This is a genomic window from Pedobacter sp. N36a (assembly GCF_014472395.1).
Lineage (GTDB): Bacteria > Bacteroidota > Bacteroidia > Sphingobacteriales > Sphingobacteriaceae > Pedobacter.
Window position 1 is genome coordinate 1 of the sequence record NZ_JACSZW010000009.1, and the last position, 115,343, is coordinate 115,343.

Annotated in this window: 108 protein-coding genes and 1 pseudogene (1 of these 109 running past the window's edge); 61 read left to right on the plus strand and 48 right to left on the minus strand. The window is 39.2% G+C overall.

From position 1 onward, the window contains the following. On the minus strand, positions 1 to 1,934 hold a 1,934-nt coding region (locus H9X96_RS17030), incomplete at its 3' end, for a DUF2207 domain-containing protein (RefSeq protein ID WP_187667448.1). A 10-nt stretch (positions 1,935 to 1,944) separates the two neighbouring features. After that, positions 1,945 to 2,406 carry a LemA family protein gene (locus tag H9X96_RS17035; RefSeq protein ID WP_255431153.1) on the minus strand — a complete coding sequence of 154 codons (462 nt, stop codon included), beginning with the start codon at positions 2,404 to 2,406 and terminating at the stop codon, positions 1,945 to 1,947. A gap of 456 nt (positions 2,407 to 2,862) precedes the next feature. Here H9X96_RS17035 and H9X96_RS17040 point away from each other — a divergent pair, with 456 nt between their 5' ends. Then, positions 2,863 to 5,061, plus strand: coding sequence for a radical SAM protein (locus H9X96_RS17040; RefSeq protein ID WP_187667450.1), 2,199 nt, complete (start codon positions 2,863 to 2,865; stop codon positions 5,059 to 5,061). A gap of 203 nt (positions 5,062 to 5,264) precedes the next feature. Here the strand turns inward: H9X96_RS17040 and H9X96_RS17045 are convergent, their stop codons facing one another. Together H9X96_RS17045 and H9X96_RS23120 are read right to left on the minus strand one after the other, a co-directional pair. Next, positions 5,265 to 5,789, minus strand: a complete 525-nt coding sequence (locus tag H9X96_RS17045) for a DUF2147 domain-containing protein (RefSeq protein WP_255431154.1) — start codon at positions 5,787 to 5,789, stop codon at positions 5,265 to 5,267. An 84-nt stretch (positions 5,790 to 5,873) separates the two neighbouring features. Further along, on the minus strand, positions 5,874 to 6,731 hold the full coding sequence (locus tag H9X96_RS23120) for a helix-turn-helix domain-containing protein (RefSeq protein WP_187667451.1): 858 nt from the start codon (positions 6,729 to 6,731) through the stop codon (positions 5,874 to 5,876). Positions 6,732 to 6,753: 22 nt separating this feature from the next. On the opposite strand from H9X96_RS23120, the gene H9X96_RS17055 reads away from it, so the two are divergent. The 3 genes from H9X96_RS17055 to obgE all read left to right on the plus strand — a co-directional run bounded on the left by H9X96_RS17055 (position 6,754) and on the right by obgE (position 10,151). Then, positions 6,754 to 8,022 carry an MFS transporter gene (locus tag H9X96_RS17055; RefSeq protein ID WP_222943927.1) on the plus strand — a complete coding sequence of 423 codons (1,269 nt, stop codon included), beginning with the start codon at positions 6,754 to 6,756 and terminating at the stop codon, positions 8,020 to 8,022. Between the two features lie 438 nt (positions 8,023 to 8,460). Next, entirely contained in the window at positions 8,461 to 9,030 is a 570-nt protein-coding gene (locus H9X96_RS17060) for an adenylate kinase (RefSeq protein ID WP_187667452.1), read from the plus strand. 116 nt (positions 9,031 to 9,146) lie between these two features. Continuing rightward, positions 9,147 to 10,151 (plus strand): GTPase ObgE, encoded by a 1,005-nt coding sequence (obgE, locus tag H9X96_RS17065; protein ID WP_187667453.1) that lies wholly within the window; start codon positions 9,147 to 9,149, stop codon positions 10,149 to 10,151. A gap of 44 nt (positions 10,152 to 10,195) precedes the next feature. Here the strand turns inward: obgE and H9X96_RS17070 are convergent, their stop codons facing one another. Together H9X96_RS17070 and H9X96_RS17075 are read right to left on the minus strand one after the other, a co-directional pair. Further along, positions 10,196 to 10,675, minus strand: a complete 480-nt coding sequence (locus H9X96_RS17070) for a GNAT family N-acetyltransferase (RefSeq protein WP_187667454.1) — start codon at positions 10,673 to 10,675, stop codon at positions 10,196 to 10,198. A 72-nt stretch (positions 10,676 to 10,747) separates the two neighbouring features. After that, on the minus strand, positions 10,748 to 11,653 hold the full coding sequence (locus H9X96_RS17075; protein ID WP_187667455.1) for a class I SAM-dependent methyltransferase: 906 nt from the start codon (positions 11,651 to 11,653) through the stop codon (positions 10,748 to 10,750). Between the two features lie 255 nt (positions 11,654 to 11,908). On the opposite strand from H9X96_RS17075, the gene H9X96_RS17080 reads away from it, so the two are divergent. The 3 genes from H9X96_RS17080 (at position 11,909) to H9X96_RS17090 (ending at position 15,709) form a co-directional block, all read left to right on the plus strand. Further along, positions 11,909 to 13,489 carry a M1 family metallopeptidase gene (locus tag H9X96_RS17080; protein WP_187667456.1) on the plus strand — a complete coding sequence of 527 codons (1,581 nt, stop codon included), beginning with the start codon at positions 11,909 to 11,911 and terminating at the stop codon, positions 13,487 to 13,489. Positions 13,490 to 13,629: 140 nt separating this feature from the next. Then, complete coding sequence (locus H9X96_RS17085) at positions 13,630 to 15,063, plus strand: PLP-dependent aminotransferase family protein (protein ID WP_187667457.1); 1,434 nt, start codon at positions 13,630 to 13,632, stop codon at positions 15,061 to 15,063. A 118-nt stretch (positions 15,064 to 15,181) separates the two neighbouring features. Beyond that, positions 15,182 to 15,709, plus strand: a complete 528-nt coding sequence (locus H9X96_RS17090) for a GNAT family N-acetyltransferase (protein ID WP_187667458.1) — start codon at positions 15,182 to 15,184, stop codon at positions 15,707 to 15,709. Between the two features lie 9 nt (positions 15,710 to 15,718). On the opposite strand, the gene H9X96_RS17095 is transcribed toward H9X96_RS17090, so the two are convergent. The 4 genes from H9X96_RS17095 to H9X96_RS17110 all read right to left on the minus strand — a co-directional run bounded on the left by H9X96_RS17095 (position 15,719) and on the right by H9X96_RS17110 (position 18,727). Further along, the gene (locus H9X96_RS17095) at positions 15,719 to 16,945 is read right to left on the minus strand and encodes a TCR/Tet family MFS transporter (RefSeq protein WP_187667459.1); all 1,227 of its coding nucleotides are present in this window, start codon (positions 16,943 to 16,945) and stop codon (positions 15,719 to 15,721) included. Between the two features lie 678 nt (positions 16,946 to 17,623). Beyond that, positions 17,624 to 17,803 carry a hypothetical protein gene (locus H9X96_RS17100; protein WP_187667460.1) on the minus strand — a complete coding sequence of 60 codons (180 nt, stop codon included), beginning with the start codon at positions 17,801 to 17,803 and terminating at the stop codon, positions 17,624 to 17,626. A 19-nt stretch (positions 17,804 to 17,822) separates the two neighbouring features. Then, positions 17,823 to 18,116: a hypothetical protein gene (locus tag H9X96_RS17105; protein WP_187667461.1), complete on the minus strand. Its 294-nt coding sequence runs from the start codon at positions 18,114 to 18,116 to the stop codon at positions 17,823 to 17,825. Positions 18,117 to 18,133: 17 nt separating this feature from the next. Beyond that, positions 18,134 to 18,727, minus strand: a complete 594-nt coding sequence (locus H9X96_RS17110; protein WP_187667462.1) for an HD family hydrolase — start codon at positions 18,725 to 18,727, stop codon at positions 18,134 to 18,136. Between the two features lie 322 nt (positions 18,728 to 19,049). On the opposite strand from H9X96_RS17110, the gene H9X96_RS17115 reads away from it, so the two are divergent. The 4 genes from H9X96_RS17115 to H9X96_RS17130 all read left to right on the plus strand — a co-directional run bounded on the left by H9X96_RS17115 (position 19,050) and on the right by H9X96_RS17130 (position 23,470). Further along, the gene (locus H9X96_RS17115; RefSeq protein ID WP_187667463.1) at positions 19,050 to 20,429 is read left to right on the plus strand and encodes a hypothetical protein; all 1,380 of its coding nucleotides are present in this window, start codon (positions 19,050 to 19,052) and stop codon (positions 20,427 to 20,429) included. 17 nt (positions 20,430 to 20,446) lie between these two features. Next, positions 20,447 to 21,685, plus strand: a complete 1,239-nt coding sequence (locus H9X96_RS17120) for a glycine betaine/L-proline ABC transporter ATP-binding protein (RefSeq protein WP_187667464.1) — start codon at positions 20,447 to 20,449, stop codon at positions 21,683 to 21,685. Next, a complete protein-coding gene (locus tag H9X96_RS17125; protein ID WP_187667465.1) occupies positions 21,685 to 22,512 on the plus strand; it encodes a proline/glycine betaine ABC transporter permease in 828 nt (275 codons plus the stop codon). Before H9X96_RS17120 ends, H9X96_RS17125 begins: the two co-directional genes overlap by 1 nt. Positions 22,513 to 22,606: 94 nt before the next feature. Then, positions 22,607 to 23,470 carry a glycine betaine ABC transporter substrate-binding protein gene (locus tag H9X96_RS17130; RefSeq protein ID WP_187667466.1) on the plus strand — a complete coding sequence of 288 codons (864 nt, stop codon included), beginning with the start codon at positions 22,607 to 22,609 and terminating at the stop codon, positions 23,468 to 23,470. Positions 23,471 to 23,608: 138 nt separating this feature from the next. Here the strand turns inward: H9X96_RS17130 and H9X96_RS17135 are convergent, their stop codons facing one another. Genes H9X96_RS17135 through H9X96_RS17145 form a run of 3 tightly spaced genes read right to left on the minus strand, consistent with a single transcriptional unit; the run spans position 23,609 to position 25,468 of the window. Beyond that, positions 23,609 to 24,184, minus strand: coding sequence for a hypothetical protein (locus H9X96_RS17135; protein ID WP_187667467.1), 576 nt, complete (start codon positions 24,182 to 24,184; stop codon positions 23,609 to 23,611). Further along, positions 24,181 to 24,669 (minus strand): SprT-like domain-containing protein, encoded by a 489-nt coding sequence (locus tag H9X96_RS17140; protein ID WP_187667468.1) that lies wholly within the window; start codon positions 24,667 to 24,669, stop codon positions 24,181 to 24,183. Before H9X96_RS17140 ends, H9X96_RS17135 begins: the two co-directional genes overlap by 4 nt. After that, on the minus strand, positions 24,602 to 25,468 hold the full coding sequence (locus tag H9X96_RS17145) for a hypothetical protein (RefSeq protein WP_187667469.1): 867 nt from the start codon (positions 25,466 to 25,468) through the stop codon (positions 24,602 to 24,604). Before H9X96_RS17145 ends, H9X96_RS17140 begins: the two co-directional genes overlap by 68 nt. A 419-nt stretch (positions 25,469 to 25,887) precedes the next feature. On the opposite strand from H9X96_RS17145, the gene gap (H9X96_RS17150) reads away from it, so the two are divergent. The 18 genes from gap (H9X96_RS17150) to H9X96_RS17235 all read left to right on the plus strand — a co-directional run bounded on the left by gap (H9X96_RS17150) (position 25,888) and on the right by H9X96_RS17235 (position 46,527). Next, the gene (gene gap / locus H9X96_RS17150; RefSeq protein ID WP_187667470.1) at positions 25,888 to 26,883 is read left to right on the plus strand and encodes a type I glyceraldehyde-3-phosphate dehydrogenase; all 996 of its coding nucleotides are present in this window, start codon (positions 25,888 to 25,890) and stop codon (positions 26,881 to 26,883) included. Beyond that, positions 26,876 to 27,304, plus strand: a complete 429-nt coding sequence (locus H9X96_RS17155) for a GNAT family N-acetyltransferase (RefSeq protein WP_187667471.1) — start codon at positions 26,876 to 26,878, stop codon at positions 27,302 to 27,304. Before gap (H9X96_RS17150) ends, H9X96_RS17155 begins: the two co-directional genes overlap by 8 nt. Positions 27,305 to 27,398: 94 nt before the next feature. Next, positions 27,399 to 28,592: a phosphoglycerate kinase gene (gene pgk / locus H9X96_RS17160; protein ID WP_187667472.1), complete on the plus strand. Its 1,194-nt coding sequence runs from the start codon at positions 27,399 to 27,401 to the stop codon at positions 28,590 to 28,592. A gap of 204 nt (positions 28,593 to 28,796) precedes the next feature. Beyond that, a complete protein-coding gene (mraZ, locus tag H9X96_RS17165) occupies positions 28,797 to 29,270 on the plus strand; it encodes a division/cell wall cluster transcriptional repressor MraZ (RefSeq protein WP_187667473.1) in 474 nt (157 codons plus the stop codon). Further along, positions 29,260 to 30,165 carry a 16S rRNA (cytosine(1402)-N(4))-methyltransferase RsmH gene (rsmH, locus tag H9X96_RS17170; protein ID WP_187667474.1) on the plus strand — a complete coding sequence of 302 codons (906 nt, stop codon included), beginning with the start codon at positions 29,260 to 29,262 and terminating at the stop codon, positions 30,163 to 30,165. The genes mraZ and rsmH overlap by 11 nt, the downstream gene beginning before the upstream one ends. Further along, a complete protein-coding gene (locus H9X96_RS17175; RefSeq protein ID WP_187667475.1) occupies positions 30,162 to 30,584 on the plus strand; it encodes an FtsL-like putative cell division protein in 423 nt (140 codons plus the stop codon). The genes rsmH and H9X96_RS17175 overlap by 4 nt, the downstream gene beginning before the upstream one ends. Further along, positions 30,574 to 32,676, plus strand: a complete 2,103-nt coding sequence (locus tag H9X96_RS17180) for a penicillin-binding protein (RefSeq protein WP_187667476.1) — start codon at positions 30,574 to 30,576, stop codon at positions 32,674 to 32,676. Before H9X96_RS17175 ends, H9X96_RS17180 begins: the two co-directional genes overlap by 11 nt. Position 32,677: 1 nt before the next feature. Continuing rightward, positions 32,678 to 34,135, plus strand: a complete 1,458-nt coding sequence (locus tag H9X96_RS17185; protein ID WP_187667477.1) for a UDP-N-acetylmuramoyl-L-alanyl-D-glutamate--2,6-diaminopimelate ligase — start codon at positions 32,678 to 32,680, stop codon at positions 34,133 to 34,135. Next, a complete protein-coding gene (gene mraY / locus H9X96_RS17190) occupies positions 34,135 to 35,382 on the plus strand; it encodes a phospho-N-acetylmuramoyl-pentapeptide-transferase (protein ID WP_062547099.1) in 1,248 nt (415 codons plus the stop codon). The genes H9X96_RS17185 and mraY overlap by 1 nt, the downstream gene beginning before the upstream one ends. Further along, positions 35,382 to 36,725 (plus strand): UDP-N-acetylmuramoyl-L-alanine--D-glutamate ligase, encoded by a 1,344-nt coding sequence (gene murD, locus H9X96_RS17195; protein ID WP_187667478.1) that lies wholly within the window; start codon positions 35,382 to 35,384, stop codon positions 36,723 to 36,725. The genes mraY and murD overlap by 1 nt, the downstream gene beginning before the upstream one ends. A gap of 3 nt (positions 36,726 to 36,728) precedes the next feature. Next, the gene (locus H9X96_RS17200) at positions 36,729 to 37,895 is read left to right on the plus strand and encodes an FtsW/RodA/SpoVE family cell cycle protein (protein WP_187667479.1); all 1,167 of its coding nucleotides are present in this window, start codon (positions 36,729 to 36,731) and stop codon (positions 37,893 to 37,895) included. Between the two features lie 4 nt (positions 37,896 to 37,899). After that, positions 37,900 to 39,027: an undecaprenyldiphospho-muramoylpentapeptide beta-N-acetylglucosaminyltransferase gene (gene murG, locus H9X96_RS17205; protein WP_187667480.1), complete on the plus strand. Its 1,128-nt coding sequence runs from the start codon at positions 37,900 to 37,902 to the stop codon at positions 39,025 to 39,027. Then, on the plus strand, positions 39,014 to 40,369 hold the full coding sequence (murC, locus tag H9X96_RS17210; RefSeq protein WP_187667481.1) for a UDP-N-acetylmuramate--L-alanine ligase: 1,356 nt from the start codon (positions 39,014 to 39,016) through the stop codon (positions 40,367 to 40,369). The genes murG and murC overlap by 14 nt, the downstream gene beginning before the upstream one ends. Next, positions 40,362 to 41,567 (plus strand): FtsQ-type POTRA domain-containing protein, encoded by a 1,206-nt coding sequence (locus tag H9X96_RS17215; protein WP_187667482.1) that lies wholly within the window; start codon positions 40,362 to 40,364, stop codon positions 41,565 to 41,567. The genes murC and H9X96_RS17215 overlap by 8 nt, the downstream gene beginning before the upstream one ends. Before the next feature lie 52 nt (positions 41,568 to 41,619). Further along, on the plus strand, positions 41,620 to 42,981 hold the full coding sequence (gene ftsA / locus H9X96_RS17220; RefSeq protein WP_062547105.1) for a cell division protein FtsA: 1,362 nt from the start codon (positions 41,620 to 41,622) through the stop codon (positions 42,979 to 42,981). Positions 42,982 to 43,110: 129 nt separating this feature from the next. After that, a complete protein-coding gene (gene ftsZ / locus H9X96_RS17225) occupies positions 43,111 to 44,742 on the plus strand; it encodes a cell division protein FtsZ (protein ID WP_187667483.1) in 1,632 nt (543 codons plus the stop codon). Between the two features lie 177 nt (positions 44,743 to 44,919). After that, positions 44,920 to 46,161: an aminotransferase class I/II-fold pyridoxal phosphate-dependent enzyme gene (locus tag H9X96_RS17230; protein ID WP_187667484.1), complete on the plus strand. Its 1,242-nt coding sequence runs from the start codon at positions 44,920 to 44,922 to the stop codon at positions 46,159 to 46,161. A gap of 183 nt (positions 46,162 to 46,344) precedes the next feature. Continuing rightward, the gene (locus tag H9X96_RS17235) at positions 46,345 to 46,527 is read left to right on the plus strand and encodes a hypothetical protein (RefSeq protein WP_062547107.1); all 183 of its coding nucleotides are present in this window, start codon (positions 46,345 to 46,347) and stop codon (positions 46,525 to 46,527) included. Positions 46,528 to 46,626: 99 nt separating this feature from the next. On the opposite strand, the gene dapA is transcribed toward H9X96_RS17235, so the two are convergent. The 3 genes from dapA to H9X96_RS17250 are packed head-to-tail and all read right to left on the minus strand — an operon-like array spanning position 46,627 to position 50,234. Beyond that, on the minus strand, positions 46,627 to 47,508 hold the full coding sequence (dapA, locus tag H9X96_RS17240; protein ID WP_187667485.1) for a 4-hydroxy-tetrahydrodipicolinate synthase: 882 nt from the start codon (positions 47,506 to 47,508) through the stop codon (positions 46,627 to 46,629). A 9-nt stretch (positions 47,509 to 47,517) separates the two neighbouring features. Further along, on the minus strand, positions 47,518 to 49,530 hold the full coding sequence (ligA, locus tag H9X96_RS17245) for an NAD-dependent DNA ligase LigA (RefSeq protein ID WP_187667486.1): 2,013 nt from the start codon (positions 49,528 to 49,530) through the stop codon (positions 47,518 to 47,520). 23 nt (positions 49,531 to 49,553) lie between these two features. Next, positions 49,554 to 50,234 carry a hypothetical protein gene (locus tag H9X96_RS17250; RefSeq protein ID WP_187667487.1) on the minus strand — a complete coding sequence of 227 codons (681 nt, stop codon included), beginning with the start codon at positions 50,232 to 50,234 and terminating at the stop codon, positions 49,554 to 49,556. Between the two features lie 119 nt (positions 50,235 to 50,353). On the opposite strand from H9X96_RS17250, the gene tyrS reads away from it, so the two are divergent. Then, a complete protein-coding gene (gene tyrS, locus H9X96_RS17255) occupies positions 50,354 to 51,640 on the plus strand; it encodes a tyrosine--tRNA ligase (protein ID WP_187667488.1) in 1,287 nt (428 codons plus the stop codon). 99 nt (positions 51,641 to 51,739) lie between these two features. Here tyrS and H9X96_RS17260 read toward each other — a convergent pair whose 3' ends face one another. Genes H9X96_RS17260 through H9X96_RS17270 form a run of 3 tightly spaced genes read right to left on the minus strand, consistent with a single transcriptional unit; the run spans position 51,740 to position 55,544 of the window. Next, complete coding sequence (locus tag H9X96_RS17260) at positions 51,740 to 52,723, minus strand: acyl transferase (RefSeq protein WP_187667489.1); 984 nt, start codon at positions 52,721 to 52,723, stop codon at positions 51,740 to 51,742. A 24-nt stretch (positions 52,724 to 52,747) separates the two neighbouring features. Then, a complete protein-coding gene (locus H9X96_RS17265; RefSeq protein WP_187667490.1) occupies positions 52,748 to 53,101 on the minus strand; it encodes a hypothetical protein in 354 nt (117 codons plus the stop codon). A 4-nt stretch (positions 53,102 to 53,105) separates the two neighbouring features. Beyond that, a complete protein-coding gene (locus H9X96_RS17270; RefSeq protein ID WP_370576754.1) occupies positions 53,106 to 55,544 on the minus strand; it encodes a penicillin acylase family protein in 2,439 nt (812 codons plus the stop codon). 196 nt (positions 55,545 to 55,740) lie between these two features. Here H9X96_RS17270 and H9X96_RS17275 point away from each other — a divergent pair, with 196 nt between their 5' ends. From H9X96_RS17275 to glgB, 3 genes are all read left to right on the plus strand, one after another. Next, on the plus strand, positions 55,741 to 58,629 hold the full coding sequence (locus H9X96_RS17275; RefSeq protein WP_187667491.1) for a TonB-dependent receptor: 2,889 nt from the start codon (positions 55,741 to 55,743) through the stop codon (positions 58,627 to 58,629). Between the two features lie 179 nt (positions 58,630 to 58,808). Next, entirely contained in the window at positions 58,809 to 61,280 is a 2,472-nt protein-coding gene (locus tag H9X96_RS17280) for a glycoside hydrolase family 31 protein (protein ID WP_187667492.1), read from the plus strand. Between the two features lie 23 nt (positions 61,281 to 61,303). Continuing rightward, positions 61,304 to 63,289: a 1,4-alpha-glucan branching protein GlgB gene (gene glgB / locus H9X96_RS17285; RefSeq protein ID WP_187667493.1), complete on the plus strand. Its 1,986-nt coding sequence runs from the start codon at positions 61,304 to 61,306 to the stop codon at positions 63,287 to 63,289. An 80-nt stretch (positions 63,290 to 63,369) separates the two neighbouring features. Here the strand turns inward: glgB and H9X96_RS17290 are convergent, their stop codons facing one another. Next, a complete protein-coding gene (locus tag H9X96_RS17290) occupies positions 63,370 to 63,897 on the minus strand; it encodes a hypothetical protein (protein ID WP_187667494.1) in 528 nt (175 codons plus the stop codon). A 542-nt stretch (positions 63,898 to 64,439) separates the two neighbouring features. Between H9X96_RS17290 and H9X96_RS17295 the strand changes: the two genes are divergently transcribed. Next, positions 64,440 to 65,681 carry an MFS transporter gene (locus H9X96_RS17295; RefSeq protein ID WP_187667495.1) on the plus strand — a complete coding sequence of 414 codons (1,242 nt, stop codon included), beginning with the start codon at positions 64,440 to 64,442 and terminating at the stop codon, positions 65,679 to 65,681. 22 nt (positions 65,682 to 65,703) lie between these two features. Here the strand turns inward: H9X96_RS17295 and H9X96_RS17300 are convergent, their stop codons facing one another. Next, positions 65,704 to 67,494 (minus strand): alpha-L-fucosidase, encoded by a 1,791-nt coding sequence (locus tag H9X96_RS17300; RefSeq protein WP_187667496.1) that lies wholly within the window; start codon positions 67,492 to 67,494, stop codon positions 65,704 to 65,706. A 175-nt stretch (positions 67,495 to 67,669) separates the two neighbouring features. Between H9X96_RS17300 and H9X96_RS17305 the strand changes: the two genes are divergently transcribed. Beyond that, positions 67,670 to 68,755 (plus strand): acyltransferase, encoded by a 1,086-nt coding sequence (locus H9X96_RS17305; RefSeq protein WP_187667497.1) that lies wholly within the window; start codon positions 67,670 to 67,672, stop codon positions 68,753 to 68,755. 94 nt (positions 68,756 to 68,849) lie between these two features. Here the strand turns inward: H9X96_RS17305 and H9X96_RS17310 are convergent, their stop codons facing one another. Continuing rightward, positions 68,850 to 69,170, minus strand: coding sequence for a helix-turn-helix domain-containing protein (locus tag H9X96_RS17310; RefSeq protein ID WP_187667498.1), 321 nt, complete (start codon positions 69,168 to 69,170; stop codon positions 68,850 to 68,852). A 354-nt stretch (positions 69,171 to 69,524) separates the two neighbouring features. Here H9X96_RS17310 and H9X96_RS17315 point away from each other — a divergent pair, with 354 nt between their 5' ends. The 4 genes from H9X96_RS17315 to H9X96_RS17330 all read left to right on the plus strand — a co-directional run bounded on the left by H9X96_RS17315 (position 69,525) and on the right by H9X96_RS17330 (position 71,729). After that, positions 69,525 to 69,968, plus strand: a complete 444-nt coding sequence (locus H9X96_RS17315) for a hypothetical protein (protein WP_187667499.1) — start codon at positions 69,525 to 69,527, stop codon at positions 69,966 to 69,968. Positions 69,969 to 70,183: 215 nt separating this feature from the next. Beyond that, positions 70,184 to 70,651, plus strand: a complete 468-nt coding sequence (locus H9X96_RS17320; RefSeq protein ID WP_222943928.1) for a hypothetical protein — start codon at positions 70,184 to 70,186, stop codon at positions 70,649 to 70,651. 335 nt (positions 70,652 to 70,986) lie between these two features. Then, positions 70,987 to 71,208: a hypothetical protein gene (locus tag H9X96_RS17325; protein ID WP_187667500.1), complete on the plus strand. Its 222-nt coding sequence runs from the start codon at positions 70,987 to 70,989 to the stop codon at positions 71,206 to 71,208. A 119-nt stretch (positions 71,209 to 71,327) separates the two neighbouring features. Next, the gene (locus tag H9X96_RS17330; RefSeq protein ID WP_187667501.1) at positions 71,328 to 71,729 is read left to right on the plus strand and encodes a GreA/GreB family elongation factor; all 402 of its coding nucleotides are present in this window, start codon (positions 71,328 to 71,330) and stop codon (positions 71,727 to 71,729) included. A 99-nt stretch (positions 71,730 to 71,828) separates the two neighbouring features. On the opposite strand, the gene H9X96_RS17335 is transcribed toward H9X96_RS17330, so the two are convergent. Together H9X96_RS17335 and H9X96_RS17340 are read right to left on the minus strand one after the other, a co-directional pair. Continuing rightward, positions 71,829 to 72,788 (minus strand): EamA family transporter, encoded by a 960-nt coding sequence (locus H9X96_RS17335; protein WP_187667502.1) that lies wholly within the window; start codon positions 72,786 to 72,788, stop codon positions 71,829 to 71,831. Between the two features lie 12 nt (positions 72,789 to 72,800). Beyond that, positions 72,801 to 73,280 carry an Lrp/AsnC family transcriptional regulator gene (locus H9X96_RS17340; protein WP_187667503.1) on the minus strand — a complete coding sequence of 160 codons (480 nt, stop codon included), beginning with the start codon at positions 73,278 to 73,280 and terminating at the stop codon, positions 72,801 to 72,803. A 212-nt stretch (positions 73,281 to 73,492) separates the two neighbouring features. Between H9X96_RS17340 and H9X96_RS17345 the strand changes: the two genes are divergently transcribed. Continuing rightward, positions 73,493 to 73,642 (plus strand): hypothetical protein, encoded by a 150-nt coding sequence (locus H9X96_RS17345; protein WP_187667504.1) that lies wholly within the window; start codon positions 73,493 to 73,495, stop codon positions 73,640 to 73,642. 104 nt (positions 73,643 to 73,746) lie between these two features. On the opposite strand, the gene H9X96_RS17350 is transcribed toward H9X96_RS17345, so the two are convergent. The 4 genes from H9X96_RS17350 to H9X96_RS17365 are packed head-to-tail and all read right to left on the minus strand — an operon-like array spanning position 73,747 to position 76,201. Beyond that, positions 73,747 to 74,418, minus strand: coding sequence for a response regulator transcription factor (locus tag H9X96_RS17350; RefSeq protein WP_187667505.1), 672 nt, complete (start codon positions 74,416 to 74,418; stop codon positions 73,747 to 73,749). A gap of 4 nt (positions 74,419 to 74,422) precedes the next feature. Then, positions 74,423 to 75,220 (minus strand): sensor histidine kinase, encoded by a 798-nt coding sequence (locus tag H9X96_RS17355; RefSeq protein WP_187667506.1) that lies wholly within the window; start codon positions 75,218 to 75,220, stop codon positions 74,423 to 74,425. Continuing rightward, on the minus strand, positions 75,199 to 75,846 hold the full coding sequence (locus tag H9X96_RS17360) for a hypothetical protein (RefSeq protein WP_187667507.1): 648 nt from the start codon (positions 75,844 to 75,846) through the stop codon (positions 75,199 to 75,201). The genes H9X96_RS17355 and H9X96_RS17360 overlap by 22 nt, the downstream gene beginning before the upstream one ends. Before the next feature lie 7 nt (positions 75,847 to 75,853). Continuing rightward, entirely contained in the window at positions 75,854 to 76,201 is a 348-nt protein-coding gene (locus H9X96_RS17365; protein ID WP_187667508.1) for a hypothetical protein, read from the minus strand. 242 nt (positions 76,202 to 76,443) lie between these two features. Between H9X96_RS17365 and H9X96_RS17370 the strand changes: the two genes are divergently transcribed. Further along, positions 76,444 to 77,235: a glycosyl hydrolase family 18 protein gene (locus H9X96_RS17370; protein ID WP_187667509.1), complete on the plus strand. Its 792-nt coding sequence runs from the start codon at positions 76,444 to 76,446 to the stop codon at positions 77,233 to 77,235. Positions 77,236 to 77,256: 21 nt separating this feature from the next. On the opposite strand, the gene H9X96_RS17375 is transcribed toward H9X96_RS17370, so the two are convergent. Both H9X96_RS17375 and H9X96_RS17380 read right to left on the minus strand, forming a co-directional pair. Further along, complete coding sequence (locus H9X96_RS17375; RefSeq protein ID WP_187667510.1) at positions 77,257 to 77,880, minus strand: phosphatase PAP2-related protein; 624 nt, start codon at positions 77,878 to 77,880, stop codon at positions 77,257 to 77,259. Positions 77,881 to 78,023: 143 nt separating this feature from the next. Next, on the minus strand, positions 78,024 to 79,226 hold the full coding sequence (locus H9X96_RS17380; RefSeq protein WP_187667511.1) for a DUF763 domain-containing protein: 1,203 nt from the start codon (positions 79,224 to 79,226) through the stop codon (positions 78,024 to 78,026). 185 nt (positions 79,227 to 79,411) lie between these two features. Between H9X96_RS17380 and H9X96_RS17385 the strand changes: the two genes are divergently transcribed. Continuing rightward, positions 79,412 to 79,648: a hypothetical protein gene (locus H9X96_RS17385; protein ID WP_187667512.1), complete on the plus strand. Its 237-nt coding sequence runs from the start codon at positions 79,412 to 79,414 to the stop codon at positions 79,646 to 79,648. Positions 79,649 to 79,650: 2 nt separating this feature from the next. Here the strand turns inward: H9X96_RS17385 and H9X96_RS17390 are convergent, their stop codons facing one another. Continuing rightward, positions 79,651 to 80,448, minus strand: a complete 798-nt coding sequence (locus H9X96_RS17390) for a hypothetical protein (protein ID WP_187667513.1) — start codon at positions 80,446 to 80,448, stop codon at positions 79,651 to 79,653. 208 nt (positions 80,449 to 80,656) lie between these two features. Here H9X96_RS17390 and H9X96_RS17395 point away from each other — a divergent pair, with 208 nt between their 5' ends. The 6 genes from H9X96_RS17395 to H9X96_RS17420 all read left to right on the plus strand — a co-directional run bounded on the left by H9X96_RS17395 (position 80,657) and on the right by H9X96_RS17420 (position 86,901). After that, positions 80,657 to 81,919, plus strand: coding sequence for a phage integrase SAM-like domain-containing protein (locus tag H9X96_RS17395; RefSeq protein ID WP_187667514.1), 1,263 nt, complete (start codon positions 80,657 to 80,659; stop codon positions 81,917 to 81,919). 141 nt (positions 81,920 to 82,060) lie between these two features. Further along, positions 82,061 to 82,753 carry a hypothetical protein gene (locus H9X96_RS17400; protein ID WP_187667515.1) on the plus strand — a complete coding sequence of 231 codons (693 nt, stop codon included), beginning with the start codon at positions 82,061 to 82,063 and terminating at the stop codon, positions 82,751 to 82,753. Between the two features lie 573 nt (positions 82,754 to 83,326). Then, positions 83,327 to 84,397 carry an AAA family ATPase gene (locus H9X96_RS17405; protein WP_187667516.1) on the plus strand — a complete coding sequence of 357 codons (1,071 nt, stop codon included), beginning with the start codon at positions 83,327 to 83,329 and terminating at the stop codon, positions 84,395 to 84,397. Positions 84,398 to 84,401: 4 nt separating this feature from the next. Further along, a complete protein-coding gene (locus H9X96_RS17410) occupies positions 84,402 to 85,058 on the plus strand; it encodes a DUF4276 family protein (RefSeq protein ID WP_187667517.1) in 657 nt (218 codons plus the stop codon). Between the two features lie 443 nt (positions 85,059 to 85,501). After that, entirely contained in the window at positions 85,502 to 85,846 is a 345-nt protein-coding gene (locus tag H9X96_RS17415) for a hypothetical protein (RefSeq protein ID WP_187667518.1), read from the plus strand. An 11-nt stretch (positions 85,847 to 85,857) separates the two neighbouring features. Then, positions 85,858 to 86,901: an XRE family transcriptional regulator gene (locus tag H9X96_RS17420; RefSeq protein ID WP_187667519.1), complete on the plus strand. Its 1,044-nt coding sequence runs from the start codon at positions 85,858 to 85,860 to the stop codon at positions 86,899 to 86,901. Positions 86,902 to 87,513: 612 nt separating this feature from the next. On the opposite strand, the gene H9X96_RS17425 is transcribed toward H9X96_RS17420, so the two are convergent. From H9X96_RS17425 to H9X96_RS17445, 5 genes are all read right to left on the minus strand, one after another. Next, complete coding sequence (locus tag H9X96_RS17425; protein ID WP_187667520.1) at positions 87,514 to 87,888, minus strand: hypothetical protein; 375 nt, start codon at positions 87,886 to 87,888, stop codon at positions 87,514 to 87,516. A 264-nt stretch (positions 87,889 to 88,152) separates the two neighbouring features. Beyond that, on the minus strand, positions 88,153 to 88,485 hold the full coding sequence (locus H9X96_RS17430) for a hypothetical protein (protein ID WP_187667521.1): 333 nt from the start codon (positions 88,483 to 88,485) through the stop codon (positions 88,153 to 88,155). A 33-nt stretch (positions 88,486 to 88,518) separates the two neighbouring features. Further along, positions 88,519 to 88,713: a hypothetical protein gene (locus H9X96_RS17435; RefSeq protein ID WP_187667522.1), complete on the minus strand. Its 195-nt coding sequence runs from the start codon at positions 88,711 to 88,713 to the stop codon at positions 88,519 to 88,521. A 13-nt stretch (positions 88,714 to 88,726) separates the two neighbouring features. After that, on the minus strand, positions 88,727 to 89,116 hold the full coding sequence (locus H9X96_RS17440) for a hypothetical protein (RefSeq protein ID WP_187667523.1): 390 nt from the start codon (positions 89,114 to 89,116) through the stop codon (positions 88,727 to 88,729). Positions 89,117 to 89,127: 11 nt separating this feature from the next. After that, complete coding sequence (locus tag H9X96_RS17445) at positions 89,128 to 89,928, minus strand: DUF4595 domain-containing protein (RefSeq protein ID WP_187667524.1); 801 nt, start codon at positions 89,926 to 89,928, stop codon at positions 89,128 to 89,130. Positions 89,929 to 90,011: 83 nt separating this feature from the next. On the opposite strand from H9X96_RS17445, the gene H9X96_RS17450 reads away from it, so the two are divergent. The 4 genes from H9X96_RS17450 to H9X96_RS17465 all read left to right on the plus strand — a co-directional run bounded on the left by H9X96_RS17450 (position 90,012) and on the right by H9X96_RS17465 (position 92,510). Beyond that, positions 90,012 to 90,242 (plus strand): helix-turn-helix domain-containing protein, encoded by a 231-nt coding sequence (locus H9X96_RS17450; RefSeq protein ID WP_187667525.1) that lies wholly within the window; start codon positions 90,012 to 90,014, stop codon positions 90,240 to 90,242. 199 nt (positions 90,243 to 90,441) lie between these two features. Next, positions 90,442 to 90,720, plus strand: coding sequence for a hypothetical protein (locus tag H9X96_RS17455; RefSeq protein ID WP_187667526.1), 279 nt, complete (start codon positions 90,442 to 90,444; stop codon positions 90,718 to 90,720). A 351-nt stretch (positions 90,721 to 91,071) separates the two neighbouring features. Continuing rightward, positions 91,072 to 91,878, plus strand: coding sequence for a hypothetical protein (locus H9X96_RS17460; protein WP_187667527.1), 807 nt, complete (start codon positions 91,072 to 91,074; stop codon positions 91,876 to 91,878). Between the two features lie 146 nt (positions 91,879 to 92,024). Continuing rightward, on the plus strand, positions 92,025 to 92,510 hold the full coding sequence (locus H9X96_RS17465; protein ID WP_187667528.1) for a hypothetical protein: 486 nt from the start codon (positions 92,025 to 92,027) through the stop codon (positions 92,508 to 92,510). Positions 92,511 to 92,701: 191 nt separating this feature from the next. Here the strand turns inward: H9X96_RS17465 and gap (H9X96_RS17470) are convergent, their stop codons facing one another. The 3 genes from gap (H9X96_RS17470) to pfkA are packed head-to-tail and all read right to left on the minus strand — an operon-like array spanning position 92,702 to position 95,539. Beyond that, complete coding sequence (gene gap, locus H9X96_RS17470; protein WP_187667529.1) at positions 92,702 to 93,703, minus strand: type I glyceraldehyde-3-phosphate dehydrogenase; 1,002 nt, start codon at positions 93,701 to 93,703, stop codon at positions 92,702 to 92,704. Positions 93,704 to 93,707: 4 nt separating this feature from the next. Beyond that, complete coding sequence (locus H9X96_RS17475) at positions 93,708 to 94,550, minus strand: hypothetical protein (protein ID WP_187667530.1); 843 nt, start codon at positions 94,548 to 94,550, stop codon at positions 93,708 to 93,710. A 2-nt stretch (positions 94,551 to 94,552) separates the two neighbouring features. Continuing rightward, the gene (gene pfkA, locus H9X96_RS17480; protein WP_187667531.1) at positions 94,553 to 95,539 is read right to left on the minus strand and encodes a 6-phosphofructokinase; all 987 of its coding nucleotides are present in this window, start codon (positions 95,537 to 95,539) and stop codon (positions 94,553 to 94,555) included. 563 nt (positions 95,540 to 96,102) lie between these two features. Between pfkA and H9X96_RS17485 the strand changes: the two genes are divergently transcribed. Continuing rightward, entirely contained in the window at positions 96,103 to 96,792 is a 690-nt protein-coding gene (locus tag H9X96_RS17485; protein ID WP_187667532.1) for an NUDIX domain-containing protein, read from the plus strand. A 69-nt stretch (positions 96,793 to 96,861) separates the two neighbouring features. Here H9X96_RS17485 and H9X96_RS17490 read toward each other — a convergent pair whose 3' ends face one another. Further along, positions 96,862 to 99,579, minus strand: a complete 2,718-nt coding sequence (locus H9X96_RS17490; RefSeq protein WP_187667533.1) for an outer membrane beta-barrel protein — start codon at positions 99,577 to 99,579, stop codon at positions 96,862 to 96,864. Between the two features lie 206 nt (positions 99,580 to 99,785). Further along, entirely contained in the window at positions 99,786 to 100,643 is an 858-nt protein-coding gene (locus H9X96_RS17495; RefSeq protein WP_062547144.1) for a hypothetical protein, read from the minus strand. 458 nt (positions 100,644 to 101,101) lie between these two features. Here H9X96_RS17495 and H9X96_RS17500 point away from each other — a divergent pair, with 458 nt between their 5' ends. From H9X96_RS17500 to H9X96_RS17510, 3 genes are read left to right on the plus strand one after another with little or no spacing between them, the layout of a single operon-like run. Beyond that, on the plus strand, positions 101,102 to 102,145 hold the full coding sequence (locus tag H9X96_RS17500; protein WP_187667534.1) for a low specificity L-threonine aldolase: 1,044 nt from the start codon (positions 101,102 to 101,104) through the stop codon (positions 102,143 to 102,145). Between the two features lie 7 nt (positions 102,146 to 102,152). Beyond that, positions 102,153 to 103,640 carry an acetyl-CoA carboxylase biotin carboxylase subunit gene (accC, locus tag H9X96_RS17505; RefSeq protein WP_187667535.1) on the plus strand — a complete coding sequence of 496 codons (1,488 nt, stop codon included), beginning with the start codon at positions 102,153 to 102,155 and terminating at the stop codon, positions 103,638 to 103,640. 3 nt (positions 103,641 to 103,643) lie between these two features. Beyond that, complete coding sequence (locus H9X96_RS17510; protein WP_187667536.1) at positions 103,644 to 104,243, plus strand: riboflavin synthase; 600 nt, start codon at positions 103,644 to 103,646, stop codon at positions 104,241 to 104,243. Here the strand turns inward: H9X96_RS17510 and H9X96_RS17515 are convergent. Continuing rightward, entirely contained in the window at positions 104,232 to 105,380 is a 1,149-nt protein-coding gene (locus tag H9X96_RS17515; RefSeq protein ID WP_187667537.1) for a tetratricopeptide repeat protein, read from the minus strand. The genes H9X96_RS17510 and H9X96_RS17515 overlap by 12 nt on opposite strands. Positions 105,381 to 105,578: 198 nt before the next feature. Between H9X96_RS17515 and H9X96_RS17520 the strand changes: the two genes are divergently transcribed. Continuing rightward, a complete protein-coding gene (locus H9X96_RS17520) occupies positions 105,579 to 105,878 on the plus strand; it encodes a hypothetical protein (RefSeq protein ID WP_187667538.1) in 300 nt (99 codons plus the stop codon). 86 nt (positions 105,879 to 105,964) lie between these two features. Here the strand turns inward: H9X96_RS17520 and H9X96_RS17525 are convergent, their stop codons facing one another. Continuing rightward, the gene (locus tag H9X96_RS17525) at positions 105,965 to 107,758 is read right to left on the minus strand and encodes a histidine kinase N-terminal 7TM domain-containing protein (protein ID WP_187667539.1); all 1,794 of its coding nucleotides are present in this window, start codon (positions 107,756 to 107,758) and stop codon (positions 105,965 to 105,967) included. 147 nt (positions 107,759 to 107,905) lie between these two features. Here H9X96_RS17525 and H9X96_RS17530 point away from each other — a divergent pair, with 147 nt between their 5' ends. Both H9X96_RS17530 and H9X96_RS17535 read left to right on the plus strand, forming a co-directional pair. Next, complete coding sequence (locus H9X96_RS17530) at positions 107,906 to 108,496, plus strand: porin family protein (protein WP_187667540.1); 591 nt, start codon at positions 107,906 to 107,908, stop codon at positions 108,494 to 108,496. A 108-nt stretch (positions 108,497 to 108,604) separates the two neighbouring features. After that, positions 108,605 to 108,877: a hypothetical protein gene (locus H9X96_RS17535; RefSeq protein ID WP_062550887.1), complete on the plus strand. Its 273-nt coding sequence runs from the start codon at positions 108,605 to 108,607 to the stop codon at positions 108,875 to 108,877. 6 nt (positions 108,878 to 108,883) lie between these two features. Here H9X96_RS17535 and H9X96_RS17540 read toward each other — a convergent pair whose 3' ends face one another. From H9X96_RS17540 to H9X96_RS23125, 3 genes and pseudogenes are all read right to left on the minus strand, one after another. Continuing rightward, on the minus strand, positions 108,884 to 109,798 hold the full coding sequence (locus tag H9X96_RS17540; protein ID WP_187667541.1) for a YihY/virulence factor BrkB family protein: 915 nt from the start codon (positions 109,796 to 109,798) through the stop codon (positions 108,884 to 108,886). A 127-nt stretch (positions 109,799 to 109,925) separates the two neighbouring features. Next, positions 109,926 to 111,056 (minus strand): 4-hydroxyphenylpyruvate dioxygenase, encoded by a 1,131-nt coding sequence (gene hppD, locus H9X96_RS17545; protein ID WP_187667542.1) that lies wholly within the window; start codon positions 111,054 to 111,056, stop codon positions 109,926 to 109,928. Positions 111,057 to 111,532: 476 nt separating this feature from the next. After that, a pseudogene (locus tag H9X96_RS23125) lies at positions 111,533 to 112,270 on the minus strand (homogentisate 1,2-dioxygenase); the annotation flags it as partial. A gap of 330 nt (positions 112,271 to 112,600) precedes the next feature. Between H9X96_RS23125 and H9X96_RS17555 the strand changes: the two are divergent. Further along, complete coding sequence (locus H9X96_RS17555) at positions 112,601 to 113,599, plus strand: fumarylacetoacetate hydrolase family protein (protein WP_187667544.1); 999 nt, start codon at positions 112,601 to 112,603, stop codon at positions 113,597 to 113,599. 147 nt (positions 113,600 to 113,746) lie between these two features. Further along, positions 113,747 to 114,634, plus strand: a complete 888-nt coding sequence (locus H9X96_RS17560; protein ID WP_187667545.1) for a flavin reductase family protein — start codon at positions 113,747 to 113,749, stop codon at positions 114,632 to 114,634. Here H9X96_RS17560 and H9X96_RS17565 read toward each other — a convergent pair. Both H9X96_RS17565 and H9X96_RS17570 read right to left on the minus strand, forming a co-directional pair. Continuing rightward, on the minus strand, positions 114,629 to 115,162 hold the full coding sequence (locus tag H9X96_RS17565; RefSeq protein WP_187667546.1) for a C40 family peptidase: 534 nt from the start codon (positions 115,160 to 115,162) through the stop codon (positions 114,629 to 114,631). The genes H9X96_RS17560 and H9X96_RS17565 overlap by 6 nt on opposite strands. A 62-nt stretch (positions 115,163 to 115,224) precedes the next feature. Then, positions 115,225 to 115,343, minus strand: the final stretch of a protein-coding gene (locus H9X96_RS17570) for an SDR family oxidoreductase (RefSeq protein ID WP_187667547.1). The gene runs 583 nt beyond the window's last position; the window shows 119 of its 702 coding nt (coding positions 584-702); the start codon falls outside the window, past its right edge; the stop codon is at positions 115,225 to 115,227.

A 115,343-nucleotide genomic window follows, 5' to 3' on the forward strand; every position in this document is an offset into this window, starting at 1 on the left:
CCGCCCCCCCCGCCGCCACCTCCACCAGAAGAACCTCCACCGCTACTTCCAGAACTCCAGCTTGAACTTCCGGACGATCCAGAAGAAGAGCCTGTATCTGGTTTGCTCGCACTGACTGCGCTGGTAAAGGGTACGAAAAAACTTTTGGCGATATGAGGGTAATAGAATTTGTCACCTTCATACCAATCCGGACTGTAATCTGCCTGATTGAGTAGCGCTTCAAATTTGGCTCCCCAGGCATTCTCTACATCAAGTGCGAGTGCATAAGGCAAAAATTTTTCAAACAATGCTGGCGTGTGTTCCGGTGGGTTCAGTAGATTTAAGCGATCTTCCTCAGCCGTTTCCAGGTACATTTTAAATCCTTTAAGCTTACTGATTGCATCGGTTCCTGCTGGAGTAGGTGCTCTGATCAAGTAAACATATAGGGCGTACATGGTCGTGCTGACTGCGATGAATACCAGCGAAACGATGGGTAATCTGCTCAGGTTAGAAAGGAGCATAAATAGCGGAATACCACCAAAGCCTGCTCCCCAAATGATCAGAAAAATTCCTACAGGTATAGATTCGCGGATCATTTTGAATCCTCCAAAGAAGCAAAATCCCCCGATCAGAATAAAAGGAAGGAAAAAAAGCATCATCAATGGAGTACCCGTTCCTACAAAAATTATAAAAACAGCAAATGCTGCCAGCGTAATCAGTGTCGATTTAATCAAATATTTTTTGTGACTAATGAAGAATTTTTTTAAATCAAGCTGAGGTTTCAATCGATCGCTATGCGCATTCTTTGCAGCATTGATGGTCGAGCCATTCGATTTATTGATGTATATCCTATTTCTTTTGTTGAAGAAACGAACATAAATGGCATCTTCTTCTTTCGACAGCAGATTTGTTGAACCCGTTGATTTTTCCAAAGCGTAATCTTCTTTTTTAGGATCCGCGACTCCTTTGCTGATTTTTATGACTTTTTTAACAGCCATATTGATGACCGAGATGGCAAAAGACTTATCATCTATTTTTTTGATGTAAAAATAACGGAGCAGGGCTGGAGACCAATCATTGGGTATATTAAATGTAGGGATGATCACAGGTTCCTGCGGATCCCGCCCATATCGTGACCAGCTGATGTAATAGTAAGTTCCAAGACCAATCAGCAGCAGCAATGTCAAGGTTATTTTCAGATAGTCCTGGTAAAAGAGTTCTAAATTAGAGGGCCTGTGTATAATCCCTTTGGTAAAAGCGGAAGCCACAGTAAATCCACTTCCTGTGGACAGACTTTCAGTAGTTTGAAAACTGATGGAATGGTCTTGATTGATGCTGATATTACAGTTTTTACTTGTGGAACCAGAAGGGCCAGTATAACAAGCGGTATTGCCCGGTAGTGCTCCATTAGGAAGTACAATTGTCGCAGAAGCCTTTTCTATCTCGAAATCCCAGTCGTTACCAGTAACATTCCAATAAATTTCATCATAGTTCCTAAAGAAGCCGACCTGCCCTTTAGTTTGGTAATTGATTTCATAAGTATAGATGCCTGGATCTAGAATAATATCCTCATTCCCCATATAGATACTGCGGATGCTGCCATCGTTTTTGGTCTTATAGTTTTCTTTTTTTCCATCCCTTAAAATGCTCGTTATCTTAAAATCGGCAGATTTCCTGTCGCCAAATATATCTTTTCGATAAACCGGAATACTCCTGACAATACCACGTTTAATCTGGGATCCAGATGCATAAACCTTGATTTTTTCAGATAGGTACATCATACCTGAAGTGTCAATCCTGATGTCGCTGTGAAAAGAAATGATTCTTTCAGAATGGTTTTCCTGCGCGCTTTGTGGAGTAAGTGGTTCCTGCGCTAAAGTTTTTGTGAACAAAGCAGGAAGGAATAGCAAAATCAGGGACACACTAAGCCGCGTAAATAGATGTTTGAGTTTCATAATGATGCTTTTAAAAAGAAACTTTTACTGGATCGCGTTCTGTAGAATTGTTTATTTCGAAGAAAACGCCGTTTTCGAATCCAAATACCGAGGCAACAAGGTTGGAAGGGAAGGACTGAACCTGATTGTTATGCTCCCTCACTGTGCCGTTGTAATATCTTCGGGAAAGTTCAATTTCAGATTCTATGGTTTCCAATTGAGTTTGGAGTAGTTGGAAATTCGTATTTGCCTTCAAATCAGGATAGCTTTCAGCAATCAGCATCAGTCTGCTGATGTTTTCCGAAAGATGGTTCTCGCTATTGATTTTCTCTTGATTTTGATGGGCCTGAATCGCTTCATTTCGCAGCCGAACCAGATCTTGCATCAGTTTCTGTTCATGATTGGCATAACCTTTAACCGTTTCAATGAGGTTAGGAATCAATTCATACCGTTTCTTTAAATACACGTCAATTCCGCTCCAGGCTTCTTTCATCCTGTTTTTCTTATTCACAAGTGTGTTGTAATAATAGATGCTGCCAACTATTAGCAAGCAAATTAGGGCGATTAAGAGATATAACATAGGTAAGAGAAAGATAGAAAAAAAACTAGGTATTTTTGTGCCTGGTTAAAGTGAATTTGATTTCCGGCCTTCTTCCTCTTAAAGTTGTAATTTCGTCCGGTACAGGTGTGAATTTTAATTGCTTAAAAAGCCAGTCCCAGGTCATATGAAAAATAAGATCGATGAAATGCTGACAACTTACGGACTGAACGTCGTCAGGACATTATTTTCAAACGATCTAATAATGAAAATTATCTGGAACTGATCAGGAAGCATTTCTCCGATGGAGCTTAAATCCTAATAGACTGTTCCTTTAATCGAAGGGCCCTTTTTGGATTCATGGCATTCCAAACTATTATCGTATTTTTGCGAAGTAATAGTAATTCCATTTTGAAAACAGATCTTTTCCTTGTCACCCCTCCCTTTACCCAGCTGAATACCCCGTATCCTGCAACTGCTTATATTAAAGGTTTTTTGAATACCAAAAATATTTCATCGACTCAGGCTGATTTAGGTATTGAAGTGATTTTGGCTTTATTTTCAAGGAAAGGTTTGGAAGAATTGTTCGCTCATGCGGAGAAAAAAGCCAGCCCCCAAAAAAGTCCGAATGCAAGACGGATTCAGGCTTTAAAAGGGGAGTATATCAAATCTATTGATGCGGTGATTGCTTTCCTGCAAGGGAAAAATCCAACTTTGGCTTTGCAGATTTGCCAGGAGGATTATCTACCGGAAGCCTCAAGGTTTGAGCAATTGGATGAGTTGGATTGGGCATTTGGAAGCATGGGGACGCAAGACAAAGGAAAGCATTTGGCTACTTTGTACCTGGAAGATATCTCAGATTTCATCATCGAATGTATTGACCCGAATTTTGGTTTTAGCCGTTATGCTGAAAGATTAGGCAGGAGCGCCAACTCATTTGATGAGCTTTACGAAGCCCTAAATCAGGAATATACCTATATGGATAAACTCCTGATGGAGATTCTGGAAGCAAAGCTTGCGCTGATTCAACCTAAAATGTTCTTGATTTCTGTTCCTTTTCCAGGGAATCTATATGCCGCTTTCCGATGCGCGCAGTATGTGAAAAGAAACTATCCTGAGGTTAAAATCTCTATGGGCGGCGGTTTCCCAAACACAGAATTACGTTCCCTTTCTGATGCAAGAGTATTTGAATTTTTCGATTACATCTCGCTTGACGATGGCGAATTGCCGATTGAACTGATCTATAATGCGGTCATCAAACCAGGCGAATTTCATTTGTACAAAAGAACTTTTCTATTAGAGAATGGAGCAGTTTCTTATAGAAATGATGCCTTAAGAAGTGATTATAAACAAGCGGATGTAGGCACACCTGATTATAGCGACTTACAATTAGATCAATACATTTCGGTCATAGAAATCGTAAATCCAATGCACCGGATGTGGAGTGATGGACGATGGAATAAACTGACAATGGCACATGGCTGCTATTGGGGGAAATGTACATTTTGCGACATCTCTTTAGATTATATTAAAGTCTATGAACCTGTTGCGGCTAAACTGATCGTAGATCGGATAGAAGAACTCAGCGAAAAAACCGGTCAGAATGGCTTTCACTTTGTAGATGAGGCGGCACCTCCAGCATTAATGAGGGAAGTGGCATTAGAGATTCTAAGAAGAAAAATTTCTGTGACCTGGTGGACAAATATTCGCTTTGAAAAAAGCTTTACCAGAGATTTATGTATCTTGCTGAAAGCCTCAGGCTGTATCGCCGTCTCGGGTGGTTTAGAGGTTGCATCTGATCGCTTATTGAAACTAATTGATAAAGGCGTAACGGTGGAACAGGTAGCCCGTGTTACCCGAAACCTGACGGAAGCAGGGATTCTGGTGCATGCTTATTTGATGTACGGTTATCCAACACAAACCGTTCAGGAAACTGTAGACAGTCTGGAAATGGTCAGACAATTATTTGAAGCAGGTGTTTTACAATCAGGTTTCTGGCACCAGTTTGCAATGACTGCTCACAGTCCCGTTGGCCTCTATCCAGAGAAATTTGGTGTGGTAAAGGAAACAGAAGCCATAGGCACTTTTGCTAATAACGACATCAATTACATCGATAAAACAGGAATAGACCATAACAAATTCAGTTTCGGCCTAAAAAAATCACTGTTTAACTTCATGCACGGCATCTGTTTCGAGTATAAATTGCAGGAATGGTTTGATTTCAAAATCCCAAAAACAGAAATCCCTGCCGACTTTATTGAAAAAGCCATAAAAGAAGATAGTAAACTGAATACCAAACCAACCGCTAAAGTAGTATGGTTAGGAGGGAAACCCGATACTGAAATCTTTACGAAGTATAAAAAGAATAAACCTTCGGAAACCATGGTGCTAACTTTTCATGATAAAAAAGAAAGCTTTACCATTCAGGCCGATAAAAAGGAAGGAGAATGGCTGAGCGCTATCTTACAGAAAATAGCGGCATCCAATACCCAGGTATATACTTTCCAGGAAATCAAGGCTGATTATGAGCAGTCAATGGAACTTTTTGAACTGTTTTGGTACTCCGAACCTATTTATAACCTAAGGGATTCAGGCTTATTAGTGCTGTAGTTATTTTGCCCGTATCCGAATACTGCTGAGGCGGTATGGTGGCGCAGTGGTAAACGATCAAATAATTACGATTGCAGATTTACAATGAAACTTATCGGCTAAGACCGTAAACAGAGTCAATATGCTATTACAAAGTAATTCTGTGTTCTTTCTGGTTTGAAATAAAATAATTCCAGCAATGTTATGGCTGCAAAATGATACTGCTATTTGACCGGCATAAAATCTACACTTTTTGAGAATATCTTAAAACGCCAGTAACCTTTTACCCTCAGCAAACCTTTATTGGTGATAAAAACGTAGGAGCTCCATTCTTTACCGGTTAATGCGTCGTAGATCACCCCATCTTCCCAGCTGTTACTTTCTTTATTAAAGGTGAGGAGCTTAAGGATTTCCAGGCCAAGTATCTTCCGTTTCCTTAAAGCCGGATCAGGATTTTGCTCATCTCTTCTCATTTCTGCAGGCCTGTTGAGGTCGTCGGTATCATCGAACCAAACTATTTTTGCTTTGTATTTATGATTTTGCTTATAGACTTCTACGATTAGGTTTTTCTTTTCAGTGATCCATTTGCCCACAATACGGTCAGGGTCCCGATGCTGATCTTGTGAGAAAGCAGGGGCCAAAAAGAATAAACTCAGTACTAAGGATGTTAATAAAAATAATCTGCCCATACAAAAATTACCTCCATCGGTCATGTTGGAAATGATTTTCACACTAGAAGGTACGGACAAAAATTTAAAGGAATGGCAAAAACTAACGAAAAAAGATTAGAATAATTGAACCGAACAATCGCAAAGAACCATCGGATCTCTGCACTAGGGTGCTAAAGTGCCATTGTCATTTCTAGACAATACCGCTGGACTGGCATTTGCATATTTCTTTAAAAACTTCAGGAAGTGACTCAGGTCGTTAAAGCCAAATTCGTTGCTGATTTCTTTTTTAATTTTACCACCAGAACTCAGCTGCGTTTCAATCAATTTATATTTATAATCGTCAATATACTGTTTAATAGAAACTTTTACCTGCCGCTTAAACAGGCTGCTCAAATAGTTTGGAGAGAAATTGAAATGTAGCGCCAAAACACTGAGCTTCAGAGATTCCGGTTGATGAATGTGCGCATGGATAAATTCAATAATAGAAATCACCAGGTCGCCATTAGAGGAGGGCTGAGCAATAATGTTTCCAATTGCATTTCTTTTGAGAATACTGAATACACCACGTATCAAATGAAACATTACCTCATTGCCGATTCCAGGATTGGCTTCCCATTCCTGCACAATTAACCGCATCAACTGCTCAATTTTTTCCATATCCTGCTCAGATTTCACCAAACAGGTGTCATAAGTAGCGGCAATGGCTAATAAATGATCTACGAGTTTTCTCCATGCGGCAGAAGATTTTTCATTTGATACCCCTTCCAGGTAGAGATGATTGAACTTCAATACACTGAATTCTGTAAGCGCTTCAATCTCGAAAATATGAGCATCCTGTGGAGCTAGCAAGAATAAACTTCTCCCGGAATACCGCTGATCTACCTGATTATGAGAATGTATGCCCTTGCCAGAATGAATAAATACCAATTCATAATGGTCATGGTTGTGCAAAGGAAAAGGCCATTTTTCCGTTTCAAAATGCCTCACAAATAAGGCTTCATGCTGAATAAATCTTTTCACAGTTGCTTTTTACAAGTATAAGATGGATATCTACCATTTCCAGGAGCGCTCGGATAATAGCTTTGCAGCATTCATCAAACGATTAATTATGTTACCCAATCAAAGTACAAAGATACGCACTGGAGTGATTCCTTTAATGGCAGTTTCCGCAGGTATTATAGTAGCAAACGTGTATTATAACCAGCCTATTCTTAGAGAAATCGGCTTAACCATGCAGGCTTCAGAAAGCGAAATCGGCAAAATATCTATGATTTCACAGCTGGGATATGGACTGGGGATGTTTTTTTTGCTGCCATTGGGCGATAAAGTAAACCGCAAAAACCTAATTGTTTTACTCTCTGCATTATTGTGCCTCAGCTTAATATTAGTAAGTTTTTCAAATACACTTTTACAAATTTCCGTACTCAGTTTCTTTGTTGGTTTGTTCTCTACACCGGCACAGATTATTCTGCCAATGGCCGCAACCTTAGGAAAGGAAAACCGTGGTGCAACTGTAGGGAAAGTCTTTAGTGGAATCCTGGTTGGAATTTTAGGTGCAAGGGTCATCGCTGGCCTGCTAACCGAATTTTTTGGCTGGCGTTCCGTATTTGCACTTTCCGCATTTATGGTCCTTATCGTCAGTGTTTTATTGAAAATATACCTTCCTGAAGCACCGGCAAAATTCAAAGGCAATTATGTGAGTCTACTCAAATCAACATTATCCTTAATCAAAGAATACAAGGTGCTCCGACAGGCAGCAATCCTCGGTGCCTTTACTTTTGGGGTATTCTGTTCCTTCTGGACGACGCTTACTTTTCATTTAAGTGCAGCTCCTTTAAATTTCCATGCGGGTACCATTGGTTTATTTGGCCTGATTGCCATTGGAGGGGCTTTAGTAGCTCCGTATTTTGGGAAACTGGCAGACAAAGGGAGTGTTTACAAGTCTTTATTCCTCACCGTTTCCATGATCATTGGCAGCATTATTCTGATCAAATTATTCCCTTTTTCTGTTGCCGTACTTGTGATCAGCGTATTCTTTCTGGACATTGGGGTACAAGCTACTCAAATCACCAACTTCACCAGAATTTACAGTTTGGATGAACAGGCACACAGCAGGTTGAACACGATCTATATGACCACTTATTTTATCGGTGCTGCGGTAGGAACCTATGCCGGTTTACTCGCCTGGAAATTCGGAGGCTGGGAGGGAGCCACCTGGCAGATGCTCGCATGGAGTAGTATAGCCCTGATGATTGTGATACTTTCCGCTAAATCAAAGGTATTATTTCGGGCAAAATCAGCTGCTGTATAAGTTTTTTATAAACTGATTTTTAAGGGTCAAACACCATAGTGTTATATTTACACGATGTTTCTTCCTAATATTAACATAAATAGGAAATTCATGGCTAAGAATTTGTCAAAAATTAACTATACTAAATTAATAATTATATATTTGCAACCTCAAAAGGACTTTACTTGTTTTGAACGTTAAAACAGGTAATTCGAGCTAAAATTGGCTTCTTTCTTATGGAAAGTATCAATTTTACCCTTGAATCCTCTAGAAATGGTCTCCAAAATGATAGGCTGGTTTTGAAGACTGAAAGTATCAGATGATTTGAAATCTTTTTGTTTGCCAGGTGGATTTGCAGGGTAGGAATTTGGGGCTGGGATCATTTGAATAATTACACTAAATAGGAAACTAAAGTCGCAGGTGAAAGCCTTAGACTTTCTAAATTTAAAGACAAACCAAATGCTTAATTTTGTTCTCTTTGGCCCACCGGGTGCAGGCAAAGGCACTCAATCTCAGAAATTGATCGACCAGTATCAATTGATCCACATCTCCACAGGTGACCTTTTTAGGGCTCACATTAAAAATCAATCACCATTAGGGCAGAAAGTAAGTGAGTTGATCGCAGACGGACAATTGGTTCCTGATGAGATTACCATCGCTATGCTGGAAGAAGAAGTGGATAAAAACCCAGAAGCTAAAGGCTTTATTTTCGACGGTTTTCCTCGTACAGTTCCTCAGGCAATTGCGCTGGATGAATTTTTAGAGAGCAAAGGCAGCAATATTGCAGGTGTAATCGCTTTAGATGTTGATCAGGAAGAATTAACCAAACGTATCGCGCAGCGTCAGTTGGAAAGCGGTCGTGCGGATGATCAGGCAGATAAACTGCAAAAAAGAATCGACGAGTATTTTAGCAAAACCATTCATGTTTTGCCATATTACGAAGCACAAGGTAAACTAAGTAAAGTCAATGGTATCGGTAATATCGATGCGATCTTTACCGAGTTACGTGCGGTTGTTGATCAGTATTAGTATAAAAGATGTGCCGGAAACTCCGGCATATTTATCATAAATTTGGTGCTGTTTAAAATCAGTATCGCAAAAGCCCGACTTTTAAGTCGGCTTTTTTATTTTTAAAAAAGAAGGTTATGTCGCAAGGTTCAAATTTTGTAGATTATGTTAAAATATGCTGTCGCTCAGGTAAGGGAGGGGCAGGTTCTGCACACTTGCATCGTGATATACGCACTTCTACAGGTGGTCCTGATGGTGGTGATGGCGGGCGCGGTGGACACATCATATTGAGAGGAAACTCACAATTCTGGACTTTGCTCCATTTAAAATACCGTAAGCACATCATCGCTCAGGATGGTCAGCCAGGCTCAAGCGGTACCTCTTCCGGTAAATTTGGTAAAGATGAAATTTTAGATGTACCTCTTGGAACCATCGCTAAAGATGCGGAAACAGGGGAAGTACTTTTCGAAATCACTAAAGATGGAGAAACTAAAATCCTGACACCAGGGGGGCGTGGTGGATTGGGAAACTGGCATTTCAAAACGCCAACCCAGCAAACGCCACGTTTTGCTCAGCCAGGTGAATCTGGTAAAGAACAATGGATGGTACTGGAATTAAAAGTCCTTGCTGATGTAGGTCTGGTAGGTTTCCCTAACGCCGGAAAATCAACATTGCTATCTGTATTGTCGGCAGCGAAACCAGAAATCGCAGATTATCCTTTTACTACTTTAGTTCCAAATCTGGGTATTGTAGCCTACCGTGGCGGTAAGTCATTTGTAATGGCTGATATTCCTGGAATTATTGAAGGCGCTTCAAAAGGTAAAGGTTTAGGATTTCGCTTTCTTCGTCATATCGAAAGAAACTCAGTATTGCTGTTTATGGTACCTGCGGATACACACCGTACCATTGCGGAGGAATATGAGATTCTGAAAACCGAACTGAGAGATTACAATCCGGAATTGATGCAAAAACCTCATTTATTAGCCATCACGAAATCTGATATGCTGGATGAAGAATTGATGACAGAAATGAAAAAGGACATTCCTACGCATGTTCCATCAATCTTTATCTCTTCTGTAGCTCAAAAAGGCTTAACAGAATTGAAAGATATGTTATGGGAATCCATTAATGAAGAAGCCTAGTTAAATATTCCCAATAACGATTATAGGAGAGACCTTTCTATAGCCTAAACAGCAGTAGAAAGGTCTTTTAGTTTCTTCTCCATACAAATGCTGCCTGGTACGCCCTCATATGGGGCATAATTTGGAATCTGATGGTATCCTCTTTTCTGATATAAAATTACCGCTTCCTTCTGCTTGTCGCTGGTTTCCAGAATACACCTCTCGTACCCCATCTCTTTTGCCCATTTTTCCAGGTGAAAGAGGATGTTTGTGGCAATACCGATATTCCGAAACTCTGGATGTACAAACATACGTTTCACCTCCATGGTGCCGGAATCATATTCTTTAATAGATCCACAGCCAATTGCAACCCCTTCCATGTAAGCGATCAAAACATGTTTAATGTGATCAGTTTTATTGAACTGATTAAAAAAAGATTGCGCTTCCCCATTGTTTTCACTCAGATTTTCATCTAAAAGCGCAATGAGTTTCCTGAAATCTAAATGATCAGGATTCGTTCTGCTAAGGTGTATGTTGGTATTCATGGCACGATCAATTTCCCCTATAAATATAGGCCAGCCACTGGTTTAAGACCTGTGTTTAACCCGGCTGACGCGTTAATTAAGGTATGGGTTTTTTGGGATATTCTGTAATTTATACCCTTCTTTTTTAAGTTGCTGGACTGCTTCAGCTGTAGGTATTTCTTTAAAAATTATGGCTGATAAAACTTGTCCTGGAATGATTTTTAATTTTAACAGCAGGTCAAGAATCGACTTTTTAAGACAAATAGATCTGAATTTTTTGCTGCGGTTATCTGCCGTAATTCCTTCAGCACCGCTGAAATAGAAATTCGGATTGATGCGCTTAAAGGCAACCATCGGTAGATTAAGTCCGGCTGCAAACTTCTCAAACTCACGCTCCGATACTTTATAGATAAAATTGCCCACAGGTTCATAAGAGAACCGGTTTTTCCAGACGCTGGAGCCAAGATTGTTTTTGATCGAGTTTAAGGTGTTTACCATAAAAAGCAGCAATGGCATTTTTGAAATTGGATCCTGCGGTTCTATGATCACGATACCTTTTTTACAAACCCGAATCATTTCGTACAAAGCGGAATAAGGTCTTGGAAAGTGATGGTAAGACTCTTTACAGAGTACAAAATCATACGAATTGTCATCAAAAGATAGTTTTTCCGCATTTTCTGAACGGAAATCATTGACTATTCCTTCCTGATGGGCAATCCTCAGAAAGTCTGTGTTCAGGTCGGTTGCAGTAGCCTGATTACCATTGTTCAGGATGTATCTGGCATCAAAACCATAAGCATCTCCAACAGTGAGCCATTTCTGACTTCTGTTTTTTAAAAGTGGATTGAGGCAATCAAAAAATAAACTTTGTAACCATGAACCTATATTGGTGGTATCTTCATATCTGCTCTTTTTAAAGTACGCGGATTTAGCTTCCGGGGTTGGAAACTTTTCATTGTACCATTTTTCATGAAGTTCATAGCTTTCTTTGTGGAACATTTGTGGTCAATTGCTTAGGTTGTATTAAATCTAAATATTTTTTCCCTAAAGAAATTAAACGTAAATGTTAAATTGTGTTAATATTATCCTTATTCTCATGCAATTAGCAATTCTATGAGTTCAGTAGGGAGGAAAAGGCTTGATCTTTGAGTCCCAGAAGGCCTACGAAGCTTCCATAGAAAAGAATACCTTAGAAGAAACATAAATGAGGTGCCCAGGAAAGGACACCATTACCTTTAAAACAATAACATACGCATGAAAAAATGCTTGATCATCCTTTTTGTCTGCTTTAGCAGTTTCGGTTTTGCACAGGATAAATATTGGCAGCAAGAAGTCAGTTATAAAATAGATGTCGCCTTAAATGACCAGGCAAAGACCCTTGCAGGCTCAGAACAGATCGTTTACAAAAATAATTCTCCCAGCACCCTCGATTTCATCTGGTTCCACATCTGGCCAAATGCCTATAAGCAGGAATCTACCGCACTGTTCCAGCAATTAAAAAATGATACCAGTAGAACTAAGAAAATGGAAAAATATACTTTCGGCAGTATCGATGGGTTAAATTTTAAAGTGAATGGGCAAACTGCGGTTACAGAAGCGCATCCAAATCCGCAATATATTGATGTGATTAAAGTAAAATTACCGACTCCTTTAAAACCTGGAGAATCTGTCAATATCAGTACAGACTTCAATGTAAAACTACCTTCCTATTTCTCGAGATCCGGTTTTGCCGATGGAGAGTTTATGATTTGTCAGTGGTATCCAAAACCTGCAGTATTTGATAAAAGTGGCTGGCATGAATTCCCATATCTCGATATGGGAGAGTTTTATAGTGAATATGCTGCCTTTAAGGTCAACATTACCCTACCTTCAGACTATGTAGTGGGGGCTACGGGAGTATTACAGACTGCCGATGAACTGGCCCTGTATAAAAAATTGGGTGCCGCAAACGCCGCAAACAGGACCGGGAAGCCGGAGCTTTATAAATCGATCCACAAGTCTCCAACCAAGACGTTAACGTATGAAATTAATAATGTGCCTGATTTTGCCTGGTTTGCTGCAAAGAATTTTGTGATCCAGTATGATACCGCGCAGCTGGCTTCCGGAAAAGTGGTGGATGCTTTTACCTATTACCACAATAAAAAACCTACTTTATGGACCAACAGTATCGATTATACCAAAGATGCGGTAAAGCATTACAGCAAATGGATTGGTGAATATGAATATCCCGTGGTTCAAGTGGTTGAAGGACCGGTTAACAATTCAAGTGGTGGAATGGAGTACCCAACCATTACTTTAATTACCAGTCCAGATGCTAAAAAAGAAACTTTAGATGCGGTCATTACGCATGAAGTAGGACACAATTGGTTCATGAGTATGCTGGGCAGCAATGAACGTCAGCATGCCTGGCTGGATGAAGGGTTGAATACTTATTTTCAATTCAGATATGAAGCGGAAAAATATCGCTCCAATAGTCTGTTTGGAGATGCCATTCCTGAACAAGTAAAGAAAATGCCGGAAAAAGAATTTCTATCCAGTATCTATAATGCCCTGGCCTCAATTCCAATGAAAGCAGCCATTGAAACTCCTTCTGATAAATTTAGCAGTTCCGATGAATATAGCATGGCTTCCTATGTGAAAACCGCTTTATGGCTATTCATTTTGGAAAATGAAGTAGGAAGAGAAAAGATGGACAAAGCGTTTCAATATTATTTCAGTTTATGGAAGAATAAGCACCCTCAGCCAGAAGATTTGAAAGCGGCATTTGAAACCTCTTTAGGAGTGAATTTAGAGGCTTATTTTAAGCTGATTAACAAAGAGGGAGGTTTTAAATAGTATTTTATCCACATGGTTGTTCACAGTGTTATCCACCGGTTATCCACTCTTTATCCACAGGGTTCTCCACATTTTCAAGGGTGAATATAGCCTATAAACAGCACCATCAAAATGAGTAAATTTGATGGTTAAATTTTCCTATGGACAAGTATAGATATGAAGAGATCTCTGCCGAGATTGCAATTAACATTACCGAAGGAAGGTTAAAACCAGGACATAAACTGCCTTCGGTTAGAAGCTTAAAACAGCAATATAAAGCAGGTTTAAGTACCATTAATAAAGCCTATGAGCTTTTAATTATTATGGGGCTGGTAGAATGCGTCCCCAAATCAGGATATTATGTGGCATTGCGGAAAGTAAACACTGGCGCTGTGGTCACTAACCCCCCGACCCAAACCAGGCTCAGAGATGAGCTGTTTAGAAACAATTTGCTAGCCATCACAGCGAGCATAAATCCAGGGCATCGCCACAGTGTCAGTGAATTTAATGTAGCTGCTCCGGATGATTTATTTATCCCTCAGAAAATGATCCTGAGAAATATGCAGCAGGTGATCCGCGAAAAGGGAACAAAACTGCTCAGATACTATCCTTCCAATGGCTCTGAGTCGCTGAAAGAGCAGATTACAAAACACTCGGCCTTAAACCATGGAACTTTTGATAGCGAAGGCTTGATCATTACTGATGGGGCATTACAAGCATTTTATATCGCCCTGGCCGCTGTAACCACTGCGGGTGATGCGGTGGCGATTGAAAGCCCATGTGTGTTTTCAATGTTGCAGGTACTGACTACTTTAAAGCTTAAAATTGTAGAGATTCCAGTGTTGAATACTGATGGTTTTGACCTGGGTTTTCTGGAGGAAACCCTAAAGACGATTCCTATAAAAGCGATTGCACTTACCCCAAATTTTCATAATCCTACGGGCTTCCTGATGTCTGATGAGCACAAATTGAGGTTACTGGAAATTGCAAAAATGCGAGACATTCCCATCATTGAAAATGATGTTTATGGGGACCTTAATTTTGGAGACCACCGTCCGGGAAACATCAGCTCCATGGACGGCAGTGGATTGGTCATGACCTTTTCCTCTTTTTCTAAAACCCTGGCCTCAGGAATTCGTTTAGGCTGGCTGTTTACGGGAAGGTTTTTTAAAGAAGCGGAACAAATCAAGTTTTCCCTGGGCAGTACTGTAGCTCCAGTGTACCAGGAAACCATGCTGAACATTTTATCAACCAACAGCTACGAACGTCATATTCGTTCTTTCCGTATGAAATTGGCTAGCCAGTGTTACCAGACCATGGAGCTGATTTCTACTCATTTTCCAGAGAAAACACTGATATCTACCCCAAAAGGAGGCTATAGCATCTGGCTTAAAATGGAAAGAGCTATTGATATGGTAAAGTTTCATTACCATTGCGAGGAAATTGGCGTGCGCTTCACTCCCGGTTATACTTTTTCCTACAGCAATGCCTTCGAGCAATATTTTAGAATCGTTTTTGCAATGAAGTATACTCCTTCCAGAGAGAATGTACTGAAACAGGCAGGGTTATTTGCAGGAAGTGTCATTCGGGAATAAGATCTGTACCCCATGGATCATAGGATACTGAACCCCTTTTATCTTTTTTCAATACTTAATTTGCCCCAGAAATACGGATCAATAGCCAATCTGGGATTGATCCTTAATGACAATTAATATGGAAAATAAGATAAAAACAAAGTTTACGATAGCTTCCGAAGAAGGAATTGCCCTGCTGCAAGAACTGGGAGAAAAACGCGCACAGGAGAAGTATACAGGATTACTCAGCCCCAGTCAAATCGAAAACTACTTGTTCGATAAATTCAATACGGATACCATCATCAGCAATTTAAATACATTTTCTAATCAATTGATCGTGGTTTATGTGGAGGATCAGCCTGCAGGATATGCCTACTTCAGCGGGAATGGAGATGTGCCAGAAGCGTTGAAAGATAAACGAGTGGTACACCTCGAAGATCTGGAAGTGCTGGATGCTTATAAAGAAAGCGGGGCGAAGGAGTTCCTGATGGAAAAATTTCTGAATGTCTGCAAATCTTATGAGGTTTTGAAGATCAGAGAAAGATCTGATGCTCTGGAAATGATCGCTTTCTATGCGAAATATGGTTTTCAACAAAAGGGAATGGAAGAGATCAGTATCGCCGACGTCACATTTCCATCGGTTATACTGATCAGAGAAAATCCTTAAAAGCCGTTGCTATTTTCTATTAATAAAAGATTCTTTTTTCATGGTGTTCCTGCAAATCCATAAGCTGATCAGCATAAATACTGCAGCAGCAAGGAAGGGAGCACCAGAAAATTTAAATGGTGCTTTAGGACTGGTAAACCAGGCAAATAAATTGGTCATGAGCAGCGGCCCAACAATCGAAGTAGCACTCATCAGACTGGTTAAAGCACCTTGTAACTCTCCTTGCTCATTTTGTGGGACGTTTTGAGAGATCGTGGCCTGCAATGCAGGACCCGCAATTCCACCCAGACAATAAGGCACAAGAAAGGCAAACATCATCCAGCTTTGGTTGGCAAAGGCGAATAACAACATACCCAGGACAGAAAAGGCGAGCCCGATATAAATGCTCTTTTCATTACCTAACCGCGGACTCGTATACCTGATTAAGCCACCCTGAACCAATGCTACCAAAATTCCGGCAGTGGCCAGTGAAATTCCGATGAGGAAAGTATTCCATTGGAAACGTTCGATATTGATGAAAGTCCAGGTACTTTGCAGCGCCTGACCAGCAATATAAATGAAAATTAAAGACACAATTAAACCACCAACGCCTTTGTACTTTTTGAGACAAAGTAAGGAACCCATCGGATTTGCTCTGGACCACTCAAAAGGACGTCGGTGGGCCTTATCCAGTGATTCTGGCAGTACAAAATAGCCGTAAATCACATTGATAAATGTAAGTACTGCCGCCGCAATAAAAGGAACTCTTGGGCCAAGCTCGCCAAGCAGTCCGCCTAAAGCAGGACCAACTACAAAGCCCAGACCGAAGGCCGCGCCAATTAAGCCGAAGTTTTGAGCCCTGTTTTTGGGTGTACTGATGTCGGCAATATAGGCTGTAGCAGTAGTCATACTGGCACCAAACATGCCTGCAATGATCCGTCCGAGGAATAACCACCAGATACTTGGCGCCAAAGCCAGGAAAATATAATCGATGCCGAAGCCAAACAAAGAGAAGAGTAATACTGGTCTTCTGCCATATTTATCACTCAGGTTTCCTATGATTGGCGCACAAATGAATTGCATAATGGCATAAGCAAACATGAGTAAACCGCTCCATTGTGAAGCTTCACTGATATTGCCATGGATCAATTGTTCTATCAATTGAGGGAATACCGGAATAATCAGCCCAATGCCAATCACGTCCAATAACATGGTGATGAAAATGAAGCTTAACGCCGCTTTTCTGGATGATGCCATAAAATTTTCAGGATTTGAAGGCGCAAGTTATTGCTTCTAATTTAAAAATCAGGCTTTCTGATCTGAGATATTATGGGTTATGCGCTATTTTCTACAAAATTTTTCAATGATGTGCCTAGAATATAGGTCCAGCCTTGCTAAAATGAGTCCCTGGAAAAATCAGGATTGTCGCTGCGAAAGGTTTCTATTCCGGTAGGTTTAAGTTTTAACCTGGTCTTCGCTTTCAGCTAGTGTAAAACTGACCAGCGTTTCTCCTGGAAATTGATCATATTTCCAACTGTAACTCAATTATTTTTCTGGAATCAAGGTGTTCACTTTACAAATATGCAGGTATTTCGTGTCATCTTTTGATCCGTAAAATAATTTCTATAAATCCGCTGTCGGGGAAGTTTTTTGTCAAGGAGTAGCGAGCGTATTCTTTTTGAAGATACCGAAAGCATTACAATTTTGGTTATCGAAAAAACGAAGAAATAGTCAGTAATTGGTCGGTTTGTGGTCGGGTAGTGTTCGGATACTGGTCGGCCTTAGTATAGGGTTCGGAGGGGGTTCGGAGGGGGTTCGGAGGGGGTTGCCTTAGTCTCGGCTACCCCAACCCTCTAGCAACCCCCTCCGAACCCTATGCCAAGGCACATCTCTTCCCGAGCACATCCAGGCCTTTCTTTGAAGAGCGCTGCTTCCTTAATTGCAGGACTCTAATGTGGTACTCATCAGTCGGTCATTTTCATTGTATACATAGGAGCGGGTCTTGCAATTGTCTTCCATATGCCTGATGTATTTAAATGTAGTGAATAAACCAGCTGTTTTGCCAGTAACCATCTGGCGGTTATTGTCCCAGGCCATTTCATTAATACTAACCAACTTTTTAGGACTTAAGCTGTTAATAGCTAAATTTTGTATAAACATCTTCCTCATCGTTCAGATATTCATAAATAAGTTCAGAATCGGGTGTGCTTTCTTTAATCAGTCGACCCAGATGATCATAGCTTGATCGGAGATCCATATCAGGCATGAACTCATTTTTTTGTGAAAATCTTCTGATACATTGTTTCAAATCACTTAAGTAGAAAGTTTCGTAGGCGACCGGTACTTCATCTTTTAGGCTGACTTTATGGTAACGATCCGGCTCATAAACGAACCAGGTGAGTATTTTCTCGTTTTCATTGTTGATCATCCCAATCTTTTTCAATGTTAATTTTTCTTTAAAATACCTCTGGTGATACTTTCTTCAAATAGATACTGCGTATGGTCCCATAATACTTCAGAACCTTCTTTCATTCTACACGTTTTTTTGAGCACCGTATCATATTTTACCTCAAATTCGCTCCAGGTTCCCCCTTCATTAGATACATTTTGAAGCACTGGTTCCAGTCTGTCAATGGTCTTGGCAAACTTGGATTCTGTAGTGATTCCAGCTTCAAATTCTTCCCATAGTGAAATAAATTCTTTTGCTTGCTGTACGGGTAAAAGGCCAAAAATTCTTGCCGCAGCCTTCTGTTCTTCTACAGTATTGTCGTGATTCGCGTTGGTATCATATAAAAAAATATCTCCTGAATCGATCTCTACAATGTCGTGAATGAGCAGCATCTTGACCACTTTCATTACGTCTACTTTTTCATTCGCGTGCTCGGCAAGTACCATGGCCATCATCGCGAGGTGCCAGCTGTGCTCCGCATCGTTTTCATGTCGCATACTGTTGAATAGACGCGTTTTTCGCTGTATATATTTGAGTTTGTCAATTTCGTGAATGAAGGCCATCTGTTTGGCCAGATTCGTTAAATCCATAAGGGTTTTCAAGATTTTTAAAGACCCAAAAGTAGGCTTTTATTCGTCTTTTTCTATCATATTCTGGTCAGGTGTATCCCCATTACTGAGTAGCTAATTTGGCAGCGGACTTGTTTTTTAGCCTCTTTTTTCGTACCTTTGTCGTGTTTTTAATTTAAAGCTCAGCGGATTCGTCGGAATTTGCTAGTCAATTTCTTTTAAAGAAACAGGTGTAAATCTGTTCAAATGTCTAAGGGGATTGTCCCCCGATTTTCATTTAATGTTTTATTTAAAGCATTTGATTACAAACAGTAATGGAACTGATTTGTACTAATAAAATATTATGGTAAAATTCACACAGCTCATAGGCTGTTTAACACTATTTTTTGTTGTCCCACTGACGACGCTGGCCCAAGATCCAACCCCCATATTAACCGCTGCAGCCCGAATTCCATTAGGTGCAGATCAGCTGGACAGGAGAGATCAGCCAGATTCGACAAGAAAGGCAAGCAGAGAAGGCCAGGCAGAGAAGGCTTTTCCAAAAAACAAGTCAGATACGATCAAAAAGAATGTTCCGAATGAACCGGATGTTCCGAATAAAGAAATCATTCCGACTACACAAAAAGATACAGCAGGCCGGGGAAAACAGGCAGATTCAATACAACAGGCAGAAAAGCCTACACTCAAAATAGGAGGTGCATTGAGGTTCAACTACAACCTTTCCTCCTGGAAAAAAGAACAAGTAAAAAGAGGCGGAGATTTCGGACTGGATATGTTCAGAATCAATGTAGATGCCTCCCACAAAAAACTCGATTTCCACGCAGAGTATCGGTTTTATGCTAAAGCCTCTGGCGGATCTTTTTTAAAAGATGGGTATTTAACCTATCACTTCAATGACAGCACCAATCTCGCAATTGGACTCGTTCAAAATCCCTTCGGGAACACGACATATAACTCTCACAACTGGTTTTTTAACCTTCCCTATTACCTGGGCTTTGAAGATAAAGCATCCATGGGAATCAGGTTTCATCAACGCAACAACCGCTGGATGTATGATTTGGCCTTCTTTAAAAGTGCAATGGAGCTAGATTTTGGCGATAAAACCAGCATTGATCCTTCCCGATATTCTTATGATGTTGCGGGCAGAAATAAAGAAGTAAACCAGGGGAACGTAAAAACGGAGTATTTACTCTCAGAAAATAAACGAATCGGTATTTCAGGAATGTTGGGCGGTGTTTACAACATCCCTACCGGAAATATGGGATCCAGATGGGCAGCAGCCATACATACCGACCTTACTTTTGGGAAGTTCAATGTCAAGCTGCAGTCGATGTATTATCAATACCATCTCGCAGATTCAGCACAATATAACCAAACCGTAAATCTGGGTGCTTATGGTTCCACTTATGATGTGGCCACAAAAGCATATTTACACACTGCATCTGTCGCCTTTACCCAACCTGTAAATATTGGCCCAGTCAGTTCAATCACCTTTTATGAAAACTATTCCTATATGGATAAAACACAAAAAGGAAGTACTGATACGCAGATGAATGTATTGGGAATGATGCTGAATGCAGGAAATCTAGTCACCTATGTGGATTGGGCATCAGGAAAAAATCAACCCTGGTTAGGTCCTGAATGGCAGAATGGTCTCGCCTCAGGAAATCCAGACGCCAAATGGCACAGTCGTTTTAACATTAACATCGGCTATTACTTTTAACATCACATCTACGAAAAATGTCTAAACTTAAAATAGAAGACCTTACCCTAATTTTTGGGAAGGAAAAGGAGGTTGCGCTTTCTTTATTGAAGCAAGGGAAATCCAAAGCGGAGATCCTCAAAGAAACAGGTTGTACAGTAGCGGTGAAAAATGCCAGCTTCGCAATTGAAGAAGGTGAATTTTTTGTCATTATGGGATTATCAGGAAGTGGTAAATCCAGTTTATTGCGTTGCCTGAACAGGTTAATTGAACCTACCGCAGGAAACGTGATTTTAAATCAACGAAATATTACCTCTCTAGGCGACCTGGAATTACAAGCTGTTCGTCGAAAAGAAATGGCGATGGTATTCCAGAATTTCGGACTGCTGCCACACCGTACAGTATTGGAAAATGTAGCATTCGGATTGGAATTGCAAGATATTCCAAAAGAAGAAAGAGAAGAAAAAGCGAAAGCTGTGATTGATCTGGTGAGCCTTCGTGGTTATGAAAATCAGCATACAGGCGAACTTTCAGGAGGGATGCAGCAGCGTGTTGGTCTGGCCAGAGCTTTAGCCAATGATCCGGAGATTTTATTGATGGATGAAGCCTTTTCTGCACTGGATCCGCTGATCCGTACGCAAATGCAGGACGAGCTGATCGATCTGCAGGAGAAAATGCACAGAACTATTGTTTTTATTACACATGATCTGGATGAAGCCATTCGCTTAGGGGATCGCATTGCGATCATGAAAGATGGAGAAATTATACAAATAGGTACGCCAGAAGATATTTTAACCAATCCGGCAACAGATTACGTGGCTTCTTTCGTTGAGAAAGTAGACCGTAAATCAATCATCACTGCCGCCAGTCTGCTTTTTGAAAAACCAACCGTAGCGATTTTCAAAAAGGATGGGGTAGAAGGTAGTTTGCGAAAAATGCGTATTTCCGGATTGACCTCTTTACCAGCGGTATCAGTTGATAAACATTTCCTGGGTTTTGTATACCTGAAGGATCTGCTGGAGCTGAAAGCACAAAAAGAGCATACCATTGAAAAAGCAATCATCAAGGATATTCCTGTGGCTTATCCGGAAACAACGGTAGAACAGATGCTGCCATATATTGCTGAAAACGGCAGAGCAGTACCTGTAGTAGACGAAAAAACAAATAAACTGATCGGCATCGTATCCCAAACTTCCCTGTTAATAGAAACCACAGGTACAAGCTGGGAAAGCGTAACTGGAAACACAATTGATCACCTTCAAAAAGAAATTATTTAATGATACATATAGGGACATACATAGAACAATTTATAAACTGGCTGACACTAAACTTTGGCGCGTTTTTTAACGTGATCAAGATTGTGGTAGAATCTGTCGTTAATTCGGTAGAATGGGTACTGATGTTTCCTCCATTTTACATCGTCATTGCTTTAATCGCCTTTTTGGCATGGAAACGTACCGGCTGGGGCGTAACCGTCTTTACTATTCTGGGAATGGGTTTGATTTGGGGAATGGGCTATTGGGATCAGACGATGGCTACCCTGGCGCTGATTTTATCTGCGGCTTTTATCGCCTTGCTGATGGGTGTTCCATTGGGGATCTGGGCGGCTAAAAATCCAACGGCAGGAAAAATCATCCGTCCGGTACTGGATTTAATGCAAACCATGCCTGCATTCGTTTACCTGATTCCTGCGGTGCTGTTCTTTGGATTAGGTAAAGTGCCTGGGGCTTTTGCAACGGTCATCTTTGCGATGCCACCTGCAGTTAGGTTAACCACTTTAGGGATTAGTCAGGTGCCTGCTTCTATCGTAGAGGCTACGCGTTCATTTGGTGCAACGCCTCGTCAGCTGCTTTTTAAAGTAGAATTGCCGCTGGCATTACCAACCATCCTGGCTGGCGTAAATCAAACCATTATGATGGCACTTTCTATGGTCGTGATCTCTGCAATGATTGCAGCTGGTGGATTAGGTGAGGTGGTATTGAAAGGAATTACGCAGCTAAAAATCGGTTTAGGTTTTGAAGGTGGGATCGCTGTAGTGATTCTAGCTGTGATACTGGACAGGATTACACAGTCGTTTGGCGTAAAGAAACCAGTTAAGGTTTAAGCTTAGAAAATAAAGTTTAAACACAAAGGATGCTATAGACGAGGCTTCCTGAATGAATATTGAAAATTAGTACAACATCATAAAATAAGATAACATGAAAAAAATATTTGCTAGTATATTGATCGCATTGGTAATTGGTACCATCGCTTCCTGCGGAAAAACCAATGATGATAAAAAAGTAACGATTGCCTATGTAAACTGGGCAGAAGGGGTGGCAATGACACAGTTGTCGAAAGTTTTATTGGAAAAGGAAGGGTATACCGTAGCGCTGAAAAACGCGGATGTAGCACCTGTTTTTGCAGCTGTAGCAGGTGGCGATGCCGATGTTTTCCTGGATACCTGGATGCCGGTAACGCATAAAGAATACCTGGATAAATTTGGTGCAAATCTGGAAGTTTTAGGAACGAACTTTAAAAATGCAAGGATTGGTTTTGTGGTTCCAGAATATGTAAAGATCAGCAGTATTGAAGATCTAAACGTAAATGCGAAGCTTTTTAACGGTAAAATCGTTGGGATTGATGCTGGTGCAGGAATCATGAATAAGGCAGAACAAGCCATTAAAGATTACGAGCTGAAATTAGAATTACAGTCTTCAAGTGAGGCAGCTATGCTAGCTGTATTGAAGAAAAGTATTGATGCGAAAGCGCCAATAGTGATCACAGGATGGGCACCACATTATATCTTCAGTACTTATAAATTAAAGTTCTTAAATGATCCGAAAGCTGTTTTTGGTGCGGTAGAATCGATTCAAACAGTAGCCAATAAACATTTTGTAGCAGCTAAGCCGAAGGTGGCAGAATTTTTTAGAAACTTCCAACTGGATGAAGCAGAACTAAGTTCTTTAATGGCTGCTTTGGAAAGTAATACGAATGAAAAAGTAGCGGTTGTGGAGTGGTTGGCTAAACACCAGGAACTGGAATTGCAGCTGCGTTCTTTTATAAAATCAGACACGGAGTAATTTAAGCATTATCCTCATAAAACACATTTAGCAGCAGAGGCCGTATCATTTGATGATGCGGCCTCTGCTGGTTTAAAGAGCCTCTACATTTTTATATATCCTGTATATTGGGGTTGAGTTATACTTAAGCTGATCAGCTTATTCGTATGTTTTCGTTCCTGCTAAATATAGGATTGGGGTCAAATAAATAAAATGGTCAGTCTTTAGTTTTTTTTGTTTAAGGTCTAAATTAAACATAGTGGCTATTCTATCTAGAATTTCACCATCCCCAGCCTTCAGCATAGGTGTTGCCATGGTTGGCTTATTGATCCAGGTAATTTGTATGGCTACCGGGATCACCAGGATCGCTTCCTTTTTTTCCTTTAGAACAGAAGAGAAGTTAATGTATTTTAAGAAATAAAAATCTTTATATAAAACCTTCGCGATGCTGTCATTCACATTTATGGTTTTAACTAAAGTGCTATCCTTGTGCTTGACTACATTTAGCTCAATCGCAAAGCTATATAATGCAACAGAATCTTTAAGCTTTCCCTCGTAATCAACATCAGTAATCGAAAAATGCCTTCTAATGAGTTCGTTGACCGAGTCCTTTTGGTTTTTAAATTCAATTGGGTCAAGGCCAAAATATTCTTTTATAATTTTTTCCCTGTGCTGAGCATTACTGATTAAAGCATTAAAGCACAATAATAGAATGATGAAAATGGATTTTTTCATTTATTAAGTTTTATTATTATGGCACAATTTGGTGTGCCTTTGGATGATGGATCACCAGTGTAGTTATATGGAAGGTAAGCATTTGTAATTTCGGTTTTGCTTAAACTCTCTCCTTGATTAGTATTAAATCTTTCATCGTCAGTGGCATTTTGAAAAATATCTCCCATTCCAGACCATGCTAAACTCCAAGCATCAGTATTAGGCATATTATATTTGCTGATCAGGTAACCTGCAATATCTTTTGCGAAATTACTAAACATAAAGTTGTGTTGTTGTTCTATAGGATCATTTCTATAGGTGCTATTCGTCTCTAATAGATAAGCGTGAACCATCTCATGAATTAAGTTAGTAACTACAAATTCTTTTGAACTGTCTTTAAAATAATTATGGTTTAGTGTGATATTAGCTTTAAATAGATTATTTATGTGGTCGATAGTAGCTTTGGTTTGAGCCTGATCCCGTTCCTGAAGATCCTGGGTGTCCAATTGTTGAACCTGGGTTTGTACCTATTGGATCATTTAACTCCGGAAAAAGGTCGCTACAGTCAATTTGCTTTCGCTGAAGTAAGACTCCAGGGTATCCATTTTGATCAACTGTTGGAATTTCTCTAACATTTATCCAACAATTGCCATCGTTATCCTTGTACATCCTACCAATATTATCATCTCCTAAAGCCATTAAGTCTGGAACTTTTTTATCAAGAACAGTCTGTTTCTTTTGAGTCCATTTCGTAGAGCTTGTCTGATTTCTTGATAGATCTCCATTAGTGAACTCTGATGTATAAACTTCCCCATTTTTATGATAGGAGTAGGTCTTTTTTAAATTTCCATCCCAATCAGCTATTTTAATTTTTCCTATATATTTAACTCGCTTTCCTCGTAACCACTCTAGGTCAGGATATAAAGTTACCCAGTCTGCAGTTAGCTCATTGTTGTCTTTTTTTGTAATTAAAAGGTAGTTCAATTCATCAAAATTAACAGTTTCATTTTTCCCTACTCTTAGAAAGGACTTTAATCTGAAATTGATAGGTATAGCAACTGCAGTACCATTATTTACCCCCTTGTAAGTGGCTTTATTCCATAATGGCTCTTTGTATAGGAGGTCATTTACGTTATTATTTAATATTAAATCCTTAGCTGTAAGTCTTTTATACGATCTTAGCATTTCAGTTGTTAGCCTACTATTCGGGACAACGTGATCTTGAAAATAGCTTTTAGCTTCATTTATACTTATTCTATTCGTTGTTTTTGGTGAAATTATTTCTTTTTTACATCCAAAAATCAATAAATTAAAGAAAAGTAATAGGGTTGACCATTCTCTTGCTTTGTTTTTTTTTCATGAAGGTGTTTTATTTGGTTCTAATCGTAAATTATTATTATTCTTGTTAATAAAAGAGTTTTTCGAAATTTTTTTCCAGTTGAAGGACTTCGTTATTAATTTTTCTTCAACTGATTTAAATTCAGAACCAGTCTTTTTACCAAATAAACATGACATAATTTTTAAGATTCTATATTAAAAATATCACTGTTCTACGTAGAATATAGGTACTTTTGCCCCATAATTTCAGGGATTTGGAGCTGTTTCTTCCAGGCCATGAATTTATGTCAGCAGGAAGGGAGATCGCCAATTAAGTATTAGCGGGATGGACCAGGACTGCAACCAACAAAATAACCAACAAGAACATCGATAACTAACATTTTCCAATGAAAATAGCAATTAATGGTTTTGGTAGAATTGGCCGTGTTTTTTTACGCAGCGCCATCGAAAAAAACATCAATGTTGTGGCCATCAATGACCTCGGAGATCCGGCAACACTCGCGCATTTATTCAAATACGATACGGTTCACCGTGGATTTAAGGGTACAGTAAGCTTTGAGGCTGATGCTTTAATTGTGAATGGAAAGAAAATTCAGGTTTATGCAAAGTCTAATCCGGCAGAATTGCCTTGGGCGGAACTTGGGATCGACCTGGTTTTAGAATCTACCGGTAAATTTACCAGCAGAGCAGGAGCGGATCTGCACTTGCAGGCAGGAGCGAAACAGGTATTGATTTCGGCACCTGCCGCAGATAAGGATATCCCTATGGTGGTATTGGGTGTAAACGAAACGCATATCGATTTGAAGTCGCCCATTCTGTCTAATGCTTCCTGTACCACAAACAATGTGGCACCAATGGTGAAAATCCTGGACGACAACTGGGGCGTTTTGGAAGGATATATTACCACGATCCATTCCATGACTGGTGATCAGAACCTGCATGATGGACCGCATAAAGATTTAAGAAGAGCGAGAGCGGCCTCGGCTTCGATCATTCCAACGAGTACAGGAGCGGCAAAAGCGATCACCAATATTTTTCCTCATCTGGAAGGGAAATTGGGTGGTGCAGGGATCCGGGTTCCAGTATTGAATGGTTCTTTAACTGATTTTACCTGTCTGCTGAAAATACCGACTACAATTGAAGAAATCAATGCTGCATTCAAAAAAGCATCAGAAAATGAATTAAAAGAGTTGGTAGAATATACCGAAGACCCTATAGTTTCCGTTGATATTCTAGACAATCCACATTCCTGCATCTTTGATGCACAGCTGACCTCTATCGTTGGTGATATGGTGAAAGTGGTGGGTTGGTATGATAATGAGTCTGGATATTCCAACCGTTTGGTGGATCTGGTATTAAAAATTGCAGCAACACATGATTAAGAGAATTACAGCGGCAGAGACCTTGCCACTAAGAAGTTTAGTCCTGAGAAATGGGATGGCTTATGAGCAGTGTGTTTTTCCTCAGGATGATCAGGCAGGTGTTTTTCATCTGGGCTGTTTTGAAGGAACAGAACTGGTTACTGTAGCGACATTTTTTCCAGAGGATCGTCCAGAACAAGGCTCAGGAGGCTTTCGCTTGCGCGGTATGGCTTCTGATCCGGCCTTTGCTGGAAAAGGATATGGCGCAAAGCTGATAAAATTTGCAATTGATGAGCTGACATCAGCTAATGCTGCTTATATTTGGTGCAACGCGCGTAGTTCTGCAGCTGCTTTTTATGAGAAGCTGGGCTTTGTATTGATTTCCGAAGAGTTTGAAATACCAGGCGTAGGACCTCATTTCGACATGCTCAGAAAGCTGTAAAAGTTCATTTGAACTCAGCGGTATGACGTAAATAATTTAACACTTTTTTTAAAGTAGTACCATTCAAAACCAATAATTCTAAACAATAACAATAATGAGAACAATAGACCAGTGTAATTTCAAAGATAAAAAAGCTTTAGTAAGGGTAGATTTTAATGTGCCTTTGGATGCTGAATTTAACATTACTGATGACAAAAGAATGCGTGCTGCATTGCCAACCATTACTAAGATTTTGAATGATGGTGGTTCAGTAATCCTGATGTCACATTTAGGTCGTCCAAAAAACGGACCAGATGACAAATTTTCTTTGAAACACATCCTAGGTGACCTTTCCAGAATGTTAGACCTGGAGGTGAAGTTTGCAAATGATTGTATTGGAGAAGAGGCTGCAGACAAAGCTAGAAACCTGGAGCCAGGACAAGTTTTGCTATTGGAGAACCTTCGTTTTTACAAAGAAGAAGAAAAAGGAGACCGTGATTTCGCTGAGAAATTATCGAAACTTGGTGATGTATATGTGAATGATGCTTTTGGTACTGCACACCGTGCGCATGCCTCTACAGCGATCATCGCTGAATTCTTCCCGAATGATAAATACTTTGGTTATTTAATGGCTGAAGAGCTTAAAAATGCGGAGAAAGTAAACGATGGGGCAGTGAAACCATTCACTGCGATCATGGGTGGCGCGAAAGTGTCAGATAAGATTTTATTAATTGAAAGCCTGTTGGATAAAGTGGATAACCTGATCATTGGTGGTGGTATGGCTTATACTTTTGCGAAAGCTCAGGGTGGTGAAATCGGTACTTCTCTTTTAGAGGAAGACAGAATGGCGCTTTGTCTGGAATTGCTGGATAAAGCAAAAGCTAAAGGAGTGAATTTATACCTTCCTTTAGATACCGTGATCGCGGATAAATTCTCTAATGAAGCAGAGAAGAAAAACGTAGATACGGGTTGTATTCCTACAGACTGGATGGGCTTAGACATCGGTCCAAAAACGATCGCTTTATTTTCTGAAGTGATCAAAGGTTCGAAAACTTTGCTTTGGAATGGCCCGATGGGTGTTTTCGAGATGGCAAACTTTGAACAGGGAACACGTGCAATTGCTGATGCAGTTGTGGCTGCTACTCAGGATAATGACGCGTTTTCACTGATTGGTGGCGGTGATTCTGCTGCGGCGATCGCAAAATTCAATTTAGAGGATAAAGTGAGCTATGTTTCTACCGGTGGTGGTGCATTATTGGAGTATATGGAAGGTAAAGAATTGCCAGGTGTAAAAGCCATTAATGACTAGTCTTTTCGTATGAAAAAATAGACAGGCGCTTCGCGATTTTGTGAAGCGCCTGTTTTTTTTACCACCTCATTTACTGTGTTTTCGATCCCCTCAAGGCATAAAAAAAGGGGTACGAATTATGTTGATAATTTTTTGTGGTAGAATGTGGTAAAAAGTGGTAGAAATATCTATTTTTACACTACATTATAAAGACCACATAAAGAAATGGTTCAACTGTTAGGAGAGTTTGATTGTAAATTGGATGCGAAAGGCCGCTTGATGGTTCCTTCGTCTCTGAAAAAACAATTGCCTAATGTTGAGGCTGAGGGACTTGTGATCAATAGAGGTTTTGAAAAACACCTCGTGATCTACCCTAAAAAAGTATGGGAAGGAATAGTGGAAGAGTTGAGTAAGTTGAATCCATACGAACAAAAAAACAGAGAATTTATTCGATACTTCACGCGCGGTGCCACGGAATTGACGTTGGATGCAGCAGGAAGGGTTAATTTACCTAAATCTTTATTGGAATCTGTAGGCATTGAAATCAACACAGAGTTGGTTTTGGCTTGCCAGTTTGATAAGATTGAGGTATGGTCGAAAAAGGGATACGATGCTTTGTTTGATCAGGAACCAGCTGACTTTTCAAAACTTGCAGAAGAAGTAATGGGTAATAAAAATAGGAGGAGCGATGGAGAATAATTACCACATTCCTGTCATGTTGAAAGAATGTATCGATGGTTTGAATATCAAACCCGATGGCGTATATGTGGACGTTACCTTTGGTGGTGGCGGACATTCAAGAGAAATATTAAAGCATTTAGGAAAAGACGGAGTGTTGATCGCCTTCGATCAAGATCCTGATGCACAGCGCAATAAAATTGATGACCCGCGTTTCATTTTTGTAGATCAGAACTTTGCCTTTATTAAAAATAACCTGCGTTTGCTAGGTTATAAAGCGGTAGATGGCATTTTAGCTGATTTAGGCGTCTCCTCACATCAGTTCGATGTTCCGGAGCGTGGCTTTTCTACCAGATTTGAATCTGACCTGGATATGCGTATGGACAAACAAGGGGCATTAACGGCTGCCGATGTGCTGAATACCTATGCAGAAGATAAACTGCATAAGATTTTCGGTATTTATGGCGAAGTGAAAAATGCAAAGTCCCTGGCCCGTGCGGTTGTGACTGGTCGTGTAGAACAGCCAATTAAAACCCTTGCGGATTTTAAAAAAGCGGCTGGTGCTCATATTCCCAAAGGGAAGGAAAACAAATACATGGCTCAGGTTTTTCAGGCGTTACGCATTGAGGTGAACAAAGAGATTGAGGTGTTAGAGAACTTTTTAACGCAAACAGCCGATATCCTGAAACCAGGCGGTCGTTTGGTGGTGATGTCTTACCATTCATTGGAAGACAGACCGGTTAAAAGTTACCTTGCTAAAGGCAAATTCAGAGGGGAAGTGGAGAAAGATTTTTATGGTAACGAAGAGAAACCATTCAAAGTCATCACCAGAAAAGCGGTGATTGCCGACGACCAAGAGTTGGAACGCAACAGTCGCGCAAGGAGTGCGAAGCTCAGAATTGGAGAAAGATTATGAGTAACCAGTTCAGGCAAAATATAGAAGAAGAGGATGAACTGGGATCTGAAGAAATTCAGATTAAGAAACCCAAAAGGAAGAATAGGGAGCCTGAGAGTGGTAAAGCGTTCTTTAAGAAGTTATTTACCGAAGGGGTAGTAACTAAGGAAGCGGCAACAGATATGTTACCGTTTTTACTGTTTTTGTCGGTTTTGTGTATGCTTTACATCGCAAATAGCCACATGGCAGTGAAGAACATTAGAAATATTGACAAGTTAAATAAAGAGGTAAAGGAGTTGAGCTGGGAATATAAATCGCTGAAAGCTGATTTAATGTTCAAAAGTAAGCTGACTGAAGTTGCTAAAAAAGTAGATACCCTAGGGATTAAGGAATTAACCGAACCCCCTAAAAAAATTGTTATAAACGCTAATGAACATTAGAGCAAACATATTATTACGTGTTTATCTGTCATTCGGACTGATTGTACTGCTTGCCGTAGCAGTACTTGTCAGACTATGCGATGTGCAATTTGTAGAGGGGCATAAGTGGCGTGCCATGGCCGACAGCCTCTCTACTAAGTATATCAATGTGGAAGCGGCTCGTGGAAACATTTATTCTTCAGACGGAAGTCTGCTGGCGACCTCCATTCCTGAATATGAATTGAGAATGGATTTGTTTGCTGGTGGTATTGACGACAATAAGGTGTTCTTCGGAAAAGTGGATTCTTTAGCCATGAAATTATCAGAATTCTTTAAGGACAAAAGCCCTAAGGAATATTCGCGTTACCTGCGTTCAGCCAGACAGGATAGCTCACGTTACCTGCTGATCAAACGTAAAGTTGGTTATCAGGAATTGAAAATCATCAGAACGTTCCCGCTATATAATATCGGTAAATATTCTGGTGGCCTGATTGCTGTGCAGCAAAACAAAAGAATTAAACCATTTAAGTTTTTGGCTTCCAGAACAATTGGGTACAAAAATGAAAATGTGGCCAACGGTGTAGGTCTGGAAGGTGCTTATGGCAATTATATCAATGGTGAAAGTGGAAAGAGATTGGTGCAGCGTATTGCCGGTGGCGTATGGATGCCGGTTAATGATGAAGCAGAGGTAGCCCCTAAAGAAGGAGCGGATATCATTTCTACTATCGACATTAATATGCAGGATTTAGCGCAAACTGCTTTAGAGCGACAATTAAAGTTAAGTGATGCAGATCATGGTACTGTGATCCTGATGGAGGTAAATACTGGTGAGGTGAGAGCCGTAGCCAATTATACCAGGGTATCAGAAGGTGTTTATGAAGAGAAATTTAACTATGCCATTGGTGGCAGTCAGGATCCAGGCTCTACCTTCAAACTAGCTTCATACATGGCATTGCTGGAAGATAAAAAAGTAGATACGAATACTTTGGTCGATACAGGTGATGGTTTTTACCGTGTTCCGGGACATACAATTAAGGATTCACATGGTGGTATTGGTGTGGTAACAGTCATGAAAGCATTTGAGCAATCCGCCAATACAGCGATTGCTAAACTGGTAAATACACATTATAAAGAAAACCCTGCGCAATTTACGGATCATTTGTACGATATACATATGAACAAGAAACTGGATTTACAGATTCCTGGAGAAGCACAGCCAGTGATTAAAAATCCATCGAACAGAAGTTGGAATAAGAACCTGACGCTAGCCCAGATGGCTTATGGTTATGAGATGCAGATTACGCCATTACAAATTCTGGCCTTTTATAATGCGGTTGCGAATAATGGTAAATACATCTCCCCAATTTTTGTGAAGGAAATTAGGAGACTGGGCAATCCGATTGAGCAATTCCATGCCAGAGTGATTAGCGAGCAGATTTGTTCGGATAAAACGGTGAAGAAATTACAAGCCATGCTGGAATCAGTGGTGACCAAAGGTACCGGTAAGCTTATGGGCTCTCCTTTTTATCGGGTTGCGGGAAAAACAGGAACGGCCCAGGTGGCAGATGGAAATAAAGGATATCGTGCGAAGAGAAGTTACCAGGCCTCGTTCTGCGGTTATTTCCCTGCGGATAAACCTAAATATTCGATTATGGTATCTATCAATGGTCCTAAAAATGGTTATTATGGGTCAACAGTGGCGGGTCCGGTATTTAAAGAAATAGCAGATCGTATTTATGCAAGTGACATCCAGATGTACAATAATGTTCAGGATCACCTGGTAGGCAATACCAAAAATCCTGAAGCGAAATCGGGACAAAGTAAAGCGGTAAAGAAAGTATATGGTGCTTTCGGGATCAAATCTTTATACGCGGCAAAGTCGGACTATTTCAACAGTATTGATACCAATAACGGGATCGTTTACGAAGAATACAACGCTATAAAAGGATTGATGCCTAACGTAAATGGAATGGGACTGAAAGATGCCCTATACCTTTTAGGAAATGCAGGTTTGAAAACAAAAGTTAGAGGAAGTGGAAAGGTGTTTAGTCAGTCGATTCCTTCCGGCAGTAAAATAGGTAGAGGATTAGGAGTAGATTTAGAATTAAGATAATATGCAATTACAAGACGTTTTATATGGAATCGCAATAACAAACCTGGTTGGATCTACCAATAGGGAGATTACTGCGCTTGTTTTTGATTCCCGTCAGGTGATTAAAGATGCGGTGTTCTTTGCCATTAAAGGAACGCTTTCAGATGGTCATAAATATATAGAAAATACGATACAGGCAGGTGCTTCTGTGATTGTGTGTGAGCAGATTCCTGCGCAGACCGTTCCGGGAGTAGTTTATATACAGGTAGACAATAGTTCGGTCGCCTTAGGAGAAATGGCGGCTAATTATTATGGCAACCCTTCTTCGAAATTAAAATTGGTGGGAATTACCGGTACAAATGGCAAAACGACGATAGCAACGATCTTGTTTAAACTGTTCCGTACGCTGGGCTATCATGTAGGATTGATTTCTACGGTACAAAACCACATCGATGATGTGGTGATTCCGGCTACGCACACTACGCCAAACCCGATTGCCTTAAATGAGTTGCTGCAGAAAATGGTAGATGCAGGCTGTGAATATTGCTTTATGGAAGTGAGTTCTCATGCCGTAGTTCAGCACCGTATTGAAGGTTTAGATTTTGTGGGTGCTGTGTTTTCGAACATCAGCCATGACCATTTAGACTTCCATAAAACTTTCGACAATTACATTAAAGCCAAAAAGGCATTTTTTGATGGATTGCCGGCAGGTGCCTTTGCGCTGACCAATCTGGACGATAGAAACGGGATGGTGATGCTGCAGAATACCAAAGCTACCAAAATGACTTATGCTTTAAAACAGCTGGCTGATTTTAAAGCAAGAGTGGTAGAAAATAGCTTCAATGGTTTACACCTGGAAATTGATCAGGCAGATGTATTCTTTAAACTCGTGGGTTCTTTCAATGCGTACAATCTGGTGGCCGTTTACGGTACCGCAGTATTGTTAGGCGAAGATAAACTGGAAGCGTTAACCGCACTGAGCAACCTTACGGGAGCTGAAGGCAGGTTTGATTACATCACCTCGAGTAACCAGATCATCGGCATTGTAGATTATGCACATACACCAGATGCGGTGCAGAATGTATTGAGTACCATCGCTGACATTAGAAAAGGCACTGAACAGGTGATTACCATCATCGGCTGTGGCGGCGATAGAGATAGAACAAAACGACCAATTATGGCACAGGTGGCCTGCGATTGGAGTGATAAGGTGATCCTGACTTCGGACAATCCAAGGTCGGAAAACCCGCAAACGATAGTAGAGGAAATGGAAAAGGGCGTGTCGCCAACAAATAAAAGGAAGACGTTGAGCATAGTAGATAGAAGAGAAGCGATTAAAACGGCTTGCTATTTAGCAAAACCAGGAGATATTATCCTGCTTGCTGGAAAAGGGCATGAAAAGTATCAGGAAATCAATGGCGTGAGGTATCATTTCGATGATAAGGAAATATTAATGGAACAATTAAACTTGATCAGCTAATGTTATATTATTTATTCGAATACCTAAACGCACATTACGATTTTCCGGGATTGAGGTTATTTCAATACATCACTTTCCGTACTTCCTTAGCAATCATTATTTCCTTAATCATTACTACTGTTTTTGGCCGCGCCATTATCAACTATCTGCAAAAAATGCAGGTGGGTGAAACTGTGAGAAACCTGGGACTGGAAGGACAGATGCAAAAACAAGGAACCCCAACAATGGGTGGAATTATGATCCTGTTAGGGATTTTGGTGCCTACTTTATTATTGGCTAACCTTTCTAATATTTATGTATTACTGATGATCATTACCACCGTTTGGATGGGGGTGATTGGCTTTGTCGATGATTACATTAAGGTTTTCAGAAAAAACAAAGAAGGCTTAGCAGGTAGGTTTAAAATCGTTGGACAAGTTGGTCTGGCCTTAATTATTGGCTGGACGATGTATTTCAATCCTAATATCGTAGTGCGTCAGACGGTGGATGAATCCGGTATTACCAATGCAACTGCGCCGATGGTATTGCGACAAAAAGGAGAGAGTTTTTACTATACACAGGATGTGAAATCTACCTTGACTAATGTTCCTTTTTATAAAAATAACGAGTTTGATTACGCCAAAGTCCTAAAGTTTTTAGGAGAAGGTTATGAGAAATATTCAGTGTTTGTGTTCTTGTTTTTCGTAGTCATTATTGTGACTGCGGTATCCAATGGGGCAAATATCACAGATGGGATTGATGGATTGGCTACAGGAACTTCCGCTATTATTGGGATTACCCTGGGCTTGCTGGCTTATGTATCGGGTAATACCGTGATTGCCGACTATCTGAATATCATGTATATTCCAAACTCCGGGGAGCTGATGATCTTTGCGGGTGCCTTTGTAGGTGCTTGTGTTGGCTTTTTATGGTATAACTCCTACCCTGCACAGGTGTTTATGGGAGATACCGGAAGTCTGGCCATTGGTGGGATCATCGCCGCTTTTGCCATCATGATCCGTAAAGAATTATTGATCCCGGTTTTATGTGGTGTATTCCTGATTGAAAACTTGTCTGTGATCATTCAGGTGAGCTATTTTAAATATACAAAAAAGCGGTTTGGAGAAGGAAAAAGGGTGTTTTTGATGTCTCCTTTACACCACCACTATCAGAAAAAAGGATACCATGAAGCTAAAATCGTTACACGATTCTGGATTATTGGAATTTTATTGGCCATCATTACGATTATCACTTTAAAACTTCGATAATGGAAAAGCAAAGGATAGTCGTTTTAGGAGCCGGTGAAAGCGGTGTAGGTGCAGCTATTTTAGCCCAGAAACAAGGATTTGACGTTTTTGTATCTGATCTAGGTGCCATCCCTTCGCAGTATAAAGAACGTTTGCAGGAACTGAATATCGCTTTTGAAGAAAAGCAGCATACGGCTGAACTGATCTTGAATGCGGTAGAAGTAGTGAAGAGCCCCGGGATTCCGGAAGCTGCTCCAATGATCAAAGCGCTGAAAGCAACAGGCATTTCAGTGATCTCGGAAATTGAGTTTGCGAAAAGATATACCAAGGCAAAAACGATTTGTATTACCGGATCGAATGGTAAAACAACGACTTCCTTGTTGACGTACCACATTTTAAAAAATGCGGGATTGAACGTTGCCCTGGCAGGAAATATTGGAAATAGCTTTGCCGCATTGGTTGCAACAGCTGATTTTGATTATTACGTATTGGAAATTTCCAGTTTTATGCTGGACGATATGTATGATTTCAAAGCCGATATTTCCATTTTATTGAACATTACGCCGGATCATTTGGACCGGTACGACTATAAACTGAGTAATTATGCAACCTCGAAATTGCGGATCACTCAAAATCAGCAGAGTGATGATGTTTTCATTTATTGTGCTGATGATGACGAGACTTTGAAAGCCATGAAGTCTGTCAAAATCAATTCAGGGATGCTGGCTTTTTCTATCCGTAAGGAGATTGAAAATGGCGCTTACCTAGAGGGCAATAACTTACACATCAACATTAACTTAAAAGAGGAATTAACCATGTCGATCACAGAATTAGCTTTACAAGGCAAGCATAATGTTTATAATTCTATGGCTGCGGGCATAGTTGCGAAAATATTGGATATTAAAAATTCCGTGATTCGTGAGAGCATGAGTGACTTCAAAAATGTGGAACATCGTCTGGAACATGTTGGTAAAATCTCCGGCGTGGAGTATATCAACGATTCGAAAGCGACCAATGTGAACTCTACCTGGTATGCGCTGGAAAGTGTGAACCCGGGTGTGATCCTGATTATGGGTGGTGTAGACAAAGGCAATGACTATAGCATGCTGAAAGACCTGGTTCGTGAGAAAGTTAGGGCAATCGTCTGCTTAGGAAAAGACAATAAAAGGATTCATGAGGCTTTTGAAGATGATGTAGAAGTGATCGTCAATACCTTCTCTGCAAATGAAGCTGTTCAGGTGGCTTACCACTTAGCAAATAAAGGAAATACGGTGCTGTTGTCGCCGGCCTGCGCAAGTTTTGACCTGTTCAAAAACTACGAAGACCGTGGCAATCAGTTTAAAATGGCTGTGAAAGAACTATAAGTTATGATCGCAATTAATCAGATTTTAGACAAGACAAAAGGAGATCGCTGGATATGGCTGATCATCATCCTTTTATCGCTGATCTCTATACTTACGGTGTATAGTGCAACTGGAACGTATGCCTATAAAGTGAATAAAACCGTAGAAAAAGTTTTATTGACCAAGCACTTGATCTTTGTGATCATGGGTATAGGGATGATCTATATCTCGCATTTACTGGATTATAAATATTATGCTGGAATCTCCAAAATCCTGATGATTATTACCATTCCACTGTTGTTCTATACCGCGGTGTTTGGAGCGAATATCAATGATGCTTCGCGTTGGGTAAAGATTCCGGTAATTGGATTGACCTTCCAGACTTCCGATTTGGCAAAATTGGCACTGATTACTTTTTTGGCAAGGATGCTGACGAAGAAGCAGGAAAATATTAAAGATGTAAAAGAAGCCTTTCTTCCAATTATGGGATCGGTATGTGTGGTTTTTGTACTGATTGCCTGGGCGAATTTATCGACGGCAATTATGTTGTTTGGGGTGAGTATCCTTTTGTTGATTATCGGCAGGATCTCTATTAAACAGATCTCCATAGTTTGTGCCGGTGGTGCAGTATTGCTCTTGTTTATTGTGTTTTTAGGGCCTAGAGCAGGAACGTATAAATCCAGGGTAAACTCATTCTTACATCCGGAGCTGCAAAATTCGGATAAGACCTATCAGGCAGATCAATCCAAAATCGCATTGGCAACTGGTGGTGTTTTTGGAAAAGGTCCTGGAAATAGTACGCAAAGAAATTTCTTACCTCACCCATATTCGGATTTTATCTTCGCGATTATCGTGGAAGAATATGGTTTGCTGGGAGCAATGACGGTGATTGTGCTGTACCTCGTACTGCTCTACCGATGCGTTCGGATTGTGACGCAAAGTCCCAAGGCCTTCGGGGCCTTGCTGGCTGCCGGATTGAGCTTTAGTCTGACGATTCAGGCTTTTGCCAATATGGCCGTAGCCGTTGGTTTAGGTCCGGTTACCGGGGTGCCTTTACCATTGGTCAGCATGGGAGGTACTTCCATGATTTTTACCAGTATCGCCTTTGGAATTATCCTGAGTGTGAGCAGGGATGTAGAAGAGAATAGTCATAAAAAAGTAGTGGTAGGTGAGATTCCTGCTATAGATTAAGAAGATGAAGAGAGCAACGAGAGTAATTATTTCAGGTGGTGGTACTGGCGGACATATTTTTCCGGCGATATCGATAGCGAATGCCTTAAAACGCATGGAGCCTAGCTGTGAGATTTTATTTGTCGGCGCAACAGGCAGAATGGAAATGGAAAAGGTTCCTGCTGCCGGTTATAAGATCATTGGTTTAAACATCAGCGGTATACAAAGAGGCTCGATCGTAAAAAATTTAAGTTTGCCATTTAAAATGCTAGGAAGCATGCGTAAAGCCTTGCAGTTAATTGCTGATTTTAAACCTGATGTAGTAGTTGGTGTAGGAGGTTATGCTTCCGGACCCATCTTATTTGCTGCATCATTAAAAAATATTCCTTACCTGATTCAGGAGCAAAACTCCTATGCCGGGGTAACCAATAAATGGTTGGGGAAAAAAGCTTCGAAAATATGTGTGGCTTTTGACGATATGGACCAGTTTTTCCCTGCAGCGAATATCCTGAAAACAGGAAATCCAGTTAGGAAAGATGTGGTAGACATTGCGCAGAAACACCATGCTGGAGCCGAATTATTGAAACTGGATCCATTAAAGAAGACCATTCTGGTGACAGGTGGTAGTTTGGGGGCAGGTACCTTAAACAAAAGTATTGAAAAGCATTTACAAGATTTAATTGCTGAAGATGTTCAGGTAATCTGGCAGACGGGCAAGTTTTATTATAAAGGGATTGTGGAGCGCTTAGGTTTGGATTACCATCCGAATGTATGTATTCTGGAGTTTCTGAATAAGATGGACATGGCTTATGCTGCTGCCGATCTGATCATTTCCAGAGCAGGGGCTGGTACGATTGCAGAGCTTTGTCTGATTAAAAAACCGGTAATTCTGGTGCCTTCGCCAAATGTAGCGGAAGACCACCAGACGAAAAACGCAATGGCATTGGTGAAGCACCATGCGGCACTTTTAATTGCCGATCGCTCTGCAGAAGATATGCTGGTATCAGAAGCGTTAACGTTGTTAAAAGATAAGGATCGCTGTAAAACGCTTTCTGAGAATATAGGAAAAATGGCTCTGCCTGATGCGGATCACATCATTGCAGAAGAGGTGTTAATTTTAGCAGGGAAAGGAGGTCTACGTGAAGTTAGATAAGATTAAGAGGATTTATTTTGTAGGCATTGGCGGGATTGGCATGAGTGCATTGGCCCGTTATTTCAAAAACAGAGGCTGCGAGGTTTGTGGTTATGATAAGACGCGTACTACCTTGACCATCGCTTTAGAACAGGAAGGAATTGCCATTTCTTATGTGGATGAGGTGTTCAGCCTGCCAGTAGATTTTTTAACCAATGATGAATATACTTTAGTGGTATATACACCTGCGATTCCTAAAAATAGTGCTTTGCTTCATTATTTTCAGGAGCAGGGCTTTGTGATGAAGAAACGTTCTGAAGTATTAGGGATTATCAGCGAAGGACAGTTTTGTATTGCTGTTGCCGGTACTCATGGAAAGACCACTACTTCTTCGATCATTGCACATGTGCTGACGGCTACCGGTTTTGGCTGTACCGCTTTTTTAGGCGGCATTGCCAGCAATTATAATAGCAATTTTTTATTGGGAACCAACCATGTAGTTGTGGTGGAAGCCGATGAATATGACCGTTCTTTCCTGACTTTACATCCGGATATTTCGGTGATTACTTCTATGGATGCGGATCACCTGGATATCTATGGTGATGCGAATCAGCTGCAAGAATCTTTCCGGCTGTTTGCCGGACAATTGAAACCGGAAGGGACTTTGTTCGTTAAGGCAGGTTTGCCTTTGGAAGGCGGCCTGAATTATAGTGCTGGAATGGATTCTCCGATCAAAGGGGAAAATATTCGTGTAGCAGGATCAAAGTTTGTTTTTGATTATGTAGATGGAGCGGTTGAGATTTCCGATGTAGCGTTAATGTTGCCAGGAAAACACAACGTTGAAAATGCAGTAGCGGCAATAGCGGTGGCCTTAAAGCTAGGCATTGATGCGGATCAAATAAAGGGCGCTATTGCCAGTTTTAAAGGAGTAAAAAGAAGGTTTGAATATATTGTGAATACAAAAAATCACATTTATATCGACGATTACGCACATCATCCTGAAGAATTAAAAGCTTGTTTTCATGCGGTCAGACAACTGTATCCGGAGAAGAAAATGACGGTGATTTTTCAGCCCCATTTGTTCAGTCGCACACGCGATTTTGCCGATGGATTTGCAGCAGTACTGAGTACCGTAGATGACCTGATTTTACTGGACATTTACCCGGCAAGAGAGCTGCCGATTGAAGGCGTTGATTCGGCATTTTTGCTCGATAAAATCACCTTGAAAAGTAAAGAGATTTGCGCGAAAGACCTTGTTTTGGAGCGTATTAAAACTAAAAACCCGGAACTGCTGATTACCGTTGGTGCCGGAGATATTGACACGTTAATACAACCATTAAAAACTAATTTCACTAATGTTTAAAGACATCAATTGGAAATTTGTATTCAGATGCTTTGCATGGGTAGTTTGCCTGTGTGGGGTGGTTGTGCTCATGAGTTTCATCAGCATGAAAAAGGATACGGTGACCATTACGAATGTGAAAATATTGATCCCTGGAGCAGATAATTTCATTGAGCGAGAGGAGATCGATGCGGTTTTAAAGCAGAGCCAGGGCTCTTTGATCGGTCAAAAGCTAGAAAATATCAACCTGCAGGCAATAGAGAAAAAGATTCAATCTAATCCCTATATTGCTCAGGCAACCGTGTATGCAGACATGGATGGCGTGATCCATATTGAAATCAAACAGCGTCAGCCGATTTTAAGGGTAATTAATGCTGGAGGACAGGACTATTATATTGACCGTGACGGACTAAAAATGCCGGTGTCTCCGAACTTTACGGCCAACGTTTTGGTAGCTAATGGAAACATTATGGAGCGTTTTAGTGGTAGAGTAGACACTTTAATCACCAAATTGGCAGCAGATTTGTACGAGACGGCTTTGTTCATCAAAAGAGATACTTTGTGGGATGCACAAATTGAGCAATTGTATGTAGATGATAGAATGGATATTGAGTTGATCCCAAGAGTAGGTAACCAGCGCATCTTGCTGGGCTCTGCTGATTCCTTGCAGGTGAAAATGAGAAATCTTCTGGCGTTTTATAAGCAGGCCATGCCAAAAGTGGGATGGGATACCTATAAAACGATTAATATAAAATATACGAATCAGGTGGTTTGTGAAAAGAATATACCAGATTCGCAGATAGTGAACGGTGTAAAACGACCGAAGATTGTGGATACTGCAAAAGCGAATAAAGGGCTGGTCAATGCCTTGGTATTGCAGCAGATTGCAAGGGAAATGAAAAACGATGCGGATGATCCTTACGTTCCGGATGGAGCAGCAGCTGTACAATCAGCGCCAGCTCCGACAGTGAAACCGGCCATCAAGCAGCCAGTTGCACAGAAGAAACCGGAAGTAAAGAGCGCTGCGCCGAAAAAGCTGGAGCCGAAAAAATCGGAACCCAAAAAAACAGCAGCGGTAAAACCTCCGGTCAAGAAGCCGGAAACTAAACCAGTTGTTAAAGCAAAGCCACTTACGAGTCCGCTGAAAAAGACGAGTACGGCAAAAACAGAGAAAAAAACAACTGCTAAGAAACCGGTAACGGCAGCAGAAAAGAGATAAAATACAGATACCAGAAAACAAAAAGAATATAACTCAGCAAATCGATATAGTTATGGGCAAAGAAAAATCTATCGTGCAGTCTCCAATCGTAGTAGGATTGGATATTGGTACTACAAAAATTTGCGTGATCGTTGGTCGGCGCACTCAGCATAAAAAAATAGAGGTATTGGGCATTGGAAAAGCGGAATCAGCAGGGGTAACCCGTGGTGTGGTTTCGAACATCCAAAAAACAGTTCAGGGAATCGCACAGGCAGTAGAAGTTGCCAGCGGTCAATCGAATGTAGAAATCCGCGTGGTGAATGTTGGTATCGCTGGTCAGCATATCAAGAGTTTGCAGCACCGTGGGATTTTGACCAGGAGAGAGCTGAACAATGAAATTGGGAAGAAAGACATCGACAAATTAATTGATGATATGTTCAAACTGGTGATGCCCCCAGGAGAAGAAATCATCCATGTCTTGCCTCAGGAATTTACGATCGATAATGAGCCCGGTGTGAAAGACCCGATCGGGATGGCAGGAGTGCGCTTAGAAGCGAATTTCCACATCATCTCCGGACAGGTAACTGCGGTTAAAAATATCATGAGATGCGTAACCAATGCTGGGTTGCAAACTCAGGAATTAATACTAGAGCCTCTTGCTTCTTCAGAGTCGGTGTTGAGCGACGAAGAGAAGGAAGCTGGTATTGCCTTAGTGGATATTGGTGGTGGTACAACTGATATTGCTATTTTTCATGAAGGCATCATCCGCCATACTGCTGTGATCCCATTTGGGGGTAACAGTGTAACGGAAGATATTCGTGAAGGATGTTCTGTGATGAGAAACCAGGCTGAATTGCTGAAGACCCGTTTCGGTTCTGCCCTGGCTGAAGAGAACAAAGAAAATGAAATCATTTGTGTTCCCGGCCTTCGTGGAAGAGAGCCAAAAGAGATCTCTGTGAAAAACTTAGCTTATGTGATCCAGGCCCGTATGGAAGAAATCATTGAGCATGTTTATTATGAGATTAAATCGTCTGGTTATGAGAAAAAATTAATCGGTGGTGTAGTAATCACTGGTGGCGGTGCTTTGCTGAAACACCTTTCTCAACTGGTAGAATATGTAACTGGTTTGGATTGCCGAGTGGGTTATCCGAATGAGCATTTGTCGAAATATGAAGACATGCCGAAGACCATTTACGACGATTTGAAAAGCCCGATGTATGCAACCAGTGTTGGTTTGCTGATCAAAGGAATTCAAAAAGCGGAAGAACTGATCGAAGAAATGAAACAGCCAGGCGTATATGTTGAAAAACCAAAGGATCCTAAAGACAAGAACAAGAATTCTGGTGGTGGACTGTTCGACAAGCTGCTGGCCAAGGCTAAAGACTTCGTCAAGGACGATATGAACGTAAGCGACGAAGATTACATTAAATCATAAATACTTATCCACAATTAGCGATTTTTCCACATTCCAAACAGTAATAGAAAAGCCCTGTTAAAAAATGGTATTATTACGTTGGTAGATGAACAGGAAAAACGAATTTTTAAACAACTGATTCATAAAGATATGCAGTTCGAAATGTTAAAAGATAAGTCATCAATCATCAAGGTAATTGGTGTTGGTGGCGGTGGTGGTAATGCGGTAAACCATATGTACCGTCAGGGAATTACAGGTGTAGACTTTATTATTTGTAATACAGATGCGCAAGCATTGGAGTTTAGTCCGATCCCTAACAAGGTACAACTGGGTGCTAGCTTAACGGAAGGAATGGGTGCAGGCTCAATTCCCGAGGTGGGAAAGAACTCTGCAATAGAGAATATAGATGACATCAAACAGATGCTTGGAAGCACTACAAAGATGTTATTTATTACTGCCGGAATGGGTGGTGGTACTGGAACAGGTGCAAGCCCAATCATTGCAAAAGCAGCGAAAGAATTAGATATATTAACAGTTGCTATCGTGACTACGCCATTTGCCTTTGAAGGTAAGCGACGTAAGATGCAAGCCAATGATGGTTTGGATGAGCTGAAAAAATATGTAGACTCTTATCTGGTGATTTCGAACGACAGGTTAAGGGAAATTTTTGGTAACCTGACTTTAGGTTCCGCATTTGCGCAGGCAGATGATATCTTAACTACCGCAGCCAAAGGAATTGCCGAAATCATTACAGTACCTGGATACATCAACGTGGATTTTAAAGATGTGCGTACGGTGATGAAGGACAGTGGGGTTTCGATCATGGGTAGTTTTGCTTGTGATGGTGAAAACAGAGCATTAAATGCAGTGGAAGGCGCTTTAGCTTCCCCATTGTTAAAAGATAACGAGATTGAAGGTGCCAGATATATTTTATTAAATATCAGTTCAGGATTACGTGAAGTAACGATGGATGAGGTGACCATCATCACAGACTATATTCAGGACAAAGCTGGATTATCTGCAGACCTGATCTGGGGTAACTGTATCGATGAGAATCTGGAGGATAAATTATCAGTAACGATTATTGCCACTGGATTCCAAACTACGGAACAACGTGATGAAGAAAAAAAGAATGTAAGAAAAGTTTCTTTGCTTACGCCTGAGGAAGCCCCATTAGTGAAACCGGTAGAGCCTGTTAATTCTTTTATCGCAGCAAGACCAGAAGCTTATTCCAATGAGCCGGTGATGAAATCTAAAGAAGAGATCAAACAATCTGATCTTTTTGGTGATCTATATGGCAACAATAAAAGAGGGTATCAGGAACCAGATAATAATGGCATCGTCAGACATACTTTGGTAGAAGAAGAAGCGGTAGCTGAAGAGCAGCAAGATCCTTCTTTTGAATTTGAAATCAAAGTAGCTGAAACCGATTTTACTTTTGAAAAACCTGAAGCTGTATTCCATAACAATGTAGAACCACAACGTCAGGAAGTGCTGGAGCAAGGAGCCGATGATGATAAAAATGATGATTCTATTGAAGATCAGTTGAAAAAATCTAAAGAGCGTATCTTGAGATTAAAAGACCTGAGCATGAAACTGAGAACCAGCAATGGTTTACAGGAACTGGAAAATGAGCCAGCTTATAAACGTAAGCAAATGCAGTTGGAACAGGTTCAGCATTCTTCAGAGTCTCAGGTTTCAAGATTTACCTTGAGTAACGATGAGGAAGGATCAACAGAGATCAGACCTAACAACTCATTTTTACACGATAACGTTGATTAACCAGTCGATTTAAATATTTGAAAAGCCTTAGCAATTTTATTGTTGAGGCTTTTTTGGCATAATAATCGTGTGGGAAGGGCAAGCGGAATAAAGCGCTGCCAGGTAAAATTGCTATTACAGCAGATTAACCTTAAATTTGCAGAAAAATAAGATACATAACATTTAAATAAATACACATTGGATATTTTTGATAAAGTAGCAAAACGCATGGGACCAATTGGTCAGCACCAGAAATGGTCACATGGATATTTCTCTTTTCCTAAATTAGAGGGAGATATCGCACCTCACATGAATTTTCGTGGCAAAGAACATTTAGTTTGGAGTTTAAACAACTATTTAGGATTGGCTAATCACCCTGAAGTAAGGGAAGCGGATAAGCAGGGTGCGACGGATTTTGGTATGGCTTACCCGATGGGTGCAAGGATGATGTCTGGTAACTCTAAGTACCATGAGCAAATGGAGCAGGAATTGGCTGAATTTGTTGGGAAAGAAGATGCCTTCTTATTGAACTTCGGTTACCAGGGTATGGTATCGATCATCGATTGTTTAGTAGATAGAAATGACGTGATCGTTTATGATGCGGAATCTCATGCTTGTATTATTGATGGTTTACGTTTACACATGGGTAAACGTTTTGTTTACCAGCACAACGATATTGAAAGTGCACGTAAGCAATTAGAACGTGCTACTAAACTGACTGAACAATCTGGTGGTGGGATTCTTTTGATCACTGAAGGTGTATTTGGTATGTCTGGTGCACAAGGTAAATTGAAGGAATTGATTGAATTGAAAAAAGAGTTCAATTTCCGTCTTTTAATTGACGATGCACATGGTTTTGGTACAATGGGCCCAACAGGTGCTGGTACACATGAAGAGCAAGGCTGTATTGAGGGTGTAGATGTGTATTTCGGTACTTTCGCAAAATCAATGGCTGGTATTGGTGCTTTTGTTGCTTCTACTCAAGAATTAACCAACTATTTCCGTTACAATATGCGTTCGCAGACTTTCGCGAAGGCTTTGCCAATGCCAATGGTAATTGGTTTATTGAAAAGGTTAGAGCTGCTTAAAAATAATCCAGAGTTAAGAGAGCGTCTTTGGCTGATCGCAACGACCCTTCAAGAAGGTTTAAGAGCACGTGGTTTTGATTTAGGGATTACCAATACGATGGTGACTCCTGTGTTCTTAAAAGGAGAGCTGTTAGAAGCTACGGCATTGACAATGGACCTGCGTGAGAACTATGGCATCTTCTGTTCGATTGTAGTTTATCCAGTGATCCCTAAGGGACTAATTGAGTTAAGGTTGATTCCAACTGCTGTTCATACTTTGGAAGACGTACAACGCACTTTAGACGCTTTTAGTGAGGTGTCTGAGAAGTTGAAAACGGGCTATTACAAAGAACATCAGTTCTCTATGGCTTAGGCTATTTTATAAGAATTGAAGAAAGACTGCTTTTTTAAGGCAGTCTTTTTTTTGAGTCTAAAAATTAGTTTTCAAAAGCACTTTATTTATTGTCTGAAAATCTTTTTTTTATAGAATAAACACCTTACTTTAGTAATAGAGTATCAATCAAACCATTAAAAACTAAAAAGGAGTAAATTAACGATGAAAAAATTTAATGAAGCAAAAGAACTTGTTGCTGCTTTAGAAGCAGATGCTGACAAATTCTACAACAAAGCAAATAGCGCCGCGGGAACACGTGTTCGTAAAGGTATGCAGGATCTTAAGAACTTAGCTCAAGCGATTCGTTTGGAAGTTCAGGAAACTAAAAACAAAGACGCTAAATAAGCTTTTTGATTCCATAAAAAAAGCGTCCAGGCAACCGGGACGCTTTTTTTATGGAATAAGGTTTTTACAGCTTCGGTGTTTTTATGCTTTTAATGATGTTTAAGCACTAATTCTGTTGGTTTCTGAAATGATGGCTTTGCGCAGGGTATCAGTTACCTGTACCAATGGCAAACGCACATAGTCGTCACATACACCTAATTGCTTTAAGGCTGCCTTTATGCCACCAGGGTTTCCTTCTGCGAAGATCAGTCTGGTGAATTCGATTAAGTCCAGGTGTAAAGGAGCTGCTGCTTTAAAATTACCATTTAAACATAATCTGATCATGTCAGACAATTGCTTCGGTAAAGCGTTTCCTACAACAGAGATTACACCTACTGCGCCTAACGCGATCATCGGCATCGCCACTGGATCATCACCCGAAATCAACATAAAATCTGCTGGTTTATCACGCAGGATCTGGTTGAACTGGTCGAAACTTCCAGACGCTTCTTTGGTACCAATGATATTTTTGAAATCATTAGCTAAGCGGCAGGTAGTTTCTGGGCTTACATTGCTGCCCGTACGGCCTGGTACATTGTAAAGAAACACAGGTAATGCACTGGCTTCCGATACGGCCTTATAGTGTTGGTAAATGCCTTCCTGACTTGGCTTATTATAATATGGACTGGCTGATAGGATCGCATCATAACCACTCACTTCGAAATCTTTTATACTTTGGGCAAGTTCAGCCGTATCATTTCCTCCGATACCAGCTACGAGCGGTAAACGACCATTGTTAATTTCAGCAGTAAATTCCCAGATCTTCTTCTTGTCGCTCTTATTCAGTGTTGATGCTTCTCCCGTTGTACCTAAAGATACCAGGTATTCTACTTTTCCTTCAACGAGGTGATTGATCAGGTTTTTAAGGCCTGTATAATCCACTGTTCCGTCTGCATTAAATGGGGTGACTAATGCCACACCCGTTCCGTGAAATTTGTTCATCTTTTTTATTTACTTCAATAACGCTAATAGGTCATCCTGTGAAATCAGGGGGACATTCAATTTATTTGCCTTTTCCAATTTGGAAGGTCCCATATTATCACCCGCGACAAGGTAGTTGAGTTTTGCGGAAATGCCGCTCAGGATCTTACCACCATTGCTTTCAATTATCTCTTTGAGTTCTTCCCTACTGTAATTTTCAAAAACTCCCGAAATTACGAATGTTTTTCCAGTTAATTTGTCACTTTGCAGGGTAATTTCTTTTTCTACTACTTCGAACTGCAGTCCGTATGACTTTAAAAGCTCAATTTGATGGATATGTTCGGGTTTGGCAAAGTATTCTATGATACTTTCCGCGATTCTTTGTCCGATTTCATCAATTGAAACGAGTTCTTCCAGGCTTGCAGTCATTAATTTGTCGATATTTTTAGTTCCGACCGCCAATTTTTTTGCAACGGTTTCTCCAACATACCTGATTCCTAATCCGAAAAGTACTTTTTCAAAAGGCATCTGCTTTGAGTTTTCAATTCCTTTCAGCATGTTTTCAATAGAACGTTCTCCGAAACGTTCCAATGTTTTCAGGTCTTCTGACTTTTCATGCAGGATGTAAAGATCGCTGATGTGGGCAACCAGTCCTTTTTGATAAAAAGTTTCGATGGTTTCATCACCCAATCCGTCGATGTTCATCGCCTTACGGCTGATAAAATGCTGGATTTTACCTACGATTTGCGGCGGGCAAGCTTCGTCATTAGGGCAATAGAAGGCTACTTCTCCTTCTTTTCTGATCAATGGGGTATTACATTCTGGGCATTCCGTCAGGTAATGTATCTTTAAAGCACCCGGCTTACGCTTTTCCAGGTTTACATGGATAATTTTAGGGATAATCTCGCCACCTTTTTCCACAAATACAGTATCACCTTCATGAAGATCCAATCGCTCAATCTCATTTGCATTGTGTAAGGTGGCTCTTTTTACCGTTGTTCCGGCCAGTTGAACCGGTTTTAGGTTGGCTACAGGCGTAACAGCACCAGTACGTCCTACCTGATAAGTCACTTTCTCCAGTATGGTTTCTACTTCCTGTGCTTTGTATTTATAAGAAATTGCCCAACGTGGAGATTTGGCTGTAAAACCCAATTCCTGCTGCTGCGCATAGCTGTTTACTTTGATAACAATCCCATCAATATCATAAGAAAGTTTGAAACGCTGCTCTTCCCATTTGTGTACAAAAGCAAGTACATCATCGATGGTACTGCTCAGTTCCGTATGTTCACAGACATTGAAGCCCCAGCTTTTTAAGCTTTCTAAACTTTCCCAATGCGTTTTGAAATAGTTTTTATCGGTATTCAGGGAATATAGGAAACAGTCTAAGGGACGTCTGGCTACTTCTTTAGAATCCTGCATTTTAACAGTTCCTGCGGCAAAATTCCTAGGGTTAGCATATTGTACCTCTCCAAGTTCTTCACGCTCTCTGTTGAGTCGGTCGAAGGCTGCACGGTGCATAAATATCTCTCCTCTGATCTCAAATAGCGGAGGAACAGTTTCGTTTTTTAACTGATGAGGGATGTTACTGATGGTTTTGATATTGGTGGTCACATCATCACCTTTGGTACCATCGCCACGGGTTACGGCGCGAACCAATTTGTTGTCTTCGTAGGTTAAGCTGATGGAAAGTCCATCAAACTTAAGTTCACATACATATTCAAACTGATCGCCAATTGTTTTCCGAACGCGTTCGTCAAAATCGCGCAGGTCTTGTTCGTTATAGGTATTTCCCAGCGAAAGCATTGGCCATCGGTGAGCTACGGTTATAAAGTTTTTGGTGATATCTCCGCCAACTTTTTGGGTAGGAGAGTTGGGATCTGCGAATTCTGGGTGTGCTTTTTCTAATTGCTCCAGTTCTGTTAATTTCTTGTCGAACTCATAATCAGCAATGGTAGGCATTGCCAATACATAATAATTGTAACTATGTTGGTTAAGCTCCTTAACCAGTGCTTCCATTTTGTCTTTGATCTCCATAAGTGGCATAAGACAAAGATAGAAAAATCAGTTTATAAAGGGGGCAGATTGCTTTCTATGCGCTTAAAAATCTCCAGGTATTCCGGCGTTAAGGCATCACGGTAAATGATCAGTTTTTCTGTGAGCATTTCTGTCTGCGATTCCGTAAAGGGATTTGGCCAGATGCGCATACAAATTCTGTTGAGTGCATAAGAGATGTTTTCAATCTTCTGATAGCTGAATAGGTAGCGGCTCGTGATGAAGTTATCCAGGAATTTCATGAAAATACTGGTGTCTGTGACTCCGCAGTTTGTTAAGAAAAGGTCAATAGCTTTTTTATCAGCTTTGATCAGCTGTTCGTAAAAGGTATTGATGCTGACGATGCATTTTACAGTTAGAATATGATCCAATACCAGCTCAATGCCAATATGTGCCAGGAAAAAAGGTTTTACTGGACTGTTTTCACAAGCGGGTAAAATCAACTGTTTTAAAGCATGGGTTTGAACTTTAAAGAAGTCTGAATTGTGAAAAATTCGATCTACTTCCAGATGTCTTTCCCAGCCTTTTAATAGTGAATACTGAATTGAATCCACTAGGAAAAGATGCTTTTCTTTTAGTGGATATAGGTTGATTTCTTTCTGTGCATTTTTGATCAGATCGGGCAAAATGACGCCTAAGACCATGTTTTCGTCTGGGTTGTCTCGTTCAAAATAATAGTGGGAAAGAAAGTTCATCGCTTTAAAAGTAGCGATTTTTGTTCAGTTTCGCCCTTTCTGAGGGGGATTGAATTGCGTCTATGCCTCAGCTTCTTCCATATTTGTCTTATATTTGCGGCAAACTAAGGAGATATATAATGACCAATTTCGTTGAAGAGTTACGCTGGAGAGGCATGCTGCAGGATATAATGCCCGGTACTGAAGAAAAATTAAATGAAGGAATGACATCGGGGTATATCGGCTTTGACCCAACTGCAGATTCATTGCATGTGGGCCACCTGACCCAGATCATGACTTTAATACATTTTCAACGTGCAGGACATAAACCTTATGCTTTGGTAGGCGGGGCAACGGGAATGGTTGGTGATCCTTCAGGTAAATCTGATGAGCGGAACCTGCAAACGGAGGATATGGTAGAACATAACCTTGCTGGAATGAGAAAACAGCTTTCGAAGTTCCTGACGTTTGAGGAAACTGGAAACGGTGCCGTAATGGTGAATAATGCAGACTGGTTTAAGGATATGAATCTTTTTACTTTTATCAGAGATGTTGGTAAGCACATTACAGTAAACTATATGATGGCGAAAGACAGTGTAAAGCGACGTCTTGAAGGTGATTCAGGATTGTCATTTACAGAGTTTTGCTACCAATTAATCCAGGGTTTCGATTTTTACTACTTGTGGAAACACCACAATTGTTTAGTGCAGATGGGTGGATCAGATCAATGGGGAAATATCGTAACAGGGACGGAATTGATCAGACGTAAAGATGGAGGTACTGCCTTTGCAGTTACTACAAAGCTGATTAAAAAAGCAGATGGGACTAAATTCGGTAAGACGGAAAGCGGTGCAGTTTGGTTAGCTCCAGAGAAAACTTCTCCATACAAATTCTACCAGTTCTGGTTGAATGCTTCTGATGATGATACTAAAAAATGGATCAGAATTTTTACTTTAAAAACAAAAGAAGAAATTGAAGCCTTAGAAGTTGAGCATGATGCAGCACCACATTTGCGCATTTTGCAGAAGGCATTGGCGGAAGACATTACGGTGAGAACGCATTCTGAAGAAGCTTTAGAAACTGCGATTAAAACTTCTGAGTTTTTATTCGGTAATGGCTCTTTAGATTTCTTTAAGACTTTAAATGAAACACAGGTATTAGAGATTTTTGAAGGTATTCCTCAGTTTGAAATTTCAAAAGAAGAATTGATGTTAGGAATTGATGCAGCTACTTTACTGGCAGAAAAATCAACTGTGCTGGCTTCAAAAGGAGAAGCTAAGAAATTGATTCAAGGCGGTGGTGTTGCGGTAAACAGAGAGAAATTGAAAGACGCTTTAGAGGTAATTGGTTCAGAGCACCTTTTGAATGATCAGTTTATCATTGTGCAAAAAGGAAAGAAAAATTACTTCTTATTGACTGCAAAATAATAAAAATATAGCGTAAAAAATCCCGGTCCTTATCAGGCCGGGATTTTTTATGCGCTCACATTTTATTTAAAATTGTAGCGATAATATTAGTAAGTTCAATTATTGGACCAGCAAGTTGCAGCCCCTGATATCTGCATTATCAAAACGCCCTAAAACTTCAAAAGAGCCGTCAGGAAACAGGCGTCCTAAATCTTGTGTCGCGATAAAAGAGCAGGAGTTTACGTTGGAAAGGTCGATCATATTGATCCCACCAGTACTTTTATTCTCGACTAGGCTCAGCGGATCATTGGTGTCGCGCAGATAAATTTTCATCCATGGCGGACAATTGAAAATACCAGATCCTTTAGAATAAGCCTGACCTAATAATTCGGTCATACCATACTCACTATGGATATCGGCTACGCCGAAACCTTCCTGCAGCAATTGATGCAGTTCTTCCCGTACCATCTCTTTTCTTTTTCCTTTCATACCGCCAGTTTCCATGACAACCAATTCCGGGAAATTAATGGGATACTTTTCGATAAAGTCCAGCAGGGCATAAGTGACGCCGATCAGGATCGTCTTTTGACCGCTGGCCTGCAGTGCTGTTAATTTTTGATGTAATTCTTCATGGTTGTGCAGGAAATAGCCGCTATCTGGATGTTTGCTGTCTCTGATTAAAGCATCGACCATGTAGATCAGCGAAGATCCTCCCCGTTCCAAATAAGAAGGCAGTAAAGCCAGAAAACAAGTATTTTCAATACTGCTATAAAATTGCTCAAATGCTAAGGTAAAGCTCTGGTCGTAGACTGATAAGTCGGTTACCAGGTGCTTACTTTGCGACATTCCGGTAGTACCAGAGCTGCTAAATGTAATCTCTACCGGATCTTTGCTACTCAATACTTCATGAGTTTTGAAAAAGCTGATCGGCAGAAAAGGAATTTCTTTGGCGAATTTGATGCCCTCTGGCTGCACCTTAAGGTGAGAAATATAGGCTTTATAAACGCTGCAGTTTTCTACCTGGTGCTTAAATACCTCTAGGCAGGTTTCTTCAAACTGTTCATTATTAGAGATAGAAAATATTTGCTTGATTAAGTTCTTCACCCTGCAAAAATACACAAGAATGCTTTAGTTGGCGGGTTGATTTTTATTTAGTAGTGCTTTTCTAAATTGGTAGCCGCAAAAACCACTTACAGCGGCTGAAAAAGCGCCTAAAATTGCCGTTAATGCCAACACGAGGTACCAACTCTTTACGCCAATCATTTCGGCCACACGGCCGGCCAGGATATGGTTGTTGGGGATGCTTTTAAACAATGCCATGCCTATCCAGAGTAGTAATATGGCGAAGAAAGGGGCCCATAGGGATATTTTTGCCGTCTTGCCGATCAATCCGCAGGTAGCGAAAGAAATCACGATGATGATCCACCAGGGAAGGACCATTTGCAATAAAAAGGATACGATGAGTATGACTAGAAAAACCATTGGCTTATTTTTTGGTTATTTTTAAGGTAGAAATTATTTTGGCAGCAGGATCATTTGGGCTTTGCATGAAATAAAGATCATACAATTTGCCACTGGCCCAGGTATCGATCATGTTGTCATAGAAGCGGCTTCCAGGATTTCCTGATTGTCCACCAGGAAACACCCCATGTCCTTTAGGATTTTTACCCAGCTCGATGACCATTCTCCAGGAAGGACCGTTCGTTTCACTGAGGGCATTGATGGTCATTTTTCCACCTCCTGTCATCAATACTTTAGAACCAAAACCGGGGATTTTGGCAAGGTGTGGCACATTGCTATGTTTCACATTTGCCCAGGCCCATTCCATGCTGATGGCACCATATTTTCTTTCCAGACTGTCGCAGGCATATTTGAAGGCTTCATTTACTGCGTCATTCAATGTTTCTTTTGCTGGGGTATTGACGTTATCAAACCATTTGGAATTCGGTTCCTTTTGGATCAGCTGAACGGTACGATCTCTGGATGGGAAGCGCATTGGAACAGCATCCACGGTAAATTCATCATTCCAGATATTGAACATCAGTCTTTTTGTCCATAGGTCGAATATGCTGGCTGCAACAGATTGGGCGCCATAATATTTGTTCCATCCGGAAGTGATCCTAAAAGCTTCTTTTTGTGTCGCATTGAGTCCTGGCTGATCAACAAGCGGGAGGATATAAGGCAGGATGTTTTGTGCGTAGATACTGTAAGCATCCGTTTGCATTAGGCGGATGCTGTCAGCAGTAGCTTTAGTCATCGCAGAAAGGCGGTCGTTGATTCTTTTGCCGCGTTCATAAGGACTGAATTCCCAATTGATATAGTAGGGGTAAGTTTGATCTGTAGAAGATTGATTGGCAGAGCTGACAAAGTTTCTTGAAGGGTTTTTAACCGTTGGATTCTGCGAGGGAGGAATCCATCCTTGCCAGTCATTTTTAGGATCTGTTCCGTCTAAGATAAATTTCCCCTGGTCTTTCCATTTCAAAGGGAATTTACCATTTGCGGTGATGGAAATGTCATTATCCGCGGAAGCGAATACAAAGTTCTGTGCTGGTGCAGTGTAATAAGTCAGGGCATTTCTGTAATCGTTGTAGTTTTTACCTCTGTTTAATAAGTAAAAAGTTTTTAGCTCATTGGATTTCTCATGTGCGATCCAGCGGAGGGCATTTCCAATCGGCACATTTGCAGCTTTAGAGAAATCTTTAGGCTTTTGCAGGTAAACTACAGGGCCATGGTGAGTATAGAATACGGTGTCAACTTCCGTTTTTTCTCCCAGAATCTTAATCTTTTCCAAACGCGTGCTGGTATTTTTCCATTGGTTGTCATACCAGTAGCTTTTATGGGTATTGTCCTTGAACTTGATCTGGTAGAAATCTAACACATCTGCGGCCACATTGGTGACACCCCAGGCAATGTTTTGGTTGAAGCCGATTACGATTCCTGGTGCCCCAGGAAGGGATACTCCGTAGGCATTTAAGCCAGGTGCATGGAGTTGGATCTGATACCAGATGGAAGGCAGGGTCAGGTCCAGATGGGGATCATTTGCCAGGATAGGAGATCCGGAAAGTGTTTTTGCTCCTGATATTGCCCAGTTATTACTGCCGATACCTTCAATTTTCTCCTGAGTTTTGATGTTCGCAGTATTCATTTCTGTAAATGCAGCAGGAGGTGTAGGAATTGGCAGTGGTTTAAAATCCCATTTGGTGCCTACAGGGATAATCGGGTCTTCTTTGAAAGGGTAATCTGGAAATAAATCTTTGACTACTTCGGTGCCAAATTTCTTCCGGATATTCGTCATGTAAAACTCGTCGGAGCCCATGGCCAGCACTGCCGACATCTGTTTTAATAATAATGCACATTTCAATGGGGTCCAGTCTTCTGGTTTAAAATCTAATATTTTGTATTCTAAAGGCAGTTTTGCCGGATTTAGACTGCTGATATAAGCGTTGATACCTGCAGTATAAGCAAGGATCATTTCTTTAGATTTCGGGTCTGCCATCATGCCTTCCAGCGATTTCTCTGCGCCATACACCATACCCATTCTGCGTTGGTACCGATCAAGTTCTATGGCTTTTTTGCCGACTACTTCTGATAAGCGTCCGGCAGCATAACGTGTTTGAAAATCCATTTGCCATAAACGATGCATTGCAGTTACATAGCCCTGTGCATAATATACATCATGGTCGTTTTGCGCAAATATATGAGGGATCATACGGTCGTCAAACGCAATATCTACGTTTTTCAGGGTTCCTTTCAATGCTAGATTTGTTTTTGAGGAAATCGCTTTATTTTCCGCGTTTTGCCAAAATCCTGTGAAAGGATTCAGAAATTTAAGTAGTGGAGGGGTATTCCCAAACTTCGTATTCAAGGCATAGGCGAGGAGTATGGGAATAATCACGCAAACCAAGGCTTTTAATTTATTCATCATGATTGAATTAAATGTACGCTTTATCTTTTCAATAAAAGGGAATAGATTTTTTATGCTTTTGCAATTTAACATAAAACTTAATTCATTTAAAATGAAAATTAGATTTCGTCAATTAAACTGTGTACAAAATTCAGTTTGGATAATTAAAAAATTGTATTAATTTTAAGATAAATTAACCAATTATAAATTCTCGAGTATGAGCAAAACTTTTACAAAAACGATCCTCACGTTTTTATTGCTGTGTATGACCGCCGTATTTGCACAGGCACAAAATGTGATCATTAGTGGAACAATTACTGATAAAAACACTAAGGAGCCAATACCAGGTGTTGGGATTACCATTAAAGGCACTACCTCCGGCACTGCAACAGATATTAATGGGAAGTACAATTTTAGTACCTCACAGAAAGCTCCCTTTATTTTGGTCATTTCCTATGTAGGTTATGCACCTATCGAAAAGCAAATCACTGGAAACGCATCAAATGTAGACGCAGCAATGGAACAAGTAGGTATTCTAGGACAAGAAGTGGTAATTTCTGCTTCGAGAACACCAGAACGTATTTTGGAATCTCCGGTTTCAGTGGAAAGAATGGGCGCTACAGCCATCAAAGAAATTGCCGCGCCGTCCTTCTATGATGCTTTATCGAATATGAAAGGGGTGGAGATGAGTACGCAGAGTTTAACTTTTAAATCTATCAATACCAGAGGATTTAACTCTAATGGAAATACACGTTTCAATCAATATGTGGATGGAATGGATAATCAAGCACCAGGATTGAATTTTTCTGTGGGTAATATTGTTGGGATCAACGACCTTGATGTTGACAATGTAGAGCTCTTACCAGGTGCTTCATCTGCATTGTATGGTGCAGGGGGGATTAGTGGTACTATGCTGATCACTTCAAAAAACCCTTACGATTATCAGGGTGCTAGTTTTCAATATAAAAGCGGGATCAACCATGTGAATGATGGTACTACTGATGTACAGCCTTTCAATCAGCTGGATGTTCGTGTAGCAAAAGCATGGAACAATAAGTTTGCGTTTAAAGGAAGTTTCTCCTTCCTGCAGGCAGAAGATTGGCACGCCAACAATTATACCGATTTTGACCGTGCTGCACGTAAGGTGAAAGAAGGTAATAGAATTTCAGATCCTAACTATGACGGGATTAACGTATATGGAGACGAAGTCAGTCAGAATATGAAAAATGTGGCTCAAGCGGCTATAAACGCTGGAACTGCTGGTTTCGTACAACAGGCCTTGGGTCTTGCAACTGCGCCAACAGCCGCTCAGATTGCTGGGTTTAAATCTAATCCTGCTGGTTTAGCCGCTTTAAATGGCTTTCTAGGTACTGACCCAAGGTTCAGACCCTTTGTTGCAGGATTGGCAAATCCAGCATTACTCCCGGATCAGGCGGTATCCAGAACAGGTTATGATGAGGTAAATCTGGTAGATTATAAAACACAGTCGCTGAAAGCTTCCGGTGCATTGCACTATCGTTTCTCGCCAACCATTGAGGCGATTGCACAGGCCAACTGGGGAACTGGAACATCCGTATATACAGGTTCAGACCGTTATTCGCTGCGTAATTTCAGCATCGGACAATATAAACTGGAATTAAAAGGCCAGGATTTCTTCTTAAAAGGATATACCACTCAGGAGCGTTCCGGAGATTCTTATATCTCTTCTATTTTGGGCAGTTATATCAATGAATCTTCTAAGAAATCGACAGATTGGTTTCCTGAATATGTAGGGAATTTTATAGGTGCAAAAGCATCAGCTCCGGGTGTTACGGATGCTCAGGCCCATGCTGCGGCAAGAGCTGCGGCGGATAGGGGCAGGTTTCAACCAGGGTCTCCTGAGTTTGAGGCTGCAAAAGATAAGATTATGAATACCACTATCGCCAGTACAGATTTTAAGAAAGGCGTTTACGGAGCTAAGTTCAATGATAAAACAAATTTGTATCATTATGAAGGCATGTACAATTTCACTAATGCATTGAATAATGTAGTGGAATTACAGGTAGGTTCTTCTTACCGAATGTATCAGTTAAGATCTGGCGGTACAATTTTCGACGATCTGAACAACAGTATCGACATCAATGAATATGGCGCTTTTGCTCAGATCGGTAAGAAATTCTTTAATGAAAAGGTGAAATTAACCTTCTCTGGCCGTTATGATAAAAGCTCTAATTTTGATGGCAGGTTTACTCCAAGGATCACTGGTGTATTTACTGTTGCGCCAAATAATAACATCCGCGTTTCTTATCAGACCGGTTACCGTAACCCCACCACACAGAATCAGTATATAGATTTATCTGTTGGCGGTGGTTCTCAGCGATTGATTGGTGGCTTACCAGCAAGCTTGAACAAGTATGAATTATTGACCAATAAGCCCTATACAGATGTGAGTTACCGTGCATTTTTAGCATCTGCTTCAGCAGGTGCGCCAAATCCAGCTTTATTAAAAGCTTATGATTTTGATGTTAAAGGTGTTCGCCCGGAAAGTGTACAGGCTTATGAGCTGGGCTACAAAGGTCTGTTAGGCCCGAAAGTCCTGATTGATGCTTACGCTTATTACAGCATTTATAAAGATTTCATTACTGCTGTTGATGTGTATCAGAACAAAGATGGTGCTTTCACCAAGTTTGGAGTTCCGGTAAACGCGAAAGGAGAAGTGAAAACTTACGGTGGTGCCATCGGTCTGGATTACCTGATTGGTAAATATAATTTGAGTGGTAACGTTTCTTATAACAAGATCGGCGATCTTCCTGATGATTATATCAATGATTTCAATACACCAGAATTCCGTTACAACTTGGGATTTGGCAATAGAGAAATCATCAAAAATGTAGGTTTTAACGTGAATTGGCGCTGGCAAGGTAAATTCTACTGGAACTCTTCATTTGCTTCCGGAGAAGTACCTGCATTCAGCACGCTTGATGCACAGCTGAACTTTAAAATCCCTTCAGTGAACTCCATGATTAAAATTGGAGGATCTAACGTATTGAATAAATACTACTTCACTTCTTATGGTAATCCTTCTGTTGGAGCACTGTATTATGTGTCTTATGTATTCAACCCATAGTCTCTCGTTACTTTAAATTTGAGAAACCCTGGCAGGAATGCCGGGGTTTTTTATTCGCTAAGGTTTTAGCTACCAATCGAGAAGCTTAAAATAATCCTTTGGTTTACTGTAAATTTTAACAATCTTAGTTGTACACAATACACGATCTACCAATCTACTACTTATAAAAAACGATTTTAATGGAAGAACAACACGAACAAAGGAGAGAAATAAAAGAGGAGGAGAAAATTCCCGAAATTGTTGAGGACACAATTCAACATTTAAATAATCCGGTTACCGATTTAAAACCTATTGTAAAAAAATATTTGTCTGCGGTGCAGAAGGTAAAGAAAGAGGGGAATAAGTTCTTCTTTTCGGATGGAGATGCTAGAGTAGAAGTGCGGGTAGTGAGCGACGAAATTATCAGGGTAAGATTAGCCCCGCATGGTGTTTTTCTGGATGATTTCTCTTATGCGGTACCTGTAGTCGATCAAAAGGTGACTACTTTTAAAATGATTGAGCTAGAGGATCACTATGCGATTTCTACCAATACCATTACTTGTAAAGTTGCAAAAGCAGATTTTAACATCTCCTTTGTAGAGAACCTGAATCAGATGGTGATGAGCGAAGATGAGGCGCCGATGCACTGGGAGGAAAATGTTGAATTTGGCGGTTACTACGTTTATGCGACTAAGAAATGCCGTGCTGAAGAAAATTTCTTTGGCTTAGGTGATAAATCAGGGAATATGAACCTGAGAGGTCGCCATTTCCAGAATTGGAATACTGATGCGTATTCTTTTGGATGGGACCAGGATCCTTTGTATCGCACCATTCCTTTCTATGTTGGCGTACACCAGCAAGCCGCTTATGGAATTTTCTTCGACAATACCTTCCGTTCTTATTTTGACTTTGGAAAAGAAGATAACCAGAAGACCAGTTTTTGGGCTGATGGCGGTGAATTGCAATATTATTATATCCATGGGCCACACATGATGGACGTGGTTAAAAGATACCAGACCTTAACAGGAACGCATCCTATGCCTCCTAAATGGGCCTTGGGCTACCACCAATGCAGGTGGAGCTACTATCCGGAAAAGAAGGTGAAAGAAATCGCAGATGGTTTCCGCTCCAGAAATATTCCTTGTGATGCGATCTATCTGGATATTGATTATATGGATGGCTACCGTTGTTTTACCTGGAATAAAAACTATTTCCCTGATCCTAAAAGGATGATCAAGGAATTGGCTAATGACGGCTTTAAAACCGTGGTTATGATAGATCCGGGGATTAAAGTGGACGATAATTACTGGGTTTTTAAAGAAGGTAAAGCGCACAATTATTTCTGTAGAAGGAGTGATGATTACTTCATGGAAGGTCATGTATGGCCAGGTAGGTGCCAGTTTCCAGACTTTACCAACCCTGCTGTCAGGGAATGGTGGGGTAATTTATACAAGGAATTAGTAGATATTGGCGTGGCTGGCGTTTGGAATGATATGAATGAGCCTGCAGTTTTCGGTGCAGGGACTTTCCCGAATGATGTAAGGCATAATTATGATGGGTATAGAGGTTCACATCGCAAGGCACATAATGTGTATGGGATGCAGATGGTCCGCTCTACTTACGACGGATTAAAGAAATTGATGCGCAATAAACGTCCTTTTACGATTACCAGGGCAGGTTATTCTGGAATGCAAAGGTATGGTTGTGTGTGGACAGGTGATAACGTGGCGACCTGGGAGCACTTGAAAATGGGCAATATCCAGTGTCAGCGGATGTCGGTTTCCGGCGTACCTTTCTGTGGAACAGATATTGGTGGATTTAGCGGCGAACCAGATGCGGAATTGTTTACACGCTGGATTCAACTGGGTACTTTTTCTCCATTTATGCGCGCACATTCCGCAGGAGATACCGCAGAAAGAGAGCCATGGAGCTTTGGAGAGCCATATACGAGCATCAACCGGACTTTCATCGAGTTGAGGTATAGATTGATGCCTTACTTGTATTCGGTGTTCTGGGAACATCACCGTTACGGTTTCCCTATCCTCAGACCTTTGGTTATGTTGGAGCAGGAAAATGTCGGAAATCATTACCGTCAGGATGAGTTTACTTTTGGAGATAAGATCTTGGTTTGTCCGGTTTTGGAGCAAGGTGCAACTTCAAGAATGGTCTACTTACCGAAAGGTAAATGGTATAATTTCTGGACGCATGAAATCCTCAGCGGGGAAAGTGAACACCTGATCCAGGCGGCTTTAGACCACATGCCGCTATTTGTGCGTGCCGGTTCCGTAATTCCTGAATATCCAGTGATGCAATATGTAGGTGAGAAAAATATCGATGAGGTTTTACTCAATATCTATTATTCAGATTATGAGGTAAATTCATTTTTCTATGAAGATCATGGAGATACATTTGCCTACGAACAAGATATTTATTCGGAGAAAAAGTTTAGCGTAAAAGGAGATGGTCAGAAGCTGAGTATCGAACAAAGTGTAGCCGGACTTTACACACCAAATTATGAGTTATACGATTATACGGTGATCGGAATTCCATTTAAAGTGAACAAAATCACCGTAGATGAGAAGGACGTAAAAGATTATTATATAGATGAACGTAATTGCTTGCGTTTCAAATCCAACAAGAATTTCATGACAGTAAAGATATATGGTGAGTAGGATAACAAATTAAAATCATTTTCATGAGCACATCAGTTAAGCGCAGTTCCGATAAAATAATAGATATTACAGCAGTTCCAGCAGTAGGGCAAAAGCATAAAAGTGTTTGGGTGTATAGCTTATTTACTGATTTTGATGTTTCCTTATTTGTCAGTGGAAAGCACTTCCGACTGTATGAAAAAATGGGGGTTCACCTGCAGCAGGTAGATGGCAGAGAGGGGGCCTACTTTGCCGTATGGGCACCAAATGCACAAAATGTAAGTGTGGTTGGTAATTTTAACCAATGGGATGCCAGTGCTCATCCATTGAATAAGCGATGGGATGCCTCTGGAATTTGGGAAGGTTTTATCCCTGACCTGAAAAATGGAGAGGTTTACAAGTACGGTATTAAAGGTTTTGATGGCCTAGACATCCAAAAAGGTGATCCATTTGCGAGGCATTGGGAGCATCCTCCTAGGACAGCTTCGGTGATTTGGGAAGCTGATTACCGATGGAGGGATAAAAGCTGGTTGAAAAAACGGCCAAAGATAAATGCATTAAATCAGCCACTATCGGTCTATGAACTGCATTTAGGCTCCTGGCAAAGGGACCCTGCAGAACCACAGCGGGTACTCACTTATAAGGAGATTGCCACTAGCCTCGTACCTTATATTTTGGATATGGGTTTTACTCATGTAGAGCTGATGCCCATCATGGAATACCCATATTTTCCTTCCTGGGGCTATCAGATTACCGGATATTTTGCAGCGAGTTCCAGACATGGCACTCCGGAAGAATTGATGTATCTGATTGATGAACTTCATAAACATGATATCGGGGTGATCCTGGATTGGGTACCTTCCCATTTTCCCGGTGATGCACATGGACTTTTTCATTTTGATGGTACTCATTTGTACGAGCATGCGGATATGAGGAAAGGTTTTCACCCAGATTGGAAATCGTACATTTTTAATTATGATAGAAACGAGGTTAGGTCTTTCTTAATCAGCAATGCGATGTTTTGGATGGATAAATTCCATGCAGATGGACTTCGCGTAGATGCAGTCGCCTCTATGCTGTATTTCAACTTTTCAAGAAAAGCAGAAGAAGCGGCGACGAATGAGTTTGGCGGACCGGAAAATCTGGGGGCTATACAGTTTCTTAAGGACTTGAATGAGGCGGTTTATGGCAGCTTTGAGGGGATACATACCATCGCAGAAGAGAGCAGTACCTATCCTGGAGTGACACATCCCTTAAAGGACGGGGGACTGGGTTTTGGGATGAAATGGATGATGGGATGGATGAATGATACCTTGAAGTATTTCAAGAATGATCCGCTGAATCGGAGTTTTCACCATCATCAGTTAACTTTTAGCGCTACTTATGCCTTTACCGAGAAGTTTATGCTGCCTTTTTCACATGATGAGGTGGTACATGGGAAGTCTTCTATGATTTACAAAATGCCTGGTGATGAATGGCAGAAGTTTGCCAACCTGCGACTTTTATATGCCTATATGTTTACGCAGCCAGGAACCAAGCTGCTGTTTATGGGGAATGAATTCGCACAAACACATGAATGGGATTTTAAAAGTTCCCTGGATTGGCATTTAATCCAGCACGCACCTCATCTGGGTATGCAGAATACGGTTAGAGCACTAAATAATTTTTATCGCAGTGAACCAGCACTCTATGAACATAGTTTTTCTTATGAAGGCTTTGAATGGATTAATGCGGATGATACCGATAATTCTGTTTATGTGTACCTGAGGAAAGGGCTTAAAGCGAAAGATACCTTAATCGTTATTTTGAATATGACTCCTGTTTTAAGGGAAAATTACCGGATTGGACTTCCTTTTAAAGCAAAATGGAAAGAGATATTTAATACAGATGCGGAGGAGTTTTTTGGCAGTGGGAAAGGAAATCAAGGCATCTTACTGGCGCCTGAATCTTTAGGCTGTCATGGCCGGGAGTATTCTATTCAATTGCAGCTCCCTCCTTTAGGGGCGATCGTATTGAAACAAGGGAAATAAGTATTTATAGCTCTATTTAAACGACAATAGCCTTCGTATTACGGAGGCTATTGTCGTTTGAAATTAAAGGCTTTACGTTTTTAATCTGGTGATTGAAAGTTGTAAATTACCTGAGAAGTTAATCTCTTTTTGTCTTTTAATCGCTGCAGATTGTCATGCAGTGCACTTTTGTCTTCTATGCCAGTACTGTTTAATAGTGCTTTCTTATAGAATTTGTTGGCTGCTTCCCATCTTTTATCCTGCTCTGCGTAAATTCCCATTTGCTCATAAATACAGCATTTGCAAACTCCTCTAGTAGCGAGGGCTTGCTTGAATACTTGCTCTACTAATCTGGACATCTCTAAAGTGCAGAGCAGTCGTAAATAAGGAAGGTAAGTATCCGGAAATTCCGGATCTAGCTCGATACATTTCTTGTAATAATAGCCCGCAGTTTGATAATTTTTAAGTTTATCCTGATAGATATTCGCGAGGCTGCAGTAGGCTCTTGCATATTCAGGATCTTCCTGGATAATTGCATTTAGTAAATGAAGTGCTTTTGGCGGCTCTCCGAAATTTAATTCTTCAAGCGCTTCCAAATACTTTTCTTCAGTGGTATATAAAATGTCCATAAGGAATTGTGTCGTTTTTAATCCGATAAGAAAAATTCGGGTGTTATGAAATCGTTATTATTGATGCTGCCTGAATATCAGCAGGGATAAAAAGGATATTCCATGCCTATCCGATGCAGGCAAGCCACTGGACTGCTGCTGATAAACGGTAGGTGTGGATATGGTAACATGGCCTTTTTTCTACGAAGATAAGGATATGTGGCTTAATATCAAAACGTTTGGTTTTCCTGAGGTCTGTTCCTCATTGATTGGGCGTAAAATATGATTTTATTTAGGAACACAAAATTGAAACCAAACCTGTATTCTATTGAATCAGACTGACACCATTTTCGGGCAAAGCAAGCGAATCTAAGTTGTAGATGCTTTTAGAGGATTTGCCCTGATCCCGATTTTTTTAGTACATAATAGGTTGGTTAAATGCGCTGGGTAAAGAGGTTTTTAGCAAAAAAATCAGGCTGCAATAGGTTTTATATAAAAATGAAATTATTAATCATGGAATTGTTACATTAGAAATAGATTTCAACAAACCAACCATTACCTAAATGACCACCACTACTAAAGAAAAAAGCGCTTGGGCTTATTTGCTGAGTGCACCAGTAATTGTAGCCTCCCTTGGCTATTTTGTAGACATCTATGATTTACTTTTATTCGGTATTGTCAGGATTCCCAGCTTAACTGAATTGGGCCTTGATGAAGCTGCGCGCTCTATTGAAGGAGCCAGTATCATCAATTGGCAGATGACAGGTTTGCTGTTGGGTGGAATTTTATGGGGGGTATTGGGTGATAAAAAGGGTCGGTTATCTGTTCTTTTCGGTTCTATTATCACTTACTCTATCGCCAATTTTGCATGTGGATTTGTACAAGATGTTTTGGTATATAAGATCTTGCGTTTTATAGCAGGAATAGGTTTAGCAGGAGAGCTTGGTGCTGGGATTACACTGGTATCTGAAAGTTTACCAAAAAAACTGAGGGCATTAGGAACTTCCCTGGTAGCAGGGGTAGGATTACTAGGTGCAGTAGTTGGTTATTTTACTGTAGAACTCTTCAGCTGGCGAAATGCCTATTTTATTGGCGGAGGAATGGGAATTCTGTTACTATTCCTTCGGATCGGTGTTTTTGAATCTGGAATGTTTCATGCCATGAAGGCCAAACAGCAATTGACTAAGGGTAATTTTCTGTCTTTCTTCACTAAAAAAAGCAGGTTGATTTTATATCTAAAATGCATCGGTGTGGGCTTGCCTACCTGGTTCGTGATCGGTATTCTGGCTACATTCAGCAATGAGATCGGTAAAGCTTTACATATTTCTGAAGCGATAAAACCTGGATTAGCGGTGATGTGGTGTTATGTTGGACTCGCTGCAGGAGATTTAGTCAGTGGTGTCATCAGTTATTGGCTGGAATCAAGGCGTATGGCTGTGGCTTATCTGATGTTGTTTGCCGCTGTTGGAAGCCTGATTTTTCTGTATGGCGGCATTTCAACAACAAAGGGGGTGTATGCCATGTGTTTATGGGTAGGATTTGGAATCGGCTATTGGGCGATGTTCGTGACAATTGGTGCGGAGCAATTCGGCACAAATGTACGAGCAACTGCGGCGACGACTATCCCAAATATGGTACGCGGAACTGTAGTACTGATGACTACCGGTTATACTTTTTTAAAACCCCATGTGATGGAAATTAATGCGGCGGCAGTTATTGGCTTGCTTTGTTTTGGAATAGGTTTTTACTGCATTAAAACCATTCCTGAAACCCATCATAAGGATCTGGACTTCGTAGAAGACTAAAGCCTTATGAGGTAGAACATACTTATTTGATGGGCTGAACAATTACGGATTTCAGTTTGAATAGTTCTTTGGAGTTATTTGCTTCAGGTCTTAAGTTCAAGGTATATATTCCTGGTTTTAGAATGGAGATTGTGGCTACAGGGTGCTTAATAAAGAGCAAAGGTTTGCTGGAACTGTATTCAGAAGTCCTTAAAGTTTGAAATTTATAGGTTTTATGGTCAAATTCTATAATCCCTTCTTGTTTTGCACTAGCCTCCGGACAAGCATACTCCAGCTGTATTTTATAGTCTCCAGCTGCTGTGATGTTAAATTGGAAAGTTGTTTGGTCTTCTGGTTTAACCATATCTGTGATACAGGCGGTATGCTTCCAGTCGCCAAAATAATGACTGTACGTTAAGGTCTGCATTTTCGCAGCCCCGGTTGTTTTAGAATGAACTACCTCCAGCATATTGTTAGGGTAGGAAGCTGAAACAATGGGAATGTTGTGAAGGTACCCGTCATTCAGCTGGCCATTAAAGGCAACTTCAATAACTGCATGGTAAGGGTCAGTTTTCAAGGGAAGATCTATATAAAGTATTTGATTTTTAATTTCATATTTCAATGTAGTTTTGCTGCCAATCTGGACAATATTTGTCAATTTAACATTGATTCCTGGAACCCTGATTTTTCCATTTTCCGGAGGATTAAGGATATGCAGGAACAGCTTTCCTGGTTTAGAAGTGGTTACACCCCATGGTTGGGCCGGGACAAGGCCATAGGTACTTCCATAAATGCTTTGCCCATTTTTCTTTAGCCATTTTCCAGTCTCCCTAAGGTATTTCGCGGAGTAATACGGAATATTTCCTTCTCCATCCGGACCAACATTGAGCATCAGATTTCCTCCTTTGGAAGCTACATTGGCCAATAGCTGCGTGATTTCCTCGGGTGTTTTGAAATTCATATCATGACTGATATAGCCCCAGGAATCGTTATGAGTATAAATAGATTCCCAGGCACCTTTAATCGGTGTTGCCGGAACTTCAGAATCGCCGAAAGTACGGTAATCCCCTAATCCCTGTCCCACACGACTACTAAAAAGGCTTTTTGGCTGTAAGGTATGCATTTCATCAACTAAGTCCTGTGTTTGCTGCTGGGTCAATCCTCCGGGCATATCAAACCACACCAGGCCCAAGTCGCCATAATTGGTCAGGAGTTCCTTAAGCTGAGGAATGGATTTCTCCTTATAGTATTTTAAGTAATCTTTGTCGGCTTCTTTAAAGTCCCATTTATTGCCGCCACCATTTGGCTCGTGCCAATCTAGAAATTGAGAATAATAAAAGCCAAATTGAATCCCTCTTTTTCTTGTCGCATTGGCTAATGCTTTCATAGGATCCTTGCCATAAGGCGATGCTTTTACGATGTTGAAATCACTTACTTTAGAATCATACATCGCGAAACCTTCATGGTGTTTTGCAGTAATGACCATATATTTGATCCCTGCATCTTTCGCCAGGTCTGCCCATTCATCGGCATTAAATTTTTGCGGGTTAAAACTCTTGGCCACCTGTTCATAGGCCTTTGCCGAAATCTTAGCCTGGTTCATCAGCCACTCACCGCTGCCATAATAATCTTTGCGCTCCCATACCCCTGCCAATTTAGAATATAATCCCCAATGGATGAACAGACCGAATTTGGCATCTTTGAACCATGAAGCATTTGGATTTTCTTTTTCAGTACTGCTTTTATCCCATCTTTCGATGTCCTGAGCATAGGATGAACACATTGTGGAGAAAAATAAAAACAAGTAAATGGAGGATTTTTTTAGTTCATTCATATTTGGGTATCAATTGATGGTTAGTCGATTACTAAGATACGTTCCATGGTTTTTAATAGTTATTCATTTATAGCCAATCATTAAACGGTATTGGCAAGATCTACCTGTTTATAAGAAAAGCTTGATAGTTTGCGTTAAATGATTTAGGTTTATCCTCCCAAAGTAGGGTTAGGATATGGAAGACCAATTAAGAACAGAGCAGGCGATATTGAAGTATAAGGAGAAGATTAACTGGCTGGATTTACTAAAAGTGATTGCCGTTTTTATGGTCATCGTGGCGCATGCTAATGATTGTATCATCTTAAATCAGGATGGTAATTTTAATTTTGAATGGGGAACATATATTGGTGCCCTTTATCGTTTTACGGTTCCTTTATTTGTATTGATTTCTGGAGTTCTACTGTTGCCAACCAAATTGAATGCCCTCGAATTTTATAAAAAAAAACTCTGGAGAATCCTTCCGGCACTGTTGTTTTGGGGCGTCGCTTATGTGTGGTTTGATGGCTTGGTATTAAATCAAAAATCATGGAATAAAATTTGGATGGATATCATTCGGTTACCCCTTAGCTTTGGCGATGCTTCCCCGCATTTATGGTATTTGTACATGCTGGTTGGCCTTTACCTGATTATTCCTATCATCTCTCCCTGGGTTGCTAAAGCCACAAAAAAAGAGATGGAGTTGGTATTGGCTATTTTTATTTTCTCGACTTTCATCCCTTATCTGAGATTTTTAACCGGATTAGCTTTTGGCGTATCTGACTGGAATGAATTCCATTCCTTTTACTATTTATCAGGCTTTATTGGTTATTTACTGATGGGATACTACCTGTATATCTATCTGCCAGGCTGGAGTACGCTGACAAAAAGGGTGACAGGTGCTGTTTTATTTTTAACGGGTTACGGTATTACTTATTACCTCACCATAAGCGTCCCTTTTTCTATTCCAAATATTGAAATGGTTTGGTATTACTGCTCCCCAAACGTACTATTGGAAGCAGTAGGAGTGTTTTTAATGGTGGAGGGCATGACAGTGAAGACCGGTATCTTCACAAAGATAATTCAAGCTATTGCCAAGTATTCATTTGGCATTTATTTAATACACTACTTCTTTGTAGTCGTTATTTTCAGATACCTTGCCGTTCGGTTTGACCTTCATCCAGGATTAAATGTATTGGTATCCTGTGTAATGACTCTATTGCTTTCCTTTGCAGCAGTTTGGCTGCTGACGAGATTAAAGTGGATGCAAAAATTGCTGATGTAACCTTTAATATTTTTCCTTAGGCTTCTCCGATAGTGTTTTGATCTTTCTGTCCTCTATCGGAGAGGCATTTTAGGCTTTTATATTTAATGGAGGTCTACTGATCCTTTTTATCTTTTTCTACTAGTCTTTTTATCAGTTGTATGATGAGTCCCATATCGCTGTTATTTTCTATATCATGCCTACTACTGATGTTTTGTACACCCAGTTCAGGATTAAGCTTTTTGAATAGACTGAGCTTTACATTTAGAATTTTCGCAATTCTTAGGAGTGAGTCATCCCCAATGTTATTCCTCTGTTCCATTTTTGAAACGGCTTGCTGGCTAATGCCTAGTGCTTTAGCTAATGTGGTTTGTTTCATTCCGTAATAGCCGCGAATTCGGCTTAAGTTTCTTCCTAAATGAGGTTTCTTGATCATCTTGTTAATGGTAAGTTATAGTGGTTTCCTGAATATCTAACGGATTAAGCAATTGTAAAAAACAACCGATTTGTTGTTAATTACAACCTCATTTTATTCCTTAAATATCTATATTGTTTATACTTTTGGTTAATTAAAACGTAAAATATGACAATTATCAGCAAAAGGAGAGAAAAGGGACTAAAAACTACCTATTTAAATTTTGATCTAATTTATTTCATACAATTGAAGAGGATAGCTTCCCAATTTTCGCAGGAAGAACTTTCCTTTTTATTGGGTAGGAAAAAGGGATTTGTTGCAGATCGGGAATCATTTAAACTGAATAAGGAACTATGGCTGGGAGATGTGTCTGCCATGGCAAAGATATTTAATTGTCACACTGTTGATTTTTTTAGAAGCATCGAAGGCATTCCCAAAGAAATCAAATTATGGGCAGTACAATCAAGACAGGGCGATTATATTCAATATCAGGTTTTCCAACTCCATGAAGAACAACCTATGGAACTATTGTACATGTTGAATGAAATGGATCCTTTGAAACGGTATCATGAAAATGAAGCTGTTACTTTTCTTCACCATGCTAGAATTGAACTTAGCCATTTAATGATGGAAGATTTTTTCAACAATCAGCCAAAAACACCTCTGGAAATTTTTTCTGTGTGTAGAAATCGCGCTGGAAACTTGATTAGAGCAGTATTTTTAGAACAGGCACTGAATGAATATTTAGGGGAAGCTAATGGACAGGGTTTAAAGCGGTACAAGCATAAGGATATGGGATTTGTTTATGAAGCGGTATAGTTTTCATGATATGGTTTGTGATTTCCATCGCTCCCTGATTAACTTTTATGACGCTTATGGTGATAATGAGCGTTTTTGGAGGAGAGAAAATAATGAGCTAATTGAATAATATTTTGATATTTTAGTAAGGCCTTATCTTTAATGGTATCACAAGGGCAGCATTAAAAGATCGCCTGACCAAAAAAGCGCTAAAATTCTTAAACTCAAACAACCATATGAACCTAAAATTTAGCTTAATTATCCTCAGTTCGGCACTGATTCCGGTATTAAAATTTATGAGTGCTGAAGATCAGACCGTAAAAAATTTACCTATTCAGGGCAGCTGGCAACTTGTATCGGGCGTGACAATTGAAAAGGGAAAATCCACATTCACCGATTATAAAAAAGACATGAAGCAAATCAAGATCATCAACGGGACTCATTTTGCTTTTTTTAACCATGATTTAAAACAGGGGAAAGACCCCAAACCTGTTTTTGTAGCAGGTGGCGGGAAATATACTTTAAAGGGAAATGAGTATACAGAACATCTGGAATATTGCAATTACAGAGAATGGGAGCATAAGACCTTCAATTTTAAACTGACGATGAAAGGGGATACCTTGATTCAACGGGGATTAGAAAAGGATGATAAAATCGGTGTCGACCATGAGATTATTGAAAAATATGTAAGGTTAAAGGATTAGTAGCAGCTATTACGTTAATTCGTGCCAGGATGAACTTTGGTCTGTTCATCCTGATATTAACTCGAAAACCCCACTATATTTTTTATATCGAAGCATTTGCGCTACCTTTGTCTTAATGGATCCCATTAGGCATATCAATCACTTCCGCTTTAACCAGCTCGCCACACAATTGCGAAGGGTGTCGGCGGTGTCTTGCCATTTTTTATCTCTGCAATATCGTTTAGGAGATTCATTTCTTAAAAGTAGTAAGGACTTTATTAATTAAGCCCCAGCCTTTATAAAGGTTTGGGGATTTGACCTTAATTCTTTTTTCCTTTATCTTTTTCTTTCTTGTCATGAAAATATCAGGCATCATGCCCTTGTTTCGGGTTGTTCTTGTATGGCTTTCTGTATTAAATCTTGGTGTTTTACTCTTGTCTGTTTTGGCGGTTAATCCGCTATGGATAGGCTTGTCTATCAGTGTTTTTTCGTTGATGATCGCTTTTCAAAATTATAATCAATCTGAAGAATCTGATAGACTTCCGGTTTTGGGAGAAGAAAAAACTAATGCTGATTAAGATGGGAGTATTAGTGAGGAGGAGTCGGGATTTTGATGGTTTAGCCCCAGTTGAGTATTAGACTGGGGCAAAGACATACCGCATTATTTTATTATTTATGAATTCAACACAAAAATATTATGACTACAAATACATTAAAAATAGACGAAACCCCTATCATTTTATCAACTGGAATCTTTGATCTATTAAAAGATCACCTGAGAAGAAGAAAACTGAGTAAATTCAATGAAGATAAATTGAAACTGGAACTTCGTTTTGCCAAGCAGGTATTGAATAAGGAATTGCCGGAAGATGTGGTGACTGTGAACAGATCTGTAAGGGTTAAAGAAATGGAATCGGGCAATGAGTTTACCTACAAACTGGTTGCACCTGCCAAAGCAAGAGATAAACATAACACCCTTTCTATATTATCTCCAATTGGGGTAGCAATGGTAGGTTATGTGAAAGGCGCCCAATTACAGTGGGAAATGCCTGATGGGGTAAAGGTTTACCGTATTGAAGAGGTGAGTAAAATTGCTTAAGATTTAATTGACTGAATATGCAGTTTCGTGCCAAAGCGTAATTGCTAAGCGTCACCCTATTGTTTACAGCAAAGCTGTTCAGGATATTTCTGAACAGCTTTATTTGTATCGAGTAAGTTGCAAGTCTTTGGCACTGCTCCTATACTTCACAAGGTTAATCAGCAATACACTTCCCAAAATCACAAATAGGCCAATAATTTGGATAAAAGTAATTTTCTCATTGGTAAAGCTCAGGCTTAATAAGATCGCAACTACGGGATTGACATAAGCATAGGTGCTCACTTGTGTAGCGGATCTCACCTTTAATAACCATACATAAGCACTAAAAGCTGCTATGGAGCCAAAAATAATTAGGTAACCAATAGAAATCCAGGCATCTAATGAAACTTGTGACCATTTAAAAGTCAAATATTCAGAACTGAAAATACTACCAGGGATGAATAATAATCCGGCTGCAATCATCTGCCATGCTGTGTTTACGGCTACAGAGCTGTTCGGGTCGGTTTTATATTTCGCATAAAGTGACCCTCCTGCCCAACCAATAGGGCCAAGAACCAACAATCCCATTCCAATGACCTCTTTTGTACTCTGCTGCGTATTAAGGGAGTGGAGCATTTGTTCAGCAAACAATAAGATTACGCCGATAAAACCAATGATCACGCCGGCCAGCGTAGATTTACTAGTTAAATTCTCTTTCCATTTCGGTTTATCCAGAATCACAAACCAAATTGCCGCAGAAGCAACCATAATAGCAACCAGGCCGCTCGGAATAAATTGCTCTACCCAAATGACAATTCCATTTGCCAAGCCCAGCATCAATATGCCGCCAACGGCTGCAATCCTGATGTTTTTCTTATTGAAAATTTGTTCTCCCTTAAACAGGCACCATAAAATTAACAATCCTCCTGCAATCAGAAAGCGGAAAGAGCCCAAAATGAATGGAGGAAAACCAGCAAGGGCTTTTTGGATGAAAAAGTAAGTGGAACCCCAAACGATATAAACAATGGCAAAAGCCAGGTATACCATCATTGGGGAAGAGGATTTAGTTGGAGCTGTCATAGTAGGTGCAATTTATTTTTCTGGGATGACCAATTGTATATCTTCTTTTACTGTTTCCAGTACAATGGTGGTTTTTATAGATTGTATTGTCGTTATTTTGCTAAATGAGTCTCTCATTAATGCCATTAAGGAAGCCGAATCTGTGGTTCTCACTTTTACGAGATAACAGTCGTCACCGGCAATAATATGTACTTCCTGCACCTCTTTAATCTTGGACAATTCTGTCGCAGTAGTGGTGCAGCCGATGCTATGAGAAGCTTTCATGGAAATGAAGGCGAGTAATTTTAAGTCTACAGCGACAGGATTGATTCTAGCCGTGTATTGCGTAATTACATTCTTTTGTTCTAACTTTTTCACGCGTTCCAATACCGCAGACGGCGCCATCTCTAGTTCCTTAGCCATGTGGACATTGGAAATTCTTGAATTTTCTTGCATCAATCTCAAAATAGCAAGATCAATCTTATCTAAAATGATGTTGTTTTCGATTATCATTCTGTGAATTTATGTAAAATCAGAATAATATACAGTATTATTTATTTTGACTGATTATTATTCTATGATGATTTCAAATAGGTACTATATATTGGCAAGTATTTCATTACAAATGCTGGAATGAGATCCTTGATGATTACGGTATACAACTCGAGTATTCCGATTGGTTGAAAAATTATGCCGGAATTCCGCTTCCACAGAACGCAAAAAATTTGCTTGCAAAGTATCAGATCAGTGCTCCTCTGGAGGATGTGGTGAAAAGGAGGGAGGCCTTAACCTTGGATAGATTGAAAACGAAAGACCTGGGCTTGATGCCTAATGCATTAGAAATGATCAAATTTCTTTATGAGCGAAAATTGTGATAGCAGATGAGTTGTTCCTTGATCTAAAAATGGCTAAAACAAGATTATTTTCAGAAGGTTGAAAGATATAGCTAACCGGACTTGCCGGATAGCTATAGGAATGCTTAGATATCAGTATCAATAATCTTGTGTTTAAAAGCAAATACCACAAGTCCAGCTACATTTTTTGCACCGGTTTTAACCAATAAATTATTTCGGTGGCCATCTACTGTACGTAAGCTGATCGACAACTTATCGGCAATTTCAGGAGTAGTCAACTCTTCGCAGATTAAACCTAATATTTCTTTTTCACGTTGCGTAAGAGAGGAACTTGCATCAAAGCCTCTCAGACTAGTTTTGTGAAGTAATTTTCCGGATTGTAAGGTCTTTAATACCATTTCATTAAAGTAGAAGCCATTGTGATAAGTAGTTTCAATGGCATTTTTAAGCTCACTCAATTCCGAATTTTTAGCGATATAGCCATTTACTCCTTGCTGGATCATCCTGGATACATGTTTCTCTTCGCCGTGAACGGAGAGGACAATGACGCGTACATCCGGGAATGCTATTTTTAACTGTTTAGTAGCTTCCATTCCGTTCATTTCAGGCATGTTCAGATCCATCAGCACAATGTCTGGTTTATCATCGCCACATTCATTCATGGCTTTCAGCAATTCCAGTCCATTCCCTGCTTCAAACATGACTTCCATATTTCCAAAGCTTTTGATATTGTTGACCAGGCATTCTCTAAACATCACCTGATCATCTGTAACTGCAATCTTTATCAATTTGTTCATTTTATTAAATTAGTGTAGGGAAATAGATGGAGATGCCAAATCCGGAGGCACCGGTATGGTAGGTCAGTTGACCGCCGTTCATTTCTACCCTGCTGGTGATGTTCTGTATGCCCAATCCTCTGCGTACTAGGTTTTTGTCAAAACCTATGCCATCATCTTTGTATTGATACATCACTTCCATTTCAGTACAGTTAAGTTGTATTTCTACATGTTTTGCGGAGGCATGTTTTACCGTATTACTAATGAGTTCCTGAGTGATGCGGAAAAGTGCAAGTTCTATTTCTGAGCGGCCGCATTTATCGAGTCCTTCGCTTTCAAAGCTTACATCTAGTCCGTCGGAGCCTTCTATCTGAAAACATAGCTCTTCGATTGCGGCCGCAATTCCAAACATTTCCAATTCATTGGGGATCATGTTATGAGAAATTCGCCTGACACTCATGACTCCTTTATCTACAAGGAGTTTGGTTTCTTTGATCAGGTCGATACCAGCAACCGCATTGGATGCAGGGCTGTTTTTCTTTTCAAACTGTATAATTTTCATGCCGATAGTAGAAAAGATACTGCCTACTTCATCATGTAAATCTTTAGCAACTCTGCGTCGCTCTTCTTCAATTTTTTCAATGTTATTATGTAATAGTTTTTGCTGGTATTCTGCTTCTTTTTCCCTGAGCTTCACCTGCTGGTTATAGAATTTTTTCTGATAGACGAAAAAGAGTACCACCACCGCAGCGCTCAGAATAAACATGACAATCATCCCTGTAAAGAGAAAGAAGTAAACATCTATGTTTTCTTGTGCTGCCATAAGCCAATAAAGATTAAAATGTTATTAACAATAGAAAGAAAGGCATGGAATTGCCAAACCATCATGTTGAATTTAAAGCTATATGGCAAAATATAATTGCTAATTGTAAACAATAAGAAACTTCCAGAAAAGTAAATGAAGAAACCGGTATTGATCCAGAATACAGGGCTTTTTTCAATTTGTGTGTAGAGCGTTTGACGGGTAATTTTATAGTAATAATACAGGGAAGCACTAATCACCAAAATGCTTTCCAGTGTTCGCGGATAGGTGTTAAATATTTTCCAATCCTGGATACAGGTGGCATTGATCAGGCAAAACGCAAGAAAGCAGGTGATGAGCACCCAAAACCAGATTTTCTTGATATATGTTTTGAAAATTACCTGATAGAAAAGCGTGATCCCTGTAAATTCTACCATCGTATAGACATGCAATACCGGAAGGTTATTTTTAAGCTGTGTCCATAAATAGGCACTATATGCGCCAAGTGTTGCAATAGAAACCAGGTAAAGCGTAATCACCTTTAATTCCTTCGGGTAAGATTTGACATTAATCAACGCCAAAATCAACGGGCATAGAATGATGCCCATTGAAAAGTATAAATAAATTTTTTCTAATGCTGAAGCCATTATTTAATTAAAATTCAACAGGTGAGCAGGTTGGTGGGCAAGGCATTGTAAAATCGAATACATTGCTATCAACAGGCCCCTTCAGGTCTGTTCCAACGTTCTTGTTCACCATATCTTGTCCATAAATATCAACAGGAACCATGATCATTCTTTGTTGTCTTCCATCTTCCATCTCGTTATCCCAGCCAAAATACATTCTGATGTATTTAACGCCATCTTCCTCAAGCATGTCCTTCAATTCTTGTGCATCTACCAGGAAAGCTTTAATTAGGTTCCCTTGTGCTGCCCAAGCGGCAGTTAGTTCTTTAGCTTCAGCTAAAGGAATTTCATACATACTTTTGTTGTGTTTTTCCATGAGTTATTTTATTTGGTTATAGGTGTTTTTAGAACTTTTGGTTTTAGATTCTTAATCTAAAATAAAACATTCCTTGTTAAGCTCATCAATTATTTACAGCTAATTTATATTTGTTACGCTCCTGTTATTAAAACAAGTATAAATACCTGTTTTTCTATTCGGGTAATCTAGCGCATTCATACGCTCCGCCATTTGTGGATCTTTATCTGTATTGAACCAGTATATTAAACGACCATTTATTTATGAAAGCTCCTGACCCATTGTTTATTGCCTACTGGTTGGGTTATGCGAATCAAAATATGATTATTGAAGCCATGCCGGAAGGGATTGATGTGATCAATTTGTTTAGTCTTAGCCTGGATACCGAAAAAACACTGCAGAATCTATACTTGACGAGTAACGGAATGAGCTGGAAAGATATCCTTGCAGGTGTAAGGGTACAGCAGCAAAGAGGGGTTAAAGTGCTAACTTCTATTGCGAGTGCTGTTCAGCCAAAAATCTCCTGGAATACCATTGCTGATCCCAAGACTTTTGCAGTTAGTGTTTATGAGTTGGTAGTTAATATCTGGGGCCTGGATGGAATTGATATAGATCCGGAAATGGGCGGAGATGTTCCTAATGAGACCTTTATAAAAGTGATTATGGAACTGGCTAAGTACTTTGGGCCACGTTCAGGCACGGGTAAAACCATGAGTTATGTGACCTATCAATATTATGCCGATGAGCAGCTATTAAAGCGCTGCATTGCTTATTTTGATTATGTATCCCTTGTCGGTTATCTCTGGGATGTTGAAACCATGATTCATCAGTTTGAATTGTATGCCGGATTGGTAGGGACTAAGAAGTTATTGATTGGCGTACAGCCGGGGCATCATCAGCCCAATTCTTTGACAGCTGCGATTCAGTTATCTCAATGGCAGCCGGATAATGGATTAAAGGGAGGAATGATGCTTTTTAATATCAATATTGATCAGGATTTTCATTATACCAGAGAGCTGATAAAAGCACTTAAATCAGCTGTTCAAAGAAATTAAAGTATAGGTACTTTAAACTTCTTATAACTTTTCTATGGATTTCCCAAAATACCAGCAAATCCAGCTAAAGAAAGGCGCAGCAATTACGTCTGCTGTGTAATGTACATGCTGAAGCAACAGCAATACGCCAATAACTGCGGCAGCAATAAAAGCAATCGTTTTCTCTCGTTTATTCTCAAGACATAAAGCCCCTAAAAATATGGTAGCGGTATGACCGGAGAAGAAAAGGTCTTTTGTAATGACATTACCACCATAAAAAAGAACAGAACATGGGTCTATTAAATCAATAATATCTTTTGGCGGATGCAATGGGACAATAGATATGGTAATGATCCTGGCGGTACACAAAAATATATACGACCATAATGCAGTCAGGCAAATGGAAGTGTTTCTGGACATACGAACCACAAAGAATACGGACATGCCGTAGAGGATAATAAAGATCCACCAGGATACATCAATTGCAGGGATTTTTGCTAAAACCCAATCATTTAATATAAATCCTTTCTCTCTATTTTCGACAAAAGCGAAAAAATGAGGGATGAAAAGAAGGATCAGGGCAAGAATAGAGATCCCCAGGATAAACTTAAGTCTGAATGGTGGATAATCCCAGGCAATTTGCCAGGAGAATTGTTTAAACTGCATTAATGTGTTCTGTTGGTATATTTTAAACTAAACAAAACAAATAACGGAATTAATCTATTATAAATGAATAGCCAAGCTAAGAAATCGTGGTTATTTGTATAAATAAATAAGATGTTTAAACAGGTAATTTGGAGGTTTTTAGCTTAAAATAAGCGAAGTTGGTGCTCTTTTATTGGTTTAGCATCTCCAAAAATTGTTTTCCCTCCATATTTCCAGGAATCTCTTCTTTCCTTTTCAATTAACGCTTCAAAATTATTATTTGGACTGAAATCTTTTTCTACATTTCTGGCGATGATACTCAATTGTTGAATGGCCTGTTGTTTGTCTGACTGCCCTATTTTTGCCTGCTGAACTGCTTTGCTTAACACTTCAATAGTTTCATCATATACATTTATGGGAACAGGGAAGGGGTGCCCATCTTTTCCGCCATGTGCAAATGAGAAACGTGCAGGGTCAGTAAAACGAGAGGGAGTACCATAGATGACCTCACTCACCAGCGCTAGCGATTGCAAGGTTCTAGGGCCCATCCCTTTCAATAAAAGGAGTTCCTCAAAATCTTCTGGTTGATTTTCTTGTGTGAGCCACAGCATGGCACCTAAACGCTTAAGATCTACATCCTTTGCTTTTACTTCGTGATGGTTTGGCAGAATGAGTTTTTTGATTTCATGGACCATGCGGTCTGGGTGTTCCCTGGTCATGGATAGCATAGCGTGTTGTGCAGGAACAGCAGCCTTGTCCACCAAGTTTATAATTTCCCCCTGGTGGATGCCGCAGAAACCAGTATGTGGCTCTTCAACGAAGGAATGAAGGGCTGATGAGTGCCAGTGATACCTTCTTGCGGTAGCGCTGTCATTTCGCATCCCTTGCTGAACAACGGTCCACATCCCTTCTTTATTCAAGATGAAATTATGAGTATACAGCTGAAAGCCATCTTGAATGGCGGTGTTGTCTACTTTTGCGCTAAGCTTACTGCACCTCACCAGATGATTTCCATCCAAGCCTGTCTGCTGCGCAATATTCAATAGTTCTGCGGGAGTTTGTTTCGATCTTTTTCCCTTTCCACCACAAATATACAGGCCTAACTCTTTACTGTGAGGATTGATCGCGGCTTTTAAAGCACCCATTACAGAGGTGGTGATTCCTGAAGAGTGCCAGTCCATTCCCATTACTGCACCCAGACTTTGAAACCAAAAGGGATCGCTTAATCGTCGCAATACTTCGACAGTACCATATTCTGCAATGATGGCTTCTGTAATTGCTAAACCAAGACGGGTCATCCGCTCGGATAGCCAGCTGGGTACATATCCATAATGTAAAGGTAAATTTGCCGTTCCTGATGCTTTCATTACTAACAAAATTAGTAAAAATAAACCATAGTTAAACCTGAAATTTATTAGGTTCGGAATCGTTTACCGGTAATTTTTTGCTGTTCGTCGGACTTTTTATTGGCTTTGACTGTCGCTTCTTTCCTAACTGCATAGAATACTGCATTTTTGGACAAGCTAATTCCTAATCATTAAACTAAAAAAAGATGAACATAATGATTTTTAAAACCTCGGTACAGGATCAAAATGATCTGACTTCAATTAGACCTGTGATGAACACTTTATTCGGAGAAAAAAAATGGTCTTTAGCTTTTGAAGATGTTGATAAAATTTTAAGGGTAGTAAGTACGATTCCTGCAGTTGCTGTGCTGAAACATATTCTGATGAACAATGGTTTCTTTTGCGAAGAACTTCCTTACTCCCTGGACGAATTTAATGTATAAACTTATTTTTTGAATTCGCTGATGTCGACAATTCTATCGTTATCATTTTTTTTCAAAAAGGAAACGCCTTGTTTATTCTTTTGAAAACTGAAATTGTTTTGCACCCAACTGTAGATTGCCGGTACTTCTGAAGGTAAATCACCTGGGAAAGCTTGTGTTAGGGTTTCATCGCTGATAAAATTTACCTGATATAATTCTTTTGGCGTTGCAAAAACGATGGTTTGTCTATCTGGTGACAGCATTAAGAATTTTCCAGCTATTCTTTGCTCAGGGTCTTGTCTTTTCAACAGGTAAGCTTTTGCAGTCACACCAGTGATGAAGAAATCATTATTGATCAAATGTCCAGTGCGACCAACTCTGTTGATGCCTAAGCCAGATTTTTCTCCCGGTCCAGGTTTGGTTGGACGCTCTAAATTGATCACTTCCAATTTGCCATCTTTTAAAGAAATGATATAAACTGGTGCTTCCAATGCAGTTGCATCTGCAGTCTGCACAAGTAAGCTCGTTTTCTGTGTATTAATGAATTCCGCAAAAGTAAAGTGCTGGGTTGATTTTTTAGGATCCGAAGGATCTGTTTGTATACTCATCGTGCTGTCTCTGAATTTTACTGACAACCACTCTTCCTGTTCTGGTTTGTTGAGTTTATAGATGGTAATCGAATCGGCCTTTTGTGCTGAATACTGATTAAAGGCTTCGTTTTTTGTTAAAACTCTAGGTAAGTAGTTTTTTATCTTTTCTTCGTCTTTACTACAGCCAAAGATCATTGTCATCAGCGTAAGGGCAAGCAGGCATTTTTTCATAATTGAACGGAAAGTAATTGTGGTCTGTTTCTACACAAATATATAAAAGAAAGGGAAATTATTGAATATACAAGAAAGGGATGTTCCATCCAGACACATCCCTTTTCTAACCAAGAATAGGTAATATTTGTTTAAATTGGTTTTTTGAGTGTTTTGTTGATGTTTTTTGTATATTTGGAACCTTAGTTGGAACCTTTTGATATGAAGAATGAAAATTGAACCTAAAAAGAGTAATTATAAACACTATGCTTTAGGAGTGTACAATGGCGCAAAATTAACCCTAGTTGTACCTAGCAGATGGAACCATGATGCCTATCCTAAATACTACATTCAATACCCTCATCCAACCACACCTAAACTATCAACGAAAGTTAAAGAGACTTATCTAAGATGTAAGGAGTATTTCAAAACCCAAGAGAAACTAACTAAACAGGATGAGTTAGATTTATTGATAGTGGCTTTCAGTTACCATATTAATTCACTCATATTACCAACCTTAACAAATACTAATACAGAATCGAGTATTACCTTAAATACTAATGCACTTGCCGCAGTGAATGCTTATTTTTTTATGCAACAACAACAACATGAAATTGATGAGTTGTCAGGGATTAGTAATTATACTAACAGGAACAAAACGCTAAATACATTTTTCAATTTACCTCAAAATAAGTCGTTAAGATTAAAAGATTTGACAGTAGATGTGTGGTCTAATTTTAGGATTTATTTGTTGACTACTCCAACACCAACAAAACCAAAAGGGTTAGCAAAAAGTAGCGTGAATCAGTATATAACCTATGTAAAGTCTTTTTATAATTGGTTGATCATTCAGCAGGATCTTAACATCATTAACCATCCTTTGAAATTGAAAAAACTAGACACTAGTCAACAGGCTAAAAAATTCAATGAGATCTCTAATAGTGAATTAGGTGATTTTTTTGATAAAGTGGATTGTGATAAATATTTAAGATTACATTTAATATGCTTACTTGTGTTGGAGAATACCGTGCGGCCTGTCCAAGTTCGTGACATTCAACACAAAGATATTGATTTAACTTCTGATAGTATAAAAGTGTATGATCGAAAATCGAGGAAGTATCGTACCATAAAATTTGAGCTAAAAGTGAAATCTTTAATTGAGAAAATATATATGAATACTTTAAATGCAGGTGTCATTGTCACAGATAGTATGTACCTTATAGGTGGCTATAATTGCTTTAAGGAGAATCTTCCAATGAGTGATAAAGGACTAAGGGTAGCACAAGTTAAACCGTTCAGAGAAGAGTACCCACACTTAAATCACATTCAGATTTATGAGATGAAGCATACTTCAATAACCAAAACTTCACCTGGTGATTTAGTAGGAACACAGAAGAGGACAGGGCATGCGAGAGCAAGTACAACACAGGTTTATGATAGAAGTGAAAGCGTAAGTCGAGCAGTAACTTTAGAGGATCTCTTGTCGATGTAGTTCAAGTACACTGGAAAAAAAACATCATATAAATATTATTACTAGAATTCTACACCTAAATTAAAAACCTAGCACAGTAAATATATGGATAAGGGGTCGAAGAGGACAGGTTGCCTAATGAAGTTTGGGCAACTAAAATATATGAAACAATTACTATTGGAAGGTAATTTACATTGTAAACCGATGCATTACTTTGCAAGGTTATCAGATGAAGGTGTTAGAGGAGATGCCTATGAAACCGCTGTTGAGATAAGAAATTTTTCAGCTCAAGTTTTATTTACAGGTGATAAATCAAATATGTGGCCTGTTGCCAAAAAACATTTTACTATGTATAAATCCTATAACAGTGATGTTGCATGTGGTAATCTATTTTGTCTTTATTTCTATGATATAAGCCAACAAGACATGCACAGTAGAAAACCAATATACTTCCCAGAGAAAGCAATAGATGAATACTGTATATTAATCCACGATGCACAGGAGTTTGTTGAAAGAGTGAAAAAAAAACTAGCCGAGTATCATTTAGACTATGGCTGTCAGTTTGTTAATTATCAGGATTTTAAAAAAATAAATGGCTACAGAAATCAATTTACAAAAGATGTCGCCTACAAAAATCAAAATGAATTTAGATTTTGGATTAAATATGAACTGGTGCAGGATTTAAATTTTAGTATAGGTAATATTGAGGACATAGCAATCATTGATAAAACCGAAAATATTATAAAAAATTGGGAGTTTATGAGAATAGACGAAAATACAGCTTCCCATATTTCAATATTAGGAAAATCCAGTGAAGGGTATAGAGAATTGGCTGGTTTAAATAAATCACTCTAATTTTAACATATCCTCAGTTATTAGAATAAAACATAACATGAGGCTTAAAGAGGAAATAATGATATATCCTATTGGAAACTTACTCCTTTAATCTTGTCCTTTTTATCTGATTTATTAAATACCATCCCAGAGTATCAGGGCTATTATGATGTTGACCAAAAAAGTAGTGCTAAATTTCAGAAGGTTAAACAACTGATCGTGATTTAATCGAACTGATTATAGAAGAATTTTTTTTAGAAAAAAACCTGTGATAACCTAATCTTTTTACCAATTAATCTGGTGGTAATTTGATTTAATTTAAGGGCAATGCCATTTAACCATATCATTAACTCGGTATTTATGGTACTAATCACCGAATGAATGTGCCAAAAGCAATTTTAAAATCTTCAAAAAAACGATTTGCATAGGTACATAAACGAATAAACGACAATTTCTTGCAAAAAACATTACACTGTTAATTTTTTTAATTGACCTATTTTGATTTTTTTGGTTTAGATTTATTGATTAGAATTGCATCAATCTAAGAAAAAGTCTAATTAAAGGCAGGAATCACATATTAGAGCTGAATTGGGAATGGATAAAATTAAGATAGAAGGCTATAAATCCATTAAAAATCTTGAACTAAAGCTAAGACCTATAAATATTTTTATAGGTGCGAATGGTAGTGGAAAAAGTAATTTTTTATCTTTTTTTGAATTACTTAAAAATATATATAATCGAAATTTACGTGAGTATATCGTTTTAAGGGGGGGGGTAGAGAAGTTTCTTCATAAAGGAGATAAGGTCACGTCTGAAATATCAGCTAAACTCTGGCTTAAAAATAATGGATATTCTTTCACCTTAAAAAAAGGAGAAGAGTATTTTGTATTCACAAAGGAGGGGTTATGGTATAACGGTAATCCCTATATCAATAATCCCATTGATGTAGCGTCATTATCTGCAGAATCTAATCTTAGATATAACAATATGCCAAGGGCAGCCTACATTCGTACTTACTTGAACGCATTACAGAAATATCACTTTCATGATACAGGGGACAATTCTCCATTCAATAAGGAATCAAGTATTGAAAATGACAAATTCTATTTATACGACAAGGGTCAAAATCTCGCTGCTTATTTATTTGACATATTCAAAGAAAGTAATATAGTTTATAATTTAATTGTAAAAACAATTCAATCTATTGCTCCTTACTTTTTAGATTTTGTTTTTAAACCAGATAAAAACGAAAATATAAGACTTAGGTGGCAAAGTAAACATAGCGAAATGATTTATGGAGCAAATGATCTTTCTGATGGAACTATACGATTTATTGCATTAGTAACTTTGTTTATGCAACCACGTCTGCCTGAAACTATAATTATTGATGAACCTGAATTGGGTCTTCATCCATCGGCAATAGCAAAGTTAGCTGGTATGATAAAATTAGTAGCAGCAAAGAAATGTCAGGTTATAATTGCTACACAATCAACGGATTTAATAAGCCATTTTGAACCCGAAGATATTATAGCGGTTGACCAAATAAATGGGCAAAGTGAGTTTAATCGCCTAAATAGTGAAATCCTTAGTCAGTGGCTGGAAGACTACACCATCGATGATTTATGGAAAAGAAATATTATTGATAAAGGTCAACCGAATTATTAATAATATGAAACGAGTTATAATTATCTGCGAGGGACAAACCGAGCAAGTTTTTTGCGAGAGAACACTTTCTCCGTATATGATTGGTAAAGGTTATCATATCCAAGCACCAACTATAAAACATACTAGAGGCGGTATTGTAAAATGGGATATTCTTGAAAAGCAAATAGAAACACATTTGAAATCAGAGAAGGATGCCTTTGTTACTACATTTATTGATTATTATGGACTCTATAAAAAATTTGAGTTTCCAGGCTGGGATGAGGCGGAGTTAATACCTGACAAAAACACCCGTATGGAAAAAATAGAAAGTGAAATGCGAGCAAGGATTAATTCATCATACAGGAATCGTTTCATTCCTTATATGCAATTACATGAATTTGAAGGACTTTTGTTCAATGACATAAATATTTTTATAAATCAGATACCAAAAGATGACCTTATTGGTTTGTCCGAATTAAAACAAATTTTTGTGGATTATGCAAATCCAGAAATGATTAATTCAGGACGTTCAACAGCGCCTTCAAAAAGACTATCTAGAATTATTTTAGGCTATAATAAGGTGGTATACGGAGACATAATCGCAGAATCTATTGGATTGGAAAGAATTAGAAATAAAAGCCCAAGATTTAATAACTGGATAGAGACTTTAGAAAGTTTATAGGCTATCAAACAACTTCAATCTTTAAACCTCCTAATTCGGTAAACTACTCTAAATTTTAATAGAGGTGGGGGGGGATAATAATTTTAGGAATATTTTTTGAATGAAAAGTGGAATATTATTTGTATGTTTGGTGAAAATAAAAACTAAACTATGAAAAGAACCATACTTTCATTATCTGATTATAAATCAAGCCTAGGAGATATTCATGAGAGAATAACCTCCATTATAAACCTTTCTTTTGAAGACTGGTGTAAGATTCAAGATTACTCTAATTCATTGGGGATTGGAACAGTGATTTATAAACCTCGAACTAAAGCAGGAATAGTACATGACCATATTTGTCATAGAATCTTTAGTGAATTTATACTGATGTTAAAGTAGGAGAGTTTAATGGTGTATTTGGCTTTTTGTATAAGGACTCATTTTTTATAAGGTTTAAGAAAATGAATGCTAAAAATTTTTTAACAAGTAATGCGAATACACATCAGAATATGAAATATCTTTATCAGGAATCCAGCATTCCTGGTCTACCTGAAAAACCTACAATTTTATATGTCGGTTATTCGTTAGATAAAACTAATTCCACCATTCAGGGAATCTACACCGCTTGTTGGGATGGGAAACAATTAAACTGGATTGACGAACATGGTATTGAATCCGCAGAACAAACCACAATTGATTTTAACTTAAATGAAGATAAAAATCATATTGCTGTAGAAAAAATAATTAAGAGAATTAGTGTTAAGACTGCTTATAAGAAAGCAACAAAAGGCACTGGTACACATTAAAAAACAATAAGATGAAATACAATCCTCAAATGCTAAAACTAGCAAGGGAATTGAGAGGATATACGCAAACTCAACTTTCCAATGCCTTGGGAGTTGCTCAGGGCACTATAAGCAAAATTGAAAAAATGGGTTCTGGATTTGATGATGATCTTGTCTTTGCAGTCTCCAAATTCTTAAATATGCCTGTGTCATTTTTTGAGAGTCAAGATGTCATTATTCCAATTCAGGGGGAATATAGAAGAAAACTATCTTCGTCTGTAAAGCAGCTAAATCAGAACAACGCTAGAATGATAGTTGTTGAAAGACAACTTTTAAAGCTATTGGAAGGTATTGAGATTAGCGCTAATGAGATTCCGATTTGGGATGTTGATCAAGAAGGAAGTCCATCAATGTGCGCTCAATATATTCGTAAAAAATGGAAGTTGCCAAGAGGTAGAGTTGAGAATATAACCAATATTATAGAATATTATGGTGCAATAATTATTCCTGTCCCAATAAATGATATGGATGGCTTTAGCATGTATACAGCTAATGGAATACCTTTAATCTTCATTGGGAAAGATATACCTTCGGATCGTAAAAGACTAACCTTGGCTCATGAACTTGGACATATAATAATGCATTTATCATGTAAGGTTGAAGGCGATAGAGATAAAGAAAAAGAAGCGTTCGAGTTTGCTGCCGAATTATTAATGCCTGAATCCGATATTAAACCACAATTGGTCAGGTTGAATTTGCCAATTTTAGCTGATTTAAAAAAATACTGGAAAACATCAATGCAATCTATTTTAGTAAGAGCACGACATCTAGGTCTACTAAATGACAACCAGTGGAAATATCTATGGATGCAGATGGGGGCTGAAGGTTATAGGACTAAGGAACCTGTTATATTTTCACCTGAACAGCCAACTATTTTAAAGCAGATCATTGATTCATATATAGAAGAAATGGATTATACAATAGATGAAGTCGCCTCATTAGTTGACTCTTCTACTGAGGAATTTAAGAGCATTTATTTACAAGAAAGGACTGCGATATTAAGAAGAGCGTATTAATTGTTGGTTGAGTAATTTCTCATTAATATAGATGGGCACCTAGTTAATTAACTGTGCAATAACCCCAGAGAAACCTGATCATAACCTGCGGAAATCATGGGTAAGCCCCTTCTAATTAATTAATCAACTTGCCCATTTTGCATTGATTTCTGAAAAACAGGCAAATCTTGATTGAAAAAAGGGCTATAGACTGTTTTGTGTGGGTGCATGATCAAAGTGTAGATGTTTTTCTCCGAAAAAATTGGACTACTTCGGGGGTATCCCCTTGCCCCCTATACCCCCATACGCCTCGCTATACTATGACGGGTACATAAAAAAATCTGGACTAAAAATTTGTGAGACCTATCTAAGGTCTTTTCAAAAAAATATTTTTCTAAAAATTTGAAATCTTTTTAGAATACTAAGGTTTCCAGTTGAAGATTATCACATCAAGACCAGCGTAGATATGAAATCGTGGTTTAGGGTGGATAAAGAATTTCTATTTCTTTCACCTTTTGTAGAACAAACTGAATGGCCTAGAAAGAAGATTCTGTTTCGTTCTATGAATATGAAGTACTCTGTAGATCATTTAGTTTTTCAACACCCTACTCACTTCTAATTCATCATTGTATCTCAATCCGTTCCATAATCTAAATAGTTCCCAGGAATATAAAAGCTTGCTGAATAATATAATTCTTCGCCTGTACCTTTAAATTTTTCAAATGATTTCATATACCACTCAGGATCTTGTGGATAAGTCAGATAATTTTCAAATGTATCAACTGCGTAATAGACAAATTCTCCTGTCTCTTGATCCAAAATGTGCGGTTCTATACCATACACCCCTATGTCTTTTAACAACTCAACCCTCTGAAGAACTACATTAAACTGTTTTTCATTGAAATATGATATGCTAACTATATCAAAACCATCATTTAGATCCTTCAACCCATGGAAGAGGTGTTTTTGCAGGAATCTATCTCTTGCTTTCCTATGTTCATCCGTCATATTTTAAAGTTTAATGGTTAACAATCACCCAATAATATCAGACCAAGATTGAAGCCTTCAAGCCAAACTTGACTATCATCAATGGTTACATCAACAGCAAGCATGGTTTTAGCCCCTGTGGATTCATCAAAACAATAAATTGAACATCGATTGTAGTTGAAATCCATACTCAATTTCTCCTGACTGTTGATACAAGAGAGTAAATCATTATTGGTATGAATAATTTTGACGTTATCTGTCTGCGTATACCTCATATTCCCTCAATTACTTAAACCAGTTTTTTACTTTACTAATAATCTTATAGCTTGCTGATGAGTCAAGATTAACCATTGGCACCTCCTTGCTATCAATTAAGCCATTCTTCCTTTCAAGTTGCACCATTGCTGCGGTATTCAGCCCCTGTAAAAAATAAAACGCTTCATCAACTGTCTTATACTCAACAACTGTGTTTATATTCCATTTGGATTTTAAACTTGTCTGAATTCTCACCATACCATAAGCAACATCATATATGATCTCAGTATCACTATTTCCCATACTTAGTAACTTATTGGCATCATCTATTGCGGTTATAACATCTGACAGACTATACTTCATTATCAATTATTTAAATCAAAAATAGGTGACAAATCACACACCTTGTCTGTTAAACTCCCTAATCATTTCATTTGCTGTGTAATGACTTTCATCTACTATTGCAGCCAATCCAATGTCACCAGCCTTACTCGTACCATAGTTAATCAATAAAGTAGCAAAGATATTTGCAGTTAAAAACTGCTTAATGGTTAGTTCATTCATTGGCTCGTTGCCTGTTAATTGGTTCATATTATTTAATAATTTAAAGTCCTAAGTATTCGAAAACTGGTTTTAATCCCATATACATTATTCCTAAAACAGGCACCACAAAAAAAACACAAATCAAAATGAAAGACCATATCAAAAAAATGGTATTGCCTATAGGCTTGCTAACAAAGCAAAGTATTAGAATTAATGGCACAAATACCCCCACCAATAGCTTACCAGTTTCACCCCAATAGTCAACCTTTCCAAAGGCAACTAATACTAACGTACCTAATGTCACCACACCTAAAAATAAGGAGATTGGTGCTAGTATTGAGCCAATAATAAGCCCTTCCAACCAACTGAAGACAGGAAATGAGGAATTGTACCTTTGCTTAACTGGTTGCTGTTGCGGGCTACTAGTCCCTTTGGGGTTATAAAGCTTCATGTGAAAACTCTTTATTTGCAGTTAAATGATAAATTCACAATTTTTACTGCATTACGTTTATCTATATAGGTGATTTTAGTAACCTTATCATTCTTGTCAAAATCATAGGTGAAGCTGAAGTATTCACCTCCATGCGGAAACCTAACCGCTTTCAATAAATTACCTGAGCCTCCACCAAAGAATGATACAGGCAATTGGAATGGCGTAAAATAATCCGATAAGTACCAATCTGGCATTATGAATTTATTTAAAGCAAAATCAACACCTTCAATAGCTTTTCTGTCTTGGTAATACTCCAAACTATAGGTTTCGGTATATTGGTTAGGAGTACCTATTCCACCAGTCGCTATTACTGATATAAGGTTTCCATTTTGATATTTAAACTCCTTCGTATGGTATAGCTTATTATCTGTTTTGTAATAATTACTAATTTTAGTCACATATCCATCAGACGAATATTCTACTTTTGAATAGTCATTCCATGCAGATGGAAATGAAAATTCAACTACCCTATTTGATGATAATAATAGATCATAGGTGGTGTTCGAAGGCAATTCATTTACTGTTATTCTATCAGACTTGTAGTTAAATGTCCTTTTAGCAGGGAGAACATATGCACCTGAACCTTTAGTAATATTCTCTGTAATGATTCTATCATTGGCATCATAAGCATAATTAATAGATACATTACTCTCCTCCCAATTTGTAATATAACACATGTTATTATTTGTTTGAGATTCTTTTGATGGTTCTTTTTTGCAGGAAAAAGAAATAAAAATGGAAAGTATTAAGAGAGACAAAATCTGTTTCATAGAAAAAAATGAAGTACTAATATAATAATATTATACGACATGTCGTATACGATTGGCGGTATTTAATATGAAATTTTGTTTTGATGGCCACAAAGAACCCACGAAACGAAAAAGTCATTAAACAATTCGGCATTAACGTACGCAAATTCAGAGAGTTGAAGGGGCTGAAGATGGTTGAATTAGCGGTGCTATGTGAGGTTGAATATGGTACAATCAGCACTATAGAACGTGGCCTCGTTAATTGTACAATAAGTACTGCGCACTCAGTTGCCAAGGCATTAGAAGTGACCATGGATCAATTATTTGAAGATTAAGCATCATCACTTAAATACAAAGTGTCTACTTCAATTTATGGGGTACAAGATTTTGTTTTGTTCATTAGTAGGCACCAGCGCTTTTGCAGAACTAATATGCTCCTAAAATGAGAGGGAAGGTGGTGATCTTAATCGTGTGTGTTATAAAACATGTGATACGCTTATTATCTGTATCACATAGTATTGTAAATACGGCAATGTGTCCTATCCGAAATCTTCAAAACAATTAACCTCAAAATGGTTTTATCTGCTTAAAAAAGATGATAAAGAGAATATTAACGCTATTTATTATTCTGCGCAGGTATGTAGCCGCCTCGAAATTAAATTAAAAGGTGGTTTGCCCAGTTCTAAAGGAAATAGGACTCTCGGTTCCTCTCCAGCAAGAGCTAATGCTTTTGCGGTTTCAATATTACTTAAATCAGAAAATAATCAATATGTGCTTTCCGGAGCACGGGTTAGCTCAGACACCGGATATTAAACGTTGAAATCATTAATTGTAACTATACGAGTCTTTCGTTCTATTTCAGGATTAGACATAAGTTTACCCATTCTTCCATCTCTATAGGGATATACTCATTGTGTGTTTTAACATCATTGTTAAGTTTATTTCTTATTCTCTTCCTGTGTATAAAAGCGTTAATTAAAATTAAATGAGCTTATTTTCAGTCACTTATATTGATGTTGGCTTGACTTTTTTATTTTAAGGTTTATAGTTGTTGTAGTGTGTTTTATTATAGCAAATGGATGCAGTGTAGTAACCTGCCTAAAACATTCCTATAGCCACGAAAGAGTGGATAGTTAAGGGAGAAGAGTTAAGAGTAAATGTTGTATGTTAAAGGTAGTAAAAAAAGAAAGAAAGAAAAGATATAATAATGAAATTGATAGAAAGCAGGCAGTTAGAATAACTAAAGCAAAGTATCAAAGACAATATAGACAAGATCAAAAAGTAAAAAAGAAAGAAGAAGAAGCAAGATTTAGCAATGTTACTTATCAGAATGATATTTATAACAGTATAAAAGATTTAGACTTCAATTATCAGATAACATTAAGATTTAACAAGTTTACCAGTATTGAATGCGCAACTAGTGCCGCACAATATTTTATAAAAAGATTAGGTAATGGTATTACAAATGTTGTGAGCACACCTGAATATGGTGCAGATCATAATGTACACATGCATTTAGCTATTCAATTTAGTAAACAATTTTTATTCCTATATACGGATGATAAACTGATTAAAAACTATTTGTATAGTATATGGAACAACAATAAAAGAAGGAATGGAGCAGTTTGGGTTGGACAATTTCTAAATGAAATTCATAAAAAAAATTACCTTAAATATATGTTTAAGCAGGTGTTACCCCAATCTCAATGGCATTACAAACAAAAACAAGTAGATCTATATCACATTCATGCTTTTGATATCCCGACAAGAATAAATGATTGTATGAATATTCTGAATACCGTATTGAATAAGGCTAATTCAGTGCCTACAATTAATTGCATTGGTATCGCTAATACGGAAGCTCATATGGAAAAGATAATGCGGTACAGGGGTTTTAAATCATTAATGACAAAATACAAGTATCAGGCAGTCACCATTGTAATGGCTGCGGTATGGATGTTACTTATATGAAAAGACTACACGTTATAGTTACCCATTGTATCTTACTATAACTGGGTTTATTTTATGTTTTAATATGAAGAAATAGCCCCCTTTACAAATATTATGATTTGTATGGTCATGGGATTCCAATGCAGAAAAATAACTATTATTGTCTTATGGAATATGGTGTTTTAATTGAAAGTAAGTTAGATCTTTTGGAAATGTTATTCGGGCAAACTTTTTTGAGCACAACAAGGAAAAATTATCTAATTGAGTTCGAAAATAGCAATGTGGTGGATGAGATGGAAATCTTGAATGAGTTTTTTACTCAACTACTAAGCAGTGCGCCAACAAAAAAAAATAAAAAAGATTTGAATCACCTAACGACACTTATAGACACTTATACCTTTTTAATTAGTGAATATAAAAATATAACTAGGATCTCCCATCTTCCTAGTAACTTAAAGCGTCAGGTGCTATTTCAATATTTGCGTAAGCATATCAAAACACAACCGATCAATCCTAAGGAATTATTAATAGCGGCAATAAAGGAAGTAAATAAGCCTGTAATTGTGAATGTCGAAAAGTTAACACCAACACAAATAGCTGATAATAACGCTCTAATTGGATTTAAACGTAGAACTAAGCCCAGTAGATCTTAATTATTTTGGAACCTATATTGGAACCTTTTTGCTAAAAATCACCTTTTTTAAGCTTAAATAGAGGAGTGATGAAAATGAAGTATTAGGAAGAATGGTGTTTAAGGCACTAAAAAAGCACATTATACAAGAAAGGGATGTTCCATCCAGACACATCCCTTTTCTAACCAAATATAAACCTGTATGAACGGGTTTTACTTTAAATTTCCGTAGTATTCTACGAACTTAGCTAATGCATTAGAATAGCCCCATTCGTTATCATACCAAGAAACCACTTTCACGAAGTTGTCATTTAATGCAATACCTGCATTTGCATCGAAAATTGACGCATGATCATCTCCTATAAAGTCAGAAGAAACTACTTCGTCTTCTGTATATCCTAGCACACCTTTCAAGTAACCTTCTGAGGCTGCTTTCATGGCTGCTTTAATTTCTTCATAAGTTGCTGCTTTTTCCAGACGAACTGTTAAATCAACAACAGATACGTCAGCTACCGGTACACGGAAAGCCATACCTGTTAATTTTCCTTTTAAAGCAGGAATTACTTTTGCTACTGCTTTCGCTGCACCAGTTCCAGAAGGGATAATGTTAGAGAAACCTCCACGTCCACCTCTCCAGTCCTTAGCTGAAGGACCATCTACTGTTTTTTGTGTTGCAGTTACTGCGTGTACTGTGCTCATCAAGCCTTCAACGATACCGAAGTTGTCGTTTAATACTTTAGCGATTGGCGCCAAACAGTTAGTAGTACAAGAAGCGTTAGAAACTACAGTTTGATCAGAAGTTAATAACTCATGGTTTACACCCATTACGTAAGTAGGGATGGAATCATCTTTTGCAGGAGCAGAAAGAACTACTCTTTTAGCACCAGCTTGAATATGTTTTTCAGCATCAACCTGAGTTAAGAATAAACCTGTAGACTCAATTACTGTTTCTACACCTACTTCATTCCATTTTAAGTTTGCTGGATCTCTTTCCGCAGTGATACGGATTGTTTTTCCATTTACTACAAGGTGTCCGTTTACTACTTCAATAGTACCATCAAAACGACCGTGTGTAGTATCGTATTTTAACATATAAGCCATGTAATCCGGCTCAACTAAATCATTGATTGCAACAATATCTAATCCTCTTTTTAAAGCAGCTCTAAAAACCAGTCTGCCGATACGGCCAAAGCCGTTTATTCCAATTTTGCTCATTTTGTTAATTTGAATAGTAGTTTAGTAAATTATATATCGGTTCTTTAGTAATCGATGTTATTTCCAGGTCATGCTTTTTTGCAGTTGCCCGCAGCTCTTCCTGAAAGTTTCCGGCCACAAGTCCTACAAAATGTATTTCTTTACCGGGATGTAATTTCAATGTTGGCAACAAATAAGTGTTAAAATAACTTTCAAACCCTTTCTCTATTATTCCTAACAAAAATTTATCATTTCTGTTTTCTAAAAAGAAGTCAAAGAAAGAACTTAGAAACTGCTGAGCCAGAGGGCGTTTGTATACGCGTTCAAGGATTTGAGGCCTGTCCAGGTTATACTTCAGTTCAAACTTTTTATGTAAATCCTTTGGCAGTTTATCCTGAACAAAATACTTTAAAAGTGTTTTTCCAAGGTAATTAGCCGAACCTTCATCTCCCAGGATATATCCCAGTCCAAAGTTGTTCTTCTCCGGTTTCTTTCCGTCGTAATAAGCACAATTTGCTCCGCTTCCCAATAAACCTACAATTCCAGGGTTATTGTAACAGGCAGAGATCGCTGCACCATATAGGTCGTCCTTAACCGTTATTTTACTATATCTAAAGAACATTCCAAGCGTTTCCGCTAACTCATTTCTTCTTTCTTCTGAGGAAGCACCAGCAGCAAAAACATATATTTTCTTAATGCTTTCTGCGTGATTCACCAGAATAGATTTTTTATTTAAGAATTGAAGTATAGACTTCTGGTCATTAAAACAGGGATTAATTCCTGGCATATTGCATTCAGCAATGGTTTTTCCATCTTGTGCAATTTTCCAGTACGCTGTTTTAGATCCACTGTAAACTACGGCTATCATAATTAAATGGATAAAACCTTAGTCATTTCTAACAGGTCGCTTTCCAATTTAAAAGTGTGCCTGGTTAGCGCTTCGTCTATACTCGTCGTCTTTATATCATTTCCACGTAATCCAACCATTTGCATGGTACTTCCTTTCAACAATTCATTTACAGCTGCAAAGCCTAAACGACTGCCTAAAATTCGGTCGAAACTACTTGGGCTACCTCCACGTTGCAGGTGGCCTAATATCGTAACTTTCGTATCATAGTGGTTAAAACTCTCTTTTACCTTTTTCGCAACATCATAAGCACCACCGGCTTTATGGCCTTCTGATACAATGACAATACTCGAAGATTTCTTGGTAGATGCACCAATTGCCAATTGTGAGATCAGTTCATCCAGGCTGGTTTCTTTTTCCGGTAGGAGTACTGCTTCTGCGCCGCTGGCAATCGCACTTCTCAAGGCAATACATCCCGAATCTCTGCCCATTACTTCAATAAAGAATAAACGGTCATGGGAATCGGCAGTATCTCTGATTTTATCTATTGCTTCAATAACGGTATTTATTGCCGTATCGTATCCTAAAGTGAAATCTGAGCCGTATAAATCATTGTCGATCGTGCCTGGAATTCCAATTACACGAATTCCGAACTTCTTTCCAAAAAGCTGTGCGCCTGTAAATGTACCATCACCTCCAATCACTACCAAGCCGTCAATATCACGGGCTTTTAAGTTTTCAAAAGCCAGCTGCATTCCTTCTTCAGTCTTAAACTCTAGGCAACGCGCTGTTTTTAAAATGGTACCACCTAGGTGTATGATGTTACTAACGGATCTTGCGTCCATTGGATTGATGTTATTATTGATCAAGCCCTGATAGCCCTGCAAAACCCCAAACATGTTGATTCCATTGTATATGCCGGTACGTACTACTGCTCTAATGCAGGCGTTCATCCCTGGAGCGTCTCCTCCAGATGTCAATACGGCGATATTTTTAATATTTGGTTTCATGATTTGTGATTACGAATATAGCGTGTATTTTTTACACTAAGTAATTTATTTTTTATTTTCCTATGTAATTAGGATGCAAGTGTATTTTTTTGCCTCAATGTTTAAAAATTTAATATTTTTTATAGGTTGATCAAAGATATTGTTGCTGTAATGATTTAGCAGCGCCAGGAAAAACAAAGTTTCAGGCCATCATTTCTACAAAAATCAGCATCTAATCTTTATAAACAAGATTCATCATCCCTGCATCCGAAGGATTAGCGCATGCAATATAGAAAACACGACTGAAAAATCCGACTCATAACCTCATTTCCTGCCAGTTTCTTTTGCAACATTATTTTTATAATTATACTTTTCATTTTGTTTTTAACTTAAATCCTGTTAATCTTGTTAAAACGAGATCTTATTTAAGAACTTTATAGATTAAACCCGAGTGAAGGGGATGGAAAGTACAGCAGCGGGTGTAAGGGAAAAGAATAGAAAAGATAAATAATCTACAAAAATTAACGCCTTAATTTAATTCAAGGCAGATTGAAAAATAAGTTTGATAAATAAAATTAGATATTTTGAAAGAAGTCTTACCAAAGTTTAATTCCACTTTCTCGATTGATTGTGTGCTGTTTGGATTTGATGAAGGAGAATTGAAAATTCTTTTGATTGAAAGAAATGAAGAACCATTTAAGGACTGGTGGGCATTGCCAGGAAATATAGTTGGAGAAGACGAAAGTTTAGACCAGTCGGCCTCCCGTATTTTGCATGAGCTAACCGGTTTAGGGGATGTTTATATGGAACAATATTACACTTTTGGGGATGTAAACCGACATCCACAAGGAAGGGTAGTTAGTATTGCCTATTATGCGCTATTGAGATTAGGAGGCGATAAAGCCCTGAAACCACTGAGCAATTATGCCAAACAAGCCCATTGGATTAATGTGAATAACTTACCAAAGCTGGCATTCGATCATCAGCAGATCTTCGATAAAGGGCTAGAGAAAATTAAAAGAAGAATCAAACACCAGCCTATTGCTTTTGAGCTGTTACCGGAGAAATTTACCCTCACACAATTGCAAAATGTGTATGAGATTATCCTGAGTAAAAAACTGGATAAAAGAAACTTTAGAAAAAAGATGCTGAGCTTCGGCGTGTTGAAAGACCTGGAAGAAAAACAAAAAGGAGTAAGCTTCAGAGCCGCAACCTTGTATAAATTCGACAAGCGTAAATACGCCAAATTATTTGGCAAAGAGATCTCTTTTTAATCTCCATAACTCATCAACAAAATGGCCGAGGCATGATTTATGCCGCGGCCATTTTGTTTCATTTCTTTTTTATTTCCCCTTGTGCATAGTAATTTTATACTGGTAGGTAGCTAAAAAGTACCGCTTAAGGATCTGCTGTTGAGAGGTGCCTACAGAATTTTCATTTGCATACTGGTATACAGAAATGCTTTGATCCAAGAGGTCAAATACAGAGAGTTTTAATTGACCACGGTCCTTTTTTAACATTTGAATAGTAACGGCAAGGTTTAGAATATTAGCGCTTTTAGAAAAACCTTGTGTGATTTTTGGATTATAGTTGAAATTATACTTACTATCGATGATGATTCTTTTTGGCCACCTCAAGGTCAGCTCTGCTCCAATATTGTGTGATGGATTGTTAATAGTCTTATAATTAACCATCTTATAAGTCGTAATCGAATGGTTAAAATCGTACTTCGTCTTGATACTGAATAAGGATTGGTAGTTAAAATTGATTCCCTGACCAGCTCCAAGGTAGTAATTGTACTGTATGCCTTCATCTTGATTTAAGTAGAAAGCGTTTCGATTCATATTAAAAGAGAAATTATTATTTAACCCAATTTGCCAATCCTGAGATTTTTTAAATTGCTTACCAATATGCCCTCCCACATAACCATTAATACTACCATTTTTATTGATTGGGGTGGTTGTGCTGGCGCCATTGGCATCTATCGTGTTTTTTTCTATCGTATTGTTTTCCGAGAAGGTTAATCCACCATACATATTGAAATTGATTTGTTTTTCATGGCTATACTTATAGATATTTCCTGATAGTTCACGATTGTATTTGGGCTTAAGATCTGGGTTTCCGATATACTTTTGCAGTTGGGTATATTCTCTTATAATGGGTTGTATTTGGGCGATTCTAGGTTGTTCAATGTTTTCTGTATAGGATATAGAAAAGCTGGGCCCCTCTACTGCTATAGCAGGAAATAAGTTGAAGTATTTTTGATGCTGATCTTCCACATCCCGGTTGAACTTGTTTTTTACATTTTGAAGCGCCACATTAACACCGATTTTGATACGGTATTCTTTTGCAAAGGTGTAAGAAAGCTGTGGCCTTAGGTTTTCGGACCAGGTAGTTCTGCTCAAGTCGCTGCTTTGGTTTACCAACAAGAGGTTGTAAAGATCGTTCTCTGGGTTTTTATCATAGCTCGATATTTTTTCTGAGGAATTTGCATAGTTCGCTCCAGCATTCAGTTCAAGCTGTAGGGTTTCGGTAAATGGATAGCTGTAATCGACGCTGATAGCTGCATTATTTGATTTGTCATTGTTGTTTTCTAATCGATCAAAAAGCTCCGGTTTGATGGCTTCTACGTAAGATTTTAAATCGTACAGGGAGAAACTTTTTGAGGTATTTTTATTTAAGTATAGGGAATGCTGGATATTGATCGACTCGCCTTCCTTTCTTAGTCGCCTGTAATAGGAAGCTTTATGAGAAAACTCGCTGTTATTCCGTTTGGAATTTGAATTGTTAAGCAGGTCACTCAGTTTCGGATGCAGCGTGTTGAAAGTATTGCTAGCAGCAGCACCTTCTTGTTTGTCAAAGCCGAGATTCAGCTGTGGCTGATATTTAAATTGATTTAAGGTATCAGGATACCATTCAATTAAGCCACCAATGGCGTGTTTATCCTTACCGATCCATCTCGCGGAAGTAGAAGCGGATGTGATTTTCAGGTCTGCTAAGTTTTGTTCATTAAAAGTGCTGGAAGCAGAGGTCGTATTCGTATTGGTATAGAAGTAGCTCAGGTTGCTTTTTAATTTTTTTTCATAATTGTTATTAATGTTAAGGCCGCCAGCGGTTACCTTTTCCATATTGCCACCCCAATTTCTACCGCCAAAGGTGCCGTCGTAATATCCGGAACCACCAGAGCGGTTAAAACCTCCCATATTGTACAATTCATCCTGAGAGAAACCTGTTTTATTCAGGTTATTGGATAATCCGATTAGGCTCACCTGCAGTGTATCTCTGAAGTTACTCAGAATGCCGCCAGTCTCATAGCGGTCGCGGCTACCTCCACCGCCATAAAATTTGCCTATAGTGCTTTTCTTGATTTTGCTTTTTAATTTAAGGTTGATTATTTTAGTTACTTTCATTGCACTAATCTTGTGACCAGGATCGTTTTCCCGATCATCATAAATCTGAATCTGATCCAATAAATCAGCATCGAGATTTCGCGTGGCTACCAATGGATCGTTTCCAAAGAACTCCTTGCCATCAATCAGAAGTTTACTGACCTTCTTTCCATTCACAAGAATGGAACCGTCAGTGTTGACTTGTACACCCGGTAGTTCTCTCAGCAACTCTTCTACCACAGCATTAGGCCTGGTTTTGAAAGCTTCAGTATTAAATTCTATGGTGTCTTTTTTGACCACTATCGGTGATCTTTCCCCCTGAATAACTACTTCTTTCAACTGAGTGCCCTTCAACAGCAACCTGCCAAAGTCTTTGATTTCCCCTGCTTTTAATTCCAGATGCTGTTTATGTGTAGGATAACCCACATAAGAAATAATCAGTTTTGTAGGGCGATCTATGGGAATGCCCGATAAATTAAAACCTCCCTTTTTATCAGATAAGGTATAAGAGATTAAAGTGGTGTCTTTTGAGTTGACCACCGCAATAGTGGCAAATTCTATAGGTGCATTACTGTTGGAATCAGCTAAAGAACCTTTTATAGTGGCTTTATTTTGTGCGTAGGTATTGGACGCTATTAAAAATAGCAGGAGAGCAGCTGAAATTTTAAACATGAAGAGGGCGTTGTAGGGTTTGTTTGTTTGTTTGTTTGTTTGTTTGTTTGTTTGTTTGTTTTCTTTTTAGGAAAAACATTTAGTTACCCAAGTATACTGCATTTTCGTAACGATGTGTAGTTAAATTATGTTAAAACGTTTATTGGTTAAAAAAAAAGAGGATACCTGATTCAGGTATCCTCTTTTACTTTATAGTAATTATGTGATTATTTATTCACAGTATTCATGTGGTAGTCCACTAAATCATCTATAGGAGAACGGATCACTTTACCAACGCCCATTTCGTATCTATCCGCCACTTGGCTTAAAATATCTCTGAAGCTATAACCTACAGATCCAACACAGTTTAACGTGTACTCTTTATAGTTTGGATAATGAATCACCAAATTCTCAAAGAATGCTGTAAATGCGAAATCTACTGTAGAGAAGGTATAATCTTCGTAATTGTCTTTATAGTCATATAAGAACTTGCTGAAACCAGCACAAAAACGATTCGGAAGTGGTTTATTATAAATGTGGTCAAAAATGTCCTCATTCGTTAAGGCGAAGTTATCATAGAAACTTTCTCTTAAACCTTTAGGCATATAACCTTTCATGTAATCACTAAGGATTCTTTTTCCGATATAACATCCACTACCTTCATCACCCAGGAAATAGCCCAGAGAATCAATGTTCATGGTAATGTCTTTACCGTCATACAAACAAGAGTTTGTACCTGTGCCTAATATCGCTGCAAAACCAGGCTCATCACCTAGTAAAGCACGGCATGAAGCCAATAAATCGTGTCCTATGTTGATCTTTGCATTAGGAAAAACCTGCTGCATAGCATCTGCTACAATCTTGCGCTTGGCATCTGTTGAACAACCTGCACCATAGTAATTTACTTCGGTAAGTTTATCAGTTTCTAAATGATCCGGAAGAGATTTTCTTAACGAACCAACAATATATGCTGTGTCTGAAAAGTATGGATTGTATCCCTCTGTATTAAATAGAATTTTTCTGCCTGCTTCATTAATTAAACACCAATTGGTTTTGGTTGAACCACCATCTGCAATAACTATCATCTTAATTTGTTTTTTTCGGGATAAAAGTAAATAATCCTAACACTTTTGTAGGGTTTTTTTTCATAAATTTAATTCTTTGGTTTAAGATTTTAAATAATTTTCCGCCTTTATTATGCAAATAAGGCCGTTTTTGCTCGTTTTATTTATTGATTTAAAGTTACCATATTGTTAAAAAAACACTAAGCCTAAAATACACTTGTTATTTTGAAATCCAAATTTAAAATCAAGCATTTACCGGAATTGATATTTTAATTGGGAGAAAAGGACTTTTTGTGAATTTAAAAAACCTTGATTAAGGAGTAAATAAACGTTTTAGTCGCCTTAAAAGCTATTTTTTTATAAAAGACACTTATTATTGATTTAATGTAATTATCTCGTTAGCTCAGTGGATTTTGTACTGCACCTCTTTTTAACGACATTTAAAAAGTTAATATTTGTAGACAAGGTTATAACATAAGATGATAGGAATAAAGATTGATTTGAGAAGCGATACCGTGACCAAACCAGCGGCAGGCATGCTGGAAGCAATGATGACAGCGAAGGTTGGTGATGATGTTTTCGGAGAAGACGAAACCGTTCATCAGCTGGAAACAAAGCTGGCCACAATGTTTAATATGGAAGCCGGATTGTTTTGCCCCTCAGGAACAATGACCAATCAGATCGCCATCAAATGTTTTACCCAGCCTATGGATGAGGTGATTTGTGACCAGACCGCACATGTATACCGATATGAAGGTGGTGGGATTGCTTACCATTCGTTGGCCTCTGTCAGATTGCTAAATGGCCCGCGTGGTATCATCAGCCCAGAAATGATAGAGCCAGAAATCAATGACGAAAATATTCATTATCCAAATTCAAGCCTGGTGGTTTTAGAAAATACCGTCAACAAAGGGGGAGGTGCTTGTTATCATTTGGCCCAAATCGAACCCATCCACACCTTATGTAATATTAAAGGACTAAAACTACACCTTGATGGTGCCAGAATATTTAACGCCCTCGTGGCTACCGGAAATTCGGCAAAACATTATGGACAATACTTCGACGGTATTTCTGTCTGTCTTTCCAAAGGATTAGGTGCCCCTGTAGGCTCCGTTTTATTGGGCAGCAAAGAGACGATTAGAAAAGCACTGAAAATTCGTAAAGCATTTGGAGGTGGCATGAGACAATCCGGATTTCTGGCTGCGGCTGGTATTTACGCACTGGATCACCATGTGCAAAGGTTATCTATTGATCACGATCATGCTAAATCTCTAGCTGCGGCACTAAAACAAGTCAATTATGTGGTATCAGTGATGCCCGTGGAAACAAATATTGTAATTTTTGAAGTCGCATCAGGCTTTAAAGCAGAAAATATTGTCCATCTCTTGGCCGAAAAGGGTATTGCCTGCAATACTTTCGGACCTAAAACAGTCCGCATGGTGACACATCTTGACATTTCCTCCGAGATGATCGACCGCGCCATAGAAATCATTTTACATTTACATCCTTCTGCCCATAAATAACCTTTACATGAAGAAAATTTTGATAGCCAATAGGGGCGAGATTGCCTTGCGTATCATGCGCTCTGCACGTGAAATGGGGATTAAAACCGTAGCTGTTTATTCAGAAGCCGATAGAACTGCACTTCATGTGCGCTATGCCGATGAAGCCGTCTGCATCGGACCGGCTGCATCAAATCAAAGTTACCTGCTTGGGAAAAAAATCATTGAAGCCTGCCAGATTACCGGCGCTGATGCAATCCATCCAGGTTACGGTTTCTTGTCAGAAAATGCTGGTTTTGCAAGACTAGTGAAGGCCGCTGGCCTGATACTAATCGGTCCAACACCGGAAGCAATGGAAATCATGGGAAATAAGCTTTCTGCAAAAGCGGCGGCATTGAAATACAAGATTCCAATGGTTCCAGGAACCGAAGAGGCCATTACGGATATTGAAGAAGCAAAATCCAGAGCGGTAGCAGTAGGTTTTCCTATCCTGATCAAAGCCGCTGCTGGCGGTGGTGGAAAAGGTATGCGTGTGGTAGAAAAAGTAAGTGATTTTGAAGAGCAAATGCAACTGGCTGTGAGCGAAGCCACTTCGGCTTTTGGTGATGGTGCCGTATTTATTGAACGTTACGTTTCTTCACCCCGACATATAGAAATACAGGTGCTGGGCGATGCCCATGGTAACATTGTGCATCTTTTTGAGCGGGAATGTTCTGTTCAGCGCAGACATCAAAAGGTGATCGAAGAAGCGCCTTCGAGCGTGCTTACAGTAGAAATTCGAGCAAAGATGGGTAAATGTGCGGTAGATGTAGCCAGATCAGTGAACTATGTAGGGGCAGGTACTGTGGAATTTATTCTCGATGAAAACCTCGATTTCTTTTTTTTGGAAATGAATACCAGGCTTCAGGTAGAACATCCGGTAACGGAATTGATCACAGGACTGGATCTTGTCAAAGAGCAGATTAAAATAGCGAGAGGCGAAGTACTTTCCTATGCACAGGAAGACTTGAAGATTCATGGTCATGCCATTGAATTGAGGGTATATGCGGAAGATCCAGATAATAATTTCTTACCTGATATAGGAGTGCTTGAAGTATATCAGACACCAAAAGGAAATGGGGTACGTGTAGATGATGGTTTTGAACAAGGCATGGAAATCCCTATTTATTACGATCCAATGATCGCCAAATTGATTACTTACGGTCAGAACCGGGAGGAGGCAATAGAAAGAATGGTTAGGGCTATTGACGAATATCACATTACCGGGATAAAAACTACGCTGGGTTTTGGTAAATTTGTCATGCAGCATGAAGCCTTTAAATCAGGGAATTTCAACACACATTTTGTGAGTAAATATTTTAGTCCGGACCGGATGAAGCTTAATGATGAAAATGAAGCGCTGATGGCAGCAGTCGTCGCTGCAATAACTTATAAAAAGAAACCCAATGTATTGATTGCTGAACCTCAGGGACAGCAAATCAGCAATTGGAAAAGAAACCGTACAAAATATAATTAGCAGATGTTTACAGGAATTATTGAAACATTAGGAGAAATCACAACGATAAAAGAAGAAGGTACTAATCTTCATTTTACCGTTCAATCGGAATTGAGTATCGAATTAAAGATTGATCAAAGCGTGTCCCACAATGGGGTATGCTTAACGGTTGTGGCTTTGACAGACCATTCACATGCAGTAACAGCCATTCAGGAAACCCTGGAAAAGAGTAATCTGGCCCATTTAAAAGTAGGGAGTAAAGTGAATCTGGAGCGTTGTATGCAGATGAACGGACGACTGGACGGACATATTGTACAGGGCCATGTAGACCAGACCGCCATCTGTGTGAAAAGAGAAGAGTTAGATGGCAGCTGGGAATACCGCTTTAAATACGAGGCACAAAATGGAAATGTTACCGTAGAAAAAGGCTCTGTTTGTGTCAACGGAATCAGTTTGACCGTGGTAGATTCAGCAGCTGATGAGTTTTCTGTTTATATCATTCCCTATACTTTTGAGCATACTAACCTTCATCAGGTGAATGCTGGCGATACCGTAAACCTTGAATTTGACATTATCGGTAAATATGTAGCCCGTTTAGTCGGCCGTACAGCATTACCGCTTTAGTTCTTCAATCTTATTTTTGATAAAAACGATCAGCTTAGGTTGCTCAGCAGGATTTACCGTTTTCAGGTATTGCTGGTAATAACTGATGGCATTTTTCTTGTCATTTAGCTTGGTTTCATAAACCAATGCAATGTTATAATATAAACTGCCATTGTTATCAAATAACAAGCCCCGCTTGTAAGTACTGATGGCCTGATCGTTTTTATCAAGATTCTCATAGGAATCCCCCAATAAACCGTAATAACTGGATGTTTTAGGCGAAATAGCCGCTTTAACAGTTTTTTCCAGGTATTTAATGGCATTCTGGTGGTCCTTGATTCCCCGGTAACTCAAGGATATGTTGTACAAAAGCCCCTCTGCATCTTCACTTTTACTGCTGACCATCAGAAAGTAATCCAGCGCTTTTTGATAGTTCAGGAGTAAGAAATAACTCTTCGCAATGTTGTTCAATACGAAGCTGGAACTGTCTCCATAGCTCATTAATTTTTCGCCGGTCTGAATGGCTTCCCTATATTTTTTAGAGGCAATGGTTGCCGGCATTTTCATTTTTAGCAATTGAAGATTGCTGCTGTCGGCAGCCAATGCAGGTTCGAGTACGCTTAGCGCATTCACAAAATGATTCATCTTGAAATAAAGTTCACTCAATTCATAAGCGACATCAGCATCTGCCGGATTCAGCTGGTTGGCCTTTTTATAGTGGTCTAACATAGGAAGGAGGTCTCCTTGTTCTTTTTCTATACGTCCAATCTGCTTGTAAGCATTAAAATTATTGCTGTCCAGGGTAATGATGTGGCTGATGTATTCTTTCGCTTTGCTGTTATTGCCTCTTCTTAAATTGATATTGGCCAGGTTAAATAGACCCGGAATATCATCTGGCTTTTCTGCATACAGCTTTAGATAGTTTTTTTCTGCTTCAGGCAGTTTTCCCGCCATTAAATAGGCGTAAGCCAATTGTGAAATCTCTTTTGGATCTTTGGTGTCCCCCTTATAAATACTTTGCAGGTATTGTGCAGCCTCAAGATAACGCTGGGATTGAAAAAGATCCAGTAATTTCTCTTTATCTACAACGGTGGTCGTTTGTGCATTCACAATATAGGTACAGCTCAGTAAGAAGAGGGAAAGCAGGAATCTTTTCATTTAATGTATGGGTTGATTTTACAGGATGATTGTTTTAAGGAACAATTTGATTTCAATAAACTAAGTTATTAGTTTGATTGCAGTATTCCAAATTTGAAGGGTACAATCTCCTATAAATGGAGAAAATCAAAACATCTTGGCAAGGTAATTGGTTCTACTACCATATCAATAATAGGTTAAACTTAATCGACAAAAAACATGGATACATTAAAGAAGTTTGAATTAATGGAGAAGATAGTCCGGGAGTTGGTAGATTTACAGCATTCACAACAAGCGATTATCCAGAAGATAGGAAAGATTGAAGTAGACAATATTGAATTGGGAGATAAAAAACTAGATAAAGATCTACCAGACATGCACCAGCGGGTTTCAGACAATCTGGAGACTATCGTAGGGATTCTGGCTTATTTCGCTGACAAAACCGAGAATTTTGGAAATAAAAACAATGTTGAAGCGCTAAAAGAGAAGCAAACCATTGACGAGGCCACTGGCAATTAAAGAACAAATAATAGGTGAAGGGCTAAATATAAACCCTGATGAACCTGCAAAAAATCCGATGAGAGTTTCAACTTTCATCGGATTTTTTATTTGGGTTGTTTACTGTTGAAATCATCTTTTGCAGGGGCAACGGGGATGAATAAATTGAATCTAGTACCAACGCCAAACTCGCTTTCAACGTTAATCGTACCATCATTACGTTCCATAAACTCTCTGCAAACTACCAGTCCAAGTCCGGTTCCTTTTTCATTTGAAGTTCCTCGGGTAGACATGTTCTCTCCACTAAACAGTTTTTCTACAGTTTCTTCTTTAATCCCAACGCCATTGTCATGGATGGTCAGCATCATTTTATCTTTTGTATAAACAGAAGAAATATTAATTTCACAACCGTCATAACAGAATTTTATGGCGTTACTCAATAAGTTGCGTAACACTATCTGGATCATCAACATATCTGCGTAAACCATGATTCCTGGAAACACATCCTGTATAATCTTAACGTTTTTTGAAGTAGCAGAAGGTAAATGATAGTTGACTTCATTAATGATCATACTCCTTAAGTCGAAATATTCTTTATTGAGGCCATATCCTTTTAACTGGCTTCTGGACCAGTGTAAAATATTCTCCAGCAATTCTGTGGTGTATAAAATGTCCTTGGTTAAGGTCGGTGATAATATTTTAAACTCGTCAATGGTGATTTCATCGTTAGAAATCATTTTAAGTACCTCCGAAAGATTCACCAAAGGGCCACGAAGGTCATGTGCGATGATCGAAAAAATCCGATCTTTCAACTGATTTAGTCTTTTTAGTTCTTCAGTTTGTTGTTGGGAGGTGAGGGCCACCTGCTTAAAATGGGTCAGGTCCTGAAAGTTAATTACCGTAGCAACATTGCTCAATTGATTGTCATTGAGGTAAAGAATATCAGCTTCCAGATCGTGAATCCCTAATGGGCTTTCCACGCGCAGTTCCACTTTGCCCGACTGGTGGCTCCTCAAGAATTCAAAAAATGCATTTTGCTCTGGAAATAGCGCCTCTATCGATGCTCCAATAATTTTTTTACTATTAGGTTCATCTAAATATTTTCTTATCGCATGGTTGTAGTCAATAACTCTGTACTGTTTATCGATTACTAAAAAGCCATCTTGTATCAGTTCTAACACCTTTTCTCTGGCTACAGGCAATACATCAAAGAGTTTATACCGGTAAACGGTAATGCCTACAAAAGTGATAGTCCCCGCAAAAGCAAAAGGGGTCAGGTCGAGGTTTTCAACAGGACGGAATCCGAAAGTATAGGCGATATTCGTTATCCATGGGATAAGTGCTGCAATGATAATGCTATAGTTTTGCCGCTTGTAAATAGAGTCGGCCTTGCGAAATGTGGTAATCAGCAAGTAACTGCCAATGGCCAGAAGTACATAAAAATAGGCGGTAAAAATCTTGTAGGTAATACCAGGTTCAATAGAAACCATTGGAAATGGGCCAGTGGTATCCATAAAGTAATGTTTGTAATGGAGGTGGTGATAATCGTTTGTCCATACCAAAATCGACGTGATTGCGGTAACACTGATCAATAAAGAAAGGTTTAAAGTGCGTTTATACCAATATTCTTTTCCAGATAATTTTAAACAGAACAGCAACCAGTAAAGTGGTACTGTTGTAATCCCAATATATTCTATATCTATAAATAACTTTGCTGCTTTTAGATTACTACAGGCAAGTTCAAAGCCATATCCTAAAGACCAGATGGCATAGGAAAGCATGACCAGACCAAAAAGCCTGACGGCACCATGATCTTTGCGGTACGCAAACCAGGATAAAAAAAGCGTAACCGCCCCAAAAAAAATCAAAAAATAAGAGTACGCATTAAATGTAAAATCCATCTAAATAGGTGATGATAAGGGGTTCAGCTTTGAATTCTAACCTGATTTCAAACTGGCGATTGTAAATATAAAATTACGTAATATACTGATGAATTAAAAATATTCTTAGTTTTACATATCAGTATAAAATCAACCTAACATTACATTATGAAAAAAATAATCTTATCTGCGTTATTCATCTGTTCGAGCATGATGGCGTTTAGTCAGATCTTGCCTAGCTTTCAGTTCGGATTAAAGGGCGGTGTCAATATGACCAAGTTCAGCACAGAAGGTACTTTTAAAAGTGAAAATAGAGCAGGATATTATGGTGGTATTTGGGCACGTATTGGAGCAGCTGGAATCCACTTACAGCCAGAGATGTATATTTCAGGTAAAAACACAACTTTAAAAGATGCCAATGGTTTTGAAAATAAAGTGGACTTTACCAGTTTAGATATTCCTGTATTAGTAGGTACAAAAATTGGCGCAGCAGGAGTGGGAATTCGATTAAATACAGGGCCTGTAGTTTCTTTTGTGTTGAACAAAGACCAGTCTGTTTCCGCTGCGGCATCTGATGCTTTTAAAGGAAACTTTAAAGATCAGAACTTTGCATGGCAGTTTGGCGCAGGTCTAGATGTCAGCAAATTAGGAATTGACTTAAGATATGAACAAGGTTTGTCCAAAATTGGCAAAGATGGTTACAGCGATGCTAAAAAACTAGGCTTATTCACGCTAGGATTAGCTTACCGTTTGTTCTAAAATACAATTTTTCAACAATTGTGGAAAAGGGCTGAACTTTAGGGTTTTGCCCTTTTTTTTGGCGCTAAAATTGATGTTATGATTCTCCCTAACTTAAATAAGAAGACCATGAATATCAAAGAATTATTATTGAATGGAAAAGGCTTCTCAGAACTGCTGAAACAGTTCTCTATTGAAGCAGATGATGTCAAAATTCAGGATGAAGATGTGATCTTATCTGACCAGATTTTGCGACATAAAGACATCGTAAGAGAAAGCATTTGTATCGAAGGTAAAAACAAAGAAGGTATTGTCAACTTATTTGGAACCCTCCATTATAATCTGCTGAATAAACTGGCTGTGTTTGAAATGCAGGGATTTGAGAAAATTGCCACCGCATAAACTTGGTTAAGTACCCTTTACGACTTCCTTTATTTCATAGTTGAATGCGCCTTTTATAGGACGTATAGGACGGTTTTTGTCATCACTCAGCACTTTTACATAACAGGCGCCGAAGTAAAAAATGAAGGAGGAATAAAAAACAAACAGCATAATCAGCACGATAGAGCCTGAAGTGCCATAAATGTTTCCAATACCACTAAGGGGCAGCATAATTCTAAGGATAGACTTTCCAATGGTAAACAGGATTCCAGTTAGTATTCCCCCATGAATAGCAGATCTCCATCTTGGGCGTCCATTGGTTAAGTATTTAAATAAAACTGAAAACCAGGTGGTCACAATGATAATAAATAGGATCTGATTTAGTACCAGCAGGAAAAACCTTCCAAAAGTTGGGGCGGCATTGTTCACATAAGTGCCGATGATGGCCTGCATACTGTCTGTCATGATCCCGACAAAAAATAACAGTCCTGCCAATAAGATGATCACAAAAGAACGTGCCCGAAGCTTCATTTTAAAATAGAAACCCATTTTTTCTTTAATACCAATGGACCAGATCTGATCCATAGAGTTTTTGATGACGGCAAAAAGTGTAGTCGCTACAAATAAGAAAAAGATGAAACTCAAAACGGTCGCATACCATTGGTGGTCTACGCCTCTGATATTTCGCAGTACCTGTTTAATCTGAGTCGTGCTACTGTCGTCCAATACGGTGCCTAAACGTTCAAATAAAGTATTTGCCAAGGTTTTTCTATCTGTGAAAAATCCAAATAAGCGGATTAAGATGATCAGGATAGGAGGTAAAGCAAAGTTGGCAAAGAAAGCAGTGGCTCCAGCAAGTCGCAGCGGATCATTCTTTTGGAATAATTTAAATGCCGCAATAAAGCGTGTAAAGAATAATGAGATGCTTCCGATGATGTCCATTCCCCCGCAGGTTGCCTTGAATTGCGAAATTAACTATTTTTTTCGTAAATCTCTGCCTGCTATCTTGTAAAAAAGCCAGTACTGTTTCCAGACTGGCTTTCGTTTTATGAATAATAATCTCAGTTTTTTATAAATTACCCCTCAATTCCTGTTCCCGTTCCAGGGATTCGAACAAGGCTTTAAAATTGCCGGCACCAAAGGATTGAGCGCCTTTTCTTTGGATAATTTCAAAGAATAAAGTTGGTCGGTCTTCTACCGGTTTAGTGAAAATCTGTAGCAGATAACCTTCCTCATCGCAGTCTACCAGGATCCCCAGCTCTTTTAGCTGTGCAATCTCCTCATCAATCTGACCTACGCGGTTTGGCATCATGCTATAATAGGCTTCAGGGGGTGCACTTAAAAACTCAACCCCTCGAGCTTTTAAGTCCTTTACCGTAGACAAAATATCTTTTGTAGCTACTGCAATATGTTGCACCCCTTCGCCTTCATAAAATTCTAAATATTCTTCAATCTGTGATTTCTTCTTTCCTTCTGCAGGCTCATTGATCGGGAATTTGGAAAAACCATTCCCATTGCTCATCACCTTACTCATCAGGGCCGAATATTCGGTATTGATCTGTTTATCATCAAAGGATAAGATGTTCACAAATCCCATCACATCTTCATACCACTGTACCGTTTCATTCATCCTGTTCCAGCCCACATTGCCCACACAATGGTCAATGTACAGTAAGCCGGCCTCTTTAGGTGCATAGTCGCTGTTCCAATCTCGGTAACCCGGCATGAATGTTCCTGTATAGTTTTTACGCTCTACAAACATGTGGATGGTTTCACCATAAGTATAAATCCCCGACATGCGTACCTCTCCAGATTCATCGGTTAAGGTCATAGGCTCTAAGTACGGCTTTGCCCCACGTTTAGTGGTTTCCTCAAAAGCACTATAGGCATCATCTACCCATAAAGCCAATACTTTTACACCATCACCATGCTTTTTTACATGTTCTGCAATGGGGCTTTCCGATTTCAAAGCAGTAGTCAATACCAACCTGATCTTTCCTTGCTGTAACACATAGGAAGCACGGTCGCGGACACCTGTTTCTGGCCCTGCATAAGCCAGAGATTGGAAACCAAACGCTGTTTTATAGTAATGTGCAGCTTGTTTTGCATTGCCCACATAGAATTCTATGTAATCCGTTCCATTTATTGGAAGAAAATCTGGCGCTTTAGCGATCTTTTCTGCAAATGTTTGTGTACTCATGATTTTAATAATTTTTAAACTCTTTATCTGATTATACTAAGGTTTGTCTATTCTACATTTTCCTGCCAGCTTTTGTAGTAATTTTCATCTTCAATATTGATGGCATCTTCCGTTAACATTAAAGGACGGAAAGGATCAATCATAACGGCCAGTTCTTCTGTGCGCTCTTTGCCGATCGATTTTTCTACTGTTCCCGGATGTGGCCCATGAGGGATTCCACCTGGATGTAAGGTAATCTGGCCTTTTACCACGCTTTTCCTGCTCATAAAATCACCGTCTACGTAATATAATACCTCATCACTATCCACATTGCTATGGTTATATGGGGCAGGAATTGAAAGCGGATGATAATCGTATTTTCTGGGAACAAAAGAGCAGATCACGAAATTATGCCCTTCAAAGGTCTGATGCACCGGAGGCGGCTGATGTAGTCGGCCTGTAATCGGTTCAAAATCATGGATAGAAAATGCCCATGGATAGTGAAAGCCATCCCAGCCTACGAAATCAAAAGGGTGGGTGCCATAAGTATAAGGGTAGATCAAGCCTTGTTTCTTGATCAATACCTTGAAATCACCATATTCATCGATGGTTTCCAGGTCTTGAGGACGCCTGATGTCGCGCTCACAATATGGAGCATGCTCCATTAACTGCCCGTATTCATTTCTATAACGCTTAGGTGAATGGATAGGGCTGAAACTTTCAATGATGAAAAGTCTGTTTTTCTCATCGTCAAATTCCATTTGGTAAATGGTGCCGCGAGGTACAACCAGGTAATCGCCATAGGCAAAACGGATCTTTCCGAAGCCTGTTTTTAACGTTCCGGTTCCCTCATGGATAAAGATCACTTCGTCCGCCTGACTATTCTTATAAAAATAGTCGGTCATGGATTTTCTTGGCGCAGCCAAAGAGATGTGTAAATCGCTGTTTACGAGTACAGGTTTCCTGCTTTTCAGGTAGTCATCTTCTGGTTTGACATTGAAACCGATCAGACTGGTATGACGCAGGTGCTTTTCGCGCGCAATCTTTGGCTCCACCGAGTAAGGCTCACCGAGTTCTTTAACAATGGTTGGCGGGTGACAATGATAAACGAGTGAGTATAAGCTGGAAAACCCTTCAGTAGAAACTAGCTCCTCTGCATATAAATTGCCATCTGGCTTTCTAAAAACGGTATGACGTTTTGCAGGAATAGTTCCTAAGGTATGATAAATAGGCATAACAGTAGGTTTAATTTGGTTAGAATTATATGTATATTAATAACAGTAAAACGTAGAAAACGTTTTATTCAAAAAGCGAGGAGGGCTAGTTGGAATATTGGGCAAAAATGATCTTGGAAAGCATCGCATACCGGAAGGCAGCCAACGCTTGTTTGGCTACTTGATTTTGATATGTGAGTGGTAAGATCATTTTGTTTGCGGAGCTAAATTAAGTAATAATTATAGTAATCAACAAACAATCAGAACGATTATATGTAGATAAATTATATTTAACCAACGTAGCTGTATTTTTGTATAGCTTTGAATAACTTGACAAAAAACTGAGCATATATGAAGCTGGTATCCTATAAAACAGAAGACAGAGAACACCTGGGTGTTTTTGTAAACGGGCATATTTATAATTTAAACTCTTGCGATAAACTGCTGCCAGATGAGATGAACGCTTTCCTGCAGGGTGGTGTTGATCTGATGGATCGGGCAAAAAAAATAGATGCGCAAATCAAATCTGGAGAAATCGAACCTAAAGAAGAAGCTTTCTATGAATTGCTGGCACCAGTGCCGCACCCAACTTCCTGCAGAGACGGTTATGCTTTCCGTCAGCATGTGGCTGCTGCACGCAGAAACCGCAAGGTGGATATGATTGCTGAGTTTGATCAGTATCCTATTTTCTATTTTACCAACCACAATGCGATTCAGGGGCCAGGTGACATTAAGTGTATGCCGGATCATTTTGAAAAGCTGGATTTTGAGCTGGAAGTAGCCATCGTGATCGGTACTAAAGGCCGTAACATTACTGCCGCAGAAGCGGATCAATATATCGCTGGTTATATGGTGATGAATGATATGAGTGCAAGAACCCTGCAAATGGAAGAAATGCTGTTGAATCTAGGTCCTGCAAAAGGAAAAGATTTCTCTACTGTAATTGGCCCATGGCTGGTTACCCCGGATGAACTGGAACAATACCTAACGGCTGCTAAACCAGGTCATACCGGAAATGCCTATAACCTCGAAATGACTTGTACTGTTAATGGTGTACAGGTATCCGCAGGAAATATGGCCGATATGGACTGGACATTCGCCGAAATTATTGAACGCTGCGCTTATGGTGTAGATCTATTACCTGGCGATGTGATCGGTTCTGGAACGGTAGGCACAGGCTGCTTCCTGGAATTAAACGGTACTGGATTGTTAAATAATCCTGATTTTAAACCTCAATGGCTGCAGGAAGGTGACGCGGTGGAAATGGAAATCACCGGTCTTGGACACCTGAGCAATAGCATTATAAAAGAAGATAGCAATCTTTCTATCCTTGCTTTGAAAAAGAAATAATTAAAAAACTCCTGTAGCATGTATTCCCGCATTTTACAGGAGTTTTTTTATACAGTAATTCTGTATCTATCCCTGCTAAAAATTCATCCAGCCTTTTTTTAACTACATTTAGACAGTAACTTTGACCTTAAACAAGCTCAAACCACTATGCTGACTATCGATGTAACCAAACTTTCCCCCGTTCAATTACAAAATTACCTGCAATATGCCATTGCGCCCAGACCTATCTGTTTTGCAAGTACCATTGATGAGGAGGGAAACATCAACCTCAGCCCTTTTAGCTTTTTCAATATGTTCAGTACCAATCCACCTTTATGTATCTTCTCTCCTTCGAGAAGGGTGAGGGATGGCAGTAACAAACACACACTGGAAAACGTATTGCAAGTGAAAGAATGTGTGATCAATATTGTGAACTATCCGATGGTACAGCAAATGAGTTTAGCGAGTACAGACTATGGGAAGGGTGTGAACGAGTTTGAAAAAGCAGGTTTTACGATGCTGCCTTCCTTGCTGGTAAAGCCGCCAAGAGTGGCAGAAGCACCTGTACAAATGGAGTGTATCGTTAAAGAAGTCATTCATTTAGGCGATCAGCCAGGTGCCGGTAACCTGATCCTGGCAGAAATAAAAATGATCCATATTCAGGAAAATATACTAGATGCAGATGGAAAGATCGATCAGGAAAAGATAGACCTGGTGGCTCGTTTAGGCGGAGATTGGTACTGCCGCGTGACGGCAGAAAATCTGTTCAAAGTAGCGAAACCATTAACCACACTAGGTATTGGCGTAGATGCCTTGCCTAAGGCAGTAAGGAATTCTTATGTGCTTTCCGGAAATGATCTCGGAAGATTAGGTAATATAGAACAGCTCCCTTCTGCCGATGATATCGATGAAATGCAGCGCAATAGTCAGGTAAAAGAGGTGTTAGATGCCACCATTGGTGATGCAACGAACCGGGAACGTGAACTCCACGAATTGGCGAAGCAGTTCCTGAACGAAGGAAATGTAATGGATGCTTTAAAGGTGGTGCTATTATAAAATACTCACTACTTTCATGAATCGTTTCTTATAGAAACCCTCATTTAAGCTGGTAATGGTAACTCCTTTTGCGCTTCCAGAAGAAGAATGGATGAATTTGATCTCATCACCATCTACCTCGGAAATAATACCTACATGACCCACACGACGAACGCGGCTGTTTGTGCCAGTAAAGACAATTACGTCCCCAACCTGGGCATCAGCAAGTTTTTTATCGTGTCCTTTTGTAGCGAAATCCCTGGAAGAACGCGGTGCATTCACGCCAAAATTCTTAAACACATAGTTTACAAATCCGGAGCAGTCAAAACCTATCTTAGGATTGCTGGACGCGTAGCGGTAACGCGTACCAATCATAGACTTAGCAAAGGATAAAAGATTGCTTGGTTGAAATTTGCTGGCAGGAAGTGCCGGCAGGTGTTCCATCAGTTTGAAAACCACATCCTGATAAGGGATTGGTGACAGCCCCTGCGATTTTGCAGCAAAGGTACTCATGGAAAAAAACAGGACAATTAGGATACTTTTCTTCATAGGGATTGGGCTAAAGATATATAAAAAATCTTTAGTCAAAAGTGATGTTGATAACTAATTGATTAAGGGGTGGTTACTGCTACTGGAATCACTTTGCCATTAAAAAACTTATGACCGGTCTTCGCAAAGTCAGCCACATATTTTCCCATTTCAAAGGCCATAACCGGTGATTGATAGCCCG

Excerpts from the sequence above, each read along its gene's own strand:
- H9X96_RS17035 (WP_255431153.1), bottom strand. The coding sequence starts at position 2,406 with ATGAAAGAAGCCTGGAGCGGAATTGACGTGTATTTAAAGAAACGGTAT.
- H9X96_RS17055 (WP_222943927.1), top strand. The coding sequence starts at position 6,754 with ATGGATATCTACCATTTCCAGGAGCGCTCGGATAATAGCTTTGCAGCA.
- H9X96_RS17060 (WP_187667452.1), top strand. The coding sequence starts at position 8,461 with ATGCTTAATTTTGTTCTCTTTGGCCCACCGGGTGCAGGCAAAGGCACT.
- obgE (WP_187667453.1), top strand. The coding sequence starts at position 9,147 with ATGTCGCAAGGTTCAAATTTTGTAGATTATGTTAAAATATGCTGTCGC.
- H9X96_RS17070 (WP_187667454.1), bottom strand. The coding sequence starts at position 10,675 with ATGAATACCAACATACACCTTAGCAGAACGAATCCTGATCATTTAGAT.
- H9X96_RS17075 (WP_187667455.1), bottom strand. The coding sequence starts at position 11,653 with ATGTTCCACAAAGAAAGCTATGAACTTCATGAAAAATGGTACAATGAA.
- H9X96_RS17080 (WP_187667456.1), top strand. The coding sequence starts at position 11,909 with ATGAAAAAATGCTTGATCATCCTTTTTGTCTGCTTTAGCAGTTTCGGT.
- H9X96_RS17085 (WP_187667457.1), top strand. The coding sequence starts at position 13,630 with ATGGACAAGTATAGATATGAAGAGATCTCTGCCGAGATTGCAATTAAC.
- H9X96_RS17090 (WP_187667458.1), top strand. The coding sequence starts at position 15,182 with ATGGAAAATAAGATAAAAACAAAGTTTACGATAGCTTCCGAAGAAGGA.
- H9X96_RS17095 (WP_187667459.1), bottom strand. The coding sequence starts at position 16,945 with ATGGCATCATCCAGAAAAGCGGCGTTAAGCTTCATTTTCATCACCATG.
- H9X96_RS17105 (WP_187667461.1), bottom strand. The coding sequence starts at position 18,116 with ATGATCAACAATGAAAACGAGAAAATACTCACCTGGTTCGTTTATGAG.
- H9X96_RS17110 (WP_187667462.1), bottom strand. The coding sequence starts at position 18,727 with ATGGATTTAACGAATCTGGCCAAACAGATGGCCTTCATTCACGAAATT.
- H9X96_RS17115 (WP_187667463.1), top strand. The coding sequence starts at position 19,050 with ATGGTAAAATTCACACAGCTCATAGGCTGTTTAACACTATTTTTTGTT.
- H9X96_RS17120 (WP_187667464.1), top strand. The coding sequence starts at position 20,447 with ATGTCTAAACTTAAAATAGAAGACCTTACCCTAATTTTTGGGAAGGAA.
- H9X96_RS17125 (WP_187667465.1), top strand. The coding sequence starts at position 21,685 with ATGATACATATAGGGACATACATAGAACAATTTATAAACTGGCTGACA.
- H9X96_RS17130 (WP_187667466.1), top strand. The coding sequence starts at position 22,607 with ATGAAAAAAATATTTGCTAGTATATTGATCGCATTGGTAATTGGTACC.
- H9X96_RS17135 (WP_187667467.1), bottom strand. The coding sequence starts at position 24,184 with ATGAAAAAATCCATTTTCATCATTCTATTATTGTGCTTTAATGCTTTA.
- gap (WP_187667470.1), top strand. The coding sequence starts at position 25,888 with ATGAAAATAGCAATTAATGGTTTTGGTAGAATTGGCCGTGTTTTTTTA.
- H9X96_RS17155 (WP_187667471.1), top strand. The coding sequence starts at position 26,876 with ATGATTAAGAGAATTACAGCGGCAGAGACCTTGCCACTAAGAAGTTTA.
- pgk (WP_187667472.1), top strand. The coding sequence starts at position 27,399 with ATGAGAACAATAGACCAGTGTAATTTCAAAGATAAAAAAGCTTTAGTA.
- mraZ (WP_187667473.1), top strand. The coding sequence starts at position 28,797 with ATGGTTCAACTGTTAGGAGAGTTTGATTGTAAATTGGATGCGAAAGGC.
- rsmH (WP_187667474.1), top strand. The coding sequence starts at position 29,260 with ATGGAGAATAATTACCACATTCCTGTCATGTTGAAAGAATGTATCGAT.
- H9X96_RS17175 (WP_187667475.1), top strand. The coding sequence starts at position 30,162 with ATGAGTAACCAGTTCAGGCAAAATATAGAAGAAGAGGATGAACTGGGA.
- H9X96_RS17180 (WP_187667476.1), top strand. The coding sequence starts at position 30,574 with ATGAACATTAGAGCAAACATATTATTACGTGTTTATCTGTCATTCGGA.
- H9X96_RS17185 (WP_187667477.1), top strand. The coding sequence starts at position 32,678 with ATGCAATTACAAGACGTTTTATATGGAATCGCAATAACAAACCTGGTT.
- mraY (WP_062547099.1), top strand. The coding sequence starts at position 34,135 with ATGTTATATTATTTATTCGAATACCTAAACGCACATTACGATTTTCCG.
- murD (WP_187667478.1), top strand. The coding sequence starts at position 35,382 with ATGGAAAAGCAAAGGATAGTCGTTTTAGGAGCCGGTGAAAGCGGTGTA.
- H9X96_RS17200 (WP_187667479.1), top strand. The coding sequence starts at position 36,729 with ATGATCGCAATTAATCAGATTTTAGACAAGACAAAAGGAGATCGCTGG.
- murG (WP_187667480.1), top strand. The coding sequence starts at position 37,900 with ATGAAGAGAGCAACGAGAGTAATTATTTCAGGTGGTGGTACTGGCGGA.
- H9X96_RS17215 (WP_187667482.1), top strand. The coding sequence starts at position 40,362 with ATGTTTAAAGACATCAATTGGAAATTTGTATTCAGATGCTTTGCATGG.
- ftsA (WP_062547105.1), top strand. The coding sequence starts at position 41,620 with ATGGGCAAAGAAAAATCTATCGTGCAGTCTCCAATCGTAGTAGGATTG.
- ftsZ (WP_187667483.1), top strand. The coding sequence starts at position 43,111 with ATGCAGTTCGAAATGTTAAAAGATAAGTCATCAATCATCAAGGTAATT.
- H9X96_RS17235 (WP_062547107.1), top strand. The coding sequence starts at position 46,345 with ATGAAAAAATTTAATGAAGCAAAAGAACTTGTTGCTGCTTTAGAAGCA.
- dapA (WP_187667485.1), bottom strand. The coding sequence starts at position 47,508 with ATGAACAAATTTCACGGAACGGGTGTGGCATTAGTCACCCCATTTAAT.
- ligA (WP_187667486.1), bottom strand. The coding sequence starts at position 49,530 with ATGCCACTTATGGAGATCAAAGACAAAATGGAAGCACTGGTTAAGGAG.
- H9X96_RS17250 (WP_187667487.1), bottom strand. The coding sequence starts at position 50,234 with ATGAACTTTCTTTCCCACTATTATTTTGAACGAGACAACCCAGACGAA.
- tyrS (WP_187667488.1), top strand. The coding sequence starts at position 50,354 with ATGACCAATTTCGTTGAAGAGTTACGCTGGAGAGGCATGCTGCAGGAT.
- H9X96_RS17265 (WP_187667490.1), bottom strand. The coding sequence starts at position 53,101 with ATGGTTTTTCTAGTCATACTCATCGTATCCTTTTTATTGCAAATGGTC.
- H9X96_RS17270 (WP_370576754.1), bottom strand. The coding sequence starts at position 55,544 with ATGATGAATAAATTAAAAGCCTTGGTTTGCGTGATTATTCCCATACTC.
- H9X96_RS17275 (WP_187667491.1), top strand. The coding sequence starts at position 55,741 with ATGAGCAAAACTTTTACAAAAACGATCCTCACGTTTTTATTGCTGTGT.
- H9X96_RS17280 (WP_187667492.1), top strand. The coding sequence starts at position 58,809 with ATGGAAGAACAACACGAACAAAGGAGAGAAATAAAAGAGGAGGAGAAA.
- glgB (WP_187667493.1), top strand. The coding sequence starts at position 61,304 with ATGAGCACATCAGTTAAGCGCAGTTCCGATAAAATAATAGATATTACA.
- H9X96_RS17290 (WP_187667494.1), bottom strand. The coding sequence starts at position 63,897 with ATGGACATTTTATATACCACTGAAGAAAAGTATTTGGAAGCGCTTGAA.
- H9X96_RS17295 (WP_187667495.1), top strand. The coding sequence starts at position 64,440 with ATGACCACCACTACTAAAGAAAAAAGCGCTTGGGCTTATTTGCTGAGT.
- H9X96_RS17300 (WP_187667496.1), bottom strand. The coding sequence starts at position 67,494 with ATGAATGAACTAAAAAAATCCTCCATTTACTTGTTTTTATTTTTCTCC.
- H9X96_RS17305 (WP_187667497.1), top strand. The coding sequence starts at position 67,670 with ATGGAAGACCAATTAAGAACAGAGCAGGCGATATTGAAGTATAAGGAG.
- H9X96_RS17310 (WP_187667498.1), bottom strand. The coding sequence starts at position 69,170 with ATGATCAAGAAACCTCATTTAGGAAGAAACTTAAGCCGAATTCGCGGC.
- H9X96_RS17315 (WP_187667499.1), top strand. The coding sequence starts at position 69,525 with ATGGCAAAGATATTTAATTGTCACACTGTTGATTTTTTTAGAAGCATC.
- H9X96_RS17320 (WP_222943928.1), top strand. The coding sequence starts at position 70,184 with ATGAACCTAAAATTTAGCTTAATTATCCTCAGTTCGGCACTGATTCCG.
- H9X96_RS17325 (WP_187667500.1), top strand. The coding sequence starts at position 70,987 with ATGAAAATATCAGGCATCATGCCCTTGTTTCGGGTTGTTCTTGTATGG.
- H9X96_RS17330 (WP_187667501.1), top strand. The coding sequence starts at position 71,328 with ATGACTACAAATACATTAAAAATAGACGAAACCCCTATCATTTTATCA.
- H9X96_RS17335 (WP_187667502.1), bottom strand. The coding sequence starts at position 72,788 with ATGACAGCTCCAACTAAATCCTCTTCCCCAATGATGGTATACCTGGCT.
- H9X96_RS17340 (WP_187667503.1), bottom strand. The coding sequence starts at position 73,280 with ATGATAATCGAAAACAACATCATTTTAGATAAGATTGATCTTGCTATT.
- H9X96_RS17350 (WP_187667505.1), bottom strand. The coding sequence starts at position 74,418 with ATGAACAAATTGATAAAGATTGCAGTTACAGATGATCAGGTGATGTTT.
- H9X96_RS17355 (WP_187667506.1), bottom strand. The coding sequence starts at position 75,220 with ATGGCAGCACAAGAAAACATAGATGTTTACTTCTTTCTCTTTACAGGG.
- H9X96_RS17360 (WP_187667507.1), bottom strand. The coding sequence starts at position 75,846 with ATGGCTTCAGCATTAGAAAAAATTTATTTATACTTTTCAATGGGCATC.
- H9X96_RS17365 (WP_187667508.1), bottom strand. The coding sequence starts at position 76,201 with ATGGAAAAACACAACAAAAGTATGTATGAAATTCCTTTAGCTGAAGCT.
- H9X96_RS17370 (WP_187667509.1), top strand. The coding sequence starts at position 76,444 with ATGAAAGCTCCTGACCCATTGTTTATTGCCTACTGGTTGGGTTATGCG.
- H9X96_RS17375 (WP_187667510.1), bottom strand. The coding sequence starts at position 77,880 with ATGCAGTTTAAACAATTCTCCTGGCAAATTGCCTGGGATTATCCACCA.
- H9X96_RS17380 (WP_187667511.1), bottom strand. The coding sequence starts at position 79,226 with ATGAAAGCATCAGGAACGGCAAATTTACCTTTACATTATGGATATGTA.
- H9X96_RS17385 (WP_187667512.1), top strand. The coding sequence starts at position 79,412 with ATGAACATAATGATTTTTAAAACCTCGGTACAGGATCAAAATGATCTG.
- H9X96_RS17390 (WP_187667513.1), bottom strand. The coding sequence starts at position 80,448 with ATGAAAAAATGCCTGCTTGCCCTTACGCTGATGACAATGATCTTTGGC.
- H9X96_RS17395 (WP_187667514.1), top strand. The coding sequence starts at position 80,657 with ATGAAAATTGAACCTAAAAAGAGTAATTATAAACACTATGCTTTAGGA.
- H9X96_RS17400 (WP_187667515.1), top strand. The coding sequence starts at position 82,061 with ATGAAACAATTACTATTGGAAGGTAATTTACATTGTAAACCGATGCAT.
- H9X96_RS17405 (WP_187667516.1), top strand. The coding sequence starts at position 83,327 with ATGGATAAAATTAAGATAGAAGGCTATAAATCCATTAAAAATCTTGAA.
- H9X96_RS17410 (WP_187667517.1), top strand. The coding sequence starts at position 84,402 with ATGAAACGAGTTATAATTATCTGCGAGGGACAAACCGAGCAAGTTTTT.
- H9X96_RS17415 (WP_187667518.1), top strand. The coding sequence starts at position 85,502 with ATGAATGCTAAAAATTTTTTAACAAGTAATGCGAATACACATCAGAAT.
- H9X96_RS17420 (WP_187667519.1), top strand. The coding sequence starts at position 85,858 with ATGAAATACAATCCTCAAATGCTAAAACTAGCAAGGGAATTGAGAGGA.
- H9X96_RS17425 (WP_187667520.1), bottom strand. The coding sequence starts at position 87,888 with ATGACGGATGAACATAGGAAAGCAAGAGATAGATTCCTGCAAAAACAC.
- H9X96_RS17430 (WP_187667521.1), bottom strand. The coding sequence starts at position 88,485 with ATGAAGTATAGTCTGTCAGATGTTATAACCGCAATAGATGATGCCAAT.
- H9X96_RS17435 (WP_187667522.1), bottom strand. The coding sequence starts at position 88,713 with ATGAACCAATTAACAGGCAACGAGCCAATGAATGAACTAACCATTAAG.
- H9X96_RS17440 (WP_187667523.1), bottom strand. The coding sequence starts at position 89,116 with ATGAAGCTTTATAACCCCAAAGGGACTAGTAGCCCGCAACAGCAACCA.
- H9X96_RS17445 (WP_187667524.1), bottom strand. The coding sequence starts at position 89,928 with ATGAAACAGATTTTGTCTCTCTTAATACTTTCCATTTTTATTTCTTTT.
- H9X96_RS17450 (WP_187667525.1), top strand. The coding sequence starts at position 90,012 with ATGGCCACAAAGAACCCACGAAACGAAAAAGTCATTAAACAATTCGGC.
- H9X96_RS17460 (WP_187667527.1), top strand. The coding sequence starts at position 91,072 with ATGTTAAAGGTAGTAAAAAAAGAAAGAAAGAAAAGATATAATAATGAA.
- H9X96_RS17465 (WP_187667528.1), top strand. The coding sequence starts at position 92,025 with ATGGAATATGGTGTTTTAATTGAAAGTAAGTTAGATCTTTTGGAAATG.
- gap (WP_187667529.1), bottom strand. The coding sequence starts at position 93,703 with ATGAGCAAAATTGGAATAAACGGCTTTGGCCGTATCGGCAGACTGGTT.
- H9X96_RS17475 (WP_187667530.1), bottom strand. The coding sequence starts at position 94,550 with ATGATAGCCGTAGTTTACAGTGGATCTAAAACAGCGTACTGGAAAATT.
- pfkA (WP_187667531.1), bottom strand. The coding sequence starts at position 95,539 with ATGAAACCAAATATTAAAAATATCGCCGTATTGACATCTGGAGGAGAC.
- H9X96_RS17490 (WP_187667533.1), bottom strand. The coding sequence starts at position 99,579 with ATGTTTAAAATTTCAGCTGCTCTCCTGCTATTTTTAATAGCGTCCAAT.
- H9X96_RS17495 (WP_062547144.1), bottom strand. The coding sequence starts at position 100,643 with ATGATAGTTATTGCAGATGGTGGTTCAACCAAAACCAATTGGTGTTTA.
- H9X96_RS17500 (WP_187667534.1), top strand. The coding sequence starts at position 101,102 with ATGATAGGAATAAAGATTGATTTGAGAAGCGATACCGTGACCAAACCA.
- accC (WP_187667535.1), top strand. The coding sequence starts at position 102,153 with ATGAAGAAAATTTTGATAGCCAATAGGGGCGAGATTGCCTTGCGTATC.
- H9X96_RS17510 (WP_187667536.1), top strand. The coding sequence starts at position 103,644 with ATGTTTACAGGAATTATTGAAACATTAGGAGAAATCACAACGATAAAA.
- H9X96_RS17515 (WP_187667537.1), bottom strand. The coding sequence starts at position 105,380 with ATGAAAAGATTCCTGCTTTCCCTCTTCTTACTGAGCTGTACCTATATT.
- H9X96_RS17520 (WP_187667538.1), top strand. The coding sequence starts at position 105,579 with ATGGATACATTAAAGAAGTTTGAATTAATGGAGAAGATAGTCCGGGAG.
- H9X96_RS17525 (WP_187667539.1), bottom strand. The coding sequence starts at position 107,758 with ATGGATTTTACATTTAATGCGTACTCTTATTTTTTGATTTTTTTTGGG.
- H9X96_RS17530 (WP_187667540.1), top strand. The coding sequence starts at position 107,906 with ATGAAAAAAATAATCTTATCTGCGTTATTCATCTGTTCGAGCATGATG.
- H9X96_RS17535 (WP_062550887.1), top strand. The coding sequence starts at position 108,605 with ATGAATATCAAAGAATTATTATTGAATGGAAAAGGCTTCTCAGAACTG.
- H9X96_RS17540 (WP_187667541.1), bottom strand. The coding sequence starts at position 109,798 with ATGGACATCATCGGAAGCATCTCATTATTCTTTACACGCTTTATTGCG.
- hppD (WP_187667542.1), bottom strand. The coding sequence starts at position 111,056 with ATGAGTACACAAACATTTGCAGAAAAGATCGCTAAAGCGCCAGATTTT.
- H9X96_RS17555 (WP_187667544.1), top strand. The coding sequence starts at position 112,601 with ATGAAGCTGGTATCCTATAAAACAGAAGACAGAGAACACCTGGGTGTT.
- H9X96_RS17560 (WP_187667545.1), top strand. The coding sequence starts at position 113,747 with ATGCTGACTATCGATGTAACCAAACTTTCCCCCGTTCAATTACAAAAT.
- H9X96_RS17565 (WP_187667546.1), bottom strand. The coding sequence starts at position 115,162 with ATGAAGAAAAGTATCCTAATTGTCCTGTTTTTTTCCATGAGTACCTTT.